The following is a 115,343-nucleotide window of genomic DNA, read 5'->3' on the forward strand; positions in this document are numbered from 1 at the left end:
AACATCGTACCTGCGTACTGCGAGGCAAAGCTGTACATTCGCGCCGCGACAGTAGAAGAGGTATACGCGGTCAAGGAAAAGGTGTATGCGGCGGTCCGCCATTCATCAGAGGCGGTCGGCGCAAGCTGCGAGATTGTGGAGGGTCTCACCTACGCCGAACGAAACAACAACAAGGCAATGGCCAACCTGTTTAAAGACAATCTTGAAGCACTGGGGCTCGTGGTGGAGGAACCGCCTCCATCCGGCGGTCTCGGCTCCTCGGATATCGGCAATGTCGGGCAAATCACGGCAACGATCCATCCGTACGTACGCATTGGGGACGCTGTTCCGCATACGCCGCAATTTCGCGAAGCGGCAGCTTCCGAGGGCGGGATGGTCGGATTGAACCAGGCGGCCAAGGCTTTGGCGATGACCGCTTACGATCTGTACGCCAATCCCGCGCTGATGCAAGCGGTGAGGGATGAGTTCGAACAGTGGAAGGCAGCCAAGGAAGCAGCTTCCCCTTCACGCGCCTGAGTGCAGACAGTGGAGGTGATGACAGCAGGGCGGTAGCGCCGGACAAACGCAAGCCAAAAATGAACAAAAGTGCAGGTGAGTAGGAAGTGCAACAGCAAACAGCAGATTCAACCAAAGAGAAGATTTGGCAAGCGGTCGATGCCCGCGATAGCCAATTGCGTGAAATCGCGCTCAACATTCATGCCAACCCGGAGCTGGGTTTTGCGGAATTCAAGGCGGTGCAGTGGCTCACAGCACCGCTGAGGGAAGCGGGATTCGACGTAGAGACCGGGATCGCCGGTCTGGATACGGCGTTTCGCGCCACATGGGTCGGCAAGGAGGACGGTCCGACGATCGCCCTGATCGGCGAGTACGACGCCTTGCCCGAACTGGGCCATGCCTGTGGTCACAACCTGATCGGCACCGCGGCGGTAGGAGCCGCGCTGGCTTTGAAAGAAGCGTGTCCGGACTTTCCCGGCAAGCTGCTGGTGCTGGGTACTCCGGCCGAAGAAGGCGGGGGCGGCAAAATCATCATGTGTGAGGCAGGCGTGTTTGACGATGTAGACGCCGCCATGATGTGTCATCCGCGTTCCAAAAATATGGTGCTGCGCGGCGGGTTGGCCTGTGTCGGCCTGACGCTGAAATTTTACGGAAAGCAGGCGCACGCCTCAGCCAATCCCGAGCAAGGGGTAAGCGCGCTGGACGCGATGATCAATGCCTTTGTGGCGATCAACTCGCTGCGCCAGTTTGTCAAACAAGACGTGAGGATGCACGGGATCATCACCAAGGGCGGGGAGGCGGCGAACATCGTTCCTGCCTACTGTGAAGCGAGCTTTATCGTCCGCGCCGCCAACATCAGAGAGTTGAACACGGTCAAGGCAAAACTGGTCGAGGCCGTACATCATGCAGCAGCAGGGGTAGGGGCAACGTGCGAGATAGAAGAAGGGCTGACCTATGCAGAGCGCAACAACAACAAGACGATGGCCCGATTGTTCCAGCACAATTTGCAAGAGTTGGGGCTCGTGGTAGAGGAACCTCCGCAAAGCGGCGGGATCGGCTCCTCGGATATTGGCAATGTCGGGCAAATCACGGCTACGATTCATCCCTATGTCCGCATTGGCGACGCGGTTCCGCATACGCCCGCCTTTCGCGAGGCGGCATGTTCCGAAGGCGGGATGGTCGGTTTAAACCAGGCAGCCAAAGCCTTGGCAATGACCGCTTATGACATCTGTGCCAACCCTGAGGTGTTGAAAGAGGTACGGGAAGAGTTCACTGCATGGAAAGCTGCCCAAGCATCCATGCAGCCTCTATAAAAAGACAAATGATAGGGGGAAATTCCATTGAAAGAAGCAAAGTCACTCATCGGTCTTCTGTTGGCAGTCGCACTCATTCTGTCTGCCTGCGGCAACTCTTCCACGCCAAATCCTGGTGGTACGGAGCAGGGTGCTGATGCACCCAAAGACGTCATCGTCGCCTATGGCGCCGAGCCGTTGACTGTAGACCCGCATGATGCCAACGACGCTGTATCGAACCAGGCGAATGTGCTGTTGTACGACAAGCTGGTCACGTTTGACAGGGACATGAACATCGTGCCAGAACTGGCGACGGACTGGTCGACGTCAGAGGACGGGCTGAACATGACGTTTACACTGCGCGAAGGCGTGACCTTCCAGGATGGTACGCCGTTTAATGCAGAAGCGGTGAAAGTCAACTTTGAACGGGTGATCGACTCATCCAATAACCTTTCTCGCCACTCTCTGTATTCTGAATTTATCGAAAGTATTTCAGCGGACAGTGAATACCAGGTCACATTCCGCTTTAAAAAGCCGTTTGGTCCTGCCATCAGTACGTTTGCACACGGCGCGGGCGGCATCATCAGTCCCAAGGCGATCCAGGAGAAGCAGGACATCGGCAAAAATCCCGCCGGTACCGGTCCCTACAAGCTGAAGGAGTGGATTCCCGGCACATCGATCGTCTTCGAACCAAACGAAAATTACTGGGGAGAAAAACCGAAGCTGAACACGATTACTTTCAAACCAGTTCCGGAAAATTCGTCGCGCTCCATCATGCTGGAAAACGGTGAAGTGGACATCATTTCTCCTGTTGCTACCCAGGACATCGAGCGGCTGCAACAAAACGACGAGATTACCGTCGCCATTTCTCCGGAATTCAGAAACTTGTATATGGCGATGAATATGTCGAAGCCGCTGTTTTCGGATGTAAAAGTGCGCCAGGCGATCAACTATGCGGTCGATAAAGAGACGATCGTGGACAAGATTTTGCTCGGACAGGCGAAAGTCGCAGAAGCCGCTATCGGCGAAAAGGTTCAGGGGTACTCTGCAGTCGGCTCCTATCCGTATGATCCGGAGAAAGCAAAGCAGCTGCTTGCGGAAGCAGGCGTCCAGCCGGGCACCAAGATTACGTTGTGGACACCGGAAGGCCGCTATTTGATGGACAGCAAGATCGCCGAGTTTATTCAGGCTAACCTGCAGGCAGTCGGCTTTACCGTCGAGTTTCAAAAATGGGAGTGGAGCGCGTACCAGCAGGAGATGGACAACCCGGATTCCAATTACGACCTGATGATCGGAAGCTGGGGAGCGTCCACCGGAGATGCTGACTGGGGGCTGCGGCCGCTGTTTACGACGACCGGGTCCAACAACTATTCCAAGTATTCAAATCCGGAAGTCGACAGGCTGATCGAGCAAGGGCTGATCCTCTCCGATCTGGAGGAGCGCACCAAGGTATACAACGAAGCGATGACAATAATCAAAGAAGACGCTCCGTGGTTGTTCCTGGTGGAATACAAACAGGCAGTTGGTATCCGCAAAAACCTCGAAGGTGTCTACAACTGGGCAAACGGTTATGTGATCTTGCGCGATGCCGTCAAGAAATAACATGTGGTGAGGAGAGGAATCGGTTTGAAGGGAAAAAAGGCGTTATTTTTTGAAAGCAAATCAACGACCCAGTTTGTCTGCCAATACGATCCCAGATTCTCGTTTTGCGCCTATATTCCGGAAAGTTTTGACGAAAGCAAGCGTGACCAGTACGCCCTCGCTGTGATCGTCCACGGGAGCATGCGAAATGCGCAGCAGTACCGGGACGCGTTTCTTGACTTCGCGGAGGCGACCAACACGATCATTTTGGCTCCGTTGTTCCCCGGAGGTATCACCGAGCCTTGGGAAAGCGACTCGTACAAGTTCGTCAGGGTCAAGGACATGGAGTACGACCAGGTTTTGCTGGCTATGGTAGATGAGGTTTCGGCGCATTACGGAATCTCGGGCGAGCGGTTTTTGCTCCACGGTTTTTCCGGCGGAGGACAGTTCGTACACCGATTTTTCTACCTTCATCCCGAACGGCTGCTGGGCGTTTCCATCGGAGCGCCTGGCAATATTACCGACCTCGACCAGACGAAGCCGTGGTACCTCGGCGTATCCGATTACGGGGAGAAGTTCGGGACGGTGCTGCCGCTGGAGGAGATGCGGCGCGTACCTGTACTGATGGTAATCGGCAGCGACGACCTGGAAACGTGGATGATCAACGACAAACAAGCCCCGTTTTGGATCGACGGTCTGGAGCTGACCGGAGACAACAGAGTGGACAGACTGCGAACCTTGCGAGACAGCTTCGAACGAGAGGGGATTTCGGTTCGCTATGAAGAGCTGCCCGGCGTGTCGCACGAAGGTTTCAAGGTTCTTCCCGTGGTCAAGGACTTCTTTACACATGTGTTGAGGAGCCAGAGCACGGGCAGCAGGTAGTCGAGATTGAATGAGCGTTGAGGAAGAAGGAGAGACGTTCCATTGCTCTCCTTCTATTGCATCTTCATAAGGAGTGGTTCGGTTGTTCGGTTATATAGTGAAACGCTTGCTGCAAATGATACCTACTCTGTTTGGCGTGTCCGTCCTGGTATTTGTCCTCGTCCATTCGGTTCCCGGCGATCCTGCCCGGATGATTGCAGGTCCCGAGGCCAGCATGGAGGATGTGGAGTTGGTGAGGGAGCGATTGGGGCTCAATCAACCGCTGTACATTCAATACTTCGATTACGTCACCAACCTGCTCGCCGGCGACCTGGGCACCTCCCTGCGCTCCGGCCGTCCAGTGGCAGAGGAGATTATGACGCGCTTTCCTACGACGGTGACGCTTACTCTCATGTCTGTGGTCATCCTCGTCATCGTCGGGCTGTTTGCCGGGATATTCTCGGCTACGAAGCCGAACAGCCTGCGTGACAATGCCACGATGATGTTTGCCTTGTTTGGCATTTCCATGCCTGTCTTCTGGTTAGGGCTGATGCTGATCCTTCTCTTTTCCTACTATATACCGCTGCTTCCTTCCGGGGGAAATGGGGGCTTGCAGCACTTTGTCCTGCCAGCGCTCGCCCTCGGATTGTCCTCGTCAGCGATTCTCGCCCGGTTGACCCGTTCCAGCGTCTTGGAGGTCATTCACCAGGATTTCGTCCGTACAGCGAGAGCCAAAGGGGTAAAAGAGAAGTTCGTCATTTACAAGCACACCTTGAAAAACGCTCTGATCCCGATTATCACCATTATCGGTTTGGAATTCGGGCATCTGCTGGGCGGAGCGGTACTGACCGAGACCGTGTTTTCGATGAACGGGCTGGGACGGTTTTTGATTCAATCCATCCAGTTTCGCGATTACCCGGCTGTACAGGGATGTGTGCTCTTTATTGCAACCGTATTTGTCGTCGTCAATATTGTGGTCGATGTCGCCTACGGATTGGTCGATCCGAGAGTGCGCAACTACTAAGAGGAGGTGCTAGCGATGAGTCAAGTTCAAGTCACCGTACCTGAGGCAGAGACGGATTCCTCCGCATCTGCCCATCTTTCCCGCACACCGTGGAGCATGATGCTCAAGCGCTTTAAAAAGAACAAACGGGCGATGGTCGGACTGTGGATGGTCGTTGTATTTGTCCTTGTGGCGCTATCGGCTCCCTGGATTGCGCCATATGACCCGTACGAACAAAACATGCAGCAGATGCTGGAGTCACCGAGTCTTGCCCATCCGTTTGGAACGGACGAGTTTGGCCGCGATATTCTTTCGCGGATTATATACGGCGCACAAATCTCGCTGATGATCGGGATCGTCGGCGTGTTCATCGCGGTGGTGCTCGGTGTGACACTCGGTACGATCTCCGGGTACTTTGGCGGCTTTCTCGATTCTCTGATCATGCGGATCATGGATATTTTCATGGCGTTTCCGAGCTTTCTTCTGGCACTGGCGATCGTCAGCGTGCTGGGGCCGGGCATGGTCAATGTGATGATCGCGATTGGCATTTTTGCCGTTCCGAACTTCGCGCGGATTGCCAGAAGCGCTGTCATCGCGGTCAAAAACAAGGAGTACATCGAGGCTGCCGAAGCGATGGGAGCCAGCCACACGCGGATTATTTTCAAACACATCATCCCCAACAGCCTCGCGCCGATCATCGTATTGTCCACGATGCGCATCGCGACGGCGATCCTGACTGCTGCGGGCTTGAGCTTTCTGGGCATGGGCGCCCAGCCGCCGACACCGGAATGGGGAGCGATGTTGAGCACGGGCAGGGAATATTTGCGGGCGTCTCCGCATGTCAGCACGATACCGGGGCTGGCGATCATGTTCATGGTGTTGAGCTTTAACATGCTGGGCGACGGACTGCGCGATGCTCTGGACCCGAAGATGAAGCTGTAGGCAGATGCAAGAACGGCAGTATGGGAGGAAACGACATGAAGAAAAAGCTGTTTGAAATAAAAGGTCTCAAAACGCATTTTCATACTGACGAAGGCGTCATTCCTGCGGTGGATGGGGTCGATCTGACAATCCATGAAGGGGAAACGGTAGGGGTCGTAGGCGAGTCTGGCTGCGGGAAAAGCGTGACTTCCTTGACTGCGATGCGGCTCACACCGGGCAAGATCGTGGAAGGCTCGATCGTGTTCGACTCCAAGGAGATTTTGCAGTTGTCGGAGGAGGAGATGCGCCAGATTCGCGGCAACGAGATGGCGATGATTTTCCAGGAGCCCATGACGTCGCTCAATCCGGTTTTTACAGTCGGACAGCAGATCGAGGAAGCGATCCGCATCCATTTGCAGTTCGACAAGAAGCAGGCGAGAGAAAGAACGATCGAGATGTTGAAGCAGGTCGGCATTCCGCGCGCAGAACAAATCGTGGACGAGTACCCGCATCAGCTCTCCGGGGGAATGAGACAGCGCGTGATGATTGCCATGGCGATGTCCTGCAACCCCAAGCTGTTGATCGCCGATGAGCCAACGACGGCGTTGGACGTGACGATTCAGGCGCAAATTCTCGATTTGATGAGAGAGCTGAAAGACAAGCACGGTACGGCGATTATGATGATCACGCACGATCTGGGAGTCGTGGCGGAGATGTGCGACCGCGTCGTCGTCATGTATGCCGGAAAAGTCGTGGAGGAAGCCGATGTCGTCACGCTGTTCACGAATCCGAAGCACCCGTATACCCAAGGGTTGATGAAATCGATCCCCAGTCTGGACGGCAAGGAAAAACGACTCTATTCCATTCAGGGAAACGTGCCGATTCCGGGTTCTTTGCGGCAGGGCTGTACGTTTGCGCCAAGATGCGAATTCGCCATGGATGTGTGCCGCTCGCAGATGCCGAAGCTGCAGGCTGTAGGAGACGGGCATGCAAGCCGCTGCTGGCTGCACCAAACGATCGAGGAGGGAACCGAACATGAAACAGCCATTGGTTGAGGTGAAGCAGTTAAAAAAATACTTTCCCATTAAAAAAGGCATCTTCAACCGCACCGTCAACCATGTAAAGGCTGTCGATGGCATCGATTTTACCATTTACAAGGGAGAGACCCTCGGGCTGGTCGGGGAGAGCGGTTGCGGCAAATCGACTACCGGCAGAACGATCTTGCAACTGCTGCCGCCGACGGAGGGAGAGGTGCTGTACGAGGGGAAAAACCTGGTCGGCATGCCGAAACGGGAGCTGCGGAAACTGCGGAAGGATTTGCAGATCGTCTTTCAGGACCCGTACGCATCGTTGGACCCGCGCCTGACAGTGGGCGAGGTGATCGCAGAGCCGCTGGAGATATACAACTTGCTGCCGAAGAAGGAAAGGGAAAAGCGTGTCGATGAACTGCTGGAGGTCGTCGGTCTGAACAGCTACCACGCCAAGCGGTACGCGCATGAATTCAGCGGCGGTCAACGGCAGCGTATCGGTATCGCCCGGGCATTGGCGCTGCAGCCCAAGCTGATCGTGGCCGACGAGCCGGTATCGGCCCTCGATGTGTCGATTCAGTCGCAAGTGATCAACCTGCTCCAGGACTTGCAGGAGCAGTACAGCCTGACCTACCTGTTTATCGCCCATGACCTGAGTGTCGTCAAACATATCAGTGATCGCGTCGGAGTCATGTACCTGGGCAGAATGGTCGAGCTGGCAGACAAAGACGAACTGTACGACAATCCGCTGCACCCGTACACGAAATCGCTGTTGTCTGCGGTGCCGATTCCCAATCCACTGGTCAAACGAGAGCGAATTGTCCTGCAAGGAGATGTGCCGAGCCCGGCGAATCCGCCTTCGGGATGCACGTTTCACCCGCGCTGCAGTGCATGCATGGACATCTGCCGGACGCAAAGACCGGTGTTTCAGGAAATCAACGGCCACTACGTGGCATGCCATTTGTACAACTAGGGACGCATCTGCCCCCTGTACACTTTGCCGGAAAAAACCACTAATCGGAGGATTACGTTATGACAGAGACAAGTGCAAGGCAATTTCCCTTTTTCCGCTTTTCAGGAAGCGATCGGCAAATCGGACAGCAGTTCGGTGAAGCATGCAAAGAACTGATTCTCAAGCATCGCGATTACGCGTTGGAGCGGCTGGAAAAAAACGTGAAGATTCCGTCCATGGCGAAGCTGGAAGAAGCAGCTCTGCACTATCGCCCGTATGTCTTGCAGTACGCGCCGTTTTACGACGAAAAAATCCAGGGCATCGCGGAAGGCGCGGGGATCTCACTGGGGCAGGCATATTTTTTGCAGTTGCGGGCAGAAATTTACCGCGAGTTCGATTCAACCGATGAATGTACGACCTACGCTGTACTGGCAGATGCGACGGATAACGGTGTGCCGCTGATCGGGCAAAACGCCGACCTTCCGGCTTTTTACAAAGAAGTCGGCATCGTGGCCGAATTTGTTCCTGACGGCAGACCGGCTACGTTGATGGTCACGCCCGCCGGACAGGTCTCCTATATCGGGATCAACGACCTGGGTTTGGGGGTATTCGCCAACTTTCTCGTCTGCGATGGCTGGCGGACGGCATTTCCGCGCTACATGCTCTCCGGTCTGGCGCTGACCAAAGCCACCGTCCAAGAGGCGATTCCGCTGATCCAAAGCGTGCAGCGCGCCTCTTCGCGCAATCTGATCATGCTCGACAAGACGGGAGTCGCGGCAGATTTGGAGACAGTTCCGGAAAGAATCGGGCGGATCGAACCGAGCAACGGATTGCTCGCCCATTCGAACCATTTTATCGCAGAGGACCTGCAGGATGAAGAGCGTAAGGTGGGAGAGGACCTGGAGAATTCGAAGGTCAGGCTCCAGCGCATGCGTACCTTGCTGGAACAGCGCCATGGGCAAATCAATGCCACTGTCATGCAGGAGATTTTGCGTGACCGGAAGACAGCTCCGCATACGTTGTGCCGGATGCCGGGAGACTTTGGCGATTCCATCACGTTTGCTTCGGTCATTGCCGAACCGGGTGAAGGAAGAATGTGGGTGGCGGTAGGTCCGCCTCATCAGTACGAGTATACTTGCTATCGTTTTTCCAGGTAGCGCACAAAAGCCATTCAGGCCGCATGTCGGAGGTAATGCCGCATGCAGTCTGAATGGCTGCGTTTTTCGTTACGCTTTCAGCTCTACGGGGGAAGGCAGAGACTGAATATAGTCGACGAACTTTTTCACAAAGAGCAGCTCCAGGCAGGATTCCCGATACAAGAGCCATGTGTTTCGACACAGCACCTCACCGCTCTTGAGCACCAGGTTTTGCACGTACAAATCGTCATCCGGCTTGATGAAGTCACGCGGGACAATGGCGTAGCCAAGGCCGTTGATGACCATTTCCTTACAGGCTTCGTAGCTGCCGACCTGCATCGAAAAAAGCGGGGGAGTAGAGAATCGCTCGTTCCACCAGGTGAGGATTTTTTCCGACATCGTGTCATGGTGCTTCGTTTTGTAGGTTCCCTTGGAACTGCGATGAAAGATTCGGTGCATGCGGGGAAGCTGCGCGAGATCAATCTCTTCCTTGGCGATCAGGCAGATCGTCTCCCTGCAAATCAAATCCTTTTTTTCCGGCCAGTCGTACTCTCCCCGAACCATTCCGACGTGCACCTCTTCATTTTCCAGCGCCTGAATGACGTCGCCGCTTTTGCCGGTATCGACCTGGATGTTGATGTTCGGATACATGCCGGAGAAGGCCTTCAGCACTTTTGGGAGGTAGTAGCGGGCGGTAATGCTGGTGGAAGCGATCCGCAATGTTCCTTGCACTTTGGACGAAATGTTTGCCAGGTTGTCCTGGAAATCGCGAATATGAGCCAGCATTTGCCGGGCGAATGAGGCCAAATACTCCCCCTCCGGCGTAAATTCGATCGATTTGCCGTTGCGGACCAGCACCTGAATCCCGAGGTTTTTTTCGATTTGTTGGATGCGATAGGTTAAAGAGGGTTGGGAAGTATACAGACGCTCTGCCGCTCTCGTAATATTTTTCTCTTCATAGATATAGTGAAGCATGATGTAATCCCGTTCATCCATCTGTCTTCCCTCCTTAATCGATAGGTTGCAAATAGTATAGCATAAGTAAGAAATGTGGGACTATTTGAACAATTTATAGTAAAGGAGTATGAATATGTGAGTAGCGGGCGAGGGTTTATCATTTTTATAAAATTATAAAAATATTGACTTAACAGAAATGATTGGTGTACATTTGTTTCAATAATCTTGTATGGTACATGCTACATGGTAATGTCCGCGAATCATCGCAACAATCGTTGCTGCCACCGAGTAGTCAGACATTTTTTCTGTTCAAAATGAAAACGCATACATAGTGCGGTTGGAGAGGAGTGGATGCACGGTTTTTACCTGAATGTGCCTGATCAGATGCTAGTGAAAAAACAATTGCGAGGAGGAGATCAAGATGCAAGACAAATGGCAGTCCCTAGTCAGGAGGATCGATTGGCCCGTCTTTACGATCAGTGGCGGACTCTTGCTCCTGTTTTTGTTTTTTTCCCTATTCAACATCGATGCTGTTTCCCGTTTTGTAAACAAAGGTTTTGAGCTGTCGATCTACTACTTCGGCGCCTATTGGCAGGTTCTGCTGCTGGCTACATTTGTGGTTGGCCTGGGATTATCGTTTTCCAAATACGGGGCGGTGACGTTGGGAAATACGGACAAGCCCGAGATGAGCTGGTTTAAATGGGTGGCGATCATTGTCGTTTCGGGATTGGGCGCAGGCGGCGTATTCTGGGCTGCAGGAGAGCCGATGTATTACTTCCTCGATGTGCCTCCCATGCACCAGGGGATCGAACCAAGGACCGCGGAAGCGATCGCTCCTGCCCTGGCGCAAGCTTTTATGGATTGGGGATTCACGGCTTGGGCTGTCTATGGGGCCATCAGCGCAGTCGTCATCATGTATGCTCATTTTCATAAAGGCATGCCGCTAAAACCGAGAACATTGCTCTATCCGATCCTCGGGGACAAGATTCTTACCAGCAAATGGGGTACCTTTGCCGATTCCTTCTGCATCATTGGCGCGGCGGCGGGAACGATTGGACCGATTGGCTTTCTCGGCTTGCAGGTGGGCTATGGGGCCAATGCATTGTTTGGAATTCCCAATAACTATCTTACACAGGCTTTGGTGATCATCGGTCTGATCAGTATCTCGATCATTTCTACCGTCACGGGAATTGATAAAGGAATCCAATGGCTTAGCAAATTAAATGTCTATCTGGCTGTTGTTATCGCTGCCTTTATCTTGCTGTTTGGACCTGGACAGTTTATTATCGACTCCTTTTTATCCTCCTTTGGGTTCTACACGAGTGAATTTATCAATATCAGCATGTTTCGCCAGGATCCTGATTGGCTGGGCTGGTGGATGCTCTTTTTCTTTGGCTGGTTTATCGGATTTGGGCCGATGATGGCCCTGCTTGTGGCGAGAATCTCAAAAGGACGCACCATACGCGAGGTGTTTTTGGCTGTATCTGTGATTTCTTCCTTGACGACCAACTTCTGGTTTACCGTATTGGGCGGTTCGGGAATCTATTACGAGATGAACCAGGCAGGGTCTGTCAGCGGTCCGCTCAATGAGAACGGCTTGCCTGCTGCGATCATTGCCATTGCCCAGCAAATGCCGCTGTCCAGCATCATGCCTGCGGTCTTCCTGATATTAACGATCCTTTTCGTCGTGACCACAGCGGATTCCATGTCTTACACCCTTGCCATGGGCGTTACGGGAGAAGGAGATCCCCCTACGCTGATGCGCGTCTTTTGGGGCGTGTTGATGGGATTGATCGCGATTATTCTCATCAACATCGGTACAGGTGGAGTCGAGGCACTTCAATCCTTTGTTGTCATCGCCGCTGTCCCGGTATCCCTTTTATTGATGCCGTCACTGTGGCACGCACCGCGAATAGCCAAAAAGCTGGCCGAAGAGCAGGGGATTGTCGTGGCGAAAACAACGGCAGCGGAAACAAGAGAAAAAAATGCCGTAGTGTAGGGAGTAGAAGCGAAGTCAGGGAATTTTTGATATGATTGGTATGGTACATGATGTATGGTAGAGGAAATGCAAGAAGTGAGGGGTGCTGGATGTTCACATGAATATTTCCGTCTCAACTGAAAGTATTCATACGCAAGTAACCAATGTTCTGCGCAAGGCGATTGTGACGGGTGAGTTCAAGCTGGGGGAGAAACTTTCAGAAACCGCTCTGGCCCAGAAGCTGGGCGTCAGCAGGACACCTGTCCGCGAAGCGCTCAAACAGCTTCAGCAAGAGGGGCTGGTCGAAATTATTCCCCGTGTCGGTACATGTGTCATGAAACCAACGGAAAAGGAAATCTACGAGCTGTTCAAGTTGAAGGAATCACTGGAAGGTCTGGCTGCCGGCTTGATGGCGGAAAGAGGGGAGATTCCCGAACTCGCCGAGCTGGTCAAGGCGATGGAAAGCATGGAAGAAGCTGTCGGCAGAAGAGACATGGATGGGTATGTGGAAGCAAATGACCGTTTTCATGATGCGATCCTGCGAGGGTCCGGAAACAGCAAGCTGATGTACCACTTTAATTTGCTGATCAATCAACTGCCCTACCGAAAATTTGTCTACACGACGCTGGACCAACCGCAGCGCCTGGAAAAATCGGTCGACGAGCATCGGCGGATCGTAGAGGCGATTCAATCCCGGAACCCTTCCGTGGCAGAACAAATCATGCGGGAGCACGTAAAAGCAAGCGGCGCCAAGCTGATGCAAATCATGAAGGCAGAGCTGTACTGATTCCCGCGATAAGAAACGTGAGATAGGATTGTGGCGGCAATCCAATCCTATCTGCAAGTGGGATCAAAATTAACTGAATATTTTTAAGCAAATAAATAGATTGAAAGATGAAAGCGCAATCAGGTATAGTAGACGTATACACTTGCATGGTACATGGTACATGCAAATAATCAAGCAACTGGCGGTTCAATCGATAAAGTGATTAGAAAGGGGCAGACGACATGAAATTTGGAATTTTCGCCAACCTGGCTGGTCCGGGAAGACATCAGGATTTCGCCAAGGTGATCGAGGAAGCAAGGGAGCAAGCCGTATATTGCGATCAGGCAGGATTTGATTCGATCTGGTACACCGAGCATCACTTTGGACATGAAGGATATGAATTGGTCCCCAATCCGATTTTGATGGGTGCGGATATCGCCGCTCATACGAAAAATATCCGCATCGGACAGGCAGCGAACATCATTACTTTCTGGCATCCGCTCCGCCTTGCAGAGGACATCGCCCTGCTGGATCAGTTGAGCGGCGGGCGCGTCGAGGTAGGAATCGGACGCGGGCTTTACGGCCGGGAAGCGATGAATCTGAACCAATTGGCCGATCCGCGCGATCAAGAAAAGAACCGAGCGTTGTTTGAGGAGACGTACGAGATTTTGAAAAAGGCGTTGTCCGAGCGTTTCTTTTCCCATCAGGGAGAGTTTTACCAATTTCCCGCACCGGGCTTGAAATGGAATCACCCGTTGAGCCCGCAAACGGAAGAGTACATGGATATGGAAAAAGGCGAAATCAAAAAGATGTCCATCATGCCGCCTCCTTTGCAGAAGCCGCATCCGCCGCTTTGGCAGGTAATCGACACGCCGCGCTCGATCCGTTGGGCAGCCGAGCATCAAGTGAACGGAATCTTCTGGATGCCGACCGTAAAAGAATTGAAAATCCGCTTCGAACTGTATCGGGAAACGCTGTCCAAAGCAAAGGGCGCTCCGGCAAAGCTGGGCGAAGGGCTGGCACTGGTCCGCGATTGCTATGTGGCTGAGACGATGGAAGAAGCCAGAAGGGATGCCGAGGAGGCCGTCCTGCATACCTATCGCTGGATTTGCCACTGGCGCGGGCTGGGCAACATGCTCGATCCAGGCGAGGAGCTGAAGCCAGGTACAGAACTCAGCTATGAATTCCTGCACTCGCGTAACCTTTTGTTCGGGACGCCGGACTACGTGGCCGAAAAGATCCAGGAGTTGAAAGAGGAGCTGAACGTACAGCACCTGCTTTTGTGGACCAATCACGGCAGCCTCTCCCATGAAAAGATCATGCGAAGCACCAAATTGTTCGCGGAAGAAGTCATGCCGAGATTCAAGGACAAGGCGTAAAACGCAAAAAACAGAGATGGAGGGAAGAGAACATGTTGGAAATTCGTAAAGTGTATACGCATGTAGAGGAGACGTTTCTCGAGGGAGGAAAAGAAGTCCAGCCTTCGATCAAAAATATTGCCACAGTAGCCGTAATCAAAAATCCCTGGCATGGAAGAGGGTATGTGGAGGATTTGAAGCCGGAGATTGTTGCCTATTGCCCGGGATTGGGAGAATTGCTGGTGAAAAAGCTATTTGAAGTCATCGAATCGGCCGACGAAGTAGAAGCGTTCGGGAAAGCGGCGATCGTGGGCGTAGACGGGGAATTGGAGCATGCATCCGCAATGATCCATACCTTTCGCTTCGGAAACCAGTTTCGAAATGCCGTAGAAGGGACAAGCATCCTCTCCTTCACCAACAAGCGCGGGGGGCCGGGTACGTATATTACCATCCCGATGGTTCACAAGACAGACGAATCGAAGCGTTCCCATTTCATCACGTTTGAAATGAACATTCCCGACGCTCCGCGAGCAGATGAGATCGTCGTGGCGATTGGGGCTGCTACAGGAGGAAGACCGCATCCGCGCATTGGCGACCGCCACCAGGATATGTTGGAAATGGGTTTGAAATAGCATGGAAAAAACGGTAGGAAATCAGCTCCTGACGTACTATACCGAATCGGGACAAGGCGCTCCCGTCATCTTGATCCATGGCGTTGGCCTGGACGGGTCGATTTGGGAGCAGCAGGTGGCCACACTGTCACAAACATACCGGGTCATCTGTTATGACATGATCGGGCACGGCCAATCGGCCTGCCCGTCCGGTCCATACTCGCTGGGCCTGTTTGTCGACCAGCTGGAAGCTCTTTTTTCCGAACTGAACCTGCAGAAAGCGCATGTGGTCGGGTTTTCCATGGGAGGCTTGGTGGCACAGGGCTTTGCTGTACGGCATCCGGAAAAAGTTTCTACCTTGACGATCGTCAGCTCCGTAGCCAAACGCAGCGAAGAGCAGCGAAAGGGAGTGCTTGCGCGGGTGAAGGAAGTGGAGCAGCATGGGCACCGTGCAACGATTGATGCGGCAATTCAGCGCTGGTTCAGCCCTTTGTATATGGCCGAGCATCCGGAAGTGATCGCACGTATCCGCCAGCGGCTGGAAACCAATCACCCGGAAGCCTACCTGGCTGCCTATCGCGTTTTTGCCACTTCGGACGACGAATTATATGACCAGCTGCCCCTCATCTCGTGCCCTGCACGGATCATTACGGGAGCATTGGATCAGGGATCGACGCCCGAAATGGCCCAGCTCATGGGCAAACAGATTAGGCAGGCGGAAGTGATTGTCATTCCGGAAATCAGGCACATGCTGCCGATTGAAGCTGCGGATACGTTAAACCAAATCCTGATTTCTGCGTTGGAAAAGTATGAGGCAGGGGGTTGTTGAGGATGGCGGAGCTCAAAACATACCGCATGTACATCAATGGAGAATGGGTCGAATCGAGTACGGGGGAATACTTTGAAAGCCATAACCCGGCAACGGAAGAGCCGTGGTGCCTGGTGGCCAAGGGGACGGCGGAAGATGTCGACCGGGCCGTCCGGGCTGCGCAAAGCGCTTTTGAAAATCCGCAATGGTCGTCCATGACCTATACACAGCGGGGGAAACTATTGAGGAGATTGGGCGATTTGATTGCCGCGCGCGTGGAAGAACTGGCGGTTTACGAAACACTGGACAACGGCAAGCTGATTCGGGAGATGCGCGGACAGCTGCAGTATTTGCCGGAATTTTTCTACTACTATGCCGGACTGGCCGACAAAATCCACGGAGAGACGCTGCCGATAGACAAACCGGATCTATTTGCCTTTACTTCCCGTGAACCGATTGGTGTGGTGGCTGCCATCACTCCCTGGAACTCACCGCTCTACCTGACCACGCTGAAGCTGGCCCCCGCTTTGGCAGCTGGCAATACGATCGTCATCAAACCTTCCGAGGTCACCTCGGCATCGCTGTTGGAATTGGTGCCGCTGATCGAAGAGGCCGGTTTTCCGCCAGGGGTGGTCAATGTTGTCACCGGTTTCGGAGATCCGGTAGGAAACGCGCTGACCAGTCATCCGTTAGTGCGCAGAATCGCATTTACCGGCGGTCCGGAATCGGCTCGGCACGTCATCCGCAATTCGGCGGAAAACTTTGCCCGGGTCACATTGGAGCTGGGCGGAAAATCGCCCAATATCGTTTTTGAAGACGCCGACGCGGATAATGCCGCAATGGGGATTATCGCGGGGATTTTCGGCGCTGCCGGACAAAGCTGTGTCGCCGGATCACGGGCGTTTCTCCATAAAAACATATACGACCGGGTGCTGGAAAAAGTGGTCGATCGCGCCTCGAAAATTGTAATTGGCGATCCGATGGCGGCGGAAACCGAAGTGGGTCCATTGGCGACTGCGGGACAAGTGAAAAGGATGGAGCATTATGTGCAGGCCGGACGTGAACAGGGGGCACGGCTGGTTTACGGGGGGAAGAAACCCGAGGCCATTCAAAAAGGCTGGTACTTTGAGCCGACCATCTTTGAGCACACCGATACGCAGATTCGCATTGCCCAGGAGGAGATATTCGGCCCGATCCTGACAGTCATTCCGTTTGAAACGGAGGAAGAAGCGATTTTGCTGGCCAACAGTACAAACTACGGTCTGGCAGCGGGGATTTGGACCAATCATCTGGCAAGGGCGCATCGGGTAGCCAAATCGGTGCGGGCAGGGATCGTCTGGGTGAACACTTATCGAAGCATTTCGCCTATTGCGCCGATTGGCGGATCGCACTGGAGCGGCTACGGCAGGGAAAGCGGTTATGAGGCAATTTATGAGTATACCCAGAGCAAGGTCGTTTGGGTCAATACCTCTGCCGATCCAATGCCCGATCCATTTATTATGAGGTAGAAAATCAGCTGCGTGATCAGATAGAGGCTGGAAGGGCCCGCTGCTGCAGCCAGCCCTTCCTCGGCCTTACCCTGAGAATAGAAAAAGGAGAGGATTGGAATGAAACTGCTAGGGATCAGCGGAACGATCACCGGTTCGAAAACGCGTGTAGTCGTCCAAAAAATCGTGGATGAAATCAGGCAAGCCAATCCGGAAATTGAAGTCGAACTGCTGGATATGAAAGAATACGATGTTCAGTTTTGTGATGGGCGCGACCCGTCTACGTATACAGGAGACACGAAAACAGTCATCGACAAGGTTGCTGCGGCCGACTTCTACGTCATTGGCACGCCGATTTTCCAAGGGTCCATTACCGGGGTGCTGAAAAACCTGTTTGATTTGGTTCCTCCCCAGGCTTTTCGCAACAAAGTGATGGGGTTTGCCGCGACGGGCGGAACCTATCAGCATTATTTGGTCATCGAGAATCAGCTTAAGCCGATAGCAGGCTACTTCCGCGCATTTGTCGCCCCGGGCTATGTGTACGCCCATAATGACCATTTTGACAAACAGAATCAATTGACCGATCCGGAAGTGCTGGAAAGAGTATCGGCCTTGGCCAAGGAAGTCGTTTTCATGCAAAAGGCGTTATCCATTCGTGCGTAGATAGGGGAACGAACATGAGCAGGAGGGAAGAAGAACTGCACTTGCCGGACTTGTCGTTCATCCACTTATGCGAAGCCCGATATGGAATAAATCGGGGGGTCTACAATACGATCGACGCCTGGTTCTACGAGCAGGGAATCACGGACATCTTGAGCCGCCGCTCGATCATCCTGTCATTTCTTGACTATGTGCAAAGCGAAGCGAAACAGGGGCGGAACCCGCGTCAAAAATTCGGCCCTGGAGGTTTGGCAATCAAGCTGGAAGCGTACTATGCAGCGGCCTACCAAAAAACAGGGTCATAAGGCGGCAATACCGACAGCACAAGCAGGAAGGGGAGGGTGTACATGCCGTACTATGCGGCTTTGTTGCACATGCTTGATCCGGAGAAAAACAAGGAGGTTTTGCCCCGTCATATCGCCTACCTGGATCAACTGGACCAACAAGGAAAAATTTATGGCAGAGGACCTTTTGCGGACGGGTCGGGCGGGATGGTCATTTACATCGCGGACACATTCGAAGAAGCCCGGGAGATGGCTCAACAAGATCCTCATGTTGTAGAGAATGTTCGGCGCCTGGAACTGAAGGAATGGAAGCTGTGGAAGACCTAAGACAATCGAGAACTACGCATGTTCCCTAATGCAGGCATTCGCTCGCTGTACAGACGAATGGCTTGCTTGGGGATTTTTTTATGGGGCAGTCAAATGTTGATTTGGGTACGTCAAAAACGTGTTCGCAGGCTTGTTCGCGGTCCTCAGCCTCATACCCGTCGCCATGATTGTCCGGTGTACCGCCCGCTATGAGTGGAGACAAAAGCCGCAGGCTCCTCCCGTTCCGGATAGATAGACTGGTTTTTTTCACCCCCACCCATCCCTTTTTGGTTACAATGGTAGGAGAACGCGCAGTTGTCTTTGTGGAAAGGATGTCGTAAATGAGCAAAACACTGGTACTGGCCGAGAAGCCTTCCGTCGGCCGGGACATCGCACGAGTGTTGCAGTGTCAGAAAAAAGGAAACGGGTTTTTCGAAGGAGATCGCTATATCGTGACGTGGGCGCTGGGGCATCTCGTCACACTCGCAGATCCGGAAAGCTACGGGCAGCAATACAGCTCGTGGCGAATCGAAGACTTGCCGATCATGCCCTCGCCGCTAAAGCTGGTGGTGATCAAGGAAAGCAACCGGCAGTTTCATGCCGTGAAACAGCAAATGAAGCGAAACGACGTACGCGAAATCGTCATTGCCACGGATGCGGGACGCGAGGGAGAACTGGTCGCCCGCTGGATCATCGAAATGGCCCAGGTGAACAAGCCGATCAAGCGTCTGTGGATTTCCTCTGTTACCGATAAAGCGATCCGCGACGGCTTTCGCAACCTGAAGGACGGCAAGAGTTACGAAAATCTGTACGCTTCTGCGGCTGCCCGCGCCGAGGCGGATTGGCTGGTCGGGATTAATGCCACGCGGGCCTTGACTTGCAAGTTCAACGCCCAGCTATCCTGCGGCCGCGTCCAGACGCCTACCTTGGCAATCGTCGCCACCAGGGAGGAGGAAATTCGTCGGTTTACGCCCAAGCCGTATTACGGGCTGACCGCTGTGACCGATGGATCGATCAAGTGGCAATGGCAGGATCAGCAGACCAAGGACGTGAAATCGTTTTCCAAGGAGAAAGTAGAGCAACTGCTGGCAGCACTGAAAAAGGAACAGAGCGCTGAAGTGGCAGAGGTTGCCAAGGCGCATAAAAAGACGTACGCTCCGCAGCTGTACGACCTGACAGAGCTGCAGCGCGACGCCAACCGCATCTTCGGGTATTCGGCAAAAGAGACGCTCTCCATACTGCAGGGGCTCTATGAGCATCACAAGGTCGTGACGTACCCGCGGACCGACTCTCGCTACCTCTCCGGCGATATTGTGGAAACGCTGCCCGACCGGGTCAAGGCCGTACAGATGAAGCCGTACGCTCCGTTTGCCGCCAAGGTATTGCGCGCACCGATCCGTGTGAACAAATCGTTTGTCGACGACAGCAAGGTGTCCGACCACCATGCCATCATCCCGACGGAACAATCCGTGTTTCTTGGCAATTTGAGCGACAAGGAGCGGAAGATTTTTGACCTCGTCGTAAAGCGCTTTCTGGCGGTACTGTTTCCGCCTTTTGAATACGAGCAGACGACGATTCAGGCAAAGATCGGGTCGGAGCGGTTTGTCGCCAGAGGGAAAATCGTGCTCGTATCGGGCTGGAAAGAAGTGTACGACCACGATGTCGAAGAAGAGGATGACGGCAAAGGCGGCGTAGCGGATCAGTCGTTGCCCAAGATCGGCAAAGGAGATCGCCTGCGGATCGTCTCTGTATCCCAGACGCAGGGCGAGACCAAACCGCCGGAGCCGTTTACCGAAGCTACCTTGTTGACGGCGATGGAAAACCCGGCGAAGTACATGGCCGACGAAAGCAAAGAGCTGATCAAAACGATTGGCGAGACGGGCGGGCTGGGCACAGTTGCGACCCGTGCGGACATCATTGAAAAGCTGTTCAACAGCTTCCTGCTCGAAAAGCGGGGGAAGCATATTTTTATTACCGCGAAAGGAAAGCAGTTGCTGGAGCTGGTTCCCGATGACATGAAATCGCCGACATTGACCGCCCAGTGGGAACAGAAGCTCGGCGCGATTGCCAAAGGAAGCCTGAACAAACAGGCATTTCTCGGCGAGATCAAGAGCTACGCCAAAGAAGTCGTGCGGGAAATCAAAAACAGCGAAAAGACATTCCGCCACGACAACCTGACCAGAAGCAAGTGTCCGGAGTGCGGCAAGCTGCTGCTGGAGGTAAACGGCAAGCGGGGCAAAATGCACGTATGCCAGGACAGAGAGTGCGGGTACCGAAAAAGCATCTCCAAACAGACCAACGCCAGATGCCCCAAATGCCACAAACGGCTGGAATTGCGCGGCGAGGGCGAAGGACAAACCTTTGTCTGTGTCTGCGGGCACAAGGAAAAGCTGTCTGTATTCCAGGAACGCCGGGAAAAGGAAAAGAGAGGGAACGTATCGAAAAAAGAAGTGTCCCGTTTCCTGAAGGAACAAGAAAAGGAGAACGACGAAGGAATCAACTCGGCACTGCGGGACGCGCTCTCCAAACTCAAGCTGGATTAAGCCAATGACATGAACGGTACTGCCGGATCGATCCGTCAACCTGCCATGGGATACAGGTTGGCGGATTGGTTATGTTTTGGGAATTCACGTAGTTGCGGGTGAGCAGCGACGGCTGAGGCGAATCCTCCTGTGATTGAGGCAATGAGGAATCCGGGAACGAAACAGGGTGATTCTCCCCAGCACGCCGATGTACTTTAACGATGCCTCATGCGAGAAATTCGTACTAGGCAATTCATCATGGGTTTGTCGAGGTTCTATGTCTTTTTTCGTATGTATTCACACGGTTCGCGGGCGCTTGAATTTCGGAAAACGCTGATAATTCTATGAAATTTAGCCCAAAAGGAATTTGAAATGGATGTGTGTAAATGGGAAAATGATCCTGTGGAGGGAAGTTATATTAAAAAAATGCTGCTGATTTAAGTGTAAGTTAATTGATTCAACCCTGAATTATTGAGAAGGTGGAATAGAATGGACGAGCAAAAACAAGTAGAGAAAGTGCAAGAGCTGGAACGACTATCTGCCATTGGACAAATCTCTGCCGGTATTGCCCATGAGATTCGCAATCCTTTGACAGCGGTAAAAGGTTTTCTGCAGCTTATGCAGCAAGAGCACGATAGCAGGTATTGGGACATCGTCAATTCTGAATTGGAACAGGCTATTTCTACCGTACAAAATTTGTTGGTTGTTTCAAAACCGGAAAAACTTGACGAGAAATGGTCCGATGTGAACTTGTGCCAGCTTCTCGACAGCATTTTGTCCCTTTTTGAAAATGAAATGTACAGGGTCAAAGTAGAAAAACGCTTCTTTAATGTCAATTGCCAGGTGTCGGGCAAACGCAACCAGTTGAAACGCGCCTTTTTTAACCTGTTGAAAAACGCATTCGAGGCCATTGAGGGCGAGGGCGTCATTACAGTCGAACACTACCGTTCAGGCAATGAAGTGTGCTTGCACATTCGCGATACAGGCAAAGGGATTCCGAGTGATATGCTGCCGCTGTTGGGTACTCCGTTTTTTTCGACGAAGACGGAGACAGGAACGGGATTGGGATTGGCGCAGGTGTATGCTACTTTCGACGACCACAAGGCCAGCATTGATGTGAACAGCACAGAACAGGAAGGTACAGAATTTATTATTCGTATGCCATTATTACAAAAGCCTTGGGAGGAGCAAATGAAAGCGGAGCTTGTGATCGAGGAGAACATGGACGTACGCCAGTTCTTCGAGGTCAATCGTCAGCAATTTAACCGGCAGTTGGAGATCGAGGCGCAGAACAGCTTCGAAATTGTATCCGGTCTAAAATTCGTGACGACCCAGGATTTAATCGACCATGCCAACCAAATCTTGTCGCTGGTCCATGACGGCATGACGCAGGAGATCATCAAGCTGGCACAGGAGAGAGGAGTCGCCTGGGCGAAATCGGATGTGCCGATCATCACCAAAATGGAATGGTTTTATGCGCTGCGCAAAGTGATCTGGTCGTTTCTTCGCGAATACTATCTGCGCGTCGGGATTACGCCTGAAGAAACATTTGAGCTGTCTGAGCGGATCAGTGATGCTCTTGATAATTTCATTATTCAGTTTAATGTCGTATTTACCAAATACCGCGACGATGTGCTCAAGTCCAAGCAGGCGATCATCGATGAATTGACGGTCCCGTTGATCCCGATTTTCAGCCAGATCGCTGTGTTGCCACTGGTCGGCACGCTGGATGATTCGCGCATGAACAAAATTGAAGAGAGAATGCTAAACGAGATCGAACAGCGCAACATTCAAAAGGTATATATTGATCTGTCGGCGGCTTCCATACCAAGTCCCGAGACGTTCCAGAAGGTTCTCCGCATGATTGACGGGATCAATCTGCTTGGATGCCAGGTCGTCGTCACCGGGATTCGTGCCAAGCTGGTCAAGACGATCCTCGATTTGGACAAGTCCGTCATTGGCAAGCTGGTAGTCGAAAGTACGCTGCAGCAGGCGCTTCTCAAAGAAACGGCGATTGGCAAAGCATTGTCCCAGGAGACACAAGGGGAGATCGGTACAGAGTAACGCTGTGGATCAGCGTAATGGAAATACATAGCAAGAGGCGCATGCGCTTTCCGTATGGTAGGATAGTACAGGAAGCTGGAGTGGTAAAGGAGTTTTTCGAATGGATCGACTGGGAGTGCGAATCCGGGAAGCGCGAAACAAGATCAAATTGAGCCAGGCGAGGTTATCGAAAGAATCCGGGATCACACAAGCTGTACTGTCTGGCTGGGAGCTGGGCAAAAGTGAGCCTTCTGCGGAACAATTCGCTATGCTCATGCGCGTGATCGATGAGATCAAGGAACAGGTAGAATCCGGCAAGATACGCCTCAACAAGAAGCAATTTGTCCATGACATGCGGAAAACGACAGCGAAACCGACGATCAAGGATGGCGGAGAGTATGCCGAACTGGCAAAAGCGATGACGATTACGCCATCCCATGCGGAAAACGAAGAGTTTCTCTCCGCGCTGTCGCAGCTTGCTGCCAGTGCCAAACAAGCGGGCGAAAAAGGAGATGCTCCTACCGCAATTGCCCTTTTTGCCGGTTGCGGAGGATTTTCCTTGGGGTTTCGAGCAGCAGGATTCAACGTCCTCGGCCACGTGGAAATCAATGAAGCGGCAAGAGACGTGTATCAGGCCAATTTTCCCGACAGCATCTGTCTGGGTACGGATATAACGGCGATCCAGGAAGCGGACGTCCAGGAGTGGAAACGACGATTCGGGCATGTGCATGTATTGTTTGGCGGTCCGCCCTGCCAGGGCTTCAGCCTCGCGGGGAAACGAAACCCGGCAGATGAGCGAAATATCCTGTTCAAAGATTACTTGAAAATTGCCAGCATCCTGCAACCGGATGTTCTCGTCTTTGAGAATGTGCGTCTGATGACTTCGATGAAGGACCCTGACGGCAAGCTGTTTATTCATCGGTTTATAAAGGAATTGCAGGAGATCGGGTACGATGTAAAATGCGAGGAGCTAAACGCACAGCATTATGGCATACCGCAATCCCGGGAACGGGTAATTGTGCTCGGAGTCAACACCAGACTGGGCATCAAGGAGTTTGGGCTGCCGCCGACTACCCACGGAGATCCGGGGCAAACCGATCTATTTACTTATACGAGAAAGAGGCTCGTTACGTTTCGCGATGCCGTAGGAGACCTGGAAACATTGGAGCACGGCGAATCGTCCCCGTCAGACCCGTTGCACTGGGCGATTACCCATCCGGATCACGTGATAACATGGCTGAAGGCTACGCCGGAAGGAAAAAGTGCGCACGACAACGAAGACCCGGGCTTGCGTCCGCCGAGCGGGTACAATACGACGTACAAGAGAATTTACTGGGACGAGCCTTGTTCGACGATCAGCACGAATTTTAACATGATCTCCGGATGCCGCAACGTCCATCCGGAACATACCCGCTCCTTCACGATTCGGGAAGCGGCCCGATGCCAGACTTTCCCTGACGAGTTCAAATTTTTTGGGCCGTGGGGAGAAGTCCGCAAGATGATCGGAAATGCCGTGCCGCCTTTGCTGGCGCTGCAGATTGCGCGACATATCAAGCATGAATTGTTGTCCGGGCATGCGCCCGTACCGGAACATGTCCGGTGACAAGCCAGATTGCATGCGGGAAAATACGAAAAACTGAGGGCAATTCCGAACCCTCAGTTTTTTTGTGCGCTCATATTTTATGAAAATATCCGGCTTGCAGGTTGAATTGCAGTTGCGTGGGATGCTGCTTTTGACCGCCGCGCTGGAATTGGACAAAACCTGAGCGCGGAGCCTGGTGCTCGTTGGGATCTCCTTTGAATCGTCCCTTGCGCACATAGTACGGTCGTTTATGAAAGCCGTTGTACTGGCGGGAGAGTCTGACCAGCTCCTCGACGGTAAACAGTGCAATCGTACACTGCTTCATATCGCTGTACTTCACCGTTTGGTGGAGGACAAATTCCGGCGGGTACGGGTCGGAGTGATACGCCTTTTGCAACAAAAGCTGTGTGATTTCATCCTGGTATTCCGTAAAGATTCGCTCCAGCTCGGCAAGACCTGCTGGCGGCAGTTCCTCCCAGAAAAACCGCTCCGGATCTGATTTTCGACCGATCAGGCTGTCCGGATTATCGAGCGGCCGGTATCCTGGATCGCCGCAAAACATGCGAAGCGCGGACTCAGCCTCCTGCGTCACGGGTATGCCGTTCTCCCGCAGAAACTGGCAAAAGCGGGATGCGGTCGTGAAGTAGAGCTGCGCGTTGGTAGGCGTTTTTTTGCTGCATGTCTTGACCGATACCCCTGTTTTACAAACCCCGCCTGCATGCCTGATTTCTATGACGACATCGGACTTGCATTTTGTGATCGGGTTGCCCTCTTCATCGGTCAATGTATCTCCCTGGCCCGAGGTTGCCAGACCGCCAACCCACCAGGCGCGTACTGCCTTGATGTCGGAGAGCTGTTTTCTCTGTGCGATGTAGCGGACGAGCTCGACAGCAGGGTGACCTGTGACGAGATGCTCTGCCTTTTGGGAAGGCATCTTCACCAGACTCCAATCCAGGCTGTTCAAATCGTCAGTCAACAGTTTTTCAAACTTGTGGCCCCGGTTTCTCCCCGTGGTACCGGCTTCGATCTGTTTCGCATGCTGTTCATTATCTGGTAATAAGGCCATGGTTTCCCCTCCTGTTTTCTCCATGATCGTAATGGATGAGAACAGGCAAGTCAATGGATGCGCAAGGGAGCGGGCTTATTTTCGCAGCAGCAAATAGACGAAATAAGGAGCTCCGATCCACGCTACCATGATCCCTGCCGGTAGTCCGTCCGGGTCGACCAGTTGACGTCCGATCGTATCCGCGGTGAGCAACAGCCATCCGCCAATCAGCATCGCAATCGGCATGAACAACTGATGGCGCGGCCCGACGAGTGCCTTGGCGATGTGTGGTGCCATCAGCCCGATAAAGGCGATGCCTCCGGTGACCGAGACGGCAGAAGCAGCCAGAGCGACGGCGGTTGCGATAAGAGTGATCCGTTCCTTTTCTACCTTGACGCCGATGCCGATCGTGACCGGTTCATGCAGTGCCAACAGATTCAGCGTATGTGCTTTGTACAGGGAAAAAGGAACGAGAATCAAAAGCCAGGGCAAGAGCGCCCAGATAAACGGCCAATCCGTCCCCCAGATGTTCCCGGCCAGCCATTTGGCGATAAAATCCACTTTTTCGCGTTCGGCGGAGGAGATCAGGACGACCATCAGCCCGGAGAGTGCCATCGCAAATCCGACACCGACGAGCGTATATCGGTTGGGCTGCAGCCCGTGATGCTTCTCGTGGGCAAGCATGTACGTCAGGAATGCCGTCAGCATCGCTCCTGCGAATCCGCACACAGGGATCAGATACACAAAGGAGCCTGCATCGAGAGGGAAGTACAGAAAGAAGATGGCAATCGCTACGCCTGCCCCCGCGTTGACCCCGAGAATACCCGGGTCGGCCAGGTCATTTCGCGTAACTCCTTGTAAAATGGCGCCTGACAAAGCAAGCGCAATCCCCGCCAAAAGCGTGATGATCATGCGCGGCAGACGGACGGAAAACAGGACAAATTCCTCTTTGAATGTGCCCTGCCCAAACAGTACAGGCAGCAGTCGATCGTAGGAAAGGCTGGAGTATCCAAGCCCCATGCTGACGACGATCGTACACAAGGTCAGGACGAGCAAAAGTCCAAACAGGATGCGTTGTTTTTTGCGCAATTCCGGATGAATCATGTGAATGCCCTGCCCCCTTTGCGGACGATGAACAAGAAGAAAGGAAGCCCCAAAATCGTGACAACGGCGACAGCCGGCGTTTCATAGGGCGCGTTGATGACACGGCCGAGCGTATCGGCAATGAGCATAAAGGAGGCTCCTGCCAGGGCGCACATCGGAATCACAAAGCGATAGTCGGTGCCCACGATCGCACGGACGATGTGCGGGATCATCAACCCGATGAAGGCCATGTTTCCGATCAGGGCGACTGATGCGCCAACCAGCAAAATGATGACGAGAAACAAAATGGCTTTGACCTGTGTCGTCTTTTGTCCCAATCCGACTGCGACTTCTTCATTCAAGCTGAGAATGGTCAATTGTCGGGAGAGAAACAGCGAGATCAGGATGCCCGTGATGATAAAGGGGACGACCGTGTACAGATGACTCCACGTCGTGCCGACCAATCCGCCTGCGGTCCACATCGATACGTCCTTGGAAATTTTGAACATCAGTCCGATGCCTTCCGCGATCGCGTACAGGAACGAATGGACCGCCACGCCAGCGAGGACGATGCGGAATGGAGAAAAGCCGCCTCTTTTCAAGCTGCCGATCCCCAGCACGAGCAGCGCGCCGACAGCGGCTCCGATCATACATGCCACCATCCGGGAGAAGGAACTGGTGGAAGGAAGCAGGGCGATGGTCAAAGCGAGTGCGGCATTGGCACCGGCTGTCAGTCCGAGCAGACCGGGGTCTGCGAGCGGATTTCTCGTCATACCCTGCATGATCGCGCCAGCGACGGCCAGCCCTGCCCCGACAAAAATCCCGCCAACTTCGCGCGGCAGGCGAATTTCCCGAATCAGCGAGATCGTGTCGCTGGTCGCCGTAGAGGTGAGCGCCAGCCAGACATCGCGCAGCGAGATATCCGCTGCCCCGCTTGCCATTGCGACGCCAAACATTGCGATTAGGAGCAAAATTCCCGCGATCAGCGTAAAGGCGAACGGAATGGTGCGCCGTTCGCTCGTCGTTTCCTTGTTCAAAGAATATCCCTCTTCCACGTCGTAGTTCTCCCTGTCAGGGTTTTATCGCAATTTGAGAGAAAGCCCTCATACACATAGAGAGGGCGAGCGCCTCATGCCTTTGTTTGGCTGGCGCTAGCCCCGGTATTATCGAAGAAAATGTTCGCGAAAGAATTCCAGCTGGTACTCGAGTGTCAGCGGATCATTAAAGAAGAATTCCGCCGAGTTTGCTTCGAAGACGCGATTGTTTTTCACCGCAGGAATGTTTTTGTACGTATCGGTTTCCTGGAACGAGTTGTCCGCATCGGAATTTTTGCTGAAAATCACGTAATCGCCCATGTATTCCGGCAACACCTCTACGGAAAGGGCGTAGTAACCGTCTTTGAGAGCCATCTCTTTGACTTTTTCCGGCATTTTCAGCTTCATTTCCTGATAGAGAATCTCTGTCCCGCGTCCCCAGCTGTCGCCGAATACGTAGATCTGCTTGTCAAAACTTTCGATGACGGATACGGAGGCATCCTCTCCGATCTTCGCCCTGATCTCTTCGCCGGCTTGCTGCGCGCGCTGCTTGAAGTCGTCAATCCACGCCTGTGCTTCCTTTTCTTTGTTCAGGAGCTTGCCGATTTCCAGATGCTGCGCCAGGTAATCGACGCTCGTATCGTAGTTGAATGTGACTGTCGGAGCAATTTGCCGCAGTTTATCGATGTTCTTGGTGCTGGAGTAGCCGATGATCAAATCAGGCTCCAGCTCAATGATCTTTTCCAGGTTTTCATCGGATACTTCTTCTACGTCTTTCAGCGCTTCGGCAAAACGCGGGTTCAGTTTGGACCATACGTCTACGCCGACCAGGTTTACGCCCAGCGAGAGGACATTGCCAGTATAGCCGGACAGGACGATGACGCGTTGCGGATCGGCGGGAACCTCTACAGGCCCGTTTTCCGACTGGTAAGTGATCGTTTCCGCTGAGCTTCCCCCCGCCGGAGCAGGTTCGGAATTTTCCGGTGTCGCGGACGGCGAGCTGCCACAACCGCTGACGACGAGTGCCATTAGCAGGATGGCAGAAGCGAGTATGTTCTTCATAGTGACTCTCCTTTTACGAGGTTGTACGTGATGCAGATCGGTTTGTTGGTACGCGGGTCGCGACCGATCTCCGCGTCAATGTGAAACACGTCTTGCAGCACATCAGGCTGCATGACTTCTTCGGGATCGCCGGCTTTGACGATTTCGCCGTTTTTCATGGCGATGATGTAGTCGGCAAATCGGGCAGCCTGGTTGAGATCATGCAGCACCATGACGACGGTGCGGTTTTGTTCGGTGTTGAGCTTTTGCAAAAGCTCCAATACTTCCAGCTGGTGGGCCATATCGAGGTATGTCGTCGGTTCGTCGAGAAAGATCATGTCCGTTTCCTGGGCGAGCGCCATCGCGATCCAGACCCGCTGCCGCTGTCCGCCGGATAACGCATCTACAGGGCGGTACTTGAACTCCATCGTGCCCGTGACTTCCAGCGCCCAGTCAATCACTTCATAATCGCTTTTGGTCAGGCGGCCAAAGCCTTTTTGGTAAGGGAAGCGCCCGTAGGAGACGAGCTCCCCGGCAGTCAGGCCGCTCGCACCCTCTGGTGTCTGCGGAAGAATCGCCATTTTTTTGGCCAATTCCTTGGTGTCTCCCTTGGAAATATGCTCCCCGTCCAAAATGATCGCGCCGGATTGGTGGGAGATGATCCGGGTCAGCGCTTTTAATAGAGTCGATTTTCCACAACCATTGGAGCCGATAATCGTAGTGATTTTTTTATCGGGAATCTGCAGGTTGAGATCTTTCACAATGATTCGTTCACCGTAGCCAATATGTAGGTTTTGCGCGTAGAGGCGAACCATAAATGCTGACCCCCATAATAAAAAGTCTTGATAATGATTATCAGTTTCGTTATCATTTTTACTATAGAAATCTTGTGCCGAATTGTCAACTTTTTTTGCGATAGAAATCTTTGTATACGGACATAGGGAGTGTTTTGTGTGGAGAGACAGGATCTTTTTGATGTGACGATTATTGGTGGAGGGCCGGCTGGCCTGTACTCCGCCTTTTATAGCGGGCTTCGCCAGATGAAAACCAAGCTGATCGAGTTCCAGCCGCACCTGGGAGGCAAGGTGCACGTATACCCGGAGAAGATGATCTGGGATGTCGGGGGGCTGACGCCTGTACCGGGGGCGAAATTGATCGAGAATATCGTCCAGCAGGGACTGACCTTTCAACCCGAGGTCGTGCTCAATGAAAAAGTGGAGTCGATCGAGCGCGATGAAGACGGCTTGTTTGTGCTGCATGCGGCATCCGGCCGGAAGCACTACTCGAAAACGGTGATCGTCGCGATCGGAAGCGGCATCCTGAAGCCGCAAAAGCTGGAGATCGAAGGGGCCGAGCGGTTTGAGGTGAGCAATTTGCATTACACGGTGAAGTCTCTCAAACCGTTCAAAGACAAGACGGTGATCATCTCGGGCGGCGGGAACTCCGCATTGGATTGGGCTGCCGAGCTGGAGCCGATCGCCAAGCAGGTCTATCTTACCTATCGAAAAGAGGCGCTGGCAGGCCATGAAGCGCAGGCGAGCCAAATTATGAACAGCTCCGTGCAGTGCTTTTTCCACACTTCGATCACAAAGCTGTTGGCGAGCAGCAACCACGAAGTGATCGAACGCGTCGAGCTGACCAACCATCAGACTGGCGAGGTGCAGCTTCTGTCTGTCGATGAAGTGATCATCAGCCACGGCTACGAGCGCGATACGTCTCTATTGGAAAACAGCAAGCTGCCGATCGAAATGGTGGATAACTACTACATAGCGGGAAATGCAAACAGCGAGTCGTCTGTGCCGGGGCTGTATGCCGCAGGCGATATTTTGATGCATGACGGAAAGCTGCACCTGATCGCAGGCGCCTTCCAGGATGCCGCGAACGCCGTAAACAAAGCGAAACAATTCATCCAGCCCGATGCGAGCAAAAGCGCGATGGTGTCCTCGCACAATGAAGTTTTTGCCCAGCGGAATCGGGAAATCTTGAAAGAAATGCTACAATAGAGACAGAAGAATACCGATCTGTCAGGGGTGGATGAACGAGATGTCGATCGAAAGTGTAAAAGCTCATTTTCGCCAGTGGAATCGTGAACAGGATGTGATGGAGTTCTCTACGCTGAGTGCTACTGTGGAGCAGGCGGCAGAGACGATCGGGGTGATTCCGGCGCGAATCGCCAAGACGCTCTCCTTTCGTGGGGAGGGCGACAGCGCCATGCTGGTTGTGGCTGCTGGCGACGCCAAAGTCGACAACAAGAAGTTTCGCCATACATTTGGCTACAAGGCGCGGATGCTGTCTCCAGATGAAGTGCTGGAGCATACCGGGCACGTGATTGGCGGTGTATGCCCGTTTGGCCTGAAAACGGAGATGGATGTCTATCTCGATGTGTCTCTGAAGCGCTTTGAATCTGTCTTCCCCGCTTGCGGAAGTGTCAACTCCGCCATCGAGCTGACGCTTGAGGAGCTGCAGCGCTACTCCTTTGCAAAAGACTGGGTCGATGTCTGCAAAGGGTGGGACGGGGCCGAAGAAGAGGCGGAGGAGAAGGCGTCCTCGTCGATGTAGAACATCGCGCCTGGGTGAGCCAGGCTTGCCCGGCAATAAAGCAGGGGCTGTCCAGCAGTCGGATGACTGGCCTGGACAGCCCCTCATTTGTTACAGCGCGTCTCGGATGACCTTCTTGGAGTAGAGCACCGAAAGCACCCCGAAAATCGAGTACAAGGCGGTATAGAACAGCATGACGATGATCATCGGCGCCCATAGCTCGGTGCCGAAGAAAAACCACCCGGACTGAACGGCAAAGTAGCTGTGGGACAAGCCGATCAACAGCGGAATTCCGAAGTTGAAAAGCTGTTTGGCTTGGATGCCCTTGAGCAAATCCCACTGGGTGAAGCCGAGCTTGCGCAGGATGGTGTAGGAGAATACTTCATCCTCGCTTTCATTCATTTGCTTGATGTAGAGGATACATCCCGATGTGACCAGGAAGGAGAGCCCCAAAAAGCCGACGATAAAGATGACAAGACCCATCATCTGTTTCTGGTGGCTGATCATGGCCTGGCGAGACTGGCTGCTGGATTGTTCGTCAAACATCCCGGCGAACAGTGTATCCGCTTTTGCCAGCAAGGCTTCGTCCGCCACGTCGATCCCGATATACAAGGATGTCTCACCCGGCGTCTTATCGTTTTGCCCGCTTTTCAGTCGCTGGAACAAGGAATCGTCGACGATGGCAGTCGGCAATCCGCCGCTGGTAAAGGTGTACGAAATGATGAAGTCGTCGCGCATCCCCAGGTAATGCAAGGGAACCGTCGTCTGTCCTGCAGTCAGCTCGATCTGGCCCTCGCCTTTCAGCTTGATGATATTGCGCATAATGTCGTTGTATCCGGTAAAGTACGCTTCGCCCTCGGCGATGTCGAGGTTTGCCACGGCTGTCTCGCTTACGACAGGCAGCTCCATGGTACTCGAATCCATCACATCTCCCAGCGGTATGTCGATCAGGATGTCCTCCACACGGACTTCGGCTCGAAGGACTTCGATTCTGGTTTCGGTATAGTCGATTCCGTTTTCCGCCAGTGCGGCTGCAAACTGCTCTGCATCTTCCGGCGTGGACAGGACGAAATTGGCAGGGAGATTGTCTTTGGCGCTTTGCTCGGCCGAGTAGTACGAGATATAGCTAAGCGACAGCAGTCCGATTGCCAGCGCAGAGACGGTCGTAATAATCGTCAGCAGCAGGGCGTTCGCTTTCATCCGGAACATGATGGAGGAAAGCGAGAGGACCTCGTATACGTTGAGATAGCCATGTTTTTGCTTGCGGATCGCATTCAGCAGGAAGCTGACCGATCCTTTGTAGAAAAAGTAGGTCCCGATGATCACAAACGCGAGAATGACGGTCATGGCCAAAAACAGTGCGGTCGCGCTGTTAAAGTCCCCGCTAAACAACCGGGACGAGATGTAGTAGCCGGACAGGATGAGGACAATGCCCAGCATCCCGATCATTATTTCCCATCCCGACATTTTTTTCACCTTTTGCTCGGCTGAGGACACGACCCGGAACAGGGACAAAATGCTCTGCTTTTTGATAAACAGGTAATTCGTCAGCATGATCAGCAGATGGATGACGCCAAAGACGACGAGCGTCTGGATCAGTGCCTGGCCGGAGAAGTGCAGGCTGGCGATTCCCTGGACACCTGTCACGGCAAACAAAACCATGATCAACAGCTTGGACAGGGTAAACCCGACAAAGATGCCGACTGCGAGCGAGCCGAAGTACAGCAGGAAGTTTTCGATGCTCAGGATGCGAAAAATCTTCGTTTTGGTCAGCCCGATCAATTGAAACAGGCCGATCTCCTTGCTTCGCCGCTTGATAAAAATGCTGTTGGCGTACAACAAAAATATCGTCACGATCGCGACCAGCAACACCGAAGCTGCCTTGATGGAAGCCGCTCCTTTGATCGTTCCTTCCACTTCATCCATCGAAGGATCGTACTGCAGGGTGACGAAGGCGAAGTACAGTGCGACGATAAAGACGAGTGCAAAGATGTACAAGTAGTAATGCTTCAGATTTTTTTTCAGGTTGCGCCAGATGATCTGGTTAAGGCTCATCGTGTACACCGCCTAACACCGCTTGTGTTTTCATAATGTCCGCGAAAAAGGCCTGCCGCGATTCCGTGCCTCGGTTAAGCTGCGTATACATGTGCCCGTCTTTGATAAACACGACCCGGTTGCCGTAGCTGGCGGCGGCGGGATCATGCGTGACCATGAGGATCGTGGCCTGTCGCTTCTCGTTGAACTGGCTGAGCTTGTTCAACAGATCGGAGGCGGATTTGGAGTCGAGCGCACCGGTCGGCTCGTCGGCAAAAATGATGCTCGGCTCGTGGATAAAGGCACGCGCAGCGGAAGTGCGCTGTTTTTGACCGCCCGAAATCTCATTCGGGTACTTGTCCCGGATGTCGTAAATACCCAGCTCTGTGGCGACAGCCTGGAACATTTCCTCGGCTTTCTTCCTGGGTGTATTCGTAATCGACAAAGGCAAGAGGATGTTTTCCTTGACGGTCAGCGTATCGAGCAGATGGTACTCCTGAAAGATAAACCCCAAATGGCGCTTGCGAAACTCGGCAAGCTGCTTTTCCTTCATGCCGGTAATTTCCTTGCCGTCAATTTTGATCGTGCCCCCGCTTACCCGGTCAATCGAGGACAGGACATTCAGAAGCGTCGTTTTGCCGGAGCCGGAAGCGCCCATGATGCTGACAAATTCTCCTTTTTCGATTGCCATGTCCAGCCCCTTCAGGACTTCTTGCTTATTGAACTTGTTGCCGTAGCTTTTGCGTATTTTTTCTGCTTGCAACACATACATGCGTTTCGCACATCCTTTCCGTCGTCTCTCGTTGTTTTTCATTATAGACAAGGGGAGGGCGCGGGTCGTGCGATTGGCCGAACAAATGGCGAAGGCATGTGACAGAAGCGTCACATGCCTGTAAGTTTCACAAAATCATTTTTCTTGGGAAAGCGCAGCGTAAATGTGGTGCCCGCGCCGAGCGTCGAGCGCACCTCGATCTTGATCCGCAGCGCCTGGGCGACTTTTTGCGCCAGGTACAGTCCCATGCCTGTCGCAGCATGGTCGTGATGGTTGCGGGTAGAGGTAAAGCCTTTTTCAAAAATTCGCGGCACATCCTTGGGATCGATGCCTCGCCCGCAGTCCGTCACCTCCAGGATCACGTGTTCACCCTGCTGGTAGCTGCGAAGGACGATTTCGGAGGCGTCGCTGTATTTGACGGCATTGGTCAACAGTTGCCGGATGATGAAAGCCAGCCATTTGGCGTCGCTGACTACCCGTGCAGCCTCGATCGCGACTTCGAAGCCAATTCCTTTTTGGATGCACCAAGCCTGCAAGGTTTTGATTTCTTGATACAGCAATTGTTCGATGTCGACCGTCTCCATGTACAAATCGTTTTCCATAAACGGAATGCGCTTTTGGTGGAGCTGCTGGTCGAGCAACAGGTGAATCCGCAGCCACTCATAGGTCAACTGGGCTTTCATCTCCGGATCGTCGAGGCGGTCGATCATCAAATTCATTGCGGTCAGCGGCGTTTTCACCTCATGGATCCAGGACAGCAGCTCGTCTTTTTCCTGCTCGAGCATCAGCTGGTGGTAGGCAGCTTCCTGTTTCAGCTTTTCCGTTTGGCTGATGACGCTGTTTTCGATGATTTTTTCAAACGGGCTGTCGGCAGCGGCCAGACTCGACAGATCGAGGCTGTTTTCCCACTCTGTCAGGCTTTTGTAATACCTCGTTTCTTTCTGGTAGCGATAAAACAGGAAAAGCGAAAAGACGAGCAGCGACAAAAAGGAAATATAGGCAATCGACGAAAAGGGAATCGCGTGATCGATCAGCGCGATAAACAGGGTCAGCGACTGGAGCAGCACAAAGAGGAAGATCCAGCTTCGCCGTTCCCTAAGAAACGTCCTGATCATGGGGGAAAGCTCCCTTCAATCGCGATGTAGCCTTGCCCTACCTTGGTTTCGATGTAGCGTCCAAGGTCGATCTCGTCGAGCTTTTTGCGCAGGCGGTTGATGTTGACGGTCAAGGTGTTGTCGCTGACGAAGCGCTTGTCGTCCCACAAGCTGTTGATTAACGACTCGCGGCTGACGATCTTGTTTTTCCGCTCAATCAGCTTTTTTAAGATCAAGCTCTCGTTTTTGGTCAGTTCAATCGTCGTCTCGCCCAGTGTCACCGTGTTGCGCTCGTAGTCGATCGTGGCGCCGCACCACGTCTTCAGCTCGCTCTGCTCCGTGTTGTAGTCGTAGGCGCGGCGGAGAATTGCCTGGATTTTGGCAATCAGGACGTCAAAATGAAATGGCTTCTGGATAAAATCGTCGGCGCCAAATTGCATCGACATCACCATATCGGCAGGATGGTCGCGCGACGAGAGAAAAATGATCGGGACGTTGGAATGGGAGCGGATCATCCGGCACCAGTGAAACCCGTCGTACTGCGGGAGCTGGATGTCGATGATGACCAGGTCGGGCTTGACGGCCGCGAATTCTTCAAACACGTTGCGAAAATCGCTGACGCCATAGACGTCGTACGACCACTTCGTCAGCCGCTCCTTTATCTCCGTAAACAGCGTCGTATCGTCTTCAATCAAAAAGAGCTTGAACATGAGAACTCACCGTACCCCCTGAATGGAACCTGCATGGTTTCTTACCTAGTCAATACGATCCAGACTGCGATATGTAACAACGGGAGTAAAGCTCTCCTTAAAAAAGGGACCCTTTTTCATAAGGTCCCTCGTTGCCCGGAGCGGTATGAATACATCTTAGGCGGAAGCGCGAAGTTCGGCTCGTTGCTTGTGTTCATGTCTGCCGTGAAGGTGATTGACTCACTTTGCATCCACCTGTTCCAGTAAATTCGTGCGAATCACGCCCATGATGCGGATCGCTTCAAGCTGTTCCTGTTCGGAAATGCCACGCAGAATGTTTTGTTCAAACTGGTCGATCGTCACGCGCACTTCCTGGTACACCTGTCTGCCGAGTTCGGTAAGCTGGATTCTTTTTTCGCGTCTGTCCGCACTTGGCACTTGTTCGATCATGCCGAGCTCTTCCAGGCGATTCACGGTCCTGGTCACCGTCGGCTTCTCTACGCTCTGGTACTGGGACAGCTCCACGAGCGTCGCATTTCCGAAGTTGGACAAGTAGTATAAAACCGTCCATTGCGCCCGCTGTATCTGATGCGTGGCGAGCAATACGTTGAGCTGGTTTTCAAACGGACGGTACAGCATGATGAGCTGGTGAAAAAAGCGTTGAAAGGATTGGATACGGACCCCTCCTCGTCCTCGTTGTTGCAAAATAGTTAGCTAAGGTAACTATTTGACTGTAGCAGAAATTGCACAGAAAATCAATTGCATCGCCCTGCCATACAAGGAAAATAATAGGATGGAGTATATGCCGCGAAGAGGGGAAGATTTTGTTTGGAAGTTTTGACCACTGTCATCATTCTGCTGATCTGTCTGCTGGTTTCCAATATCATTAGCCACTACATTCCGTTTATCCCTACAGCACTTACGCAAATCGCTTTCGGGATTATTCTGGCTCTTCTGTTTGGCGAACTTTCCCTCCCGATTGAAACCCATCTGTTTTTGCTGCTGTTTGTGGCACCGCTGCTGTACAACGACGGGCGGCATTTTCCGCGGGAAGAATTGTGGCGGATGCGCGCGTCGATATTGGGCAATGCGGTCTTGCTCGTGTTGGTCACAACACTTGTCGGCGGGTATTTTATCCACTGGATGATCCCGACGATTCCGCTGGCTGCGGCTTTTGCCCTGGCCGCGATCTTGTCGCCGACCGATCCGGTAGCCGTGAACGGCATTGCCAAACGGATTCACATTCCGGAAAAGGTGCTGCATCTCGTCCGCGGAGAGTCGCTGATTAACGACGCATCGGGACTTGTCGCGTTCAACTATGCGATTGCGGCTGTCGTGACCGGGTACTTTTCGGTCTGGGAAGCGACCACCGACTTTTTCTACATGTTTGTTGCAGGCGCAGTGCTGGGTCTCGTGCTTGGGGTATTGATCACCTGGGTCCGGTTTACCCTGCGCAAACAGGGTATCAACGACGTCACCTTCCACTCGCTGCTGCAGCTGATCACGCCGTTTGTCATTTTCATCATTACGGAAGAGTGGTTTCACGCTTCCGGCGTCATTGCCGTTGTCGTGGGGGGAATCGTCCATACGCTGGTGCGCGAGCAGACGGAAACGATGGTCGCGGAAGAACAGGTGCTGACCGAAAATTTGTGGACGATCGTCCTCTACGTGCTAAATGGGGTCGTGTTCCTGCTGCTCGGGTTGAACATTCCTTCTTCGATGGTGGAGACGCTGGAAAGCCCGAACATGGAAAACTGGCTGATTATCGGGTTTGTCATTGCCATCGGGATCGTCATCCTGGGTATTCGTTTCGTATGGTCGTATCTTTTTTCACCCTCGGATGAAAAGCCCACGTTTGCCAATTCCCTGGTCGTCAGCCTGACCGGGGTTCGCGGCGCTGTGACGATGGCGGGGGTACTGTCGATTCCGCTCGTCGTCGCAAGCGGCGAAGCGTTTCCCGAACGCTCGCTGATTCTCTTCCTGGCTGCCGGCGTCATCCTGTTTACGCTTATCATCGCTACCGTATGCCTGCCCTTGGTAAGCAAGGGCGAAGCAGCAACAGAAGGAGAACCGCGGCAGACCGATGTGCAGGCGGCAAAGCAGCGCCTCCTGCAAGTGGCGATTCAGAAGCTCAGCAAAGAAACAGGCGAGTATTCGGAAGCGGTCGTATATGATTTGATCCGAACGTACAAACGCATGTCCCGCCGTATGCAGCCGGAACCGGAATCGCCGGAGCAGCAGCAAAAGGTACGGGAGATCCGTTTGCTGGCACTGAAGGCAGAGCGCAAGTACATACATGAATTGCTGGCACAACAAAAGATCGACGAAGAACTGTTTGTGTTGTTTGAAAACGCATTGGACTATCGCGAAGAAGCATTGTCTACAGACGCGCAGACGGGAGCGATCCACCTGATCGGCAAAATGGCGAGGGGCTGGATGCGTTTGATGGGGAAATTCCGCAAAGAAAAGACAGGAAGAGACGTCAACATAAGCGCCGGCAAGGACATTCAGCTGCAAGCATTGCAAGCCGCCCTGCATCGTCTGGAAGAGTACGGCAGAGCGCATGACCAGAAGCGGATCGTCGATGCCGTCATCCTGGAATACAGACGGATGATTGCCCATCTGGAGCATCCGACGGCAGGCTATCACGCCGAGCAGGAAGAACAAAAAGAAGAGCTGCGGCTCAAAGTAATGGATTTTCAGCGATCCGAGATTCGCAAGATGTTTGAATCGGGGGAGATTACGCGAGAGCAGGCGAAGGAATTGAGGAGGTTCGTCAACTCCATCGAGAGTGTCGCTTTGTTCGAGCATGCAGAGTAACGAGCGTACATGGAAAAGCGGCTGCTGCCGTAATCGTTCGGTATGCAGCCGCTGCTTTTGTTTTTAGCTTTCAGCCATGTGTGATTTGATCCGGCTCGGGAATTCGCGCGCTAATACTTTGCCCGATGGCGATGGAAGCGGTTGCGGCAGGCGACGGCGCATTGAGAATATGCGTTGAGCGGTCATTGGTCACGATCAGAAAATCATCGACCAGTTTCCCGTCCCTGGTCAATGCTTGTGCTCTCACTCCGTTTTCCGACTTGATCAGATCCTCTTCCCGCACTTCCGGGATTAGCCGTTGAAGACTTTGCACAAACACTTTTTTGCTAAACGAACGAATGATCTCCTTCAGGCCCTCGCTCATATTTTGCGAAGCGATCTTCCAAAAGGCCGGGTACGTCATAACCTCGGTTACATCCTTCAGATTAAAATCGGTCTTGCGATAACCTTCCCGCTTCAGGCTCAACACGGCATTGGGACCAGCGTGTACATGACCGTCAATCATCCGGGTAAAATGGACTCCCAGAAAAGGGAAGTTCGGGTTGGGCACGGGATAGATCAAATGTTTGACAAGATGGTGCTTCTCCGGCTTCAACTCGTAATACTCTCCGCGAAAAGGCACAATTTTCATATTGGTTTGCAAGCCTTGAAGAGAGGCAATCCGATCGCAATGCAAACCGGCACAATTGATCAAATAACGGGCGTCGATGGTCTTGTCCGAGCATTCGATCCGGACCCCGGAGCTGTTTTCCGAAATCGCTTCCACTTTGCTGTTTAGCAAAATCGTGCCGCCACGCTCCTGAATTTCCTTCGCCAGCGCTTCAGCGACCCGTTTGTAATTGACGATCCCGGCCGCTTTCACATGGATTGCTTTCAACCCGTTTGCATGCGGTTCGATCTCCTTGAGCTCATCTGCGCCAATCATCGAAATGTCCAGTTCATGTTCAAGACCACGTTTGTAGAGGTTCTCCAGCAGGGGAAGCTCTTGCTGTTCCGTGGCGACAATGACTTTTCCGCACATTTCATAGGGGATGCTGTGCTTTTCGCAAAACGCTCGCAGCAGATTGCCCCCCTCTTTGGAAAGTTGGGCTTTCAAGCTACCGGGCTTATAGTAGATGCCTGAGTGAATTACGCCACTGTTATGTCCGGTTTGGTGAAAAGCCAGCGTGCTCTCTTTTTCAAGGACTGCCACCCTTGCCTGTGGGTGTTTTTGCATCAGGGCATAGCCAGTGGAGAGTCCTACTATACCGCCGCCGATAATGACATAGTCGTACATGGTATCACCTTTCTAGTAAAGAGGTATGCTCATTCGCAATCAGGGAGAAACTTGTAATACAATTATAATGCAAATGTAATACAAATCAACGCAAATGAATAAATAATTTGAATATAGACAAAGTTGCATTTGTGCTGTATTCTAGGAAATACCTTGTTATATCAACACAAACAGAGAGTGGAGGAAATTCTTTTAGGTGGTGATGTTGATTTTTTGTAGTACAAGTTGTTATTACAAGTTATGGTGATGATCAATGGAAATTACACTTTTGTTTCCGGGATTCCCCGGGAGGTCAAGCAGAGGGTTTTTGGGATGGAGCAGTTGCGTACTTGTCCGCAAACCGGGCGAAAAACCGATTCTGTTTGATACGTTAGGTTTCAATGAGCGCTATGCCCTGCTGACGAGATTGCGAGAACTGGGAGTGGCCCCGGAAGAGATCGGTACGGTCCTGTTGAGTCATTTTCACTTTGATCACGCTGTCAACTACCCGCTCTTCCCCAATGCTACCTTTTATCTGCACGAAGAGGAAGTCCGTCATATCGAGGAAAACGGGAGGAAGGATTTGGCAGTACCGGTTGAGATGTTTCCCGCTTTGCGAGATTCCGGTCGGCTAGAACTCTTGTCCGGAGAATCCGGAACAGTCGAAGGCCTGAACTGGCTGCACACACCCGGACACACACCGGGCTTGTACTCGATTCTGGCAGAGTATCAGGGTGAAAAATGGGCGATTGTCTCCGATACGGTCAAAAACATCCAGGAGCTTTGCAGCGGGGATGTCTCAATGACATGGGATGACGCCAAAAGCAGGGAGAGTATCGACAAAATCAAACAATGGGCAGACATCGTGGTACCGGGACATGACCGTCTGTTGCGAGTGACGAGAATGGGACAAAATGTCGAGATTACGCCTGTAAATGAAAGCGTTTTAGACATTTTTGTTCCCTGGTTGGACGAGAAGTTTACATTAAAGCTGTAAGAAGGTGAGCCGACATGAACTTATTACAAGGTGCGATTGATATTCATGTACATTCCAGCCCAAGCATTTTTCCCCGTTCCGTAAATGACCTGGAGCTGGCCCAACAAGCAAAGGAAGCGGGAATGAGAGCGATTGTGCTGAAGGCACACGAGGAGTCGACCGTTTCGCGGGCGCAGCTGGTCAGCAAGGTAGTGGAGGGGATCGAGGTGTACGGGTCCCTGGTACTAAACGAGTATGTGGGCGGTCTGAATCCGTATGCTGTCGACATGGCCATCCAGCAAGGAGCCAAGCTGATCTGGATGCCTACCGGTTCAGCCAAGCACCATATCGACCACTACGGCGGAAAAAGCGATTATAAGGAGCAAAAGTCAACCATTCGCCTTTTGCCGCAAAAGGGTATCACTGTACTGTCGGAAGATGGAAGCCTGCTTCCGGTCGTGTATGACATACTCGATTTGATCAAGGGCAGCGGAGCTGTATTGGCGACGGGCCATCTCTCGCCGCTGGAAACCAAAATCCTCGTCGAAGCAGCAGTCTCGCGTGGGGTGGAAAAAGTGCTCGTTGCCCATCCTGACCTGAAAATCAACAAAATGGACCTCTCCCTCCAGTGCGAATTGGTGAAAATGGGAGCCTATGTAGAGAAGTCCATGCTGACACTCATGCCGCAGTGGAAGTCGATCGAGCCGGACGAGCTCGTTCAGGGAATACGTCAAATCGGGATCGGAAAATGCATTTTGCAAACCGATTTTGGACAAGCCAATCATCCTGTTCCGACTGAAGGGTACAGCCAGTTTATTCAAATTCTTCTGGAGCATGGCATTTCAGAAGCAGAAATCAAACAAATGGCATGTTCCAATCCGGCAGAGCTGCTTGGACTTGCGCCAAACTAGAGAGGGGAAGTGGAAGCAATGCAAACGCAAAAAGCATTACCTTGGTATAAAGAAGTCACCAAGGACCAATGGAAGGCATTAGTTGCAGCAGGTTCGGGCTGGGCTTTGGATGCGATGGACGTCATGCTCTATTCCATGATTCTCGTTCACGTCATGCACGACTTGCAAATGACCCAAACCACTGCAGGTTTTCTGGCGACGCTTACGTTGCTGAGTTCTGCGGTTGGGGGTATTTTATTCGGAATGGTGGCTGACCGCTATGGTCGGACAAAATCATTGATGATCAGTATTTTCGTGTACTCATTATTTACTTTTCTCTGTGGATTTTCCGAAACGGTAACACAGCTAGCCGTATTCCGTCTCTTGCTCGGACTTGGCATGGGTGGAGAATGGGTAGCCGGTGCTGCTCTGATTACGGAAACGTGGGACGCAAAGCATCGCGGAAAAGCGATGGGTCTGGTGCAAAGCGCCTGGGCGATCGGCTATGCGCTGGCAGCGGTTGTAGCAGGTGTGATCTCGCCTCTGTGGGGCTGGCGCGGAGTGTTCTTCTTCGGGATCGTTCCGGCGCTGGTAGCGATCTGGATTCGAAAAGGAACGAAGGAACCCGAAGTGTGGGAGAAAATGAAAGAGAATGCAGTGAAAAAAGAAAAGAGCAAGCCAAAGCTGGTAGAGTTGTTTTCCAGCAAGGTTATGCGCTGGACAATTCTCGGTGCTGCACTCAGCGTTTGCGCCCAATTTGGCTACTGGGGTTTGTTTACCTGGATTCCTACGTACCTGGGCTCGCCTGTTGAGCAGGGGGGTGCGGGACTCGACATTCTGAAATCGACGACGTGGATTGTCATCATGCAGACAGGTGCATGGTTTGGATACGTTTCATTCGGCTTTTTGGCAGACAAGATCGGACGCAGAAAAACATTTGTCCTCTTTTTCGGGTTGGCAGCCCTCCTGGTACCGTTTTACGGCCTGAGTGGCGACCCGACCTGGCTTCTGATCCTTGGACCGTTTGTCGCATTCTTTGGTTCCGGGTATTTTAGCGGATTCGGAGCGGTACTGGCCGAGTTGTTCCCGACAGAGATTCGCGCCACTGGGCAAGGTTTTTGCTACAACTTTGGTCGCGGCGTTGCGGCTACGGCGCCAACAGTTGTAGGGTTTATGGCGACGAGCATGGGCTTGGGAGCAGCCTTCGGGTTCCTCTCTATCTCCTTTGCGCTGGCAGCGATCCTCGTGTTGCTCTTCTTGCCGGAAACGCTGGGCAAGCAATTGAGCTGATCGACGGACAGAATACGAACGACCAGAAACAGGTAACGTACGGGAAAGTCCATGTTGGACCACAATCCAATAATGGACTTTTCTCTTTACTGGAATTGTTGAGGGAATTATCAGTAAGTTCCCGCGGTTTGCGTATATTTGTATTACAATATAGAACAATTTTAACGATTGTAAAATGAAGAATAGCTTGGTATTTCGCATAATGAATTGACTATCTCACCGTTATGGATTACAATTTGTATTACAAATATCCAATGAACGGAGAAAAAAGAATGACGAGAGCAAAACTGTCGCAAATCATATCCCGAGAATTGCTAGAGGCGATTGAAGCCGGAAAATATCCTCCTGGTTCCAAATTGCCGACAGAAAACGAGCTGGCAGCCCAGTTTGGTGTCAGCAGAATCCCGATACGGGAAGCGTTGAGTGTGCTTCGCGCAGCCGGCGTCATTACGTCGCGTCAAGGGGGAGGCAGCTTCGTCGAGGAAAGGGTCGGTAGTGGCATCCTGCATAATATTCACATTGAAAATGAAGATGCAGAATTGATCAAGCATTTGTTTGAGATGAGAAAGGTACTAGAGCCCGAAGCTGCTTTTCTTGCCGCCCAGCGACGAACCCCCGAACATCTGGAGAGAATGTGGAAAGCGCTCCGCTGGCTGGAAGAAGAGCTGGCCGATGAAAACAAAATTACGCTGGAAGCCGATTTGGAATTCCATCGATCCATGTTTTTGGCGACGCAAAACCCGGTCATGATTCAAGCGATGGAAAATTTGTCCTCTCTGTATGAGCGTGCATTGCACATTACGCTCCAACCTAACCTGGGATTGAAAGAGAAGAGAAAAGCTGTCTATAAAGAACACCATGATATCCTGTTGGCGATCGAGATGGAAGAGCCGGAATTGGCGAGAATACAGTGCGCTATCCATCTTAGGAACGTCGAGAAAAAGCTGAGCTTGTTCATGTAGCGGGGGGAAAGACAATGAAATCAATGACAGAGGCACAGATTGGCGCAATCAAGGCAATCGTCAAAACAGGAAAAGTGCTGACAGAAGAAGGCGATCGATTCAGCTACGCTTTTGATGCGTCGTTCGGAACGTATCTTCCGGATGTCGTCATCCAGACCAAAAACGTGGCAGAACTGGCCGAGTTGGTCAAACTGGCAAATCGTGAAAAGATCCCTGTATACCCCCGTGGGCAGGCAACCAGTTTGAGCGGAGGACCGCTTCCGGTCGACGGCGGCATGGTAATTGACCTGTCTGTGATGAACGACCTTTTGCAGATCGATGAGGAAGACCTGGTGGCGATTGTATCTCCGGGTGTATTGACTGCCGATATCCACAAAGCTGCGGAAGCAAAGGGACTGATGTATCCACCGGACCCTAGCAGTTCTCACGTATCGACGATTGGAGGAAACCTGGCTGAGAACTCGGGAGGGCCGCGCGGCTTGAAGTACGGCGTGACCAAAGACTACGTGATTGGACTGGAAGTGATTACGCCGCAGGGGGAGATCATCCAAACAGGAGGGAGAACGGTCAAAAACGTAACAGGCTACGATTTGACCAAGCTAATCGTTGGTTCGGAAGGTACGCTTGGGATCATCACCAAAGCGATTCTCCGTCTGATTCCGAAACCGCCCGCTTCTGAGACTGTCATGGCGATTTTTGATGACCTGGTTGACGCAGGCAAGGCAATCTCGCAAATTCTGACTTCGGGTATTCTCCCATCCAAGATGGAATTGATGGATCAGGCGTCGATGATTGCGGTGGAAAACTACCAGCCGTCTGGTCTCCCGCGGGATGCCGAAGCGTTGATTTTGATTGAATTGGATGGTCACCCGGTGGCTGTACGGGACGAAGCTGAGCAGGTAGCCAGAGTTTGTCAGGAGATCGGGGCGAGAGAAGTACGGGTACCGCAAACAAAGAAAGAAAAGGAAGATATGTGGAAGGCGAGAAAGTTGGTTTCACCAGCGATTGTACGGGTAAAGCCGACGAAGATTTCAGAGGATGCGACAGTGCCGCGCAGCAAAATCCCGGAGATGTGCCGCCGTTTGCAGGCGATCAAAGAAAAGTACAACATCCATCTGGTTGTATTCGGGCATGTCGGTGACGGGAATCTGCATCCGAATATCATTGCGGACAAATCCGACCGCGAAGAGATGGCCCGCGTGGAAAAGGCGGTTGCGGAAATCTTTGAAGCCGCTGTCGAGCTGGGCGGGACCTTGTCCGGCGAACACGGTATCGGACTGATGAAGGCACCGTTTATGGAAATGGAGCTGGGCGCGGTCGGTCTGGAAATGATGAAGCGGATCAAACAAGTATGGGATCCCCATAACATTATGAATCCGGGGAAAATATTTCCTGAGCCCGGGCAAAAGTTGGTGTTAAGCGAATGAACAATAATCTCGAGGCTTTACGTGCCGAACTCAATTACGACAAAACAAACAAGTGTGTACAATGCGGCTACTGTCTTCCCGCCTGCCCAACCTACATGACGATGGGGAAGGAGACCCATTCTCCGCGCGGTCGAATTAATTTGGTGAAAATGGCAGGAGAGGGCAAAATAACGGATCTTTCCGTGTTGGAGGAGCCGCTGGATTTATGTCTGGGCTGCCGGGCATGTGAAACGGTTTGTCCGACGGGTGTTGAATACGGAGCGATTTTGGAGTCTGCGCGCGCTGCCATTACCCGGCGCAAATCGTATTCTATCCCGCAAAAGGCGATGCGCAGCTTCCTGTTCAAAAAGGTATTCCCCAGTCGCAAAGCGATGAAGCTGCTCGGCAACGCCATGTGGATGTACGAAAAAAGCGGCGTTCAAAAGCTGGCCAGAAAAAGCGGTCTGATGAAGAAGATGCCTGTCCATATGGGCGAATTTGAAGCAATCGTACCGCCAGCGGTATCTCCTGGAGAGCGCTCCAGTCTTCCCCGCGTCACGCCAGCCAAGGGAGAGAAAAAGTACACCGTCGCTTTTTTTGTCGGCTGCGTAATGGACGCCATGTTCAGAAGGATCAATCAGCTTTCTGTGCAGCTTTTGGCTGAAGTCGGCTGCGAAGTGATCGTCATCGAGAATCAAACCTGCTGCGGCGCCCTCCACGCACATGCGGGAGAGTTGGATCAAAGCAAAGAACTCGCGAAAAGAAACATTCAGGCCTTTTCCCAAATTGAGGTTGATTTTATCGTAAACAACGCGGGTGGTTGTGGTGCGATGCTGGTGGAATACGACCACCTGCTGGCAGACGAACCGCAGTGGGCCGATCAGGCGAGAGCATTTACAGAGAAAACCAGAGACATCTCACAGGTACTGATGCTCTGTGGTGGTGTCACAGGAAAAGAAGGTCCGGCTGAGAGAGTCACCTATCAGCGTTCTTGCCATATGACCAACGTGCAAAAGGTGACAACAGAGCCAGTGCAACTGCTCAAAGGCCTGCCAAACGTAGAGCTGGTGGAGATGGCGGAAGCCGATATGTGCTGCGGATCAGCGGGAATTTACAACCTGGTGCAGTACGATGCTTCGATGGAAATCCTCGATCACAAGATGAAGCATGTCAAGGATACCGAAGCTGTCACCATTATCACTACCAATCCTGGCTGTCTTTTGCAAATGAAACTGGGTGTCGAACGCGAAAACCTGGCTGACCGTATGCGGGTTGTTCACCTTGTGGAATATTTGGGGCAACGGTGCGGCCTGACCGTATAAAGCATAAGACTTGCCAACTCCTCATTCGTGAGGAGTTTTTATTTTCTCTGCCAAATCCGCTTTCGCATGAACAGTCCGACACTCAGGACCGCCAGCAAGCCAATCACGGCATAGACGACGCTGGAGTAAATGGACATGTAGTCGAGCACTTCTTCCCACGAGGCACCGATCGCTGCTCCTGCGTAGACGAGAACAGTATTCCACAGAAGGGAGCCAAGTGTCGTAAGCACCAGAAATGTACCAAAGTTCATACGGACACTGCCGGCAGGAATGGAAATCAGACTTCTCACCAGCGGAACCAGGCGGCAGACGAACACGGCCCATGGCCCGTATTTGTGAAACCAGGCGTACGCTTTGTGGATGTCTTCATGGGTCAGGCGCAGGATGCGGCCATAGCGGGTGATCAGCTTCTCCATCCGCTTTTCTTCGAACCATGCACCAATCAGGTACAGTGCCACGGCTCCGAACAGCGATCCCAGAGTCGAGGCGATAATGACACCGACGATGCTCAATGTCGTATACGTGGTCATAAACCCGCCAAACGTCAAAATTACTTCAGAGGGAATGGGCGGGAACAAATTTTCGATTGCGATTAAAAGAAAAATGCCCAGGTAGCCAAACTCATCCATAAATGTCGTGATCCAGTTATCCATCAGCAAGTACACCTCGATCCAAGGGAAATCCTCAACATGTTAGTACGAATTGATCCCCGGGAATGATACAGGGATAGGCACGATTTTGCTCTTGGGCGCCGAAAAAGACAGTCAGACTCTATTATATAAAGAAAAAAGACCGAAGTAAAAAACGGTCTTTTTGCGTTTTGATTCGAAATGCGTACCTGACGGCATCGTTCTACTTCCTGGCTTCTTTCACTGCCGCTACGTCATAAGTGACGAGTTCACTGCCCAGGATCGGTGATTCTTTCGGCTCTGCACCTGGCTCGGGACGTTTGTGGGCTTCGCGAAAGGCGTCGCTTTCCCGCCAAACGGTAAAATCTGCGAGTGATTCCCAGTACATATTGACATTCACTTCATCGTGATCGTCCAGGTTTTGCCGCAGCAGCACCTCCACTTTGACAAATCCCTGGAAGCTGTCGAGCGGGCCTGGAGCGGTAAAACGGCCAGCCATGGCTTGGCCCATGCCTTTTTTTACCCGGATGCGATTCGTTACGACGACCATCGTGATCACTCCATTTCTTTCGGTACTCGTTTATTATACATGATTGCCAGAGAGAAGACATGTAAAAACCAAGGGATGGGAGGGGGAGAGCGGAAATGCAAACGCGCAGGATACGTATTGACAATAAACAAACAAACGGATAATATGTTTGTAAAATAACAAACGAAATATGGTTTTAGTTTGTTAATTAATAAACGATGATTGTGGGTGTTGGCAGATGGAACAATCTGATCTCTTTTGGAATGCCTCGATTGAGGAATTGAAGCAGGGCTATATCGAGCAAGCGGACTCCTATGTTTGTCTGCTGTGCGGAGAACAGGTAGAAAAGGGCGTCATTTATCCGCATGCGGGGACTTTGTACGAAGCGGAGCGGTACATGCGCATCCACATCGCAGATGCGCATCATTCCGTATTCGACTATCTGATCGGGCTGGACAAGAAGCTGACAGGTCTGACCGATCACCAGAGCAATCTGCTTCGCCTGTTTTTCCAGGGCAAAAGCGACGCAGAGGTGCAGAAGGAGCTGGGCATCGGCAGCGCCTCGACGATCAGGCACCATCGTTTTGCACTCAAAGAAAGGGAGCGACAGGCCCGGCTTTTTTTGACGATGATGGAGCTGCTCAAGGAAAGAGACAAACATGCCCCGTCCTTCGTCCCGTTGCACAAGACTGCCACGATGGTCGATGATCGGTACAACGTCACCCAGGACGAGCAGGAGCGGATCGTCGCCAAGCATTTTCCTGACGGGCCGGATGGACGTCTGGCCAAGTTTCCGCTGAAGCAAAAACAAAAACTCATCGTCCTGCGGGAAATCGCCAAACGGATCGAGAGCGACCGCGTGTACACGGAGAAGGAAATCAACGAGGTGCTGAAAGCCGTGTACGAGGACTACGTGACGATTCGCAGGTATTTGATCGATTACGGCTTTATCGACCGCAAGCCGGATGGCAGCCAGTACTGGTTGAAACAATAGATTGTGGGAAAGCAGGGATTATCAGATGGACCGTAAAAAAGAACTGAAACAGTTATACAAGGAAACCCCCGTGGAAGCGGGTGTGTATCAGATCAGAAACACCGAGAATAACAAGATTTTTGTGGGCAGCACACGAAATTTGAAGACGTTGAACGGCTTGCGCTTTTCGCTGGAGGCCGGGATGAGCGTCTACAAGGGGTTGCAGCAAGAATGGAACCGCTATGGGAAAGATGCGTTTGCGTTCGAAGTGCTGGAAGTCCTGGAGAAGAAGAAGGACCCTTATTTTGACGAGAAGCGCGAACTGGAAAAATTGGAGGCTAAGTGGCTGGAGCGCTTGCAGCCGTATGGAGAGCGCGGCTACAACCATGAGTAGCGAAAAACAGTCAGTCGTCCGTGCGATGGTGTTGTTTCTCGTGCCTGTCGTGTTATCCAGTGTGCTGCAATCGCTGGGACAAGTGTTCGGGGCGGTCGTGGTGGGGCAAACACTGGGCGTAGACTCGCTTGCGGCCATTTCAGCCTTTTTTCCGCTGTACTTTTTTCTCGTTTCGTTTGCCATCGGGATCGGGTCGGGCAGCTCGATTTTGATCGGGCAAGCATACGGCGGCGGTCATCTTTTGAAGGTTAAGGAAGTGGTGGGAATCACCCTGGCTTTTACAAGTCTCGTCTCGGTGGTTCTCGCCTGTCTGGGAACGGTATTCGCAGAGCGCATCCTCTTTTGGATGGGCACGCCGGAAAACATCCTGGATGCAAGCGCCGTGTATGCCCGCATCCTGTTTGCCACGCTGCCAATTACGTATTTGTACATCGTCTACACCACCTTGTTGCGCGGCGTAGGGGATTCGAAGACGCCTTTCTACTTTTTGATTGTGAGTACAGCGATCAACCTGATTCTCTTGCCCGTCCTGATTTTTGGGTGGTTCGGGCTGCCTGCCTTGCACCTGAACGGGGCCGCGTATGCTTCTGTATGTGCCGGATTGTTTACATTGGCACTTTTGCTTCTGTATCTGCACAAGAAAAAACACGCATTGATGCTGGATGCGCGCGTGTTCAGGCATTTTCGCCTTGAGGGAGCGGTACTGAAAAATCTCGTCCGCCTGGCGATTCCGACGAGTATCAGCATGGTGGCGCTCTCCATGTCCGAAATTGCCGTGCTCACTTTTGTCAATGAGTACGGCTCGAATGCGACGGCTGCGTACGGCGTCGTCAACCAGATTGCGAGCTACGTGATGATACCGGGGATGAGCATTTCGATTGCGGTGTCGGTGTTCGTGGCCCAATCGATCGGGTCGGGGAATCATGCAGCGCTCAAACAGATTACGAAAACGGGGATTGCGCTAAACTACCTCTTTGGCGGAGCGGTCATTTTGTTGATCTGTGTATCGGCTGACCCGATTTTGCGCATGTTTGTGGATCACAGAGAGACATTGGAGATTGCCCGCAGCTTGATACTGCTTTCGTTTTGGGGCTATGTGTTTATGGGACATACGATGACGATTTCCGCGACCATGCGAGCGACGGGAACCGTCCTGTGGCCGACGATTTTTACCATCTCCAGCATTTGGGTCGTGCAGGTGCCGGTAGCGTATGTTCTTTCGCAGATGACACCGCTTGGACTGCACGGAGTCTGGATCGCTTATCCGATCGCCTTTTTGTTCAATCTCGCCGTTCAGTCCGTCTATTACCGCTGTGCCTGGAAGAAAAAAACGCATCAGGTCCTGGTGCCCGAATAATTAGACAGGGTGTCCCACACCGCAGTTGCCTGCGTGATGGACACCCTGTTTTTGCTGCGTATCGAAGTTTTTCTCGATGACAAATAACGAAATGATTACTTCGCAGCGGTTACGCGCAGTTGTTCGTTTTGTTTCAGCAGGTTCGAGATTTTAAGCAGCGGTTTTTTATCTTTACCTGAGAAGGTCGGTTTTGCTGGATACAAGTGAATTCCTCCTTTCAGCTGGGATACATGCAAAGCCAGCATAGCATTTGCCACAAATTACCGTCAATTTGTTTTAGCAGCGCAAATAGGAAAGCAATCGGGAAAAGTCGGTAGCGTAGACATGTTCCGGGCCGTGGTACCCGTCCCGATGTTCGACGATGCTGGCAAACTTGGCGTACAGGCGGTTGAGGTAGGCGTTTTCGGTCTGGGCGAAAAACCTCACTTCTTTTACCGCGCTGTTTTCTTCGCGAATGTGTGCCGCCAGCCGGCGAAATCCATGAAAAAACGTACGGCTGCTGCGGTACGGCTCGGCTAAGATAACGGAGTTGATAAAGGCGACCTCTCCCCGGGGATCGGGCAAAAGCTCTTCATTCAGGTATTGGTAGTGAATCCAGCCGATCGTACGGCCTGCCTCGTCCTCGAGCAGAATGACCAGGGAGTCAGGAAGTGTCTCCAGCATCATCGCGAGCACGTCTACCAGTCTGAACAGGCTGTTGAAGTCGGAGCGCTGCCGGATAAAGGCAAGTGTAAACTGCGCCAAATCCGCATCGGTTGTACAGCTTCGAAAGCGGGGGAGCATACGGGCACCTCTCCTTTTACTGTTTTCTCGCTTGCAGTGTCCGTCTGACGTGAGCGTCGATCTCCGGGTACCTGGACAGGATGTAATCCAGCGATTCGCGCTGAAGCGTCAAAAATACGCACGGTGTCATCGCGGAAACGGTAGCGGTGCGCGGAATCTGCTCCAGCAGGGCGATCTCGCCGAAGTGATCGCCATCCTCCAATACCGCCAAACGCACATGTCCGGCATCGGAGTCGGGGACCGTTTTGGTGACCTCCACCCTGCCGCGGGCGATAACGTAAAACGTATCGCCAGCCTCGCCTTCGCGGATGACGGGCGTTCCGGCCGCACACGTCTTCGTGTGAAAAAGCCCGGCAATTTCTTGCAGGACGGCAGGCTCGATACCGTGGAAAAAGGGGAGTCGGGACAGCCGCTCGTGGTCGATTTCCACTTCCTTTCCGCTCTCCTTGAACGTGAAGCCGCTCTGCTTGTCCCACAGCTTTTTGTAGAACCCATCCTCTTGAAGCAATTGCGCATGCGTGCCACTCTCTACTACCTGCCCCTGATCGAAGACAAAGATGCAATCTGCATCAGTGATTGAGGCGAGGCGATGCGTTACGGAGAGTACCGTCCGGTCACGGGACAGCTTGGCAAAGGTGCGGATAATCGCATCTTCCGCCAACGGATCGAGAGCCGATGTCGCCTCGTCGAGCAGCAATATCGCAGGATCGCGCAAAATCGCCCGGGCGATGGCAATACGTTGGCGCTGACCGCCGGAAAAATTCGTCCCTTCATCCAGCACCTGCGTGTGGTAGCCGTCCGGCAGGCTGCTGACAAAGTCGTGGATTTCTGCCTGTTTCGCCGCGTCGACGACTTCCTCCAGGGTAGCATCCGGCTTGCTTACACGGATATTGTCCAGAAGCGTGCCGCGAAACAGAAAATTGTGCTGAAATACGACGCCGATCTGTTTTCGATAGAGGCTTCGGTTTACGGCTTGCAGCGGGACGCCGTTGATCCGGATTTCGCCGTCCTCCGGTTCGTACAGGCCGAGCAGCAGCTGCACCATCGTACTTTTCCCGGACCCGCTCGCGCCGACAAAGGCAACCGAGGAGCCGGCAGGAATGGACAGGCTTACCTGCCTGAGCACCGGGCGATCCGGGTGATAGCCAAACGTGACTTGCTTCGCTGCGATGTTTGGCCGCCTAGATTCCAAGCCGGCCGAATCAGTGCCGCCCGCTGCCTCCTCCGGTTCGCGGTAGAGCCGGTTGATTCTCTCCATGCTGACCAACGCCTCCGTGAGTGCGGGCAGGGCGAACGTCAGGTTGAAGACGGAATTGCCCATAGAGGTGTACATCGTAAAGAAAGCGACGAGCGTTCCCAGCGTAATATGCCCTTGCATCGCCAGGTAAGAGCCGAAGCCGATGATGGTGAAGTTGATGGCCAGCAGGCTGATCATCGGGATGCGCTCCAGTTGGGCTCCCATCACATTCCGCTTGTAGCTGCTGACAAAAAGAATGTTCAGCCGCTCCTGGAATTTGTGGATGATCGCTTGCTGAAGATGGAAGCCTTTGATCACATTTTGCGCCTTGGCGGCCTCCAGCACGTCACCGGTCATCTCCGTCAGCTTCTCTTTGTAATCGGCAGCCACGTTTTGTGCCCGTTTGCGCAGCAGGTAGGGCCCGATGAAAATGACTGCGGCGCCCACCAGGATCAGGAGAGCCATGCTCCATTGCAAATAGAACAGGACCGATGCCGTAATCGTCACGACGACAAGAGACTGGATGCCGGTAGTCAAAATGACCGTCATCGCGCGCTCGATCGTCGGGAGATCGAGCGAAAAGTAGGCGACGAGATCGGAAGGATTCGTTTTCTGAAAAAAACCGATATGCAGCCGCTGCATGTGGACAAACAGCTTTTTTTGCAAGTCTGTCTGAATCCGCGCATTCAGGCGGGAGAGCACGTAGTCGCTGATAATTCCCGCGACAAGTCCGATGACGCCGAAGACGACGAGCACCGTTATGATCAAAAAGAATGCGTCGAAGTCCTTTGGTTCGATAGCATGGTCAATCAGAAACTGGAAACTGAGAGGAGCGAGCGAGACGAACAGAAGGTCCAGCAGCAAGGTGAAAAAAAACAGACAGGCTAACAGTTTGTACGGGCGCATGTAGCCGAACATTTGCTTGAGAACGGTCAGCAAAACAGCACCTCCTTCTATGCGGGATTAGACATTGTCGTAGCGAAAACGTGCCGCATAATCCTTCCAGGCCGCAAAGGAGGAGCGATACTCATCGATTCTGCCGAAGACAGTATCGACGCTGGAAGAGAGGGTGGCCATTTTGCCAAACAGCGTACGACAGTCGTCGTCTGCCGGAGCCCAGAACCGGAATTCCTTCACCGGTTCATCCAGCGACTCGATGTACTCGATGAGAAACTGCAGACCGCGCAAAAACAGGCGGGTATTGCGGTAAGGTTCGGAAATAAAAGCGATTTGCACTTGCACAATGTCTTTGTCCTGATAGTTGTTTTCCCCTGTCCCATAAATATAGGAGAAAGCGGCCACCGGCTCTTCCTCTTCGTTTAAGGCGAGAATCGCTTCCCGCTCCAGCAAGATCGGACTCGCCAGAAAGCTCAGCGAGACGGAAAACGGGTACGGCAGACGCAGTTGCTCGTAGTTCTCCAGAAGAAAGACGATGTATTTCTGTTGGTAGGATTCGGTGGAGCAGACGGAAAAATAGGTATACATAGTAGGTCTCCTGCTTCCTCTTTCTCGTTTTCCATGAAAACGAAAGCGATAGTGGAATCTTGGAAAATCATATCTTATTTTGGTAGGCGGGTAAATATGCGTGGTAGAGAAGAAGGAAAAAGTATCAGCATTGTCGAAAAACCAAGACTTTATAACCACCATCTTTTTGCGCAAGTCCGCTGGACGAACCGAATTTTGCAGGCAAAAACTATCCAAATGGCTGCCGCTTTTGCCGATACAAAGGATGACGAGCTTTTTTTAAGCAATCGGTCACTCGAAAAAACCGAGAGCATATCGCTGCCATCGATGAATGCCTCGTGAGCTTTGGTAACTATGACAGCTTGTCTGAACCCCTTATGACGAACCCCACGAACAGCGCAAGCACGTATTGTGTTTTGCCATTCAGGTAGCTGGCAGACTTGCCAATCCACTTTTCCTGCCACATCACTCGAACAAATCCAGGAACTCATTATGCAAAAAGAGGCACTCGCCGTAAACCCGCACATTTTCCTTGCCAGAATGTGCTGACTGCTTGCAGCGAGAGCAGGACATTTACCCGTGCTGAGGAGTCGGGCATGAATTAGCAGTGGAAGCGCTTCAGTACGAACGAGAACTGGCGATGCGAAGTGACGCACTGCCTGTCGTCACTGTGCATGCACCCGTGGACACAAGGAAGGCTTTGTTGCAGGCAGACATGTTCGCGCGACTGCCGTTTACTGGCGTCCAGACTTCGCCGTACGAGAGATATTCAGATGAGAAAAAAGGGAGAGGCGCGAAACATGAACCCGATAAGCCCGTTTGACTTGCTGTTGATTGCGCATTTGATTGGAGATTACCTGCTACAGACGGAATGGATGGCGAAGTACAAGGCAGAGAGATGGGCCCCTTTATTGGCGCATTGTACGGTGTACACACTGGTCATCGGCCTTGTCTCGTATCTGTTTATTCCGGCAGGACTGTCCTGGTGGGCGATCGGCCTGGTCTTTGTTTCCCACGTCTTCCTGGATCGGCGCGGTTTCGTCGCCTTCTGGTACAGACGGGTGATGCGGGTCACGGATGAACGGAACAAATGGCTGATGATCGTCGTGGACCAGAGCTTTCATTTGATTGTTTTGGCTGTGGCACTGGGGATCTCGCAATGAACCGTCAGATGCGAAAATTTGTCGCACTAGCCAACCTGTCGCTTTTGCTGCTTTCTCTGGCTGTTTTTTTCACGGATTCCTTGCGGGTGTTGAGTCGGGCGCTATACGACTTTAACCAGCGGAGCACGATGTCGCACGCTCCCCATGAAGATATTATCGTGATCGACATCGACCAGGAGTCGCTGGATGTAATCGGTACTTTCCCGTGGTCGCGCGACGTCTACATTCCCTTGCTGGAGCAGATCAAAAGCGCGAAAGTGGTCGCTTTTGACATCATGTTTACGACGCAAAGCGCGGACCCGTCGATCGACCAGGCATTTGCCGAAGAGCTTGCCAAGCACGACAATGTCATCATCCCTGCATTCGCCGAACTGGAGAACTTCTTCAACAAGACGACAACGGTTGGAGCGGGCGAACTGGTAAAGGGGCAGGCTTTGTACAAGTCGATCCCGGAGATTTCTTCAGCAGCCCATACCGCTCATATCAATGCGGTGATTGACGAGGATGCCACGATTCGTCGCACCTGGCTGATGCTGGATACCCCGGAAGGCACGATACCTTCGCTCGGCTACAAGGTGGCTGACATGTACGGTGCCGATGTGCAGCATTTTTTGCAGGACAACCCGCAGACCGAACTGCATATCAAGTTCAACAGTTCGACCCGGGACTTCCTGAACATTCCGTTTTACATGGTCGCAAGCGGTGAGGTTCCGCCTGAAACCTTCACCGACCGGATCGTCCTCATCGGAATGGCTGCGGCAAGCGACGATGCCAAAGCTACACCTGTGGACAACAACATGTACCTCGTGTACGCCCATGCCAATATCGTCGACCAGTTGCTGAAGAATGAAAAAATCATTGTCGCAGGCGATATGCTTGTCCTGATTCTGATGCTTGCAGTCATCGCGCTCGCGATCTGGTTTACCTGGCGGAGCCGGGCAATCACCGGCATTTTGCTCCTCTTTGCGTCGACAGCGGTGCTGCTCGTCGGGCAGTGGCTGATGTATTCGCGCACTTCCGTCTATCTGGACGTCGTATACCTGCTCGTCGGCTTGTGGCTGGCCTATCTCGTCAATCTCGCGGGCAAGACGTATTTTGAAGCAAAACAAAAGCAGTTCATCACCAGGCAGTTTGGCCGTTACCTGTCGCCCGAGCTGGTGCAGCAGATCGCCAAAAATCATGTAGAAGTGCCTGTAGGCGGGGTCAAAAAGGAGCTGACGATCCTGTTTCTCGACATTCGCGGCTTTACGCCTTTGTCCGAAACGCTCAAGCCGGAGGAGATCGTCGATTTTCTCAACACGATGTTCGACATGACAACAAACTGTGTGCTGGCGAACAAAGGAACGATCGACAAGTTCATCGGCGATGCGGCGATGGTGCTGTTCAATGCTCCACTGGACGTGCCCGACCATGCGTACCATGCCGTGAAAACGGCGTGCGAGATTCAGGCCGGGATGAAACGCGTACAGGCGGATATTCGGCAGAAATACGGCGTAGACGTAAGCGTCGGCATCGGGATCAACACCGGGGAAGTAGTCGTGGGCAATATCGGCTCTTACTTGCGGGTCGACTATACGGCTATCGGTGACGCAGTCAATACAGCGGCGCGGATCGAGTCCATTGCGCAGGCCAATCAGATTTTGGTGGCGGAGGAGACGTATTTGCGGACCCGCGAGCAGTTTTCCTATCGGGAAGTCGGTGACAAGATGGTGAAAGGAAAAAGCGCTGCAATCCGGCTGTACGAAGTAGATTCGGGTGAATGGAAAGAAAATGGGGAGGTGTAGAACATGGAAATACGAACGACCAGCTCTCGTCTGCTGGTAAACGGGATTGCCATGCTGTTCGCGGCATGCTTTTTGATGCTGGCTATCGCTGCGCCTGTGTACGCTGACACGGCACGAGTCGCGAAGGTGGAGAAGGTGACTGGCACCGTCAACGTCAAGAAGGCAGGAGGAACCAAAGCGTACAAGGCGTTTGCGGGAATGAGCCTGAACAAAGGGGACCAGATCAGTACAGGACCAGCCTCTAGCGTGATTCTTTCGATTGTCGACCATGAGGATGAGATAACCATGGGCGAGAATACGGAAATTTACCTGTCCCAATTGCAGGAGGCTGTCGGCGGCAAGCAAACCGGCATACAGGTAGCGTCAGGCTCAGCCTACGTCAAAGTAAAGTCGTTGACCAACCAGACTGATCAATTTCACGTCGAGACACCGACGGCGATTATGGGTGTTCGCGGGACGCAATTCCTGTTTACCTTTGATCCCACTACGGGGAGAAGCGGTGTCGTAGTAGCGTCTGGTGTAGTAGAGGTGCATCCTTCGGGCGGTGCAATCGCCCCGGTACAGCCCTTGATGCAAGGAACATTCTTTGGAAGGCAGGGAGAGTTACCGCCGGAGTCGTCTGTTTCCGCGATCCTGCCGGAGGATTTCCTGAAACATGCATCATCTGACACTATAGAGGCGATTCTTCGCAACAAGGAAACGATGGATCAGGAAAACGAAGACATGATCGCCAAGCTAAAGCAGGAATTCGCGAACAATCGAGAGACGGGGAGCAATCCGCCGGGTGTGGAAGTAACAGAAGATATAGAGAGATATGCGAGGAATATAGAGTCGTTTCTCTCTTCGCTGCTCAGGGAAGCGATGAACGACGGCAAACTGAGCCCGCAGCAAGTAGAAGAAATAGTGAGGAGGGCAGAGAGTGATCCATCGGCGGGGCTAATTGACCTCGATCGATCTGTAAACTGGCCTGAGCCTGTACTGAACGAGCGTTTAAACGAACAACGGCGGATCGAGGAAATGCGACGGCAGCGGGAAGAGGAAGTGCAGCGGAAAAGAGAGCAGCAGCGAAACCAGGCGGAATCGCAGCGAAACGATATTATGCAAAGGGTAGAGGAACAGCGGAAAAAGCTGGAACAGGAAAATAGAGAGGCAGCGCAAAGAGCGCAAGAAAGGGCTAGACAAGCGTTACTAGAGAGAACGGGTTCTGACCCTAATTCCATTGAAGGTGCCAGAGGACCTGCTTCCGGCGGTTCCGGCGGCTCTGGTTCCGGCGGTTCCGGTTCTGGCGGTTCCGGTGGTCGACAAGACGAAAAAGAGGATCGCACAAGGGTCGTGGAGGTAGACGATCTTTCCGTAACCATTGAAGTAGATTCTGCTTACACTCTGCCACGCTTGATCCCGGCAAAGCTAAACGACGGCAGCACGGGGCAGACGCCGGTATCATGGATTCCGTCCCAAATCGACACGAGCCAGACTGGACGTTTCCAGGCTGTAGGCAGGGTAGCGGGCTATGATCAAACGGTGCTGCTCACGGTGCAGATCTATCGTCCTCTCGGCAAGCCGGTCAAGGTGAAACAAGGCCCGATGGAGTTTGCGAACGGTTTCGTGCTGGATGTAGGAACAAATGCAGTTCCTGCAGAGGCGACAGTAACGGTCCGCGAGACGCAGCCGGCTTCGCCGGGCACGGGATTGACACCAGCAGGGTTGGTACTGGATTTTGCCTTTTCTGGCATCGAGCTGACCAGTCCGGTGACCTTGTCGTATCCGCTTCAAGGCGGGAGAAACTCTGATGATGTCGGCGTTTTCTACAAAAAAAGCGACAGTGAATGGGAGCATGTGAAAGACACTGTCATCCAGAATGGCAGGGCAATCGCACGGGTTGGGCATTTCTCCACCTATGGCGTCTATCATGCTGCTCAGGCGCCTGTCGTAAACGCTGATCCGGCAGGAGGTCTCGTCAATCCGAATACTGCGGTACATCTGAATGCTCCCGGGGCGGCGACAGTCTACTACAGCCAGGGAGGGCGATTCAATCGCTACAATCCTGCAAATCCGCCTGTGATTGCGGACGGAAGAGAGATTGAAGCATATGCGGTTGCTGCCAACATGAGGGATAGTGAGACGACAAAATGGACGTATACGACTGCCAGTGCAAGCGTGGAGGATAGCCAAACGATCTTGCTGTCTTTTACGAGTCCGATACGCAGCGGTTCCGGTTCCGGGGTTGTTTTGGAAAATGGACGCTCGTACCGTTTTTCCATCGTCTCTGACAACGACTCGCAGCAATTGGCGATTGCGAATGGCTCCCAGGTCGGCTCGACGTCACTGCGACTCACGCTGCAAACTGACACGGCTTTGATGCCGCAAAATTCATTTGTCGTGATGTTCGTTGATGAGTCTGGAAATCTAGCAGCGCAGACGAATTCGTTTCTATTGGGCATCATTCCGCCCCCCGAACCTGAGCCACAGCCCGAACCTCAGCCGGACCCGAAAGTGGAGCTGCAGGTAAGCGTTGACGGTCCCAGCGTATTTGTAGAATGGAGTGCAGTACGCGGTGCTGTCTATTATGAAATCTGCTTGTTTGGCGGAGGACAGGAAAGATGCACCACGGTAATGGCGGAAGAAGAATTGTCGGCCTTATTCAGCGAAGTGTCCAATCCAGGCGAGTATCACGCAGTCGTCAACGCCGTAGACAGGAATGGCAATATTCTGGCCAGCGGCGGAAAGACATTTGAGGTAAGAAGTCCAAACCTGTTTTACCCGGATGTAATGGTTGATGGTAACTCGGTCTCGATCTACTGGGAGGCAGTACCGGGTGCTGTCGAATATGAAGTATGCCTGTATGGCGACGGTCAGTCGGGTTGTGACTGGATTCAGGACGATGGCCCAATGATCTGGCATTATGTGTATTCTCTGACCCCAGGGGAAGAGTATTCTTTCGATATTTACGCATACGACGAAAACGAGATGGTCATTGCAAGCGGTCAAGGAGCGTTTTCCATCGACGCGCTGGAGGAAATACCGATCGAGATTGCCGACGTGACGGCAAATGCCATATCGATTGTGTGGATGTACGATGCTTCGTTCAGCGGAGAATTCCGCCTGCTGCTCAACCGCGAGGAAGTAGGCTACGTCGACTCGGATCGGACGAAGGAGTTTACATTCGGCGATCTGGAGCCGAATACGCAGTATGTGATCGCGGTATCGGCCTGGCCTGTGGGTGCAGACTATCCGATCGCACTTGGTCAGTTGACACAGGCTACAGCGGGTTCACCGACACCGGAGAGCATGGATGTAGGCGTAGCCGAAATTGCCGCTGATCAAGCCTTGATTGAATGGGAATTGGTAACCGGTGCTGTGAAATACATCATCGATCTGGATGATGAGACAGTAGCGACGATACCAGGGGATGGGCAAAGAACCCATCGGCTTGCCTCCCTGGTGCCGGACACCGCCTACGAGGTAGTGGTTCGTGCGTATGACAGCAACGATAAGCTCATCGCGCAAGGGGAGTCTGCGTTTCGGACGAAGACCGAACAGGTGAATCTCACTTTGGCAGTAGAAGAGGTGGGGGAGACCACGATTTCCATATCGTGGTCCTACTCCGATCCTTCCGTCGGGACGTATCGAGTGTCCTTGAATGGAACGGAAGTAGCGAATGTTCCAGGTGGGGATACGCAATACACATTTACGGATTTGCAGCCTGACACGGAATATGAGGTACAGGTACAGGCGATGCCTGTAGAAGCAGGATCGCCACTCGCCTCTGACCAAAAAACGGTAAAAACCGCGCCTCCAAGCGCTTAATACGACGAAAACAAGGGAGCGAATGCGGATGAAAAAAGGGTTTGCTTTGCTGGGTGGGTCGCTTGTTTTGGCAGCTCTTGTGGCAGGAAGTCCGATGGCCCAGGCGGCAGATCCCTCTTCAGGAACGGCTGTGAGTCTGTACGAGCAGGCTCATATCGGCAAGATAGCGGGAAGCGGAGCGGCAGGCGAGGAAAACGGCGAAGCTCTGTCAGCCACCTTTCGCTATCCGATGGGAATCGCTTTGCTGCCGAACGGCACGGTATACGTCGCTGATACGCGGAATCAGTTGATTCGCCACATCGTATCGGACACCGTCGACACGTACGCCGGGATTATTGTAAGCAACGACGAAAAAGGCTTTCCTGCTGGCACCTGGATCGACGGTCCGTTGAAGCTGTCTTTGTTCCAATATCCCCAGGGAATGGCGGTAGACGCCCAGGGTATTCTCTACGTCGCGGATTCGGGGAACCACGCCATTCGCAAGATCACGCCAGAAGAAGTGGTGACGATTGCGGGAGACGGCGTGCTCGGTCATCAGGACGGAGCAGGGGGACAAGCCCGGTTCTACTCTCCGGCTGATGTGGCGGTTGCCCCGGACGGAACTGTGTACGTGGCAGATACGTTAAACCACGCGATTCGCAAAATCGCCCCGGATGGCACTGTCACCACACTGAACCAGGTATCGGACCGTGTCGCCAGGCTGCATAGCGATTATGTGGAGCAGGCAGGAGACTACCGTGACGGTGCGTTGGCAGAGGCGTTGTTTAACGAGCCGTCCGGTCTGGCGCTGGATGAGCGGGGAAATCTGTATGTCAGCGATACGGGCAACCAGCGAATCCGCTATATTGATCTGCAAAGCGGAACCGTCACGACGGTAGCCGGCAACGCAATGCCTGGCCCCGCAGACGACAGCTTGTATGCGGAAGGGGGCTATACAGACGGAGAAGCCGCCAGTGCGCAGTTCCAATTTCCGAGAGGGATCGCGCTCACCGCAGAGGGCGGTCTGGTTATCGCCGACAGCCAAAATCAGTCGGTGCGTTATCTGTTCAATGGCAGGGTGACGACATTGGCAGGAGGCGACAGCAGTGACAGTGAAAAACCATCGCTTTCGCTGCCCGTCGATGTCGCGGTTGATCCGCAGGGAACGATTTGGGTAGTCGACTCCTTCGCCAATGCCATATTGCATATCACGCCCGGTACGGCGGGAGAATAACCATCTACAAAAGCAAAGCCTCAGATTCCCGAACAGGGAGCCTGAGGCTTTTTCCTTGTGCATGAGTACGCGTGTCGGGGCATGTCTATTCCCGATAGCCCAATTGCTGCGAGATGTCCAGAGAGGTCTGCCGGATTTTGCGGATCAGCTCGTCCTGGACGCGTTCCATCGTGATCCGGTTGCTCGGGCCGGAGATGCTGAAGCTGGCGATGACCTTGCCCTGGTAATCGTATATCGGCGCGGCAATACAGCGGATGCCCTCTTCATTTTCGATATTGTCCAACGCGTAGCCCTGCTTTTTCACAGCGGCGATTTCCTGGGCGAGAGCTTCCCTGGAGGTGATCGTCTTGGCTGTGCGGGCCGCGAAGCTCATCGCAGAGACGACCCTTTGATAGTGCTCCTCCGACATGCCGGAAAGCAGGACTTTGCCCACGCCAGTACAGTACATCGGGGCACGGCTGCCGATCCGCGAGTACATGCGTATCGTCTGGTTGCTCTCGATTTTATCGATGTACATGACTTCACCGTTGTCGTCGATGCACAAGTGAACGGTTTCGTTGACGTCCTGTGACAGCTTTTGCAAAAATGGCTTGGCCACCCGCACGACATCAAGAGAGCTGACGATGTTGCGGGCCAGATAGACAAGCTGATAGCCGAGCCTGTATTTTTCCGTGTGCTCATCCTTGACCACGTAGTTCATATGCAGCAGCGTGGCCAAGAGACGATGTGTCGTGCTTTTGGACAGGCCGACCTGTTCGGACAGCCGGGTGATCTGGATTCCCTCCGGATAGTCGGAGAGGACGTTTAAAAGCGTAAGAGCACGCTCTAGCGATTGTACATTCGACATAGGTTCCCCTTCTCAAAACAAAAAGCATTTCCCCTGCGTGAATCCCTTTGAAGATACTGAAAAGCCGCACTTTTGAAAACTGTTTCATGTTAATCATAGTAGAATCACTTAGCCTTGTAAACAGAAGCGAGTGAAAGAAACAGGATGAACTGGAAATAAACTCAAAAAATGGTATTGAAAATATTCTGACTATGGATTACTATGTTTATGGAACGATGTTCTACATTGTGGAACCAATACCTTATTTTAACAAAACTGAGTGTTTTCCTGCTGTATCCCTTTCCCACTTTTGAATGAGCTGTCTGAACCCGCGTCGCGCAGGCGTGGTGAGGCCACCCCGCTTGCCCTGAAGGCGGCGGATAGCGACGTACAGAGGAGTTGGTTGGACATGAAAATCTTGTATGCACATCATCCGGACGACGTAAAGCAGTACACGACGGAAAAGCTGCGTGAGCAATTTTTGATGGAAAAGGTGTTTGTGGAGGACCAGATCGAGCTTGCGTACAGCCATGTTGATCGCATCATCTACGGCGGCGCTAAGCCAGTTTCGAAAGCGCTGTCATTGGACGCAGGCAAGGAGTTGGCGGCGAAGTATTTTCTGGAGAGACGGGAGCTGGGGGCGATCAATATCGGCGGAGCCGGGACCATCACCTGCGACGGGGAGGTCTACGAGATCGGACCGAAAGAAGGCATCTATATCGGCAGAGGGACAAAGGAGGTCGTGTTTCGCTCGCTCGACCCGGCTAATCCGGCCAAGTTCTATCTCAACTCGTGCCCGGCCCATACCAGCTATCCCACTGTAAAGGTCGGCCTGGAAAAAGCGCTGGCCCGTCCGTTGGGTGAAGCGGCGACGATGAACAAGCGGACAATCTACCAGTTTATCCATCCCGACGTGCTGGAGTCGTGTCAGCTCAGCATGGGCATGACTGTTCTGGAGGAAGGAAGCGGCTGGAATACGATGCCGTGCCATACCCATGAGCGGCGCATGGAAGTGTATTTCTACTTCGATATGGCAGAAGATACGCGCGTCTTTCACCTGATGGGCAAGCCGGAGGAGACGAGGCACATTGTCATCAGCAACGAACAGGCTGTCCTGTCGCCGAGCTGGTCGATTCACGCAGGCATCGGCACGCGCAGGTACACCTTTGTCTGGGGCATGTGCGGCGAGAATCAGGATTTCGACGACATGGACCATGTCGCGATGAAGGATTTGCGATAAAGGTGGTGAGCCGATGGCCGAACACAAGGTAATCATTACGGATTGCGACCATGAGAGCATGGAAATCGAGTCTCGTATTCTCGATGCTGCCGGTATTTCGTTCGCACATAAAGCATGTCTGAGCGAAGACGATGTGGTGAGCGAAGGGCAGGGCGCCACGGTGTTTCTCAACCAGTACGCGCCGATTACAGACAAGGTGATGCGAAGCCTGCCCGACTTGAAGCTCGTCGTACGCTACGGGGTCGGCGTCAACAATGTCGATCTGGAAGCAGCGACCCGGCATGGCGTGCAGATTTGCAATGTGCCGGATTACGGGACTCACGAAGTGGCGGATCACGCGCTGGCGCTGATGCTGGCTTTGACCAGAAAAATCGTGCTGATGAACGAAGCCGTCCACCGGGGCGAGTGGAATTACACGAAAAGCATCCCGATTTTTCGCCACAGTGAGACAACAGTCGGAGTAATCGGTGTGGGGCGGATCGGCACTGCGTTTGCCAACAAAGTACACGCGCTCGGCTGCCAGGTGATCGGCTACGATCCCAAGCATCGGGAAAAGCCATCGCGCACTCTGCCTGCCCATATCCAACTCGTCGGGCTGGAAGAACTGCTGGCGACATCGGATGTCGTCTCCATCCATTGTCCGCTGGATACAGCGAGAAACCTGATCGATGAAGCCGAGCTGCGGCTGATGAAACAAACCGCCTATCTGATCAACGTATCGCGTGGCGGCATCGTCAACGAAACAGCGCTGGACCTGGCGCTGGAACAGGGTTGGATCGCGGGGGCGGCTGCAGATGTGGCGGAGGTGGAGCCGCTACCCAGCGATTCCCCCTTGCTGCGCCACAGCCAGTTTTTATGCACGCCGCATATGGCCTGGTATTCCGAACAGGCGGCCCTGGAGCTGAAGCGGAAAGTGGCCGAGGAAGCGGTGCGTTTTTTGCGGGGAGAACAGGTCCATTATCCGGTGAATCAGCTTTCTTACAAAATATAGAGGGGGATCAACACATGAAAAAGAGAGGAAAGTCACTTTTTGCAATTGTAACCGCTTTCGCCATGGCGACGATGCTCGCTGCATGCGCCAGCAACAATCCGACTTCCACAGGCGTCGGAGGTGGCGGCACGACGGGAACGGGTACGGAAACAGGTACCGGTTCGGTGCAGACGCAGGTACTGAAGGTTGCGTTCAACCAACCGGAAAATCACCCGCAATTCAAGGCGATGGTAGAGTTCGGAGAAAAGCTGAAAGAACGCACTGGCGGAGCGTACAGCATCGAGATGTACCCCAATGAACTGCTGGGAGCGCAGCGGGAAACGATCGAGCTGGTACAGTCGGGCACAATTGCCATGTCGATTGTAGCGGGCAGCCTGATGGAGAACTTCAATCCTGATTTCGTCGTGTTCAACCTGCCGTATGTATTCAATTCCAAGGAACATCAGATGTCGGTCCTGAACAACCAGGAGATCGTCAGCGACCTGTACAAATCGACGGAAGCACAGGGCATGACGGTATTGGGGGCGTTCCATGGCGGCGTTCGCAACGTGTACAACAAAACGAAGCCGATTGAAACCCCGGAAGATTTGAACGGTCTGAAAATCCGAATCATCGAAAGCGATACCAATATCAAAATGATGAGCTACATGGGCGGTACGGGTACCCCGATGGGCCAAGGCGAAGTGTACACCGCAATTCAGTCGGGCGTGCTCGACGGCGGCGAAAACAACGAACTGATCTACGCAAATCTCAAGCACGTGGAAATCGCACCGTACTATTCCTACACCAAACATCTGATGATCCCCGATTACCTGATTATCAACACCAGCCTGCTGAACAGCATGTCCGACGAGCATCGCACCGCCTTCCTGGAGGAGTTCTCCAAGGCGATCGACCGGGAAGTGGAGCTGTGGGATGCCGACGTGGAAGCGGCAAAACAGGCTGCGGAAGCCGCTGGAGCCAAGTTCAACGAGCCTGACATTACCATTTTCCAGAACGCCGTAAAACCATTGCTGGATGAAAAATTGACGTCTGACAACGCAAAAGCGCTGTATCAAAAAGTGCGTGACGCAGTGCAATAAATAACGAGGTGGGCCTATGGCAGCGATCAAACATGCACTCGATAAAATCTTGGCCGCCTTGTGTATCGGCTTGTTCGGTTTTCTCGTGCTGCTGGTGACCTGGCAAGTCGTGACGCGGTTTGTCTTCAACGACCCGAGCGTCATTTCTGAGGAATTGGCGAAATACTGCTTTGTGTGGCTTGTTCTGTTCGGAGCAGCTTACGTGTTTGGCGAAAAGGGGCATATGGCAATCGAGTTTGTCAAAGACAGATTGCCCGGCAATCTCAGACGGGGCGCGGAAGTGCTGATTGAAATTACAGTGATTGTGTTTTCCGCGCTGGTCCTGGTCATCGGCGGCTACAAGGCAACCGCCCTGGCCTGGACCCAACTGTCCGCTGCCCTGCAGATTCCCGTGGGGTACCTGTATGCAGCGATCCCGGCTAGCGGTATCTTCATCATCTTCTATTGCATCTACAATGTGGTGCAAATCGTTACCGCCAAAAAAAGCACAGTAGAGCTATAGGGGCAAGAAGGGAGTAACTCATCTATGGATGTTGCATTTCAGGCTGCCTTGATATTGTTTGCCGGAGTGGCGTTCCTGCTCATTCTCGGTGCGCCGATCAGCATTGGCGTAGGCGTCGCGTCGGTACTTGCCATGTTCGCCATCCTGCCGTTTGACAATGCGCTGCTGGCGTCGGCACAGCGGATATTTACCGGGATGAACTCGTTTGCATTGCTCGCGATTCCCTTTTTTGTGCTGGCTGGCGTCATTATGAACAACGGAGGCATCGCCATACGGCTGGTGAACTGTGCCAAAGTACTGAGTGGGCGATTGCCCGGCTCGTTGGCGCAGACCAATACGGTAGCCAACATGCTGTTCGGTTCGATTAGCGGTTCGGCGGTCGCCGCCGCTGCCGCAGTCGGTGGGACGATGGCTCCGCTACAGGAAAAGGAAGGATACAAGCGGGAATTCAGCGCAGCGGTCAACATTGCTTCCGCGCCGACAGGCATGCTGATCCCGCCCAGCAATACGCTGATCGTCTACTCGCTGGCCAGCGGAGGCACCTCGATCGCCGCCTTGTTCATGGCCGGATACATTCCGGGCATTCTCTGGGGGATCGGTTGCATGATCGTCGCATTCATTCTCGCCAAGCGGTATGGCTACAAACGCGACGGAGGGATTACGTTTCAACAGGCGTTGCGCGTGTTCCTCGATGCCATTCCCAGCCTGCTGCTGATCGTCATCGTCATCGGGGGAATTGTCGGCGGTGTCTTTACAGCTACGGAAGGATCGGCGATTGCCGTCGTGTACGCACTGCTGCTGTCCTTCTTGTACCGGACGATCAAGCTGAAGGACTTGCCGCGCATTTTCTTGGAGTCAGCCAAAACGACCGCGATCGTCGTGTTTCTGATCGGCGTCTCCTCCATTATGTCGTGGGTGATGGCGTTTACCAACATTCCCTCGATGATTGCCAGCGGGTTGCTGGGGCTGACGGACAACATCTATGTCATCCTGTTGATTATGAATGTGATCCTGCTGATTATCGGGACGTTTATGGACCCGACCCCGGCTGTCCTGATCTTTACTCCGATCTTTTGGCCGATTGCGCAAAGTTTCGGCATTGATCCGGTACATTTCGGGATTATGCTGGTGTTCAATTTGTCGATCGGCACGATAACGCCGCCGGTAGGGCCGGTGCTGTTCGTCGGGGCGAAGGTCGCCAACATGCGGATCGAGCAGGTCGTCCGGCCGCTGCTGCCATTCTTTGCGGTCACCGTCGTCGTGTTAATGCTGGTTACTTATATTCCGCAGCTCTCACTTTTCATCCCGAAACTGTTCGGGTTGTAAACTATTACGCACAAGGAGGTGCCTGAGATGAAAGCGATCGTCTACGAAGCTCCCCATACGGTTTCACTGCACGAAAAGGCAAGGCCCGACGCCGGCGAAGGCTGGGCGTTGATCAAGACGTCCCACGTCGGCATTTGCGGAACGGATTTGAATATTTATTCCGGGCACCATCCGCGGGCACAAGCGCCGCTCGTCATGGGACACGAGTTTTCCGGCACGCTTGTCACGGGTCACCCGACATTGGCGGAAGGAACGGCAGTAACCGTGAATCCCCTGCTTAGCTGCGGCACATGTCTTCCTTGCCGTACTGGACAAAGCCATGTGTGCGAGACGCTAAAGCTGGTAGGCATCGATTGCGACGGGGGAATGGCGGAGTACGTCAAAGCCCCCGTACATCAGATCGTGCCGCTGCCAGGCGGTCTGACGCTGTCCACGGGCGCCTTGGTAGAGCCTGTTGCCGTAGCGGTTCACGCGGTGAGACAGGGAGGATACGTGCCGGGAGATCAGGCAGTCGTATTCGGAGCGGGAACGATCGGTTTGTGTGTCGCCCTCACCCTGCGCAGCTACGGGGCGGACGATGTCGTGGTCGTCGAAACGAATGAGCACCGGATCAAAAAAGCGGAAGAGCTTGGTTTTGCGACGATTGATCCTTCCCGGGAGCAGACACGGGACGTCATCCTTTCGCACACCGGGGGCAAGGGAGCGGACTTTGTATTTGACTGCGCCGGCCACCCGTCTGTCGTGCCGCTTTTGACCGAAGTCGTCAAGGTGCGCGGGACGGTTGTCATCGTCGCTGCATACAAGAAGCCGCCAGAAGTGCACCTGCTGCAAGGCATGTTCAAGGAGTTGACGATGCGCTTCGTTCGCGTCTACACCAGTGCGGATTTTGAGCGCGCGGCCCAACTGCTGGCGCATCAACGCGACTTCGCCAGAATCATCACCCACGTCTTGCCCCCGGAGCAAGCCCGGCAAGGCTTTGACCTGCTGACGAGCCATACGGATGCCGTGAAGGTGATGTATCAGTTTTGATGTGCATTTGCAGCTCAAAAAGAGTACGACAATGGATGGGGAGGAAGGAACATGGAATTCATACTCGATTACTTTTCGCTACAGGGAAAAACCGCATTGGTGACAGGGGCCCGTACCGGAATCGGGCAGGCGATCGCCGTCGGCCTGGCGTCGGCGGGTGCCCACGTCCTGCTCCTGGGACATCGCGACAATTTGGGCGAGACGAAAGAAAAAATCGAAGCAGCAGGCGGCACGTATGAAACGGTGCTGATCGATTTGAGCGAGGTCGATCAGATACGCGCCAAAATCAAGCCGATTCTGGAGAAGCATCAGATCGACATCCTCGTCAACAATGCGGGAATTGTCTACCGCGAGCCAGCCGTCGACTACAGCGAAGCGGAGTGGACCCGAGTCATCAACGTCAACCTGAACGCCGTCTTCATCCTCTCCCAGGAGATCGGGCGGGGCATGGTGGAGCGCGGGTCCGGCAAGATCATCAACATCGCTTCGCTGCTGTCCTTCCAGGGCGGCATTTTCGTCCCGGCATACACCGCGAGCAAACACGCAGTAGCCGGACTGACCAAATCATTTGCCAACGAGTGGGCTGCAAAAGGCGTGCAAGTAAACGCGATCGCTCCCGGCTATATCGATACGAACAACACGGAAGCGATACGCAATGACGCCAAACGCAACCAATCCATCCTCGAGCGGATTCCGGCCGGGCGCTGGGGCGTGCCGGAGGATCTGGTGGGAGCCGCCCTGTTCCTCGCCTCCAAAGCGTCGGATTACGTCAACGGGCATGTGCTGGTCGTGGATGGCGGATGGATGGGCAGGTAGAATATGGAGGCAAAACAATCGATGCTCGATGTGATTACGATCGGGGACGGGATGATTACGTTCGATCCCCAGTCCAAGGGGCCGCTTCGTTTTGTCCATCAGTTCGAGCGAAAAATCGGCGGGGCCGAGCTGAACGTCATCCTCGGATGTGCCCGACTGGGGCTGAAAGCAGGCTGGATCAGCCGGTTGGGCAAGGACGAATTCGGTCGCCATATCGTCAACACGATGCGCGGAGAAGGTGTGGACATTTCGGAAGTAAAGCTGATGGAAGGATACGCTACCTCGCTCAACTTCAAGGAGGTACGGGAAAACGGCAACGGGCGCACCTTTTACTACCGCCAGAAATCGCCGACAGAGACGCTGACGCCGGAGCTGCTGCCGGAAGCGTACATCGCCGGAGCGCGTATTTTGCATGTGACCGGTGTGTTTCCGGCGATTCAGGAGAACAACCGGGCCGTCATCCTGCGCGCCCTGCAACTGGCCAAGCGGCACGGTGTCAAGGTGTCCTTCGACCCGAATATCCGGCTGCGGCTGTGGAGCAGGGAGCTGGCGCGGGCGACGCTCCTCACCTACCTGCCTTACGTCGATTTCATGCTGGCGGGACGGGAAGAAATGGAGCTGATTTTTGAGAGCGGCGAACAGAAGGTGTGGGAGCAGGCGATACAGCGCTACGCGTTTGAGCACGTAGTCGTCAAAGACGGCGAAAACGGTTCGTATGCCTTCATGGACGGCCGCTGGGTCCACCAGCCGGCTTTTCCTGTCGCCAAGGTAGTCGATACGGTAGGCGCGGGAGATGGATTCGACGCCGGTTTTCTCTACGGCGTGATCCACGGCTGGCCGATCGGGCAAACGCTGGAGTTTGCCAATGCAATTGGCGCAATGGTGGTGCAGGTACACGGCGACAATGAAGGACTGCCGTACCTGGAGGAAGTAGAGGGCTTTTTGGGCATGCGTGAAGTGGTGGAACGGTAGTTCACAAATCCTTCCTTTTTCATGTGATCTCGATCACAGTAGCAGCGTTTGTTCCTTTCTATACTGGAATCAGGAAGCGAATCAACGCAATAGGGGGAAGGACGCATGCTGAGTGAGAAAACCATCCAAGTCATAAAGTCGACCGTTCCGGTACTGGAGCAGCATGGCACAGCGATTACAAGCCGTTTTTACCAGATGCTGTTTGCCAAGCATCCGGAGCTGCTGAATATTTTCAACCACGCCAACCAGAAGCAGGGCAGACAGCAAACGGCTTTGGCCAACGCGGTGTACGCAGCGGCCGTGCATATCGACCGCCTGGAGGAAATCCTGCCGGTCGTCAAACAGATTGGGCACAAGCACCGCAGTCTCGGTGTAAAGCCGGAGCACTACCCGATCGTCGGTGAGACGCTGCTCGCTGCGATCAAGGATGTCCTGGGGGACGCGGCTACCGAAGAAATCGTGCAAGCCTGGGCAGATGCCTATGGTGTGATCGCGGACGCCTTTATCAGTGTGGAAGCGGAGATGTACGCGCAGGCGGAACAGGAGGGAGGCTGGGCAGGCTTTCGCGCCTTCCGGGTCGAGCGGAAAGTACGGGAGAGTGAGTGTATTACGTCGTTTTACCTCGTTCCGGAGGACGGCAAGCCGCTCGCTGGCTTTGCGCCGGGTCAGTATGTCAGCGTGAAAATGGAGATACCGGGAGAGGAGTACGAACACATCCGCCAGTACAGCTTGTCTGACGCCCCGGGCAAACCGTATTACCGGATTTCCGTAAAGCGCGAGGACGCAGACGGGAACAAGCCGGATGGCAAAGTTTCTGCGTACCTGCACAAACAGGTCGAATCCGGTGATGTACTGTGGCTGTCCGCGCCTGCCGGCGATTTTACCGTAGATATGCAAGACACGCGCCCGGTCGTGTTCATCAGCGGCGGGGTCGGGTTGACGCCGTTGGTCAGTATGCTGCATGAGGTCGTGGAAAAACAGCCCGGTCGCCCTGTACGCTTTATCCACGGGACGCAAAACGGGGACACGCACGCCTTGAAACAGGAGATCGAGAAGCTGGCCGACAAGCACGAGCAGCTTGCTGCCTACTGGTGCTACAGCAAGCCTTCGGAGCGAGACAGGGCGGAGCAGCCATTCCACAAAGAAGGGCATATCGATCTGCCCTGGCTGAAGCAAGTCGCGGAAAGCCGGGATGCGAGCTTCTATTTTTGCGGACCGGTGCCGTTCATGCGGGACATTCACCGCATGCTAAAGGAGTGGGGCGTGGCGGACGCCGACCTGCACTTCGAGTTCTTCGGTCCAGCGGCAAACTTGTAGATCACGTGCCGTTCCCGGATGCGGCCTGGGCGCGCAGCAGCCTGTTGACCGTCTCGCGTCGCAGTCCGAGGAATTGGCCAATCTCGTCTTGCGTCAGCAAATCGGTCAATGGGGCAGGGGCGATATACTGGTTGAACCAGCTCTGCAGCTTGCGCAGTTTTTCGGGAGGAGATACCTCCGTCAACTGATCGATGCGCTGCTGCATCATGCGCAGCCTCTCCTGCAGCAGCAAAGCGATGGAGAGGCATTTTTGCGGGTCGCGCTCCAGTTCCAGATACCATTGTTGTGCCGATAACATCTCGATTTCCGAGGTCACCATGGCAATCGCCGTTCCGTAATACGGGTTGGGGCTGATCAGCGAATGATGCGGGATAATCTCGCCTGGTACGATGATATTGACCAAAATCACGGTCCCGTCTGCATGGACCCGGACGATTTTCAACAGACCGCTTTTCAGGTGAAAAAGCGGTCCCGTTTCACCCTGGCGGAAAAGCGTTTCCCCTTTATGCAAAATCATAGGTTACCTCCGCAAGCCGACAGGCGATGCTCAAAAACGATGAGCACTCGCCTTTTTTGTTTGCTCGTAGATTCGTCAATCAGCACGATTATAGCAAAAAAAGAGTAAAGGCAAGAAAATACGATGAATATGACATATTGGACGCCATGTTTGCAAATTAACCTGACAGCGCAAAAAGGAATCAGATAAGTGATTGTACGGGGCTGTCCCAGCGTCTACGGACGAGGGGACAGCCCTATTTCGTCGTATGCGCAAAAACACAAACGATATACATGAAAGCGTTGCATAAAATCTTCTAAACACGAATATTTACAATGTTCACTGTTGAAAACAATCGGTTATTGTGTTACCTTTATCAATGTTATTTATACTTACATTTACATGGCGCAAACAGAAAAGGAGTCAGAAAACATGGAATGGAAGGATATTGTCGCGGCACTTAGCGTGGTACTCAACGGATTGCCGCAAGGTTTGCTGGCCTTGTCACTCGGATTTGCCTCTGTTCCGACTGCTTTGGCCTTCCTGGTCGGGGCGGCAGGGAATGCGATGACAGGTTCGGTCGCCGTCGTCTCCTATCAGGCAGAGACGATTGCCGTAGCAGGCGCGATGGGCAAAACAATGCGGGATCGGCTGTCTATGGTGTTCCTCGGCGGGGCGATCATGGCTGTCATTGGATTGTTCGGGTTTTTGGAAAAAATCGTGGAATTTATCGGTCCGGTAATTACCAACGGAATGATGGCCGGTGTCGGCATCATGCTGGCAAAAGTATCGTGGGATATGGCGAAAGACAACATGCCAGTCGGTCTCACCTCAATGGTCACGGGATTGCTTACCTATTTTATGACCAAGGATCTCGTATACACGATCACGATCTCGGTCCTGCTCTCCAGCGTCGTATCCAATGTGCTGAAGCAAGACAGTGCGATCAAGCCGCTGGAATCTGATCGCTTCAAGCTGCAGAAGCTGAGCTTTTCCGCTGCGATATGGCGCGGAGCTATGGCGATGGTCTGTCTCAACATCGGAGCCAATATTGCTTTCGGTCAAATCACCGGGAGCATTGCCCAAACAGATGTCGACCTGGATACACTGACGGTGATCAGCAGCGTGGCTGACATGGTTTCTGCCCTGTTTGGCGGTGCGCCTGTAGAGGCGATCATCTCCGCTACCGCAGGGGCGCCCAATCCGGTTGCATCCGGCGTGCTGATGATGGTCATCATGGCTGCGATTCTGATTGCCGGATTGCTGCCCAAGATCGGACGCTACATCCCGAGCCAATCGATTGCCGGCTTCCTGTTTGTGCTGGGCGCGATCGTGACGACTCCGGGCAATGCGCTGGCTGCGCTGAGCGGCGAAGAGGCTTCCTCCAACATCGTAGGCGGGGTGACGATGGTCGTAACCGCGATTTCCGATCCGTTCTTCGGGATGCTGGCGGGGTTGTTGATGCGTGCATTGATCGGTATGTTCGGGATGTAAACCATTTTGCAAGGAGTGAGTCCCCATGGAAAAAACATATACACTGGAAGTGGCAGGGGTCACGCGCCATCTGCCGATTATCCGGATCGCGGATGATTTGAGCATCGCCAGCTTTGTCATTCTGGGCGATACCGAGCTGGTGACGGCGGCGGCCCCTCTGCTGGCGGCCAAACTGCCGGAGGTGGATGTGCTGATTACCGCAGAGGCAAAAGGAATTCCGCTCATTTTTGAAATATCCCGCCTGCTGGGCATGAAAAAATACTACGTAGCGCGTAAAAGCACCAAGCCGTACATGGATTCTCCCCTGATCAACGAAGTAGTCTCGATTACGACCCAGAAAAAGCAGATACTCTGCCTGGACGGTGCCGATGCCAAAGAAATCAAGGGCAAGCGCGTAGCGATTATCGACGATGTCATCAGCACCGGGAAGTCGTTGCAGGCGATTGAGGAACTGGTCAATCTCGCAGGCGGTCATGTCGTCGCCCGCGCCGCGATTCTCGCGGAGGGCAGCGCGGCAGAGCGTGATGACATCCTGTTCTTGCAGGAGCTGCCGCTCTTTCCGCATGAACCAGGAACAGAATAGAAAAGGAGAAAATTCCCTTCTTACTATAATAGGTAGAGAAGGGAGTTTCTTTTTCGATCGCCAACTAGACAGAATTCCCATAAAAAAGTTGTGTCTCCTCTGTTTCCAAAACGAATTCAATAAATTAAAATGAGTGAATAGTAATTACTGTGGTAATATTCCCAAACTACGCGAATCGTTTGACAAAAAGCGAAGAACAGACTACCATATGAAATCGTTGTATATAAATTCGTTCGTTTGAATAAATGCACAGGAGATGTCGTCATCATGCACACGATACCGGGTCCCGCCAAGTATATACGAGAAGACGGATTGCTTCGCCAAGCAGGTTCCTACATAAAGGAGTTCGGCAGCTCTGCCCTGTTTATCGGGGGAAAAACCGCGCTGTCGATTGTCGAACCTCTCATCAAGGAGAGCTTGGCCGAAAGCAAGATTGAGAACAAAGGCTTTGAATGGTACGGCGGTGAATGTTCGTGGTCGCAGGTAGAGCGTCTGTGCCAGATCGTGCAGCAAAAAAAGCCCGAGGTCATCATCGCTGTCGGTGGCGGCAAGGCGATTGATACGGTCAAGGCCGTCGCCTTCGCGGAGGGGCTGCCAGTCCTGGCGATTCCCACAATCGCAGCGACATGTGCGCCTTCCACCCCGATTGCCATCATGTACGACGATGAGGGCACATTTATCGAGATCAGCCACCGCTCCAAGGCACCGAGCCTCGTTCTCGTGGATACAGAAGTGATCGTTCGCGCTCCGTACCGTTTTCTCGTGGCGGGGATCGGCGACACTCTGGCAAAATGGTTCGAATCCTCGGCATCGGTGAAAAAGAGCGAACCTACCGCTTTGAACCGCAGCGCCGTGAAGCTGGCCCATGAACTGTACCAATTGCTTTTGGAAAAAGGTCCGGAAGCGGTAGCGACGATCAAGGCGGGCAAGGTCGACCAGGCTGTCAACGACGTGATCGACAGCATCATCCTAATCAGCGGCAGCGTGAGCGGCTATGGCGGCGATGATTGCCGTACCGCAGCGGCGCATGCGATCTACTCCGGATTGACCATCTTCCCTGAGGTGCACGACACCTATCACGGCGAGATCGTCGCATTCGGCATCCTCGCCCAGCTCGTCCTCGAAGGCAAAAGCGAAGAGGAGATTGGCGAGCTAATCGCATTCTATCAACAAGTCGAGCTGCCGTATACATTGGAAGACATGGCGATTACCGATTTGTCCCAAGACGAGTGGAAACGTCTCGGCGAAGTGACGGTAGAGATTGAAGACATGGAGAACATGCCGTTTGCCGTGACGCCTGAGATGGTGATTCATGCCGTACAGGGCGCAGACCGAATCGGAAAGAAGGTCAAACAGCAATGAAACTCGACAAAATGGTACGCAGCGTATATCCGAAGCTGATGCCGTATGTGGCCCAGTTGGCTGATTTGCCGGTGGAAGAAATGAAGCAGGCGCTCGGAAAAGATACGGTGTACAAGCTGTCCTTCAACGAAAATCCGCTCGGCCCTTCGCCGAAAGCGGTAGAGGCGATGCAAAAGGCGCTACTCGACCTCAATCTGTACCCGAGTTCCAACGGGGAGGCTGTCATCAGCCGTCTCGCGGAAAAGGAAGGCGTACAAAAGGAAAATCTGATCCTCTCCAACGGGGCGGACGAGATGATCGTCATGGTGGCGCAAACCTTCCTCGAGCCAGGGGACGAAGTAGTCATGCCGCACATCACGTTTGTACAATACCTGGCGTCGGCGCATTTGATGGGAGCGACCCCCGTGCTGGCTCCGATGAAGGATGATCTGGGAGTCGATCTGGATGCGATTCTGGCGAGGATCACCCCGGCGACCAAGCTGGTGTTTTTGTGCAATCCGAACAACCCGACCGGCGTCGCGATCCCGGCAGATGAGCTGCGCGCTTTTGTGGAGAAGGTTCCCGAGAATGTCCTGGTCGTGATCGACGAAGCGTACCATGAATACGCGGTCGACCCGGAATACCGGACCTCGGTGGATATGGTAGGACAGGGAAAAAACGTGTTCGTGATTCGGACGTTCTCCAAAATATACTCGCTGGCAGCAGCACGGATCGGGTACGGCATGGGGCCGTCGGCGATCGTCGATGCGATCAACCACGTCCGACCGCCGTTTAACGTCAATTCCATCGCCCAGGCCGGAGCATTGGCGAGCCTCGACGATACTGCACATGTGACCGAGTCGCAAGCGATCAACCAGCAGGGCAAAGAGCTGATCACACGGTTGTTTGACGAGCTGGGCATGAAGCATCTGCCGAGCAACACCAACTTCGTCTGCGTCGATACGGGCAAAGACAGTACGTGGATGTTCGAGCAGCTGGCTGAGCGCGGCGTGATCGTGCGCAATCTGGCCGGCTACGGGATGAACACATCGCTGCGTGTCTCGATCGGCAAGCCGGAAGAAATGCAAGCCTTTGTAGCAGCAATGAAAGAAATTATAGAAAAGTAAATTCTGGGGGGAAATACAGATGAAAAAGATCACTACACTGTTGCTGGCCGCCATGCTCAGCATCGGTCTCGTAGGCTGCGGCGCGGCAAACACCGGCGGCAGTGGCGAGTCCACCGACGGCAACAACCAGGCTGCACAACCAAGTGAAGGCGCGGACAAAGCACCGCTCAAAGTCACACTGCCGACATGGACAGGATACGGCCCGTTGTTCTTGGCGAAGGAAAAGGGATTGTTTGAAAAACACGGCATCGATGTGGAACTCTCCACGATCGAAGGGCTGGCTGAGCGCAAGGCAGCGTTGGCTGGCGGCAAGGTAGACGGGATGGCGACAGCGCTTGACGTACAAGTGACACTGGCAGCGTCCGGTGTGCCGATGCAAGTCGTATGGCTGCTCGACGATTCCTACGGCGGCGACGGAATTATCGCAAAAAGCGAGATTGCCAGCGTAGCTGATCTGAAAGGCAAGAAAGTCGCATTTGAGCAAGGCTCGACCAGCCATCTGCTGCTCCTGACAGCGCTCAAAGAAGCGAACCTGACCGATAAAGATGTGGAAATGGTGCAAATGTCCGCTGGCGATGCCGGAGCTGCTTTCGTAGCAGGACAGGTAGACGCAGCCGTAACGTGGGAGCCATGGCTGTCCAAAGCGTCTCAGGCAAACGGTGGCACACTCGTGACGACCAAGGACCTGCCAGGAATCATCGTCGATACCGTCGGCTTCCGCAAAGACGTGATCGAACAGCGCCCAGACGACATCCAGGCATTTGTGGCTGCGATGGCAGAGGCGATGGACTACTGGAAAGCAAATGAAGACGAGTCCAACGAAATCATGGCTAAAGGCCTGAAAATCGACCTGGCCGAGTTTACCGGCACCGTTAGCGGATTGAAGTTCCTGCACAAGGAAGAGAACCAGGAATTGTTCGGCACGGCTGAAAGCAAAGGACAAATTTACGCCTCTACACAGAACGCAATCGACTTCTATGTCGAACAAAAACTGATTGACAGTGCTCCTAACGTGGACGATGTATTGAATCCTACCTTTGTGAATGGACTCTAAAGGAGTGCCCCGCCAGGGCCTCCTTTTGTCTATCAAGCTTGTAAAAAATGAGGGATGACAGATGTGGAAGAATGTCTTTACCCCGAAGAAGGAGATCGCCAAACCGCTTTATTCCGGGGCGGGGATTGCTACGTTTCTCTTGCTGTTGGTCGTCTGGTCGGTTCTCACCTACGGGGGTTTTGTCAACGAGCTGTTCCTGCCAGCGCCAGATAAGGTTGTGGCAACAGCAATTTCCATGTTTCAAAGCGGTGAAATCTACGGCGATATCGGGATAAGCTTCTCCCGCGTCCTGTCTGGATTTGTGCTGGCAGCGCTGATTGGCGTACCGCTTGGCATGCTGATGGGTACATTGCGGATCATGGAAGGCGCGTTTGAACCGATTATCGGCTTTATCCGCTACATGCCAGCCTCCGCCTTTATCCCGCTGTTTATTTTGTGGATTGGCCTGGGCGAAGGGGAAAAAATGGCCGTTATCTTCTTCGGGACCTTTTTTCAACTTACGCTGATGGTCATGGATGTCACGAAAAACGTGCAAAACGAGCTGATCGAGGTCTCCTACACGCTGGGCGCCAAGAAGTTTCAGTTGTTCCGCCGGGTCATCCTGCCAGCCTCGCTGCCAGGGATTGTCGACACGCTCCGCATCACCTTTGGCTGGGCCTGGACGTATCTGGTCGTCGCCGAGCTGGTCGGAGCGTCGGAGGGACTTGGATACATGATTATGCAGGCCTCTCGCTTCCTCAACCCGGACAAGATTATCGTCGGGATTTTGATTATCGGTCTGTTGGGATTGATTACGGATATTTTGTTCAAAGCCATTTACCGCGCATCTTTCTCCTGGATGAGAAAGGAAGGATCATAAGATGACGACGAAGACGCCAAAACTGGTTATCGACAACGTAGGCAAAGTATTTTCGACCAAGAGCGGCAAAGTAGTCGCCCTGGATCAGACTTCCTTTACCGTCGAGGAAGGGGAATTTGTCACCATTCTCGGGCCTTCGGGCTGTGGCAAGTCTACCATTTTGCGGGTAGTGGCAGGGCTGGAGGAGCCGTCCTCGGGACATGTCTACCTGGACGGAAAAGAGATTCACGGACCTGGTCCTGACCGGGGCATGGTGTTCCAGTCCTACACGCTCTACCCGTGGCTGACGGTCAAGGACAACATCACCTTTGGACTTGATCTGAAAGGCGTGCCGAAAAAGCAGCAGGATGAGATCGCCCATCACTACCTCGAACTGATCGGTTTGAAAGGCTTTGACAAGCATTACCCGATTCAATTGTCCGGGGGTATGAAGCAGCGTGTGGCGATTGCCCGTGCGCTCGCCAACGATCCGCAAATTCTTTTGATGGACGAGCCGTTCGGGGCGCTGGACGCGCAGACGCGGTCGATCATGCAGGAAATTTTGCTGAAGGTATGGGAGGAGTCGAAAAAAACGATTCTCTTTATTACCCATGATGTGGAAGAGTCGATTTTCCTCGGCGATTCGATTTACGTGATGACAGCACGCCCGGGGCGTCTGAAAAAGAACATCAAGGTGCCGCTGGCTCGTCCCCGCGACTATCACAACAAGAGCAGCGAAGAGTTTTTGGCGCTCAAGCAGGAGCTCCTCGAGCTGATCCGCGAAGAAAGCATCAAGGCCGTACAACCATAGTTCCATGACATGTACAAGAGGAAAGGGTGTCTTCCGAAGTAGCCTTCGCTACAAGGGAGACACCCTGGCTTGTAGGAGCGACCGAAAAAATGTTTCATTGGGATAAAAATTGTTTATTAACAACCCTTTTTTTACTAGTGTCGAAATATAATTGTTTTTTTGATATTATAAATAAACATGCTAAAAGAGAGCTGTACAAAATAGGGAGGTAGAGTGAATTGCAAAAATCTCTGAAACTCGCATTGGGATCGTTCCTTGCGCTGTCGCTGGCTCTTGCTGGCTGTGGGCAGTCTGGAGGAAATGCAACCCCACCACAAACCGAACAAGGCCAGGAAGGGGCAGCAGCAGATCCGATCGCGCTCGACATCGGCATGCTCAAGCTGACCAGTTCCGCACCACTGTTTATCGGGATCGAGAAAGGCTTTTTCGCCGAGGAAGGCATTGAAGCAAACGCGACCTGGTTCGATGCGGCACAACCGATTGCCGTAGCTACCGCTTCCGGAAGCGTAGATGTAGGGGCGACGGGCATTACGGCGAGCCTGTACAACATGGTAGCCGGCGGACAAAAACTGGTGATCGTCGCGGATAAAGGAAGGGAGCAGGCTGGATACTCTTCTTCTGCTTTGTTGTTCCCTAGCGATTCACCTCTGAACAGCATTGAAGATTTAAAGGGCAAAAAGGTCGGGATCACGCAGACTGGTTCCACCTACCATTACATGGCGGGAAGACTGCTGGAAAATCACGGCTTGACCCTGCAAGATATTGAACTGATTCCGCTCAACAACATCAAGGGATTGATGGAAGCGCTGAAGAGCAAGCAGGTAGACGCGGTCCTGTTGAACGAGCCGAACATTTCCACGGTTGTCGAGGAAGGCTACGGCAAAGTGGTCGCGCAAATCGGGGATGAGATGGACTATCAGACATCCGGCATTTTCTTCTCGCCGGCGCTGGCGGAGAACAAGGATGCTGCACAGCGTTTCCTGCGTGCCTACATCAAGTCGTCCCGTTACTACTACGACGCTGTTTTGAACAAGGAGAACGGCGAAGTGGTGCCTGGCGAAAACTACGAGGAAGTCGTCAACATCATCGCCCAGTACACCGACCAGGAGCCTGATATGATCAAGAAAGGCATGCCGTACATGGATCGCGACGGCAAGCTGCTCGAATCCGACATCAAGACACAGGTTGAATGGTATGCCAAGGAGAAGCTGATCGACCAGGTCATCGATACGACTGAAATCGTAAATACGCAATTGTTGGAAGATGCATTGCAATCATTAGGGAAGTGAGCCTATGAGGATCGTCGTTGAAAATGTAGACAAGACGTTTACCGATGCGAAAAAAAGAGAAGTGACGGCCCTGCGAAACATCAATTTTGCCATTGAGGAGCAGGAATTCGTCGTTCTCGTCGGACCGAGCGGATGCGGAAAGTCGACGCTGTTAAATATCGTCGGCGGTTTGATGTCGCCCAGCAACGGCTCTGTCTATTTTGAAGGGACAGGCGGCAAGCAGCCGAATCTGGGGATTGTGTTTCAGGAGATCGCGCTGTTTCCGTGGCGCACCGTGTACGAGAACGTGATCTACGGGCTGGAAGAGCGAGGCGCAAGCAAGCAGGAGCAGCAGGAAAAAGGCAAGCACTACATCGATATGGTGGGACTCTCCGGCTTTGAGAACGCCCTGCCCAAGCAGTTGTCAGGGGGGATGCGTCAGCGTGCCGGAATCGCCCGGGCGCTGGCTATCGAACCGGATCTGCTGCTGATGGACGAGCCTTTTTCTGCCCTGGATGCGCAGACGCGGACGATCATGCAGGAAGAGCTGCTGACGATCTGGGAGCGCACCCGGCTGAGTACGCTGTACGTGACCCACAACATTCAGGAAGCGGTCTATCTGGCGGACCGGGTGATCGTCCTGTCACGCCACCCTGGACAAGTCAAAAGCATCATCCACATCGATCTGCCCAAGGTAGGCCGGGACCAAGAGGAACACCGCATCCGTTTTGAGCAGTACGTGGATGAAATCTGGCAACTGATTCGTCACGATGCCCGGGAAGCGTCGAGGGAGGGATAAGCGATGGCGGAACAAAGACAAGTCATTACAAACCGCGTGGCCTTTCTGGAGACCAAAATTCCACGGTATGCAGCCGCACTCGGCATTGCCGGCTTGCTGATCATCTGGGAAATCGTGTGCCGCATGCAGATCGTGCCGCCGCTGTTTTTGCCGGCGCCGACCGCGATTTTGACTGCGGGGTGGGAGATGCTCGTAAGCGGTGAGCTGTACGGCGATTTGCTCGCCAGCTTGTACCGGATCGGTGCGGGATACGCCATCGGTGCCGGTCTTGGCATTCTCGTCGGACTGGTGCTCGGCTTTTCCCGCTGGACAGATGCGATCCTCACGCCGATCGTCTATTCGATTTACCCGATTCCGAAAATCGCCTTGCTGCCACTGATCATTCTCTGGCTGGGGATCGGAGAAATGCCAAAGGTGGCGATTATTGCCCTGGGCGTCTTTTTCCCGGTGGTCATCAATACCTTCTCCGGCGTGAAAAACGTCGATCCGATGCTGATCAAGGCAGCGGTTACGTTCGGTTCCAACCATTTCAACGTCATTCGCAAGGTCATTCTGCCCGCCTCGTTGCCGATGATTTTCGCCGGCCTGAAGCTGGCGGCAGGGACGTCGCTTCTGCTGCTCGTCTCCGCCGAGATGGTCGCGGCCCAGGAAGGGATCGGCTCGATGGTTCTGCACTACGGGAACCTGATGATTACGACCAAGCTGATGGTCGGTGTCCTGATCCTTTCGCTGCTTGGCCTGACGTTCAACCGGGTGCTGCAATGGGTTGAGCGCAAGCTGGTGCCGTGGAAGTAAGTGAATACTGTCGGAAGTGCGAAAAGCAGTCGTTCGATGAGCGGCTGCTTTTGCTTTTTGGACGTGTTCAGGGCATGCGTGACAGAGGTTTTCTTACAGAAGTATGACGAATTGCGATAGTAGATTGGGATGTAGACAGGAGAAATTTATAATAAGGGTGCAACGTAGTGACATCAGCGGGTTGATTTCTATGCATTGTGCTGAAAAGCGGGAAAAGAGGATGAACGATGGATCATCATAATCTGGCTCAGGCCGCCGGAGATTTTATCCGGACGTGTTATCAGGAACTGGGGAAATCCCCGGAAGAGATTGCTGCGCGTGTACGCGAGGTGGAGCGCTCCATAGCGAGCCGTGGCACTTACGAGCATACGCCGGAGGAATTGGAGTACGGAGCCAAAATGGCTTGGCGCAACAGCAATCGCTGCATAGGCAGGCTTTTTTGGGAGTCGCTGACCGTCTTCGACGCCCGGTGCATCCAGACGGAGGCAGAAGCGGCGGAGGCTTTGTTTCACCATATCGAATACGCGACAAACGGCGGGAAAATCAGACCCTCGATCACGATTTTTGCCCCCAGGCGGGAAGGGGAGCCAGCGCTGCGCATCTGGAATCACCAACTGATCCGCTACGCCGGCTATGAAACAGCGGACGGCGTGCTGGGGGACCCGGCTTCGCTGGCATTGACCAAGGTATGTGAGCGCCTCGGCTGGAAGGGGGCTGGCACGCGCTTCGATGTACTGCCGCTTGTACTGCAGATGGGGGAGGGGCATCCACAGTTGTTTGAGATACCCGCTGATCGCGTTCTGGAGGTGCCGATCACGCACCCGGAATATGCCGCCTTTGATGCTCTCGGCTTGAAGTGGTACGCCGTGCCGATCGTCGCCGATATGCGCCTGGAGATCGGCGGGATCGAGTACCCGGCTGCCCCGTTCAACGGCTGGTACATGGGAACCGAGATCGGCGCACGCAATTTTGCCGATGTCGAGCGATACAACCTGCTGCCGCAGGTGGCGCAGGCTCTGGAGCTGGACACGAGCCGCGAGCTGACGCTGTGGAAGGACAGGGCAATCGTCGAGCTGAACGTAGCGGTGCTTCATTCCTTCAAGCAGCACGGTGTATCCATCGTCGACCACCATACAGCAAGCCAGCAGTTTCTGCGTTTTGAAGAGCGGGAAAGAAGCGAGGGAAGGCAAGTCACAGGTGACTGGACGTGGCTCATCCCACCGGTTTCTCCTGCGGCGACGCATATTTTTCACAGCACGTACGACAATCGGACTCTCAGCCCGAACTTCTTCTATCAGGACAAGCCGTACCCGCAGCATTGTCCAGGCAGAGCGGAAGGGAGCGCGTGTCCGGTACACCACCAGCAGGAACGGTGATCCGAACCGTATAACAGTCCTTTGGCATGAAAAAATAAGCAAAGCCCCGCGGTTGGGAACAAAGCGAGTCTTCTTGTTCCGGTCGCGGGGCTGTTTCGCGTATTATCGGCTTTGGTAGTATTGTTTCAGCTCCGGAATCAAGCCCAGCGGATTTTTCCGCAAGTCTTTGGCGCTGAAAAAGATGCTGCCCTTTACTTCGGGATGGAGCGTGTTGTACTTCAGCTGGTTGATGATCTCCTGGGCGCTTTGCCAGCCTGTCTCGGTGGTGCCCAGCTTGTACGGAGCATGGCCGATGTACAGGGTCACATCGGTGCCGCGTACTTCGTTGGACCACCAGGTTACGAGCTTGTCGTACTGCGCTGCGGAGAAAGTCATGCTCCAGTAAATTTGCGGTGCGACATAGTCAATCCAGCCATGTTTGATCCATGTGCGAACGTCCGCGTGCATATGGTCGTAGGCGGTCACGCCCGCTCTCGTATCTGAGCCGCTCTGGTCATTGGCGATGTTGCGCCATACGCCGAACGGGCTGATTCCGAATTGCACCTGGGGCTTGACGCTTTTGATCGACTGGTCCAACTGCTGCACGAACTGGTTGATGTTGTAGCGGCGCCATTCCGCTTTGTTGGCGAAGTTGCTGCCGCCGTATGCCTGGAAAGTGGTATCGTCAGGGAAGACGCCGTTGGACGGGTAGAAGTAATCGTCCAGGTGCACGCCGTCAATATCGTAACGATTCACGACTTCCATAATCGTCGCAATAATGTGCTGGCGGGCTTCCGGAATCCCAGGATTGATGTACAGCTTGTTGCTGGAGTTGACCATCCACTCGGGATGCTGCTTGGCTACGTGGTTGGCTGCCAGCGAATTTGTATCCGCGTCCGTCGTCGCGCGGAACGGGTTGAACCAGGCGTGGAACTGCATGCCCCGTTTGTGCGTTTCCTCGATCATAAAAGCGAGTGGGTCGTAGCCAGGGTCCTTGCCTTGCGTGCCCGTCAGGTATTTCGACCAGGGGACGAGCGAGGAAGGATACAGCGCGTCGGAAGCAGGACGCACCTGGACGAACACAGCGTTCATGCCCATATCCTGCAATTCGTTCAGCAGTTGTATGTACTCCTGCTTTTGCTTCTCGACGTTTCCGTACGAACCGCTCGATGGCCAGTCCAGGTTGTAGACTGTAGAAATCCACACGCCGCGCAGGTCATGCGCGCTGCCGGACTGTACAGGGGCTGGAGCAGGCACTGTCGGTGCTGCTGGCTGTGGTGCGGGTGTGGCGGTTCCGGATTGCAGGGTGATCGTCCGGGTAGCCTGATCCCAGCCGACTTGCAGGCCGAGCTGCTCCGATACGAAGCGCAGCGGAACCATCGTCCTTCCCTGCCTGTTTTGCACGGAAGCATCCAGCGGTATCGAATTGTTGTTTACGATCGCGTAGGTTTGGTTCATGGTCATGGCAATCACGGTGCCTTCCCGGATGATCGTCGCCGTCTGATTGCGGTCATCCCAGAACACATCGGCGCCCAGATTCTCACTGATGACCCGCAGCGGGACCATCGTGATGTTTACCTGAGGCAAAATATAAGGGGAGACATCGCTATGGATCTGCTTCCCGTCCAAATAGATGCTGATCTCCTGCGTCTGCGCCTGTGCGGATACGACAGGGAGGCAGAGCGCCGCCAGCAGGATAAAGACAAACCACTTCGGCATTCTCATGTTTGCAAATCCTCCAACAAGATTCTTTTTCAGCAATTTTTGCTCACTTAACATTGGACGCACAACCGACAGTTTTGTTTCGGAAAATAGTGGGGAAAACAGCGAGGGAATTCCGCTGGCGCACATTTTCTTTACAAAAAAGGCTTTCGCATATCAAACAGGGATGATATTATAGGAACTGTGAATGAATCTAAATGAGAATGAATATCGGTATTATTGATAACGAAAATCATGCTCGGGAACATCCGTGATCCCAAGGGAAAAACAAGGAAGAAACCATGAAGAAAAGATATTTGGTTATCGCGCTGATTCTGCTGTCCATCGTTTCACTTTTTATCGGAGTGAAAAATATATCGCCACTCGATCTGTTCAATCTGACGGAAGAGTCTACGCAAATTTTATTGATCAGCCGGATTCCGCGACTGGTCAGCATCATCATCGCAGGGATCAGCATGAGTGTGGCCGGTCTGATTATGATGCAGTTGACGCGCAACAAATTCGTCTCGCCGACGACAGCGGGTACGGAAGACTCCGTTCGGTTTGGCATCCTTGTTTCCATGATGGTGTTTACCGATGCACCGCCACTCTTAAAGCTGGCTGTCGCATTCGTGTTTGCATTGCTGGGGACGTTTATCTTTATGAAAATTCTGGAGCGGGTGAAGTTCAAAGACGCGATCTTTATCCCCTTGGTCGGCTTGATGTTCGGCAACATCGTCGGTTCAATCACGACGTTTTTTGCCTACAAATACGATCTGATTCAGAACATTGGCTCTTGGCTGCACGGAGATTTTTCATCGATTATGTCTGGCAATTATGAACTTCTCTACATCAGCATCCCGCTGGTCATCATCGCCTATCTGTATGCCAACAAGTTCACGATTGCCGGGATGGGTGAAGAGTTTTCCATCAACCTGGGTCTCAATCACAAACAGATCGTCAACATCGGTCTGGCGATCGTCGCCATGGTGTCATCGGTCGTGATCTTGACAGTAGGAACAATCCCCTTCCTCGGGCTGATCATCCCCAATATCGTCACGATGTACATGGGGGACAACCTGAAGAAGAGCTTGTCTCATACCGCCCTGCTGGGAGCTGTATTTGTACTGTGCTGCGACATTCTCGGTCGCCTCATCATCTTCCCGTATGAAATCTCCATCGGCATGATGGTCGGCGTAGTGGGCAGCGGCATATTCATCTACTTACTCTTGAGAAGAAGGGCATATGAACGATGAAAGCGAAAATCGGGATTCTTGCAGTCGTATCGGTCGTGCTGATCGCCATATTCATGTTGATTGACGCAGGGGGCAACTGGGATTACGTTCTGCCCAGAAGGTTGAAAAAAATCCTTGCTGTCATTCTGACTGGCAGCATCATCGCCTTCTCGACGATGATCTTCCAGACGATTACGAACAACCGGATTTTGACGCCGAGCATCATTGGGCTGGACTCGCTGTACTTGTTCATCCAGACATTCGTCATCTTCTTCATGGGGTCCACTACCCTGACGATGATGGATAAAAATATCAACTTTCTCATCTCTGTCGGATTGATGATCCTGTTTGCAGGCTTGCTCTACAAGCTGCTGTTCCGGGGAGAAGGGAGGAACATCTACTTCCTGCTGCTCGTCGGACTGATCTTCGGTACCTTGTTCAACAGCTTGTCGTCCTTCATGCAGGTGCTGATCGATCCCAATGAATTTCTCATCGTGCAGGACCGCATGTTTGCCAGCTTCAACAATGTCAATACAGATTTGCTGGTGATCAGCTTCGTCCTGGTGTTCGCGATTCTCATCTACTTCCGGAAATTCGCCAAATACCTGGATGTCCTCTCGCTGGGCAGGGATGAAGCGGTGAATCTCGGGGTCGATTACGATTACGTGGTGAAGCGCCTCCTGATTATGATCGCGATCCTCGTTTCGATCGCTACCGCGCTGGTAGGACCGATCACGTTCCTGGGGCTGCTCGTCGCCAACGTGGCGTACCAGTTTATGAATACGTACCGGCACAGCTATTTGATTGCCAGCTCCTGTCTGATCAGCATTATCGCCCTGGTAGGTGGTCTGCTGATCGTCGAGCGAGTCTTTACCTTCTCTACCACGTTAAGCGTCATCGTCAACTTCATCGGCGGGGTTTACTTCATTTATCTCTTGTTAAAGGAGAATAAGGCATGATCGAGGTACGCAATGTGTCCAAACGCTACAACAACAAATATGTCGTGGAAGATGTTTCGCTCAAGATTGCCAAGGGGAAAATCACGTCTTTTATCGGCCCGAACGGAGCGGGAAAAAGTACCCTGCTCTCCATGATCAGTCGCCTGCTCAGCAAAGACGAGGGCGAGATTTTGATCGAGGGCCAGCCGCTTGATAAATCCAAGAGCAATGAGCTGGCGAAAAAGATTTCCATCCTCAAGCAGACGAACCACATCACCGTCCGTTTGACGATCCGCGAGCTGGTCAGCTTTGGACGCTTTCCGTACTCACAGGGAAATCTCACCAAGGAAGACTGGGCGCATGTGGACGAAGCGATTCGCTACATGGAGCTGGAAGACATCCAGCACAAGTACCTGGACCAGTTGAGCGGAGGGCAAAAGCAGCGTGCCTACATCGCCATGGTCATCGCGCAGAACACGGAGTACATCCTCCTCGACGAGCCGCTCAACAACCTGGATATGAAGCACTCGGTCCAGATTATGAAGGTACTGCGCAGGCTGGTCGACGAGATGGGCAAGACGGTTGTAATCGTGATTCACGACATCAACTTTGCATCCGTCTACTCCGACTACATCGTCGCGCTCAAGGGCGGCAAGGTCGTCCGGGAGGGCACGACTGACGCGATCATCGACTCGCAGATTTTGCACGAAGTCTACGACATGGACATTCAGATCGAAGACATCGCTGAAAACAAGATTTGCGTGTACTACGCCTAAATACACAACGAATCATCGTAAAATTATTACCATGGCGCAATGCCAACAACAAAGGCTCACCATGGATAATTTTAAATACCAACCAACTATTCTATAGAGGTGATAGAAATGAACAAAAAGTGGATGATGCTGCTTATGGCAGCGATGCTGTCGATCCTCGTTGCCGCCTGCGGATCAGCGGAAACGGCTGCCCCGAACACACAAGCCGCCAGCGAAACGCCTGCTGCAGAAGGTACGGATGCAAATACCGCTGCTGAAGAAGAAGTGACAATCAAGCACCAGCTCGGAGAAGCGACTGTAAAGAAAAACCCGCAAACGGTAGTCGTATTTGACTTCGGTGTCCTCGATTCCCTGGATAAGCTGGGTATTGAAGTGACGGGTGTAGCGCAGGCCAATATTCCTCCGTACCTGTCCAAATTTGAAGATTCCAAGTACAAAAATATCGGTTCTTTGAAAGAGCCGGATTTTGAAGGCATCAACGCGATGAAACCGGATGTGATCTTCATCTCCGGCCGTCAGCAAGAAGCGTACGAAGAACTGAACAAAATTGCACCGACCATCTTTTTGGGTGTCGACACATCCAACTACATGGAATCGTTCAAAGAAAACATGAACGTCCTGGGCAAAGTCTTCGGCAAGGAAGCGGAAGTAGAAGCTGAACTGGCGAAAATCGACGATTCGATCAAACAACTGCAAGAGAAGACAGCAGCAGCCCAAGACAAGACCGCTTTGATCATCCTGGCTAACGAAGGCAAGATCAGCGCGTACGGTTCCGGCTCCCGCTTTGGTATCCTGCATGACGTGTTTGGCTTCAAACCAGTAGACGAGAGCATTGAAGTAACGACTCACGGACAATCGATTTCCTTCGAATACATCGTGGAAAAAGACCCTGACTACCTGTTCGTGGTTGACCGCAGCGTGATCAACGCCGATGGCGGATCTGCAGCAAAACAACTGCTCGACAACGACCTGATGAAAAACACAAAAGCGTACAAAAACGACAACATCGTGTACCTGGATTCCAACTACTGGTACCTCTCCGGTGGCGGATTGGTTTCCACGAGCAACATGGCATCGGAAGTATTGGAAAACGTAAACTGGTAAGAAACAGCGAGGACTGGTTGAAAGCGACCAGCCCGAGCGTACAGGAAGCTGTTCCGAGTCTGCCCCAGGCAGATTCTCGGAGCAGCTTTTTTTCTGCAACAAAAAAATCCAATCCGTGTGACAACGGACTGGATTTTGTCTGTTCCTTGCGATCATCGTGGTACTTGCGCTACTGGTATCGCACGTGTGCGATGATTCCCTGTTCGTCGTCCAGCACCAGCTCAATACCGGCGCTGTACGGGTTGCGTTGCAACTGCGTCTCCAGGTAGTAGCGGATTGCTTCAATCAGGTTGATCTCGATAAATACCTGCTTGCGGCCATTCGTATATACTTCTGCGGAAAAACCGTACTCGTCATCATACATCAGTTCGACTTCCACGTCCTGAGGCTTTACCTGCTTCTTGGAAGCGACATGGATGCAGATGGCGTTGATTACATCTTGCTCGGAAAAAGTTATTGTTTCCATGAGTTCAGTTCCCGTTTTTGACGCTGGTTTTTAAAGTAGACGAAGATCTTGCGGATCAATACGATAACAGCCAGGATCGCCAGCAGGTTGACCATGAATCCGAGGATGGAGCCCAGCATGCCCAGGTCGCCGAAGAGACCGCCGAACAACAGGCCGGCCAGACCGCCCAGCATGAGCCCTTTCATAAAGCCGCTACCCATGAATCCGCCGCTTGTACCCGCTTGTCTTGTTGTCGATGCAGCGGCAGGAGAGTTTGTAGTCGAGTTAGGACCCGACTGATTGATATTTGAATTTGGAGTATTTGTCGTATTGGTTGTTCCCGAGTTGTTGGTCGGTGAACTGTTGGAGTTAAACGACTTTGTTCCTGATTTGTATTTCTTCGCGTCAGCAAGGTCATATCCGACTGGAGCGAGTACGAGCGCGAAGGCAAACAGTAGCATGAACAGCTTTTTCATAGGTTCAAGTAGCCCCTCTCTATATACGTGGAATGGTTATCACTTATAAGTGTACATGAATATGAACAGGAATGGCAATGTAACATTTGGTGAACAACTGGGAATGGCTGCTTTGGTGCCATGTCTGCGATGTGCATTGATTAAAAAATCTTCCCGGGATTCAGAATACCGTTCGGATCAAACTGCTGCTTGATCATTCGCATAAAAGGAAGCGAATCGGGATGCTCTTTGGCCAGATACTTTTTCTTGCCGATCCCGATCCCGTGCTCTCCCGTGCAGGTACCCCCTCTCTCCAAGGCGTACAAGACGATTTCTTCATTGACTTGTTCTGCGGCACGCACCTCTTCCGGGTTTTGCCGGTCGTACATCAAGGAAGTGTGGAAGTTGCCGTCCCCGACATGGCCCAGCACACCGCCGACCAGCCCGCTGCGATCGATTACCGTACGCGCATGCTCGACAGCCCCGCTCAGTTCAGACAGCGGTAGGCAGACATCCGTAATCATCATTTCTCTTCCCGGGAAGCCATGCTTGAAGGCGTACGCCAGATTGTGCCGGGCTTCCCAGAGCTGCGCCCGCTTTTTGGAGTCTGTCTCTACCAGCAAGCCATCGGCTCCGTACTCGCCGAGCAGCTCTTTGGCGAAGGAAACATCGTGATGCAGCCCCGCCTCATTTCCGTGAAACTCCAGAAACAGCGTCGGCTGCTCCGGAAAATCGGTGCCGCTGTGCTGATTGACCTGTCTGATCGAGGCGCTGTCCACAAGCTCTACGCGGGCGATGGCAATGCCGGCTCCGAGCAGAGAGACAGCCCCTTCGACAGCAGCACCTACGGTCGGAAACGTCGCACGTCCGGCGATAATCGTCTCGGGAATGCCGTATACTTGCAGCGTAATTTCCGTAAACACGCCCAAGGTACCTTCGGAGCCGACGAAAAGCCCTGTCAGGTGATAACCGGACGAAGATTTGGCGGACAGGCCGCCGGTACGCATGATGCTGCCGTCTGTCATTACCACTTCCAGATCGCGTACCTGGTCACGCATGATCCCGTAGCGGACGCTGGTCGTTCCGCTGGCGTTGGTCGCTGCCATCCCGCCGATCGTGGCATCCGCTCCCGGGTCGACAGGGAAAAACAGGCCGTGCCGCTTCAAGGCCTGGTTCAACTGGTTGCGCGTCACTCCTGGCTGGACACGCACGAGAAAATCATCTGGACGAACCTCCACAATGTGATTCATATGCTGAAAGTCGAGCGAGATGCCCCCTTCCAGCGGGATACTGTGACCTTCCAGACTGGAGCCTGCGCCGAACGGAACGACGGGGATGCGATGTTCATTGGCGTATTGGAGAATGGCCGCTACCTCCTGTGCAGAGGTCGGAAAAACGACCACGTCAGGCAAGACGGGCTGATGATGGGACTCGTCGCGGCTGTGCTGCTGCCGCATGGTCTCGTTGGCTGTAGCGCGCTCATCTGCGGTCAGTCGTTTCAAATCGGCCAGCCATTTTTCTGGATCTCGCTTCATCGTATATGCTCCTTTTCTGTATGGAATAGGTGGATATGAAACGAGAACCTCCACCAAAAGGGTAGAGGTTCCCGGTGCATTACGCGCCTTTTTTCAACTTTTTCGCTGCCCAGTTGCCCAGCGACTGGAGAGCCTGTACCAAGACGATCAGGATAACGACGGTAATCAGCATGACTTCAATATCCCACTGCTGGTAACCGTAGCGCAGCGCCAGGTCACCAAGACCGCCGGCCCCGACTGCACCAGCCATCGCTGTCGCACCTACGAGACCGATCGTCGCGATCGTCAGGCAGAGGATGATCCCCGGTCTTGCTTCGCGCAGCATGATGCGGAAGATAATTTGCGAGCGGGAAGCGCCCATCGCCTGATACGCTTCAATGACGCCCCGGTCAACCTCCAGGAGCGCTGTTTCCATCAGTCGCGCGATATACGGTGCGGTGTAGACGATCAAAGGAACAATTGCCCCCTTGATCCCGATCGAAGTACCCACGATCAATTCGGTAAACGGAATAATTGCCACCATCAGAATGATAAAGGGCAGCGAGCGTACAATGTTGATCACTACGTTTAGCGTGTGGAAGATCCACTTGTTGGGGAAAAGGTGATTGCCTTGCGTGATCACCAGCAAAATCCCCAACGGAATGCCGATTAAGGTAGCAATAACGAGAGAAAAGCCCACCATGATGACGGTCTCTTCCAGTGACCGAACAAACACTGGGGTCATTTGCAGTAAACGGTCCATTAGTTGACAGCCTCCTCTCGTGCTACGATGTCTACCTTGTATACGGATTCCCGCAAGAACGCTATGCTCTCTTCGACGGCTTTGTCCTCACCGGAGATGTGCAAAAGCAAAATCCCCAATGCCGTGCCCTTGATCGAGGTGATCGAACCGTACAAGAGATTGGTGCTTACCGGAAAGCGTGCAGACAGTGTGCCCAGCACCGGATCGAGCGCCGCATCGCCGCGGAACGCCACGCGCAGGATGCGAGCCACTGGTCCTGTTTGTTTGATGTTGCTCAAAATTTCGGCAGGCACTTCATCGTCAAAGATCGTCTTGATGAAGTTGCGTGTTGTTTGCTGCTGTGGATTGCTGAAAATATCGAGCACGGAGCCTTGTTCGATGATCTCGCCGTTTTCCATAATCGCTACACGGTCGCAGATTTTCTTGATAACCTGCATCTCATGGGTAATCAGCACAATCGTCAGGTTAAACTTGCGGTTGATGTCGAGCAGCAGCTCCAGGATCGATTCGGTCGTCTGCGGGTCGAGAGCCGATGTCGCCTCATCGCACAGCAGGATCTCGGGATCGGTAGCCAAAGCACGGGCAATCCCTACGCGCTGCTTTTGTCCGCCAGACAATTGGGAAGGATAAGAGTTTGCCTTATCTTCCAGACCAACCAGTCTGAGCAAATCTTCTACCTTGCGCTTGATCTCGTCCTTTGGCACTTTGTTCATCCGCAGAATCTCTGCTACGTTGTCGAAGACATTGTAGGAGGAGAGCAAATTAAAGTGCTGAAAGATGATGCCGATCTTTTTGCGCGCTTGACGCAAATTCTTTTCATCGAGAGACAGCATATTCTGACCGTTTACCACGACAGAGCCGCTCGACGGCTTCTCCAGCAGGTTGATCGTACGGAGCAAGGTACTTTTCCCCGCTCCGCTGAATCCGATCACACCGAAAATTTCTCCCTTTTCTACGTTGAGCGACACGCCTTTCAATGCTTCTACCTGCTTGTTCCCAACCGTAAACGTCTTGCGGATATCGGTAAGCTGAATCATCGTTTACAAAACTCCTTGCTCAAGTATTTGCCTTACCAGGACGGCAGGACAGCTCCATCAAAATTCTCATCGATAAATTTCTTCACTTCTTCAGAGCGATACACTTCAATCAATTTTTGGAGATTCGGGTTATCTTTATTTTCATCTTTGGCCGCGATAACATTCACATACGGCGAATCAGATGTCTCGGCGAAAATCGAATCGGTTTTCGGAGAGTAGCCGGCTTCCATCGCGAAGTTGGTGTTGATGCTGGCGATGTCTACGCTGCTCAGGGAGCGTGCCAGGAAAGCTGCTTCCAGCTCTTTGAATTCCAGGTTTTTCGGGTTTTCCACGATATCGAGCGGAGATGCGGTTTCTCCTGCGTCTTCTTTCAGCTTGATCAGGCCAGCCGCTTCATACAGCTTCAGCGCGCGTCCGCGGTTGGTCGGGTCGTTTTGTACGCCAGCGATGCCGCCATCTGGAATTTCGTCGAGGCTTTTGTACTTGGCGGAATACAACCCCATCGGGAATGTTACCGTATTGGCCACGATCACGAGGTTTGCTTTTTGGTCAGCGTTGAATTTCTCGAGGAACGGAATCGTCTGGAAGCTGTTTGCATCCAGGTTGCCCGATACCAATGCCTGGTTCGGCTGCACGTAGTCGTTGAATACAACCACGTCAACGGTCAAGCCCTCTGCTGCCGCTACTTCTTTGACCTTGTTCATAATCTCTTCGTGCGGTCCAGCGGTCACGCCTACTTTAATGGTGTTGTTCTCTCCTTCTGCCGGTGCCGCGCTGTTGCCGCCGCAAGCGGTCAGCAAGGATGCTGCGAGCAAAAGTGACGAGAGCAAAATTCCTGTCTTTTTCATGTACGTTTCTCCCCTTTTTGGTATCTCTTTCATTTGCTTTCGATATTAGAAAAGCCCCTTCCCGAAGGAAGAGGCAAAAAGCACAGAAAAATGGCTCGTTCCCTCTCTTATCTTCCGGAAAATAATTTCCGCTGGATTTGGCACCATATCGAACAGATAGGTTGCCGAGGTTTCATCGGGCCAGTCCCTCAACCTCTCTCTATAAGAGATGACAGGTTATAAAGTTTGGAAAGATTTGTATCCTTATCACCTTAGTAGGTCTTCAATCCGTTTGGATAGTAGGATTATATAGTGAAGTTTGAGAGGTGTCAATCTTTTTTCACGGAACATGTAGAAGACAATCGAATAATGGCGAACGATTGAACAGGGGAAAAGAATAACATTGATCAAAATACGAATGTTTTCTTGATTTACGCGTAGAACATTTGTATAATGGGGAACGTGAAAAACTTCAACCCTACTCTCGCGGGTGATGCTATGCCTATACAGGACACAAGTGAAAGCAGGAAGACGCTGTCTCATATCTACAACGAGATAGCCAAGGAGTTGTTCGGTTTTGGGACAACTTTGCTGAGAGTCACCATCGAGAACAACATCATTACCTTTTACGCGAAGCATCGTCGTTCTCCGCGTTCTGCTGCTCTGGAAGGGGAAGCGCCAGCCTTGAAGCTGGAGGTCGACTTCCGCATGTCGCTTCTGTACAAAAAACGGCTGCGGGAACGAATCGAGGAAGAGATGGGTTTGCCGATGGAGGCTGTGCTGCGCGATTACGACGCCGCCACCCAATGGGCAATCACCAATATCATCCTCGCAGAAGACAAGTAAATAGCGATTCATGCCTGCGGATTTTCTCTTTTGATCTATCTTAAGGGAAGACCACAGTCTTGAATAAACGGGTGTACTTCTCTTTGTTTACGAAGAAGAGTGTTCTTGTTTAGAAGGATTCATTATTTCTAACCAAGGGTGCTTTTCTTTTTCTTTTTTATTCATTAGAAAATGGGGGAGATTCATTTATGAAAACTTTCGTACGCACCATGCTGTCTGTATCTGCACTCTCACTGGCGCTGGCCGGCTGCGGTTCGAGCGACCAAGGCCAACAGCCGCAAGAGGGCGCGACTGGAGGAGCTGCACAGGGAGCACCGACCAAACTGGTCATCTCGACCTGGGGCTTTTCGGAAGACTTTTTCCGTGAAGAAATTTACGCTCCTTTTGAAAAAGAGCATAACGTGGAGATCGTCCTGGAAATCGGGAACAACGCAGAGCGCCTGAACAAAGTGCGCCAAGGCAACAGCAACGTCGACCTGATCTACCTCTCCGACTACTACGCTCAGCAAGGTATCGAGGATGGCCTGTTCGAGACAATCGACCGCAGCCGTATTCCGAACCTGGAGGAAATCTACGACATCGCCAAAGCGCCACTGGGCGAAGAATACGGACCGGCGTACACGGTTGGCCAATTCGGGATCGCCTACAACCCGAACCTGATCGAGACCGAGATCAAATCGTGGAGCGACCTGTGGAATCCTGAACTGGCGGGCAAAATGACGCTGCCAAGCATCACTTCCACGACTGGACCGATGATCCTCGATGCTGCTTCCATGGTAGCGGGCAATGAAACCTTCAATGAAGACCAGGCATTCGCCAAAATCAAGGAACTCAACGATGGCGTGGTCAAGTATTACGACAAAACATCCGAGTACGTGAACATGTTCACCCAGGAAGAAATCGCAGTTGGACCGATCATGGAAATGTACTTCAAAGATATTCAGGCAGCCGTTCCAGACGCGAAATTCGTCTCTCCTGAAGAAGGCGGCTACGCTGTTATGAACACCGTCAACATCGTCAAAGGCAGCAAGAACAAAGAGCTGGCCGAAGAGTTCATCAACTACCAGCTGAGCAAGGAAGTACAAGAAAAGGCAGCCAAAGCGAAAGTGGACTCTCCTGTACACAAAGGGCTGACGTTGACCGAAGAAGAAGCACAAGGCATCACCTACGGCGAAGAAACCATCAACAAATTGCGCATGCTGGAAATGAAGATGGTAAACGACAACTCCAAAACATGGATTGATCGCTGGAACCGCGAAATCATTCAATAAGGCACTGACGCTGGCAGCACAAGGGTATATCGGCAAAACGCATATACCCTTGTGTTTTTCGCCAGGTGCAAGCAAACCGTAGAGCAGGGGGAGAGTGCGCATGAAAAAAATCGTGCTTGATGTGGACACTGGAGTCGATGACGCGCTTGGCATTATCTTGGCAGTAAAAAGCGGCATGTTTGATGTTCTCGGCATTACAACCGTAAACGGCAACGTCTCTCTTGCCAAATCTACGGAAAACACGTGCAAAATCCTCGACTTTATCGGGGCTGATGCGGGGATTCCGGTAGTTCGCGGAGCGTCCCAGCCACTTTTGCGCCACGTGTACTTTGAGCATCGGATTCACGGTGAAGACGGCCTGGGCGGCGCCCTGCGCGATTTTTCCGCAAGCCGGCAGGCACAGGACGGGTTTGCCCCTGATTTTATGATCGAGCAGGTAAAAAGCCATCCCGGTGAAGTGACCTTGATTATGACTGGGCCGCTGACCAATCTGGCGCTCGCTATCAGCAAGTACCCGGAGCTGGTACATCAGGTCAAGGAAGTCATCTTCATGGGCGGAGTGGTCACGCAATACGGCAATGTGACGCCGACTGCCGAGTACAACATGTACGTCGATCCGGAAGCCGCCAAGCTCGTCTTTCACGCCGGTTTCCCCGAACTGACGATGGTTGGCCTCGATGTGACGCGCAAAGTCTTGCTGGACGAATCGCACATCGCAGAGCTGGGCGATACGGAGCTCGCCGATTATGTGAGGGTGAGTACATCCGAGTACACACAGCGGTATTTTGAACGAAATGGCGTCCGCGCCTGCGCCCTGCACGACCCGCTGGCTGTCGGAGTGGCGATGAGCCCGGAACTGGTGACCACCCGCAAGCTGTTTGTCGACATTGAGACAAGAAGCGAGCTGTGTGACGGTCAGACCATCTGCGACTTTCAGAACAGACTCGGGAAAAAGCCGAACATGCACGTATGTCTGGACGTGGATGCCCCCGCCTTTTTTGAGCAGTTTGTCCGCGTGCTGAATAGCTGACGATACCGGGAACAGGAGTTAACGACATGAAGAAAAAAGGCTTGTATCTGTTATTGTTGCCTGGGGTTTTGTTTTTGACGTTGTTTTTGGTCATTCCCATCGCGATGACGATTTTCTCCACCTTCTATCACGAAGGCGGCTTTACCGTACAGGGATACCTGACTTTTCTCACCGATACGTACTATCTGAAAATCTTGTGGACCACGCTGCAAGTAAGCCTGGTCACCACCTTTGTCTGCATTTTGCTTGGTTTTCCCGTATCGTATTACATCTCCAGACTGGGTGCGCGCAAAAAGGGAATCCTGCTCGCGCTGGCAGTCTTTCCGCTTTTGACCAGCTCGGTAGTACGGTCATTTAGCTGGATGATTATTCTCGGAAAAAAGGGGTTGCTCAATTCTTCCCTGCAATGGCTGGGACTGATTGAAAAACCGTTGGAAATACTGTATACCCCGACCGCAATGATGATCGGGATGATCCATCTGTTTTTGCCGCTGATTATTATTACGCTCGTGGGCGTCATGGAAAATATCGATTCAGACTTGCTGAAAGCGGCGGAGAGTCTGGGTGCTTCGCGCTTTACGGCGTTTCGCAAGGTGATTTTGCCGCTGAGCATGCCGGGACTGATCGTCGGCAGCATCCTCGTCTTCGTCGGCAGCCTGACTGCCTATACCACACCTGCCCTGCTCGGCGGGAAGCAAGGAGTCATCTCCACATTCCTCTACCAGAATGCCGTCACGCTCAACGATTGGCACATGGCTTCGGTCATCGCGACCATTATGATTGTAATTACGTTTGTGGTGATTGGCTTGATGAACAAGGTTGCAACGAAACTAAATCCGAAGGGGTAGAAGGGTATGCAGGAGAAAAATCCAGGGTTGGCCCTGTTTACACTTCTGGTGTTCCTGTTTTTGCTGGGGCCGCTCGTTATCATTTCCTTTACATCGTTTGAACCCGGGGTCGTCCTGAAGTTTCCGCCGGAAGGCTTCTCCTGGCGATGGTACGAGAACATTTTTAAAGTGAAGATGTTTATGACGACGTTCTGGACATCGATGTTCGTATCGCTGGCGGGCAATTTGCTGGCGCTGCTGATCGGCGTCCCTGCCGCATATGCGCTAAGCCGCTTTCAATTCAAGGGCAAGGCTGCGCTCAACGCGATTTTTATCTCGCCTGTTCTGATTCCCGGCATCGTCATGGGCTTTGCCATGCTCAAATACGTGATTATCGTATACAATCTGCCGATTTACGCGGGGCTCTTGATCGGACATACCGTGATCATGCTTCCCTTCATTATTCGGGTAGTGGCATCGAGCCTGTCCAACTTCGACTTCGCGATTGAAGAAGCGGCGCTCAGCCTGGGGGCGGGACGGATCGCCACGTTTTTCAAGGTGGTTCTGCCCAATATCCGCTCCGGTATTATCGCGGCGATTCTGATCGCCTTTCTGGAATCGTTCAACAATGTCGACATCTCTGTGTTTATGACAGGACCTGGGGTGAGCACGCTGCCGATCCAGATGCTGACCTATGTGGAAAACAACTTTGATCCGACGATTGCCGCACTTTCCGTGCTGCTGATGATCATTACCGCTCTCTTCATGTTTGTCATCGAGCGTCTGATGGGACTTTCCTACTTTACAAAACGATAACGGAGGCAAAAACATGGCATTGCTTACGCTGGAAAACGTATCGGTTGCCTATGACAATCAGTACATTTTGCAAGACTTCGACCTGAACATCGAACAAGGACAGCTTGTCTCCCTGCTGGGCCCGAGCGGCTGCGGCAAGACGACGACGCTTCGTTTGATTGCCGGATTTCTCGAGGCGAAGCATGGCAAGTTCCTGTTTGACGGGAAGGATTACACCCGTGTCCCCGTAAACAAGCGCAACTTCGGGTTTGTCTTTCAAAGCTACGCGCTGTTTCCGCACTTGTCCGTCTTTGACAATGTCGCGTTCGGACTGCGCCTTCGCAAAGTAAACGAGGCAGAGGTCAAAAAGCGCGTCTCCGAGATTCTCGAAGTCGTCAGCCTGGGCGGCTTTGAAAAGCGCTACCCGAAGGAATTGTCCGGCGGGCAGCGGCAGCGGGTGGCGATTGCCAGAGCGCTGGTGATCAAGCCGGACCTGCTCTTGTTTGACGAACCGCTGAGCAATCTGGACGCCAACCTGCGCGTGAACATGCGCGTGGAAATCCGCCGCATCCAGCAGGAGCTGGGGATTACGACCGTCTATGTCTCCCATGACCAGGAGGAGTGCTTCTCCATCTCGGATCAGGTGGCGATTATGAACAAGGGCGTGATCGAGCAGTTGGATGATCCGGCGACGATTTTCAAATACCCCAAGACCGAGTTCATCGCCCGCTTTATCGGTTTTTCCAACTTTATCAACTTTGCCGAGCGGACTGAACGCGACTCCGAAATCGCGCTGCGCGTCGGCGACCACTGGTTTGTCGCCAGCAAAAATCCGGGAACGCTGCAGGCATCCGGCAATACATGCGCCCTGCGCCCGGATGATCTGATCGTCACCCAGACAGCGACACCGGATGGCAATCAACTCCCCGGTCGCGTCAAGGTGAGCACGTTTTTGGGCAGAAGCTATCAGTACGTCGTACAGACGGAACTGGGTGATTTTACGGTAAACCAGGAGATGGAAGCCCCTTATAAAAACGGCGAAAACGTGTACCTGCACTTCCCCAAAGACAAATTGGTGCTGGTGGATTAACAAGAGGGAGGGCTTTTCGTGAAAGTTGATGTGCTGATACAAGACGTCCTGGTTTACAACAGTTACTTCAAAACCTTTATCGCGGGAAACGTGGCTGTACAAGACGGAAGGTTTTTCTATATAGGCAAGCGCGGGACAGAGACATTTGAAGCGGGCGAGATCGTGGACGGGCGCGGGCGATACATGCTCCCCGGCCTGATCGATATTCACTTGCACATCGAAAGCTCCATGGTGACGCCGGAGACGTTTTCCTACGCGCTGATCAAAAACGGCGTGACGACGATTGTCCCGGAACCGCACGAAATGGCCAACGTCTTCGGAATCGAGGGGATCAAGGAAATGATTCGCGCCAGTCGCGATTGCGTCGTCGACATGAAGTACGCGATCCCCAGCTCCGTTCCGGCGACGTCCATGGAGACGACGGGCGGATCAGTCGAGCTGGCCGACATCGAGGAGCTGCTGCAGACCGAAGAGCTGGTCTGCATGGGGGAAATTATGAACTACGTGGACGTGATCACCGACCCCGACTGCAAGACCAACCAGATTCTCGACTACCTGCGCCGCAACCATCCCGATCTGGTCATCGAGGGACATTGCCCGAAGCTGCTTGACCTTGATTTGCACCGCGTCATTTTTGCCGGGGTAGACTCCGACCATACGCATCAGACGGTGGAGGGGATGGAAGCGAGGATCGCTGCCGGGATGTTCATCGAGGTGCAGGAAAAATCGATGACAGATGAAGTGATGGAGTATTTGATCAATCACGAGGTTTCCGAACACTTCTGTTTTGTCACCGACGATGTGATGACCGATTCCCTGTACAAGCGCGGGCATCTGAATTACATCGTCAAAAAGGCGATGCAGATGGGCATGACGCCTGAGCGTGCGATCTACGCCAGCACCTTTACTCCGGCGCGCCGGATGAAGATGCACGACCGCGGCGCGATTGCACCGGGCAAGCTGGCGGACTTTCTGCTCGTATCGGACCTGCGTGAGCTGACGATCGATCAGGTGTACAAAAACGGAAAATTGGCGTACGACGCACAGCGGGAGTATCGCCAGGTCGTGACGCCATCGCAGTTCCCCGAACATTTTTACCGCAGCGTGCAATTGTCGCCGCTTTCGGAAAAGGACTTCCTCGTGCAGATGGATGCACCGGACAACCGCTATCCCTGCCGTGTCATGCTGGTGCAGGACGGTTCGACCTTTACCGAGGACCATCGCGGTATCGTGGAAGTCCGTGACGGACAGCTCTGCTGGGAGGAGAGTCCGTACGGGTTGATCGCTGTGTTTGAGCGGTACGGCAAAAACGGCAACCGCGGCTACGGGCTGATCAGCGGCGATACGATCAAGCGCGGGGCGATCGCGACGACCTACTCGCACGACAACCACAACCTGCTCGTGGTCGGGCACAATCCGCATGACATGACGGTCGCAGCCAACGCCGTCATCGAGATGCAGGGCGGATTTTGCGTCGTCCTGGACGGCGAGGTGATCGCGCGCCTGCATTTGCCGGTAGGCGGTATTCTGACCGAAGAGCCGCTGGAAAAGACGGCGAAGGAAGTCGAGCAGCTTCGCCGGGCGATGGAGGAGCTGGGCTATCGCCACTACAATCCGATCATGTCGATCAGCACCCATTCCTTGCCGGTCAGCCCGGCATTGAAAATTACCGATCTGGGGCCGATCGATGTCAACGCCGGAAAAGTGGTTCCGCTCTTGCTGATGTAAAAAAGGAATAGCCGAAATCGATGACGAAAAAACCGTCGGGGTTGGTCCGGACGGTTTTTCGCATGTCCGTGTCAGGTGGACGTCGCGCCGCTTTCTTTTTCTGATGTACTTTCCCCGTGGAATCAGGTACTATGACTCTATGTGTAGATTGACAAATTGTGTAAGGGTGTAGAAGAAAATGATAGAAACCTATTCGCTTCGGGAGAAATGGCGTCAATTCGCTGTTGTGTTGCTGCCGATTTTTATTACCCAAATGGCCCTGTTCTCCATGACCTTTTTTGATACGATCATGTCCGGACAGGCGAGCCCGACAGATTTGGCGGGGGTGGCGATCGGGGGAAGCATCTGGGCGCCGATCCAGTCAGGACTGACGGGAATTCTCATGGCAGTCATGCCGATGGTGGCACAGATGGTAGGAGCCATGCAGAGGGAAAAGGTTCCCCAGACGATTTTGCAGGCGCTGTATCTCTCTGTGGCGATTGGCGCTGCGCTGATTCTGATTGGCTCGTTTGCGCTCGACCCGATACTGGACACGATGAAGCTGGAGACGGAAGTGCGCGACATTGCCCGAGGCTTCCTGCATGCGATTGCGGCGGGGATCATCCCGTTGTTTCTGTATACGGTCATCCGCAATTTTATGGATGCGCTCGGCGAGACGAGAGTGACGATGATCATTACCCTGCTCTCGCTGCCGATCAATATTTTCCTGAACTACTGCCTGATCTTCGGCAACTTCGGCTTCCCGCGCCTGGGCGGGGTGGGAGCTGGCGTCGCTTCTGCGATCACCTACTGGATTTTGTTGATCATCAGCCTGGTCGTCGTCGTTCGCTTCCAGCCGTTTGCTGACTACGGCATCTTTCAGAAGCTGTATCGCATCTCTCTGCGTGCGTGGAAGGAGCTGCTGCGGCTCGGTATTCCGATCGGCTTTGCCATCTTTTTTGAGGTCAGCATTTTTGCCGCTGTTACCTTGCTGATGAGCGAGTACAGCACGATCACGATTGCTGCCCACCAGGCCGCGATGAACTTCGCTTCCTTTATCTACATGATCCCGCTGAGCGTCTCGATGGCGATGACGATTCTCGTTGGCTTCGAGGTCGGGGCACAGCGGTACCGGGATGCCCGGCAGTACAGCTACCTGGGGATTGGAGTTGCCATTGGCATGGCTTTGCTCTGCGGGATCGGACTGTACCTGTTTACCGAGCAGGTGGCAGGCTTCTATACCAAAGACCCGGACGTGCTGCAACTGGCCCAGGAGTTTTTGCTGTACTCGATCCTGTTTTTGATCTCGGATGCGATCGCCGCTCCTATCCAGGGCATTTTGCGCGGGTACAAGGACGTGACGGTTACGTTCATCGTCGCGCTCGTCTCTTACTGGGCGATTGGCTTGCCGCTCGGCTACCTGCTGGCCCAGTACACGTCGCTTGCCGCATTCGGCTACTGGATTGGGCTGATTTCGGGATTGGCGGCTGGGGCTGTCTTTTTGTACGGACGGCTATTGGCTCTGCAAAGGCGAAAAATCAGGGAAGCATCGTGACGGTGCCTCATACCTGGCGGAAAACCCTTGTGATAGAGGGTTTTCCGTTTTTTGCATGAAGCGTCGGGGCAAAGCTGACAATATAGCGAGGACAGAAAAATTGTGATCCTATTTGGCCGAAGCAAGGTATATACTGTATTTTAATGAAAAAATGGAAGATATCCTGACATGAAGCAAAGCAAGAAGGGAGGAGGAGACATATGTCATATGATTTTCTCATCAGACTGGGGATCGCCATGTTTTTGGGACTGCTCATCGGTGTCGACAGACAGTTGAAGCACAAGCCTCTGGGCGTAAAGACGAGCATGGTCATTTCTGTAGCGAGTTGCCTCATCACGATCGTGTCGATTGAGGCGGTACATCGGTTCTCCTCTCCGGGAGCAACCAATATGGACCCGATGCGCCTGGCTGCACAAATCGTCAGCGGTGTCGGTTTTCTCGGCGCGGGGGTCATCTTGCGCCGGAGCAATGATGTTATTTCCGGCCTGACGACGGCTTCCATGGTCTGGGCAGCATCGGGCCTGGGAATTGCCGTAGGCGCTGGCTTCTATTATGAAGCAGTGACTGCGACGATCCTGATTATTCTCGCCATCAACCTGTTCCCGCTGATTCTCAAGTGGATCGGTCCGAGCTCCTTACGCGAACGAGACTTGGCGATCAAAATCGTCGTTCAGGAGCAAGCAGACCTCGATGAAGTATTTAAACAAATCAAACGCTTGCAGATGAAAGTGAAGAGAGTCAAGGTCAGAGATGTGGAGAACAGGCAGCAGAGGCTGGAGATGGAGATCTCCTCGCCGGAAAACACGTATACCACCGATGTGTACACGCAGTTGAAAAAGGTGTGCCACGTCGTGTCCGTCGAAGTAGAGAGCAGGTAGCGGAAACAGCGATTCGAGCAAGTCGTGTCACCTGAAAAAGGAGGCTGGAGTCGAGATGGAGTACAGAGTGGAAAAGGACACCCTTGGGGAAATCCAGGTGCCAGCGGATAAAATGTGGGGAGCGCAGACGCAGCGCAGCCTGCAAAACTTCCGCATCGGCGAGGAGAAAATGCCACTGGAGCTGATCCGCATGTTTGCCGTGCTAAAAAAGAGCGCGGCACTGGCCAACGAAAAGCTGGGGAAGCTGGACGCAGAAAAGGCCAAAGCGATTGTCACTGCCGCTGATGAAGTGATCGCCGGCAAGTGGGATGCGCATTTTCCTCTGGTCGTGTGGCAAACCGGCAGCGGCACGCAGTCCAATATGAACGTAAACGAAGTGATCGCCCGCCGCGCCAATCAGCTTCTCGAGCAGGCGGGCAGCCAGGCTCGCATCCACCCCAATGACGACGTCAACAAATCGCAAAGCTCCAACGATACGTTCCCGACCGCGATGCATCTGGCGGCGCTCGTTGCCGTGGAGGATCAAGTGCTTCCCGCTGTGGCGAAGCTAAAAGAGACGCTGCGGCAAAAAAGCGATGCGTTCATGCACATCATCAAGGTAGGACGCACCCACTTGCAAGACGCCACGCCGCTGACGCTGGGCCAGGAAATAAGCGGATGGTGCCGCATGCTGGACAAAAGCGAGCAGATGATCCGCGAGAGCGCACAGTATTTGCGCGAGTTGGCGATAGGCGGCACGGCTGTCGGGACGGGGATCAACGCGCACCCGCGCTTTGGCGATCTCGTCGCCGAGGAGATCAGCCGCGAGCTGAACAAGCGTTTTGCCAGCGCGCAAAACAAATTCCACGCCCTGACCAGCCACGATGAGCTCGTGCATGTACACGGAGCGTTCAAGGCATTGGCTGCCGATCTGATGAAAATCGCCAACGACGTGCGCTGGCTTGCCAGCGGTCCGCGCTCCGGCATCGGCGAAATCACGATTCCCGCCAACGAGCCGGGCAGCTCGATCATGCCGGGGAAAGTGAACCCGACGCAAAGCGAAGCGATGACGATGGTGGTCTGCCAGGTGATGGGCAATGACGCCACGATCGGCTTCGCCGCCAGCCAGGGCAATTTCGAGCTGAACGTGTTCAAGCCGGTCATCATTTACAACTTCCTGCAGTCGGCCCGCTTGCTCGCCGACGCGATGCACTCGTTTGCCGACAACAGCGCGGCAGGCATCGAGCCAAACCTGGCGGTGATCGAACAAAACATGAAAAACTCGCTCATGCTCGTCACCGCGCTCAATCCGCACATCGGCTATGAAAATGCCGCCACCATCGCCAAGCTCGCCCACAAGGAAGGCATCACCCTGAAAGAGGCAGCAGTCAAAAGCGGCCTGCTTAGCGCGGAGCAATTCGAGCAAATCGTCCGCCCCGAGCAGATGATCCACCCCAAGGAATAGCTTTTTGCTGTCACAGCTCACACTTACGCAACCGATGGCCGTACCGGGCTATCGGTTTTTCCTTTTTCTTGCTTGCGCTTGTTCTGTCCCAGCAAGGAGAAGTAGACTCTTAAAAAGCTACAGATTAATGGAGCTTTAGTAGTCTTTTCCTATCTTAAAAGTGTTTCTCCAAGGATATACCCAGTTCGCGCCTTTAATTGTAATAGATGCCGGCCCATAGCCTATACTAAAACCATCAATATATTTAGGTGCACTTGAGTGTACATATCTAGATACAAACGTCCCTGTTTCACCTTTGTGAGATTTAGGTATACGTACCCTATCTCTCACATAGCCATCATGTATTCCTTCATGATAGTCAATATCAATTTCTGCATATGAACCGTAGACATCCTGATCAATGTCTGGATCAAAATCAATACTTCCAAGTTTTCTACCGCTACGACTAAAATAAGTCACATCATAATCAGCGGTTGTTTTTATAGAAGTTGTATGAGATTGCCAAGCATGCGCTACTCGATCAGTAAAATATAGTATAGGGCGTGAACTCCATTCAAATTTAGTGTAGTAAGAATATTCATATTCATCATCCTTTGTACCATGATAGACTATATAACCCCAGCCTGTAAAATCTCCTTCCTCATAATCACCAAGATCAGTTCCAGCAATCGTTACATCTCCCGCAACATCTTCGTTTACCAATCCCATTTCTTGTAGTTTTTCAAAATCTTTCTTTGCAATTTTTTTAATTTTTTCTTTATTTTTTTCAGTGACGATGTGTTGAACTCCATCTAGGTCAGTATAGATAGTTGGTTCATACTCAACTTCCGAGTCCACTTTAACGCCACCTTCAGCTAACAATTCCTCTTGCATTCCCTCTGGTAAAGTATCAATCTCTTTTTCAGAAAAACCCATTATCTTAAGTATTTTTTTTGTTCGTTTTTTGAAATCTTTTGGGATTTTGATTTTCCAAGACCTTTAACCCTCCCGTCTTCATAAACTGTTACATCGAGATCGCCGACCTTAACCATGTCAAAACTAACCTCTTCTTCAATCTCTTTAAAGTCTTTGCTGGCCGCACCTACAGTAAATGGGATCAAGCTAGTCAGTGTAACAGTTGCAACTAGAGAAGCTATAAGTTTTTTCTTTAGAAAAGGAATCATTTTGAAAATCTCCTAATATATGGTATATTGGAATTGTAACCATATCACAAAAAATTGTCAACAATTGGAAAATGAAGGGGGCTTGTAATTGAAAAAGAGAAAACTTATTGTTTTTTTTGGTACATTGTTTCTTGTAATGGTGGTGCTTTTACTAACATGGAGTATTTATTTTAAGGAAAAGACAGTAGCAGTCGTAAAAGTAATAGAGATTAGCAATGACCTTATGGTAATAGAGGATCAGCTCAATGTGAAAACAACTATTAATGTCCCGAGGGTTATTACGAAATTAATTAAAGTGAACGAAGAATATTTTGTAGAGTATGAGTCTAGCTTTATAGGATCGCCGAAACTTGTTTCTATAGAACCCCTAAACTAAAGATGAAACATTATATAGACATAACTAATTAGTTGCAGCTTTAGTCAAACAAAATCAACACGAAGCAACCCGCTCCGGCACAACGCCAGGCGGGCTTTGTCTGTCAGCAATCCCTCAAATTAGAGTAGGCTGCAAATCAAAGGCGTCGGAGCTTCCAAGTTCGACAAATACGGCGAGATGTTCCTGGAATGTCTGCAGCAATACGCTGCACAAACACCCTAAAGCAAGGAGAGGGAAACGGTGAGGATTGCTGCCCTGTATGATATTCACTCCGCGCACACCAGCCGAGATCCGAAAGAGCGGCGATCCCCAGGCAATCCCGTTCGCTGAGGACAACGTCAAAAAAGTCCCCACGGCGACCGAAGCGATCGACATCTTCGAGAGAATCAACCGTAACCGGCAGTCATAAACGCAAGAAGGACAGCTCGGCATGTAAAAGGCCGCTGTCCTTCTTGTTTTTTGTAATGGTGCCGCTGGTTAACCCAACAGGCTTTTTTCTTGCGCCTTGATCTGTCCGCGCTTTTTTGTCAGGAAAGAGAGGAACAGGAGAAGGATCAGCCCCTGGATGACGATGGCCCAGGAGATGGACGCGCCCAGATAAACGACCAGATAGTAAATCCCCGAGCCTGCGGCCATCAGCCCATTCTCGATAAAATTTTGGATGGCGATCGTTTTGCCCGATCCGACCATTCGTTTGCCCCGTTCTTGTAGCACCGTGTTCATCGGAATGAGAAAGACTCCTCCCATAAACCCGGCCAGCAGCAGGAAACCTACCGCAACAGCCGTGATGTGAACCCAGGGAAACAGGACGATGACGGCAAACATGCCAAACCCGAATGCCAGCGAACGCGTAAATGACCGTAGAGGAACCAGCTTCGGGGCGAGAAAGGCTCCGACGATAATCCCGATCGACGTCGTCGCGAGGATCAGGGAGACGGAAAAATGCTGCGGGTCAATCGACAGCGATACGGGAATCCAGGCGAGCACTGCGACCCTGAGCACCGCCGAGCTCATCCAGAAGGCACCTGTGCCGACGAGGGCAAAGCGGGTGTCCCGCTGCTTCATCAGCTTTTGAAAATCGAGAAAGAAGCGGCGCGCCTCCGTACCGTAGCGGATCGCTGCATTCCCCTCCATGCGGGGAATCAAAAAGGTCATCATCAGCGACAGCAGGTACAGGATGAGACAGATGCCGGACGAAAGCAGCGGATCGATCATCGACGCAATCGCGCCGCCCCCTCCGATTCCGGTCAAAATGGCGATGATCGTATACGCCTCGATGCGGGCGTTGGCGCGGAACAATTCGTCTTCGTTGTTCGTCAGCTCCGGCAGGATTCCGTATTTGGCAGGAGAGTACACGACTGCGCCGACGCCTACCGTGAAATACGCGAGCATCAACAGCAGGATGCTGCTGTGATCGATGACAAACAGCAGCAGCACGCCGACTGCCTTGAGCAAATTGCCGATGATCAGGACAAACGACTTCGGATGCTTGTCGGCAAAGGGGCCGACGAGCGGTGCGAGAAACAGGTAGGGCAGAAAAAAGGCGATGGAGACGAGTGCCAGCATCGCGGGAGAAAACCCGTTCTCCCGCAGCAGATTGGCGATGACAAACAGCACCATGTTGTCGGCGAAGGCGGATAAAAATTGCGTGAGATACAGGGCTGACAGCGGCTGGATACGATTGGTCACGATGCTTCGCCTCCTTGTTCAGCCCATCGCTTCAGGCTGACGTAATCGGTTTTTCCGCTTCCTAACAGCGGTAGTGTTTTGGTGTGCTTCACGGCTGCCGGGACGAGCAGCGGCGAGAACTGGCGCTGGCTGATGTACGAGCGCAGTTGCGACAGTCCGGCTGTTTCGTCTGTGGTATAGAGCAAGACCCGCTCTCCCCTGCGCTGGTCGCTGACGGTGATGACAGCGAATTCCGAGTGGCCAAAACACTGCATCGCCAACTCTTCAACCAGATTGAGCGAGACCATTTCCCCGCCGATTTTGGCAAAGCGCTTCAGGCGGGACTGGATCGTCAGGAAGCCTTCTGCATCTGCCTCCACCAAATCGCCCGTCCGGTACCATTCCTCTGCGGGCAAAAAGCCTTTTCCGTGGATCAGGTAGCCTTTCATTACGTTGGGGCCTTTGACCAGCAATTCGCCGCCATTGTCGATCCCGTCTACTTTTTCCAGGCGGTATGCCATACCGGGTAGCAGGCGGCCCACCGTCCCTTTCTTGTTGGCAAGCGGCGTGTTGAGCGAGAGGATCGGAGCCGTCTCGGTCGCGCCGTACCCTTCAAAAATCCGCACACCGAACTTCTCCATCCACAACTGGCGAACGTCGTCCTTCAGTTTCTCTGCGCCTGCAAACACGTAGCGCAGCGAATAGAAGTTGTACTGATGAGCCATCCGCCCGTAGCCTGCCATAAACGTCGAGGTTCCGAACAGGATCGTCGCGTTCTGATCGTACACCAGCTCCGCGATCGCCTTGTAGTGCAGGGGACTTGGGTAAAGGTAGACGGGAATTCCTTTGATTACCGGCAGCAGCGTCCCGGCAGTCAGTCCGAAGCTGTGAAACATCGGCAAGGCGTTGAAAAACTTGTCGCGGCTGGTGATGTCGATCACACTTGTCACCTGCTGGATGTTGGCGTACAGGTTTTCATGGGTCAGAACCACGCCTTTTGGCTTGCTCTCGCTGCCCGAGGTGAAAAGAATCAGTTCGTTCGTGACAGCCTGTGCCTTTTGTTTGCGCAGGTAGCGCAGCAGCGCGAGCAGTTTGTCGGAGGTGGTGGCGGACGCTTTCAGATCCTCCAGGTAGACGATCTTTGCATGCTCCTCCAGCGCTTCGATGAGGTGCTCCAGCTTGCCTTTTTGTACGAATACACGCGACGTCAGGATCGTATCGATCTGGGCTGTCTCGCAGCAGTCGAGCAGCGAGCGGGTACCCAGGGAAAAATTCAGGATCGCTGGCGTTTTGCCGATCGAAAACAGAGCCAGCAGCGTAATCAGGTGACCGACGGAATTGGGCAGCAGCAGTCCGACAGACGGTTGACCCAAGAGCATCGGGCGCAGCTTGCCAGCGAGAAGATAGCTGCCGACCAGGAGAGTCCGGTAGTTGATGGCTGTCGTCAGGTCTTTGGCGATTTCCATTTTGGAGCCGTTGACGCGGGCAGCTTCCAGGACTTCATCGAACAGGTTGACGTTTTGCTTCATCTTGCTAGCAAACAGCTCGTTTTGCATCGTGCGCAGGACGAGGTCGCTCGCCTGTGCTTTTTGTTCGCGCATCGACAGTTCTGGATTGTGCGCGATGCGGTAGGAGGAGCCGATCCGAAATGTGATCTGCGGGAACCAGCGGATCGGGAGTTTGCCTTTCAGGTAAGAAAAGATCGAGCGCTCCGCTCCCTGGATGATCACGGGATAGACGGGAATTCCGGTGCGCAGGGCCAGGTAGGCGACGCCGCTGTACATTTTCATCAGGCCGCCCGTGGTGGTGATCCGGCCTTCCGGAAAGATCACCAGCGTCTTTCCTTGCCGGACGACGCGCAGCATTTGGCGGATCGAGTAGGGATTGAGCGGATCGACCGTGATGTGCTGGCAAAAACGCAGGAAAAAGGAGAAGCGTTTGGCGATTTCCGTATTGACGACGAAGGTTGCGTTTTTGGGAAGGTAAAAAGAGAGCAGCACTGCGTCCAACAGCGACACGTGATTTGGCGTAATCAGAGACGGCTGGCTGAGGTCGAGTTTTTCCAGACCGTGTACGCGGGGACGGAACCAGAGAATCAGGATACATTTGATGAAGGCATGAATCAATTTCATCTGTACCACACCTTTACAAAAAGAATGATTGCATAGTTCTGATTGTAAAGAATGGGGGGATTTGCAAAAGTACCAACTTTCTTTGGTACCTGCTCATAAGCCCTGGTAAAATTCCCTGGTTTCGCGTTAAAACAGCTTTCGTTGGCGTGCCTTGGCGGCTGCTTCCTTGCTCGATTTGACGCCCATTTTTTTGAGGATGCGGTTGATGTGGTTTTTGATCGTGCGCTTGGTGATGTGGAGCGACCTTTCGATTTGCGTCTGGGTCTGCCCTTCGTGGATCAGGCGCAGGATATCCTTTTCCGCGGGGGAGAGCAGCTTCTGGTACTCGTCGTTTTTCAGACGCAAAAATTCGTTTCGCAGCGCCTGTGCGGCAGTCGGATGGATCGCCGATTGCCGGGTGTGAGCAGCGCGGATCGCGTCCGGTATTTCCTTGAAGCTGGACTTGCTGATGTAGTTGACGGCACCTGCGGAGAACGACTCGACGATCACGTCTTCATCGGTCAGCGAAGTGAGCATGATAATGGTGCAGTCGGGATGGTCCTGAAGCAGCGAGATGGCTGTATCGATGCCGTCCAGGTTGTTGTCGGTCAGGTTGATGTCCATCAGCACCACGTCGGCGGCTGATTGCGCAAAGCGCTCGATAGCCTCTTCCTTGCTGGCAGCCTCGCCGGTGACGCGGATGTCCGGCTCTTTGTTCAGGTAATCGATCAGGCCTTTGCGCCAGACCGGGTCGTCTTCTACGAGAAAAACAGCTATCGTCTTCATCGGTTTGTTTCCTCACTTTCGCTTCGCGCTGTGGATGTTCTGACGGCGACGCGTTTTTTCGGGAAGAGCAAAAACACCGTGGTTCCTGCTCCAGGCTCGCTGGACAGCTCCAGCAGTCCTTGATGCTTTTGCATCACGTGGTAGCAATACGACAGCCCCAGGCCAAAGTTGGTGCCCGATTTTTTCGTGGAGAAAAACGGGTCGAGCACGCGCGCCAGGTTTTCCCTGGAAATGCCTGCGCCGGTATCGGCGACAGAGACGACCAGATGCTTTTTGGATAAGAAGAGCTGGATGTTCAGCACTCCGCCTGTTTTCATCGCCTCGATCGCGTTCATGCACAGATTGGTCAGCACTTCACGCAGGAGAGCCGGGTCGCAGAGAAGCTGAAGCCTCTCGTCCAGCTCGGTGACGACCTCGATCTGCTGCTTTGCGGTAAATGGGCGCAGCGCATGGATGGCTTCCGTGATCAGTCCGGCGGCAGGCACGCTTTGCTCCCGCAAGTTCACGTCGCGAAGCTGGGTCTGGATGCGATCGACCATGTTCAGCATGTGCTGCGCCGATTGCAGCAAAACAGTCGCGTCCTCTTTCAGCTCAGGCTGGTTGTGTTGCTCGGCGTAGTCGTGTATGCGGTCGGCGTACAGGGAGATTTTGCCGACTTCGTTTTTTACAGTGTGGTTGATAATCTGCACGCCCGAAGTCAGCGCACGCAGCGTGCTGTCCAGCCGCCGCTTTTCGACGCGCAGCCGGACGCCGAGAAAGCCGTATTTCAGGCTGACGGCGATGATGACGATGAATTGGATCGCGACTACCCAGCCGTTGTAGCGCCACGCTTCGTAATTGTTGTGAATCCGCATGCCGTAGATGAGCAAAAAGACCAGGAAGAGCGGAACGATGATCAACAGATTGGTATAAAACAGGTTTTTTTTGACCAGCGGGTCCCGTTCGTCGCGGTATCGTCCGATCAGCAGGAACGAAGCGGCGAAAAAATAGGGAAATACCCATGCCACCATGATCCAGTAATTAAACGAGAGAACAGGGTAGATCGGCGTGATCGCCAGCATCACGAGCGGCGGGATCAGTCCGAGAATTTGCACGAATGTTTTGGTTTTGGCCGATAGCGATTCGCTGGAATGTATGGCGAACAGCAAAAACGTGTACGGCAATCCTGTCTGGCAGAGAAATGAGGCTGTTCTGCTCAAGAGGACGAGCCCTTGTTCCAGGTCGGGATGGGCAGCGAGTGTATCCGCCCAGGCGATCAAAATGTGTTCATCGATCAGGCCGGACAAGTAGCCGCCGCCGCCGACAAAAGCTGTCGCGCTCGCCCAGCGGATGGGGGTGCGGCGCGGGTCGGTAAACAGTACGAACAACCCGAGTGCCCATATGGTACATAACATGAAAAGCATCATGGCAAATACGATCTCCCGTCGGTAAAAACGTCGTACTTCTATTATACCGTACGAGGTTGCCGGCGTACGTAAAGAAATCCTGGGGTTCGGAAAACGGGGAGTGACTGAATCGAAAGCAGGAGTGCAGCGTTGGCGTTTGTCCCGGTGCGGGTATCGAGAGTCAGGCTTGTCCAGGCGTAGTGAATCGCGGGTCAGTTGCCGGCGAGAATAATTGGGATGCCGATCAAATACAATCCCATTGAAGGGGAAATTTCCACAAAAAGACAGTTTGTGAAATGGATGTCTTCACAAACTGGTGTCGTTTTCGAGTTTTCGCATGGGGCTGACTTATTTGCGTTCCGGCAGCTCGATCAGGACAGGCATTTTGTCAAAGACGTAGTTGTCCTTCGGCGTTGAAACCGTGCCCAAGACCGTGGTAAAGCGTCCGGATCGCATGTCGGCAGGAAGGCGCAGGGGAATGTAGGCATCGTCGTCCGTCCAGGCAATCAGACAGGGCTTCCCGGCTTTTTTCAGGGAGACAAAATATATCCCTTCTGTGGTTCGGGTGAAGTTCTCCACGACTGCGCCTGTGAGCCAGGAAACGGTCCGTTGCATGGCGCGTCCCGCTCCTGTGAGCAGATTGGGTCGATTGTTTTCGACATCAATCAGCCGAAGTTTGTTCCACCAGGAATCGACGCCGTAAAAGTAGGTGCGTGCAATCCCTGCCACGATGTTTGTCATGTACAGCCGGAAGATATAGGAGCTTGCCAGGTCATCGGGCATGACCAGCTTGTTGTTCTGGTCCCCGGAATAATACCTCCCCTTGTAATGCCAGTGCCGCCAGCCTGCCTCCGTGTTCCAGATGGGCGTATCGCCCATTCCGTAGCGTTTCATCAGGTCGCGGTATTTTCGCGTGACGGCAATGTGCGCTTCCGGCGGCGAGGGGTGCTCGTAGTAGTGCAGCGAGATGATGTCAATGTAGCGGCCGCCCTGGAGACGAAGAAACTCTTCCAAAAAAGGATAGCCGGAATGAGTCGTCACCGCTGGACCAAGGAGCTTGATCCCCGGGTCGACGGCGAGCAGGACGGTCCTTGCTTCACGCGTGAGATCGACAAGCTGCCCTGCCGAACCGCCGAAAAACTCTTTCAGGTTTGGCTCGTTCCACACCTCGTAGTACTTGATTTTTCCTTTGTAGCGCAAAGCGACCGTTTTCACATAATTGCGCCAGTCCGCCATATTCAAGGGAGGCAGGTTGTTGTAGGCGTTCCCGGGGTTGGAGCCCGTACCTTTTCTGCCTCCGGTAGCCCAGTTCGGGGGCTGGCCAAGCGTCAGAACCACT

General features: G+C 53.1%; 107 protein-coding genes and 1 riboswitch (2 of these 108 cut by a window edge). Of the genes, 74 read left to right on the forward strand and 33 right to left on the reverse strand.

The annotated features are described in order from the left end of the window. The 9 genes from ACAF76_RS00265 to ACAF76_RS00305 form a co-directional block, all read left to right on the forward strand. On the forward strand, positions 1–516 hold the end of the coding sequence (locus ACAF76_RS00265; protein WP_400164457.1) for a M20 family metallopeptidase. It extends 708 nt beyond the left edge of the window; only the last 516 of its 1,224 coding nucleotides appear in the window; its start codon lies beyond the left edge, outside the window; its stop codon occupies positions 514–516. Positions 517–602: 86 nt separating this feature from the next. Beyond that, the gene (locus ACAF76_RS00270) at positions 603–1,808 is read left to right on the forward strand and encodes a M20 family metallopeptidase (protein ID WP_400164456.1); all 1,206 of its coding nucleotides are present in this window, start codon (positions 603–605) and stop codon (positions 1,806–1,808) included. 27 nt (positions 1,809–1,835) lie between these two features. Beyond that, positions 1,836–3,389, forward strand: coding sequence for a glutathione ABC transporter substrate-binding protein (locus tag ACAF76_RS00275; protein WP_400164455.1), 1,554 nt, complete (start codon positions 1,836–1,838; stop codon positions 3,387–3,389). A 24-nt stretch (positions 3,390–3,413) separates the two neighbouring features. Next, positions 3,414–4,250, forward strand: a complete 837-nt coding sequence (locus tag ACAF76_RS00280) for a hypothetical protein (protein WP_400164454.1) — start codon at positions 3,414–3,416, stop codon at positions 4,248–4,250. An 82-nt stretch (positions 4,251–4,332) separates the two neighbouring features. Next, a complete protein-coding gene (gene nikB / locus ACAF76_RS00285) occupies positions 4,333–5,253 on the forward strand; it encodes a nickel ABC transporter permease (protein ID WP_400164453.1) in 921 nt (306 codons plus the stop codon). Between the two features lie 15 nt (positions 5,254–5,268). After that, entirely contained in the window at positions 5,269–6,174 is a 906-nt protein-coding gene (gene nikC / locus ACAF76_RS00290) for a nickel transporter permease (RefSeq protein ID WP_400164452.1), read from the forward strand. Positions 6,175–6,209: 35 nt separating this feature from the next. Next, positions 6,210–7,208: an ABC transporter ATP-binding protein gene (locus tag ACAF76_RS00295; RefSeq protein ID WP_400164451.1), complete on the forward strand. Its 999-nt coding sequence runs from the start codon at positions 6,210–6,212 to the stop codon at positions 7,206–7,208. Then, positions 7,189–8,154 carry an ABC transporter ATP-binding protein gene (locus ACAF76_RS00300; protein ID WP_400164450.1) on the forward strand — a complete coding sequence of 322 codons (966 nt, stop codon included), beginning with the start codon at positions 7,189–7,191 and terminating at the stop codon, positions 8,152–8,154. The genes ACAF76_RS00295 and ACAF76_RS00300 overlap by 20 nt, the downstream gene beginning before the upstream one ends. Positions 8,155–8,213: 59 nt before the next feature. Continuing rightward, complete coding sequence (locus tag ACAF76_RS00305; RefSeq protein ID WP_400164449.1) at positions 8,214–9,290, forward strand: C45 family autoproteolytic acyltransferase/hydolase; 1,077 nt, start codon at positions 8,214–8,216, stop codon at positions 9,288–9,290. Positions 9,291–9,359: 69 nt separating this feature from the next. Here ACAF76_RS00305 and ACAF76_RS00310 read toward each other — a convergent pair whose 3' ends face one another. Beyond that, entirely contained in the window at positions 9,360–10,265 is a 906-nt protein-coding gene (locus ACAF76_RS00310; RefSeq protein WP_400164448.1) for a LysR family transcriptional regulator, read from the reverse strand. Between the two features lie 382 nt (positions 10,266–10,647). On the opposite strand from ACAF76_RS00310, the gene ACAF76_RS00315 reads away from it, so the two are divergent. The 12 genes from ACAF76_RS00315 to dcm all read left to right on the forward strand — a co-directional run bounded on the left by ACAF76_RS00315 (position 10,648) and on the right by dcm (position 24,652). Further along, a complete protein-coding gene (locus ACAF76_RS00315; protein ID WP_400164447.1) occupies positions 10,648–12,225 on the forward strand; it encodes a BCCT family transporter in 1,578 nt (525 codons plus the stop codon). A gap of 97 nt (positions 12,226–12,322) precedes the next feature. After that, positions 12,323–12,991: a GntR family transcriptional regulator gene (locus ACAF76_RS00320; protein WP_400164446.1), complete on the forward strand. Its 669-nt coding sequence runs from the start codon at positions 12,323–12,325 to the stop codon at positions 12,989–12,991. Positions 12,992–13,212: 221 nt separating this feature from the next. Next, on the forward strand, positions 13,213–14,349 hold the full coding sequence (locus tag ACAF76_RS00325) for an LLM class flavin-dependent oxidoreductase (RefSeq protein WP_400164445.1): 1,137 nt from the start codon (positions 13,213–13,215) through the stop codon (positions 14,347–14,349). 32 nt (positions 14,350–14,381) lie between these two features. After that, positions 14,382–14,960, forward strand: a complete 579-nt coding sequence (locus ACAF76_RS00330) for an amino acid synthesis family protein (RefSeq protein WP_400164444.1) — start codon at positions 14,382–14,384, stop codon at positions 14,958–14,960. Between the two features lies 1 nt (position 14,961). Further along, positions 14,962–15,768, forward strand: a complete 807-nt coding sequence (locus ACAF76_RS00335; RefSeq protein ID WP_400164443.1) for an alpha/beta fold hydrolase — start codon at positions 14,962–14,964, stop codon at positions 15,766–15,768. A 2-nt stretch (positions 15,769–15,770) separates the two neighbouring features. Then, positions 15,771–17,255 (forward strand): aldehyde dehydrogenase, encoded by a 1,485-nt coding sequence (locus tag ACAF76_RS00340; RefSeq protein WP_400164442.1) that lies wholly within the window; start codon positions 15,771–15,773, stop codon positions 17,253–17,255. Between the two features lie 99 nt (positions 17,256–17,354). Beyond that, on the forward strand, positions 17,355–17,897 hold the full coding sequence (locus tag ACAF76_RS00345) for an NADPH-dependent FMN reductase (protein ID WP_400164441.1): 543 nt from the start codon (positions 17,355–17,357) through the stop codon (positions 17,895–17,897). A gap of 14 nt (positions 17,898–17,911) precedes the next feature. Then, positions 17,912–18,199: a hypothetical protein gene (locus ACAF76_RS00350; RefSeq protein WP_400164440.1), complete on the forward strand. Its 288-nt coding sequence runs from the start codon at positions 17,912–17,914 to the stop codon at positions 18,197–18,199. A 42-nt stretch (positions 18,200–18,241) separates the two neighbouring features. Continuing rightward, the gene (locus tag ACAF76_RS00355) at positions 18,242–18,505 is read left to right on the forward strand and encodes a YciI family protein (protein WP_400164438.1); all 264 of its coding nucleotides are present in this window, start codon (positions 18,242–18,244) and stop codon (positions 18,503–18,505) included. A gap of 320 nt (positions 18,506–18,825) precedes the next feature. After that, a complete protein-coding gene (locus ACAF76_RS00360) occupies positions 18,826–21,027 on the forward strand; it encodes a DNA topoisomerase III (protein ID WP_400164437.1) in 2,202 nt (733 codons plus the stop codon). Positions 21,028–21,495: 468 nt separating this feature from the next. Next, positions 21,496–23,070: an ATP-binding protein gene (locus ACAF76_RS00365; protein ID WP_400164436.1), complete on the forward strand. Its 1,575-nt coding sequence runs from the start codon at positions 21,496–21,498 to the stop codon at positions 23,068–23,070. 100 nt (positions 23,071–23,170) lie between these two features. After that, a complete protein-coding gene (dcm, locus tag ACAF76_RS00370; protein WP_400164435.1) occupies positions 23,171–24,652 on the forward strand; it encodes a DNA (cytosine-5-)-methyltransferase in 1,482 nt (493 codons plus the stop codon). Between the two features lie 70 nt (positions 24,653–24,722). Here the strand turns inward: dcm and ACAF76_RS00375 are convergent, their stop codons facing one another. The 5 genes from ACAF76_RS00375 to ACAF76_RS00395 form a co-directional block, all read right to left on the reverse strand. Then, a complete protein-coding gene (locus ACAF76_RS00375) occupies positions 24,723–25,697 on the reverse strand; it encodes a hypothetical protein (RefSeq protein WP_400164434.1) in 975 nt (324 codons plus the stop codon). A 75-nt stretch (positions 25,698–25,772) separates the two neighbouring features. Further along, complete coding sequence (locus ACAF76_RS00380; protein ID WP_400164433.1) at positions 25,773–26,780, reverse strand: FecCD family ABC transporter permease; 1,008 nt, start codon at positions 26,778–26,780, stop codon at positions 25,773–25,775. After that, a complete protein-coding gene (locus tag ACAF76_RS00385) occupies positions 26,777–27,814 on the reverse strand; it encodes a FecCD family ABC transporter permease (RefSeq protein WP_400164432.1) in 1,038 nt (345 codons plus the stop codon). The genes ACAF76_RS00380 and ACAF76_RS00385 overlap by 4 nt, the downstream gene beginning before the upstream one ends. Positions 27,815–27,922: 108 nt before the next feature. Further along, the gene (locus ACAF76_RS00390) at positions 27,923–28,855 is read right to left on the reverse strand and encodes an ABC transporter substrate-binding protein (protein ID WP_400164431.1); all 933 of its coding nucleotides are present in this window, start codon (positions 28,853–28,855) and stop codon (positions 27,923–27,925) included. Further along, a complete protein-coding gene (locus ACAF76_RS00395; protein ID WP_400164430.1) occupies positions 28,852–29,649 on the reverse strand; it encodes an ABC transporter ATP-binding protein in 798 nt (265 codons plus the stop codon). The genes ACAF76_RS00390 and ACAF76_RS00395 overlap by 4 nt, the downstream gene beginning before the upstream one ends. A gap of 138 nt (positions 29,650–29,787) precedes the next feature. Here ACAF76_RS00395 and ACAF76_RS00400 point away from each other — a divergent pair, with 138 nt between their 5' ends. Then, positions 29,788–30,837: an NAD(P)/FAD-dependent oxidoreductase gene (locus ACAF76_RS00400; protein WP_400164429.1), complete on the forward strand. Its 1,050-nt coding sequence runs from the start codon at positions 29,788–29,790 to the stop codon at positions 30,835–30,837. A 40-nt stretch (positions 30,838–30,877) separates the two neighbouring features. Beyond that, a complete protein-coding gene (locus ACAF76_RS00405) occupies positions 30,878–31,393 on the forward strand; it encodes a YbaK/EbsC family protein (protein WP_400164428.1) in 516 nt (171 codons plus the stop codon). Positions 31,394–31,483: 90 nt separating this feature from the next. Here the strand turns inward: ACAF76_RS00405 and ACAF76_RS00410 are convergent, their stop codons facing one another. The 5 genes from ACAF76_RS00410 to ACAF76_RS00430 form a co-directional block, all read right to left on the reverse strand. Further along, a complete protein-coding gene (locus ACAF76_RS00410; RefSeq protein WP_400164427.1) occupies positions 31,484–33,427 on the reverse strand; it encodes an FtsX-like permease family protein in 1,944 nt (647 codons plus the stop codon). Beyond that, on the reverse strand, positions 33,417–34,178 hold the full coding sequence (locus tag ACAF76_RS00415; RefSeq protein WP_400164426.1) for an ABC transporter ATP-binding protein: 762 nt from the start codon (positions 34,176–34,178) through the stop codon (positions 33,417–33,419). The genes ACAF76_RS00410 and ACAF76_RS00415 overlap by 11 nt, the downstream gene beginning before the upstream one ends. 110 nt (positions 34,179–34,288) lie before the next feature. Further along, complete coding sequence (locus tag ACAF76_RS00420; RefSeq protein ID WP_400164425.1) at positions 34,289–35,293, reverse strand: sensor histidine kinase; 1,005 nt, start codon at positions 35,291–35,293, stop codon at positions 34,289–34,291. Further along, a complete protein-coding gene (locus ACAF76_RS00425) occupies positions 35,290–35,982 on the reverse strand; it encodes a response regulator (RefSeq protein WP_400164424.1) in 693 nt (230 codons plus the stop codon). Before ACAF76_RS00425 ends, ACAF76_RS00420 begins: the two co-directional genes overlap by 4 nt. A 219-nt stretch (positions 35,983–36,201) precedes the next feature. Then, positions 36,202–36,600 carry a MarR family winged helix-turn-helix transcriptional regulator gene (locus ACAF76_RS00430; RefSeq protein WP_400164423.1) on the reverse strand — a complete coding sequence of 133 codons (399 nt, stop codon included), beginning with the start codon at positions 36,598–36,600 and terminating at the stop codon, positions 36,202–36,204. 189 nt (positions 36,601–36,789) lie between these two features. Here ACAF76_RS00430 and ACAF76_RS00435 point away from each other — a divergent pair, with 189 nt between their 5' ends. Then, positions 36,790–38,781: a Na+/H+ antiporter gene (locus tag ACAF76_RS00435; protein WP_400164422.1), complete on the forward strand. Its 1,992-nt coding sequence runs from the start codon at positions 36,790–36,792 to the stop codon at positions 38,779–38,781. A 70-nt stretch (positions 38,782–38,851) separates the two neighbouring features. Here the strand turns inward: ACAF76_RS00435 and lhgO are convergent, their stop codons facing one another. Then, entirely contained in the window at positions 38,852–40,057 is a 1,206-nt protein-coding gene (gene lhgO, locus ACAF76_RS00440) for an L-2-hydroxyglutarate oxidase (RefSeq protein ID WP_400164421.1), read from the reverse strand. Positions 40,058–40,364: 307 nt separating this feature from the next. Here lhgO and ACAF76_RS00445 point away from each other — a divergent pair, with 307 nt between their 5' ends. The 6 genes from ACAF76_RS00445 (at position 40,365) to ACAF76_RS00470 (ending at position 46,882) form a co-directional block, all read left to right on the forward strand. After that, positions 40,365–41,033, forward strand: coding sequence for an MBL fold metallo-hydrolase (locus tag ACAF76_RS00445; protein ID WP_400164420.1), 669 nt, complete (start codon positions 40,365–40,367; stop codon positions 41,031–41,033). Between the two features lie 14 nt (positions 41,034–41,047). Then, positions 41,048–41,923: a DUF6282 family protein gene (locus ACAF76_RS00450; protein ID WP_400164419.1), complete on the forward strand. Its 876-nt coding sequence runs from the start codon at positions 41,048–41,050 to the stop codon at positions 41,921–41,923. A gap of 18 nt (positions 41,924–41,941) precedes the next feature. After that, positions 41,942–43,192 carry an MFS transporter gene (locus ACAF76_RS00455; protein WP_400164418.1) on the forward strand — a complete coding sequence of 417 codons (1,251 nt, stop codon included), beginning with the start codon at positions 41,942–41,944 and terminating at the stop codon, positions 43,190–43,192. Positions 43,193–43,464: 272 nt separating this feature from the next. Beyond that, positions 43,465–44,154 carry a FadR/GntR family transcriptional regulator gene (locus tag ACAF76_RS00460; RefSeq protein WP_400164417.1) on the forward strand — a complete coding sequence of 230 codons (690 nt, stop codon included), beginning with the start codon at positions 43,465–43,467 and terminating at the stop codon, positions 44,152–44,154. 23 nt (positions 44,155–44,177) lie between these two features. After that, positions 44,178–45,581: an FAD-binding oxidoreductase gene (locus ACAF76_RS00465; RefSeq protein ID WP_400164505.1), complete on the forward strand. Its 1,404-nt coding sequence runs from the start codon at positions 44,178–44,180 to the stop codon at positions 45,579–45,581. Further along, positions 45,578–46,882 carry a (Fe-S)-binding protein gene (locus ACAF76_RS00470; protein ID WP_400164416.1) on the forward strand — a complete coding sequence of 435 codons (1,305 nt, stop codon included), beginning with the start codon at positions 45,578–45,580 and terminating at the stop codon, positions 46,880–46,882. The genes ACAF76_RS00465 and ACAF76_RS00470 overlap by 4 nt, the downstream gene beginning before the upstream one ends. 38 nt (positions 46,883–46,920) lie before the next feature. On the opposite strand, the gene ACAF76_RS00475 is transcribed toward ACAF76_RS00470, so the two are convergent. Together ACAF76_RS00475 and ACAF76_RS00480 are read right to left on the reverse strand one after the other, a co-directional pair. After that, the gene (locus ACAF76_RS00475) at positions 46,921–47,535 is read right to left on the reverse strand and encodes a DedA family protein (RefSeq protein ID WP_400164415.1); all 615 of its coding nucleotides are present in this window, start codon (positions 47,533–47,535) and stop codon (positions 46,921–46,923) included. A gap of 199 nt (positions 47,536–47,734) precedes the next feature. After that, positions 47,735–48,061: a heme oxygenase gene (locus ACAF76_RS00480; protein WP_400164414.1), complete on the reverse strand. Its 327-nt coding sequence runs from the start codon at positions 48,059–48,061 to the stop codon at positions 47,735–47,737. A gap of 217 nt (positions 48,062–48,278) precedes the next feature. Between ACAF76_RS00480 and ACAF76_RS00485 the strand changes: the two genes are divergently transcribed. The 3 genes from ACAF76_RS00485 to ACAF76_RS00495 are packed head-to-tail and all read left to right on the forward strand — an operon-like array spanning position 48,279 to position 50,764. Further along, on the forward strand, positions 48,279–49,034 hold the full coding sequence (locus ACAF76_RS00485) for a DUF2087 domain-containing protein (RefSeq protein WP_400164413.1): 756 nt from the start codon (positions 48,279–48,281) through the stop codon (positions 49,032–49,034). Positions 49,035–49,059: 25 nt separating this feature from the next. Further along, entirely contained in the window at positions 49,060–49,407 is a 348-nt protein-coding gene (locus tag ACAF76_RS00490; RefSeq protein ID WP_400164412.1) for a GIY-YIG nuclease family protein, read from the forward strand. After that, positions 49,400–50,764: an MATE family efflux transporter gene (locus tag ACAF76_RS00495; RefSeq protein ID WP_400164411.1), complete on the forward strand. Its 1,365-nt coding sequence runs from the start codon at positions 49,400–49,402 to the stop codon at positions 50,762–50,764. Before ACAF76_RS00490 ends, ACAF76_RS00495 begins: the two co-directional genes overlap by 8 nt. Before the next feature lie 276 nt (positions 50,765–51,040). Here ACAF76_RS00495 and ACAF76_RS00500 read toward each other — a convergent pair whose 3' ends face one another. The 3 genes from ACAF76_RS00500 to ACAF76_RS00510 are packed head-to-tail and all read right to left on the reverse strand — an operon-like array spanning position 51,041 to position 54,269. Next, a complete protein-coding gene (locus ACAF76_RS00500) occupies positions 51,041–51,547 on the reverse strand; it encodes a GNAT family N-acetyltransferase (protein WP_400164410.1) in 507 nt (168 codons plus the stop codon). A 16-nt stretch (positions 51,548–51,563) separates the two neighbouring features. Further along, positions 51,564–53,723, reverse strand: a complete 2,160-nt coding sequence (locus ACAF76_RS00505) for an ABC transporter transmembrane domain-containing protein (RefSeq protein ID WP_400164409.1) — start codon at positions 53,721–53,723, stop codon at positions 51,564–51,566. Positions 53,724–53,747: 24 nt separating this feature from the next. Beyond that, positions 53,748–54,269 (reverse strand): hypothetical protein, encoded by a 522-nt coding sequence (locus ACAF76_RS00510; protein ID WP_400164408.1) that lies wholly within the window; start codon positions 54,267–54,269, stop codon positions 53,748–53,750. A gap of 96 nt (positions 54,270–54,365) precedes the next feature. Between ACAF76_RS00510 and ACAF76_RS00515 the strand changes: the two genes are divergently transcribed. The 5 genes from ACAF76_RS00515 (at position 54,366) to ACAF76_RS00535 (ending at position 62,215) form a co-directional block, all read left to right on the forward strand. Further along, entirely contained in the window at positions 54,366–54,590 is a 225-nt protein-coding gene (locus ACAF76_RS00515) for a hypothetical protein (RefSeq protein WP_400164407.1), read from the forward strand. A 458-nt stretch (positions 54,591–55,048) separates the two neighbouring features. Further along, positions 55,049–55,411: a DUF3307 domain-containing protein gene (locus tag ACAF76_RS00520; RefSeq protein ID WP_400164406.1), complete on the forward strand. Its 363-nt coding sequence runs from the start codon at positions 55,049–55,051 to the stop codon at positions 55,409–55,411. Beyond that, positions 55,408–57,195 (forward strand): CHASE2 domain-containing protein, encoded by a 1,788-nt coding sequence (locus tag ACAF76_RS00525; protein WP_400164405.1) that lies wholly within the window; start codon positions 55,408–55,410, stop codon positions 57,193–57,195. The genes ACAF76_RS00520 and ACAF76_RS00525 overlap by 4 nt, the downstream gene beginning before the upstream one ends. 3 nt (positions 57,196–57,198) lie before the next feature. Further along, on the forward strand, positions 57,199–61,002 hold the full coding sequence (locus ACAF76_RS00530; protein WP_400164404.1) for a fibronectin type III domain-containing protein: 3,804 nt from the start codon (positions 57,199–57,201) through the stop codon (positions 61,000–61,002). 28 nt (positions 61,003–61,030) lie between these two features. Beyond that, positions 61,031–62,215 (forward strand): copper amine oxidase, encoded by a 1,185-nt coding sequence (locus tag ACAF76_RS00535; RefSeq protein ID WP_400164403.1) that lies wholly within the window; start codon positions 61,031–61,033, stop codon positions 62,213–62,215. Between the two features lie 85 nt (positions 62,216–62,300). On the opposite strand, the gene ACAF76_RS00540 is transcribed toward ACAF76_RS00535, so the two are convergent. Further along, a complete protein-coding gene (locus tag ACAF76_RS00540; protein ID WP_400164402.1) occupies positions 62,301–63,062 on the reverse strand; it encodes an IclR family transcriptional regulator in 762 nt (253 codons plus the stop codon). 388 nt (positions 63,063–63,450) lie between these two features. Between ACAF76_RS00540 and kduI the strand changes: the two genes are divergently transcribed. The 9 genes from kduI (at position 63,451) to hmpA (ending at position 72,316) form a co-directional block, all read left to right on the forward strand. Then, positions 63,451–64,281, forward strand: coding sequence for a 5-dehydro-4-deoxy-D-glucuronate isomerase (gene kduI, locus ACAF76_RS00545; RefSeq protein WP_400164401.1), 831 nt, complete (start codon positions 63,451–63,453; stop codon positions 64,279–64,281). Between the two features lie 13 nt (positions 64,282–64,294). Continuing rightward, positions 64,295–65,272, forward strand: coding sequence for a C-terminal binding protein (locus ACAF76_RS00550; RefSeq protein ID WP_400164400.1), 978 nt, complete (start codon positions 64,295–64,297; stop codon positions 65,270–65,272). 14 nt (positions 65,273–65,286) lie between these two features. Beyond that, on the forward strand, positions 65,287–66,354 hold the full coding sequence (locus ACAF76_RS00555; protein WP_400164399.1) for a TRAP transporter substrate-binding protein: 1,068 nt from the start codon (positions 65,287–65,289) through the stop codon (positions 66,352–66,354). A gap of 16 nt (positions 66,355–66,370) precedes the next feature. Next, positions 66,371–66,856 (forward strand): TRAP transporter small permease, encoded by a 486-nt coding sequence (locus ACAF76_RS00560; RefSeq protein ID WP_400164398.1) that lies wholly within the window; start codon positions 66,371–66,373, stop codon positions 66,854–66,856. 24 nt (positions 66,857–66,880) lie between these two features. Then, positions 66,881–68,182, forward strand: coding sequence for a TRAP transporter large permease (locus tag ACAF76_RS00565; RefSeq protein ID WP_400164397.1), 1,302 nt, complete (start codon positions 66,881–66,883; stop codon positions 68,180–68,182). Positions 68,183–68,209: 27 nt separating this feature from the next. Next, positions 68,210–69,211 carry a zinc-binding dehydrogenase gene (locus tag ACAF76_RS00570; RefSeq protein WP_400164396.1) on the forward strand — a complete coding sequence of 334 codons (1,002 nt, stop codon included), beginning with the start codon at positions 68,210–68,212 and terminating at the stop codon, positions 69,209–69,211. Positions 69,212–69,262: 51 nt separating this feature from the next. Further along, positions 69,263–70,027, forward strand: a complete 765-nt coding sequence (gene kduD / locus ACAF76_RS00575) for a 2-dehydro-3-deoxy-D-gluconate 5-dehydrogenase KduD (protein WP_400164395.1) — start codon at positions 69,263–69,265, stop codon at positions 70,025–70,027. A 3-nt stretch (positions 70,028–70,030) separates the two neighbouring features. Next, entirely contained in the window at positions 70,031–70,999 is a 969-nt protein-coding gene (locus tag ACAF76_RS00580) for a sugar kinase (protein ID WP_400164393.1), read from the forward strand. 105 nt (positions 71,000–71,104) lie between these two features. After that, positions 71,105–72,316, forward strand: coding sequence for an NO-inducible flavohemoprotein (hmpA, locus tag ACAF76_RS00585; RefSeq protein WP_400164391.1), 1,212 nt, complete (start codon positions 71,105–71,107; stop codon positions 72,314–72,316). A gap of 1 nt (position 72,317) precedes the next feature. On the opposite strand, the gene ACAF76_RS00590 is transcribed toward hmpA, so the two are convergent. Beyond that, positions 72,318–72,833, reverse strand: coding sequence for a Crp/Fnr family transcriptional regulator (locus ACAF76_RS00590; protein WP_400164390.1), 516 nt, complete (start codon positions 72,831–72,833; stop codon positions 72,318–72,320). Between the two features lie 411 nt (positions 72,834–73,244). Here ACAF76_RS00590 and ACAF76_RS00595 point away from each other — a divergent pair, with 411 nt between their 5' ends. The 11 genes from ACAF76_RS00595 (at position 73,245) to ACAF76_RS00645 (ending at position 84,298) form a co-directional block, all read left to right on the forward strand. Next, positions 73,245–74,306: an NCS2 family permease gene (locus tag ACAF76_RS00595; protein ID WP_400164389.1), complete on the forward strand. Its 1,062-nt coding sequence runs from the start codon at positions 73,245–73,247 to the stop codon at positions 74,304–74,306. 25 nt (positions 74,307–74,331) lie between these two features. Further along, the gene (locus ACAF76_RS00600) at positions 74,332–74,889 is read left to right on the forward strand and encodes a phosphoribosyltransferase family protein (RefSeq protein WP_400164388.1); all 558 of its coding nucleotides are present in this window, start codon (positions 74,332–74,334) and stop codon (positions 74,887–74,889) included. A gap of 267 nt (positions 74,890–75,156) precedes the next feature. Next, positions 75,157–76,251 carry an iron-containing alcohol dehydrogenase family protein gene (locus tag ACAF76_RS00605; RefSeq protein ID WP_400164387.1) on the forward strand — a complete coding sequence of 365 codons (1,095 nt, stop codon included), beginning with the start codon at positions 75,157–75,159 and terminating at the stop codon, positions 76,249–76,251. Continuing rightward, positions 76,248–77,357, forward strand: coding sequence for a histidinol-phosphate transaminase (gene hisC / locus ACAF76_RS00610; RefSeq protein WP_400164386.1), 1,110 nt, complete (start codon positions 76,248–76,250; stop codon positions 77,355–77,357). The genes ACAF76_RS00605 and hisC overlap by 4 nt, the downstream gene beginning before the upstream one ends. Positions 77,358–77,376: 19 nt before the next feature. Then, a complete protein-coding gene (locus tag ACAF76_RS00615) occupies positions 77,377–78,411 on the forward strand; it encodes an ABC transporter substrate-binding protein (protein ID WP_400164385.1) in 1,035 nt (344 codons plus the stop codon). 61 nt (positions 78,412–78,472) lie between these two features. Next, a complete protein-coding gene (locus ACAF76_RS00620) occupies positions 78,473–79,270 on the forward strand; it encodes an ABC transporter permease (RefSeq protein WP_400164384.1) in 798 nt (265 codons plus the stop codon). A 1-nt stretch (position 79,271) separates the two neighbouring features. After that, positions 79,272–80,060 carry an ABC transporter ATP-binding protein gene (locus tag ACAF76_RS00625; RefSeq protein ID WP_400164383.1) on the forward strand — a complete coding sequence of 263 codons (789 nt, stop codon included), beginning with the start codon at positions 79,272–79,274 and terminating at the stop codon, positions 80,058–80,060. Positions 80,061–80,278: 218 nt separating this feature from the next. After that, positions 80,279–81,349 carry an ABC transporter substrate-binding protein gene (locus ACAF76_RS00630; RefSeq protein WP_400164382.1) on the forward strand — a complete coding sequence of 357 codons (1,071 nt, stop codon included), beginning with the start codon at positions 80,279–80,281 and terminating at the stop codon, positions 81,347–81,349. A gap of 4 nt (positions 81,350–81,353) precedes the next feature. Beyond that, positions 81,354–82,127 (forward strand): ABC transporter ATP-binding protein, encoded by a 774-nt coding sequence (locus ACAF76_RS00635; protein ID WP_400164381.1) that lies wholly within the window; start codon positions 81,354–81,356, stop codon positions 82,125–82,127. Positions 82,128–82,130: 3 nt separating this feature from the next. Further along, the gene (locus ACAF76_RS00640; RefSeq protein ID WP_400164380.1) at positions 82,131–82,922 is read left to right on the forward strand and encodes an ABC transporter permease; all 792 of its coding nucleotides are present in this window, start codon (positions 82,131–82,133) and stop codon (positions 82,920–82,922) included. A 227-nt stretch (positions 82,923–83,149) separates the two neighbouring features. Beyond that, complete coding sequence (locus ACAF76_RS00645; RefSeq protein WP_400164379.1) at positions 83,150–84,298, forward strand: nitric oxide synthase oxygenase; 1,149 nt, start codon at positions 83,150–83,152, stop codon at positions 84,296–84,298. 102 nt (positions 84,299–84,400) lie between these two features. Here the strand turns inward: ACAF76_RS00645 and ACAF76_RS00650 are convergent, their stop codons facing one another. Then, the gene (locus ACAF76_RS00650; protein WP_400164378.1) at positions 84,401–86,002 is read right to left on the reverse strand and encodes a family 10 glycosylhydrolase; all 1,602 of its coding nucleotides are present in this window, start codon (positions 86,000–86,002) and stop codon (positions 84,401–84,403) included. A 278-nt stretch (positions 86,003–86,280) separates the two neighbouring features. On the opposite strand from ACAF76_RS00650, the gene ACAF76_RS00655 reads away from it, so the two are divergent. The 4 genes from ACAF76_RS00655 (at position 86,281) to ACAF76_RS00670 (ending at position 90,031) form a co-directional block, all read left to right on the forward strand. Continuing rightward, entirely contained in the window at positions 86,281–87,234 is a 954-nt protein-coding gene (locus ACAF76_RS00655) for an ABC transporter permease (RefSeq protein WP_400164377.1), read from the forward strand. Continuing rightward, on the forward strand, positions 87,231–88,172 hold the full coding sequence (locus tag ACAF76_RS00660) for an iron chelate uptake ABC transporter family permease subunit (protein ID WP_400164376.1): 942 nt from the start codon (positions 87,231–87,233) through the stop codon (positions 88,170–88,172). Before ACAF76_RS00655 ends, ACAF76_RS00660 begins: the two co-directional genes overlap by 4 nt. Continuing rightward, positions 88,169–88,927 (forward strand): ABC transporter ATP-binding protein, encoded by a 759-nt coding sequence (locus ACAF76_RS00665; RefSeq protein WP_400164375.1) that lies wholly within the window; start codon positions 88,169–88,171, stop codon positions 88,925–88,927. Before ACAF76_RS00660 ends, ACAF76_RS00665 begins: the two co-directional genes overlap by 4 nt. A gap of 108 nt (positions 88,928–89,035) precedes the next feature. Beyond that, positions 89,036–90,031 carry a siderophore ABC transporter substrate-binding protein gene (locus ACAF76_RS00670; protein ID WP_421617357.1) on the forward strand — a complete coding sequence of 332 codons (996 nt, stop codon included), beginning with the start codon at positions 89,036–89,038 and terminating at the stop codon, positions 90,029–90,031. A gap of 169 nt (positions 90,032–90,200) precedes the next feature. On the opposite strand, the gene ACAF76_RS00675 is transcribed toward ACAF76_RS00670, so the two are convergent. From ACAF76_RS00675 to ACAF76_RS00700, 6 genes are all read right to left on the reverse strand, one after another. After that, a complete protein-coding gene (locus tag ACAF76_RS00675) occupies positions 90,201–90,497 on the reverse strand; it encodes a YxcD family protein (protein WP_421617358.1) in 297 nt (98 codons plus the stop codon). Continuing rightward, on the reverse strand, positions 90,485–90,952 hold the full coding sequence (locus tag ACAF76_RS00680) for a hypothetical protein (protein WP_421617359.1): 468 nt from the start codon (positions 90,950–90,952) through the stop codon (positions 90,485–90,487). The genes ACAF76_RS00675 and ACAF76_RS00680 overlap by 13 nt, the downstream gene beginning before the upstream one ends. Before the next feature lie 140 nt (positions 90,953–91,092). Then, on the reverse strand, positions 91,093–92,466 hold the full coding sequence (locus ACAF76_RS00685) for an FAD-binding oxidoreductase (protein ID WP_421617360.1): 1,374 nt from the start codon (positions 92,464–92,466) through the stop codon (positions 91,093–91,095). 79 nt (positions 92,467–92,545) lie between these two features. Next, the gene (locus ACAF76_RS00690) at positions 92,546–93,208 is read right to left on the reverse strand and encodes a methionine ABC transporter permease (protein ID WP_421617361.1); all 663 of its coding nucleotides are present in this window, start codon (positions 93,206–93,208) and stop codon (positions 92,546–92,548) included. Beyond that, on the reverse strand, positions 93,208–94,245 hold the full coding sequence (locus tag ACAF76_RS00695; protein ID WP_421617362.1) for a methionine ABC transporter ATP-binding protein: 1,038 nt from the start codon (positions 94,243–94,245) through the stop codon (positions 93,208–93,210). The genes ACAF76_RS00690 and ACAF76_RS00695 overlap by 1 nt, the downstream gene beginning before the upstream one ends. 32 nt (positions 94,246–94,277) lie before the next feature. After that, complete coding sequence (locus ACAF76_RS00700) at positions 94,278–95,093, reverse strand: MetQ/NlpA family ABC transporter substrate-binding protein (protein WP_421617363.1); 816 nt, start codon at positions 95,091–95,093, stop codon at positions 94,278–94,280. A gap of 104 nt (positions 95,094–95,197) precedes the next feature. Then, positions 95,198–95,301, reverse strand: a riboswitch (SAM riboswitch). A gap of 269 nt (positions 95,302–95,570) precedes the next feature. Here ACAF76_RS00700 and ACAF76_RS00705 point away from each other — a divergent pair. The 10 genes from ACAF76_RS00705 to fumC all read left to right on the forward strand — a co-directional run bounded on the left by ACAF76_RS00705 (position 95,571) and on the right by fumC (position 106,515). Beyond that, complete coding sequence (locus ACAF76_RS00705) at positions 95,571–95,918, forward strand: DUF2294 domain-containing protein (protein WP_421617364.1); 348 nt, start codon at positions 95,571–95,573, stop codon at positions 95,916–95,918. 188 nt (positions 95,919–96,106) lie between these two features. Continuing rightward, on the forward strand, positions 96,107–97,189 hold the full coding sequence (locus ACAF76_RS00710) for an ABC transporter substrate-binding protein (protein ID WP_421617365.1): 1,083 nt from the start codon (positions 96,107–96,109) through the stop codon (positions 97,187–97,189). Positions 97,190–97,289: 100 nt separating this feature from the next. After that, positions 97,290–98,219 carry a nucleoside hydrolase gene (locus tag ACAF76_RS00715; protein WP_421617366.1) on the forward strand — a complete coding sequence of 310 codons (930 nt, stop codon included), beginning with the start codon at positions 97,290–97,292 and terminating at the stop codon, positions 98,217–98,219. A gap of 26 nt (positions 98,220–98,245) precedes the next feature. Beyond that, the gene (locus ACAF76_RS00720) at positions 98,246–99,067 is read left to right on the forward strand and encodes an ABC transporter permease (RefSeq protein ID WP_421617367.1); all 822 of its coding nucleotides are present in this window, start codon (positions 98,246–98,248) and stop codon (positions 99,065–99,067) included. 6 nt (positions 99,068–99,073) lie between these two features. Next, complete coding sequence (locus ACAF76_RS00725; protein ID WP_421617368.1) at positions 99,074–99,862, forward strand: ABC transporter permease; 789 nt, start codon at positions 99,074–99,076, stop codon at positions 99,860–99,862. Between the two features lie 13 nt (positions 99,863–99,875). Further along, positions 99,876–100,931: an ABC transporter ATP-binding protein gene (locus tag ACAF76_RS00730; RefSeq protein ID WP_421617369.1), complete on the forward strand. Its 1,056-nt coding sequence runs from the start codon at positions 99,876–99,878 to the stop codon at positions 100,929–100,931. A gap of 18 nt (positions 100,932–100,949) precedes the next feature. After that, entirely contained in the window at positions 100,950–102,659 is a 1,710-nt protein-coding gene (locus ACAF76_RS00735; RefSeq protein WP_421617370.1) for an adenine deaminase, read from the forward strand. 178 nt (positions 102,660–102,837) lie between these two features. Then, positions 102,838–104,193 (forward strand): MATE family efflux transporter, encoded by a 1,356-nt coding sequence (locus ACAF76_RS00740; RefSeq protein ID WP_421617371.1) that lies wholly within the window; start codon positions 102,838–102,840, stop codon positions 104,191–104,193. Positions 104,194–104,393: 200 nt separating this feature from the next. Beyond that, positions 104,394–105,071, forward strand: coding sequence for an MgtC/SapB family protein (locus tag ACAF76_RS00745; RefSeq protein WP_421617372.1), 678 nt, complete (start codon positions 104,394–104,396; stop codon positions 105,069–105,071). A gap of 55 nt (positions 105,072–105,126) precedes the next feature. Further along, the gene (gene fumC / locus ACAF76_RS00750) at positions 105,127–106,515 is read left to right on the forward strand and encodes a class II fumarate hydratase (RefSeq protein ID WP_421617373.1); all 1,389 of its coding nucleotides are present in this window, start codon (positions 105,127–105,129) and stop codon (positions 106,513–106,515) included. A 135-nt stretch (positions 106,516–106,650) separates the two neighbouring features. On the opposite strand, the gene ACAF76_RS00755 is transcribed toward fumC, so the two are convergent. After that, positions 106,651–107,430, reverse strand: coding sequence for a hypothetical protein (locus tag ACAF76_RS00755; protein ID WP_421617374.1), 780 nt, complete (start codon positions 107,428–107,430; stop codon positions 106,651–106,653). Continuing rightward, a complete protein-coding gene (locus ACAF76_RS00760; protein WP_421617375.1) occupies positions 107,430–107,678 on the reverse strand; it encodes a hypothetical protein in 249 nt (82 codons plus the stop codon). Before ACAF76_RS00760 ends, ACAF76_RS00755 begins: the two co-directional genes overlap by 1 nt. A gap of 88 nt (positions 107,679–107,766) precedes the next feature. Between ACAF76_RS00760 and ACAF76_RS00765 the strand changes: the two genes are divergently transcribed. Next, a complete protein-coding gene (locus tag ACAF76_RS00765; protein ID WP_421617376.1) occupies positions 107,767–108,054 on the forward strand; it encodes a hypothetical protein in 288 nt (95 codons plus the stop codon). Between the two features lie 259 nt (positions 108,055–108,313). Then, positions 108,314–108,463, forward strand: coding sequence for a hypothetical protein (locus ACAF76_RS00770; RefSeq protein ID WP_421617377.1), 150 nt, complete (start codon positions 108,314–108,316; stop codon positions 108,461–108,463). Between the two features lie 68 nt (positions 108,464–108,531). On the opposite strand, the gene lplT is transcribed toward ACAF76_RS00770, so the two are convergent. The 5 genes from lplT to ACAF76_RS00795 all read right to left on the reverse strand — a co-directional run. Beyond that, positions 108,532–109,743, reverse strand: a complete 1,212-nt coding sequence (gene lplT / locus ACAF76_RS00775; protein ID WP_421617378.1) for a lysophospholipid transporter LplT — start codon at positions 109,741–109,743, stop codon at positions 108,532–108,534. After that, on the reverse strand, positions 109,740–111,854 hold the full coding sequence (locus tag ACAF76_RS00780; protein ID WP_421617379.1) for an AMP-binding protein: 2,115 nt from the start codon (positions 111,852–111,854) through the stop codon (positions 109,740–109,742). Before ACAF76_RS00780 ends, lplT begins: the two co-directional genes overlap by 4 nt. A gap of 126 nt (positions 111,855–111,980) precedes the next feature. After that, the gene (locus ACAF76_RS00785; protein ID WP_421617380.1) at positions 111,981–112,619 is read right to left on the reverse strand and encodes a response regulator; all 639 of its coding nucleotides are present in this window, start codon (positions 112,617–112,619) and stop codon (positions 111,981–111,983) included. Next, positions 112,616–114,025 carry a sensor histidine kinase gene (locus tag ACAF76_RS00790; RefSeq protein WP_421617381.1) on the reverse strand — a complete coding sequence of 470 codons (1,410 nt, stop codon included), beginning with the start codon at positions 114,023–114,025 and terminating at the stop codon, positions 112,616–112,618. The genes ACAF76_RS00785 and ACAF76_RS00790 overlap by 4 nt, the downstream gene beginning before the upstream one ends. Positions 114,026–114,352: 327 nt before the next feature. Beyond that, on the reverse strand, positions 114,353–115,343 hold the 3' portion of the coding sequence (locus tag ACAF76_RS00795; protein WP_421617382.1) for a GH39 family glycosyl hydrolase. Its footprint extends 275 nt past the window's final position; only the last 991 of its 1,266 coding nucleotides appear in the window; its start codon lies beyond the right edge, outside the window; the stop codon is at positions 114,353–114,355.

The sequence above is a fragment of the Brevibacillus sp. TJ4 genome, from assembly GCF_044627595.2.
In the GTDB taxonomy this organism is placed as follows: Bacteria; Bacillota; Bacilli; order Brevibacillales; family Brevibacillaceae; genus Brevibacillus.

Excerpts from the sequence above, each read along its gene's own strand:
- ACAF76_RS00535 (WP_400164403.1), top strand. The coding sequence starts at position 61,031 with ATGAAAAAAGGGTTTGCTTTGCTGGGTGGGTCGCTTGTTTTGGCAGCT.
- nikC (WP_400164452.1), top strand. The coding sequence starts at position 5,269 with ATGAGTCAAGTTCAAGTCACCGTACCTGAGGCAGAGACGGATTCCTCC.
- ACAF76_RS00755 (WP_421617374.1), bottom strand. The coding sequence starts at position 107,430 with ATGGGTTTTTCTGAAAAAGAGATTGATACTTTACCAGAGGGAATGCAA.
- ACAF76_RS00490 (WP_400164412.1), top strand. The coding sequence starts at position 49,060 with ATGGACCGTAAAAAAGAACTGAAACAGTTATACAAGGAAACCCCCGTG.
- ACAF76_RS00565 (WP_400164397.1), top strand. The coding sequence starts at position 66,881 with ATGGATGTTGCATTTCAGGCTGCCTTGATATTGTTTGCCGGAGTGGCG.
- ACAF76_RS00695 (WP_421617362.1), bottom strand. The coding sequence starts at position 94,245 with ATGATTCAGCTTACCGATATCCGCAAGACGTTTACGGTTGGGAACAAG.
- ACAF76_RS00705 (WP_421617364.1), top strand. The coding sequence starts at position 95,571 with ATGCCTATACAGGACACAAGTGAAAGCAGGAAGACGCTGTCTCATATC.
- dcm (WP_400164435.1), top strand. The coding sequence starts at position 23,171 with ATGGATCGACTGGGAGTGCGAATCCGGGAAGCGCGAAACAAGATCAAA.
- ACAF76_RS00410 (WP_400164427.1), bottom strand. The coding sequence starts at position 33,427 with ATGAGCCTTAACCAGATCATCTGGCGCAACCTGAAAAAAAATCTGAAG.
- kduD (WP_400164395.1), top strand. The coding sequence starts at position 69,263 with ATGGAATTCATACTCGATTACTTTTCGCTACAGGGAAAAACCGCATTG.
- ACAF76_RS00595 (WP_400164389.1), top strand. The coding sequence starts at position 73,245 with ATGGAATGGAAGGATATTGTCGCGGCACTTAGCGTGGTACTCAACGGA.
- ACAF76_RS00415 (WP_400164426.1), bottom strand. The coding sequence starts at position 34,178 with ATGTATGTGTTGCAAGCAGAAAAAATACGCAAAAGCTACGGCAACAAG.
- ACAF76_RS00655 (WP_400164377.1), top strand. The coding sequence starts at position 86,281 with ATGAAGAAAAGATATTTGGTTATCGCGCTGATTCTGCTGTCCATCGTT.
- ACAF76_RS00355 (WP_400164438.1), top strand. The coding sequence starts at position 18,242 with ATGCCGTACTATGCGGCTTTGTTGCACATGCTTGATCCGGAGAAAAAC.
- ACAF76_RS00485 (WP_400164413.1), top strand. The coding sequence starts at position 48,279 with ATGGAACAATCTGATCTCTTTTGGAATGCCTCGATTGAGGAATTGAAG.
- ACAF76_RS00420 (WP_400164425.1), bottom strand. The coding sequence starts at position 35,293 with ATGATCAGGACGTTTCTTAGGGAACGGCGAAGCTGGATCTTCCTCTTT.
- ACAF76_RS00405 (WP_400164428.1), top strand. The coding sequence starts at position 30,878 with ATGTCGATCGAAAGTGTAAAAGCTCATTTTCGCCAGTGGAATCGTGAA.
- lhgO (WP_400164421.1), bottom strand. The coding sequence starts at position 40,057 with ATGTACGACTATGTCATTATCGGCGGCGGTATAGTAGGACTCTCCACT.
- ACAF76_RS00780 (WP_421617379.1), bottom strand. The coding sequence starts at position 111,854 with ATGAAATTGATTCATGCCTTCATCAAATGTATCCTGATTCTCTGGTTC.
- ACAF76_RS00475 (WP_400164415.1), bottom strand. The coding sequence starts at position 47,535 with ATGGATAACTGGATCACGACATTTATGGATGAGTTTGGCTACCTGGGC.
- ACAF76_RS00690 (WP_421617361.1), bottom strand. The coding sequence starts at position 93,208 with ATGGACCGTTTACTGCAAATGACCCCAGTGTTTGTTCGGTCACTGGAA.
- hmpA (WP_400164391.1), top strand. The coding sequence starts at position 71,105 with ATGCTGAGTGAGAAAACCATCCAAGTCATAAAGTCGACCGTTCCGGTA.
- ACAF76_RS00525 (WP_400164405.1), top strand. The coding sequence starts at position 55,408 with ATGAACCGTCAGATGCGAAAATTTGTCGCACTAGCCAACCTGTCGCTT.
- ACAF76_RS00340 (WP_400164442.1), top strand. The coding sequence starts at position 15,771 with ATGGCGGAGCTCAAAACATACCGCATGTACATCAATGGAGAATGGGTC.
- ACAF76_RS00650 (WP_400164378.1), bottom strand. The coding sequence starts at position 86,002 with ATGAGAATGCCGAAGTGGTTTGTCTTTATCCTGCTGGCGGCGCTCTGC.
- ACAF76_RS00510 (WP_400164408.1), bottom strand. The coding sequence starts at position 54,269 with ATGTATACCTATTTTTCCGTCTGCTCCACCGAATCCTACCAACAGAAA.
- ACAF76_RS00640 (WP_400164380.1), top strand. The coding sequence starts at position 82,131 with ATGGCGGAACAAAGACAAGTCATTACAAACCGCGTGGCCTTTCTGGAG.
- ACAF76_RS00425 (WP_400164424.1), bottom strand. The coding sequence starts at position 35,982 with ATGTTCAAGCTCTTTTTGATTGAAGACGATACGACGCTGTTTACGGAG.
- ACAF76_RS00730 (WP_421617369.1), top strand. The coding sequence starts at position 99,876 with ATGGCATTGCTTACGCTGGAAAACGTATCGGTTGCCTATGACAATCAG.
- ACAF76_RS00530 (WP_400164404.1), top strand. The coding sequence starts at position 57,199 with ATGGAAATACGAACGACCAGCTCTCGTCTGCTGGTAAACGGGATTGCC.
- hisC (WP_400164386.1), top strand. The coding sequence starts at position 76,248 with ATGAAACTCGACAAAATGGTACGCAGCGTATATCCGAAGCTGATGCCG.
- ACAF76_RS00760 (WP_421617375.1), bottom strand. The coding sequence starts at position 107,678 with ATGATTCCTTTTCTAAAGAAAAAACTTATAGCTTCTCTAGTTGCAACT.
- ACAF76_RS00725 (WP_421617368.1), top strand. The coding sequence starts at position 99,074 with ATGCAGGAGAAAAATCCAGGGTTGGCCCTGTTTACACTTCTGGTGTTC.
- ACAF76_RS00300 (WP_400164450.1), top strand. The coding sequence starts at position 7,189 with ATGAAACAGCCATTGGTTGAGGTGAAGCAGTTAAAAAAATACTTTCCC.
- ACAF76_RS00330 (WP_400164444.1), top strand. The coding sequence starts at position 14,382 with ATGTTGGAAATTCGTAAAGTGTATACGCATGTAGAGGAGACGTTTCTC.
- ACAF76_RS00680 (WP_421617359.1), bottom strand. The coding sequence starts at position 90,952 with ATGAAAAAGCTGTTCATGCTACTGTTTGCCTTCGCGCTCGTACTCGCT.
- ACAF76_RS00605 (WP_400164387.1), top strand. The coding sequence starts at position 75,157 with ATGCACACGATACCGGGTCCCGCCAAGTATATACGAGAAGACGGATTG.
- kduI (WP_400164401.1), top strand. The coding sequence starts at position 63,451 with ATGAAAATCTTGTATGCACATCATCCGGACGACGTAAAGCAGTACACG.
- ACAF76_RS00315 (WP_400164447.1), top strand. The coding sequence starts at position 10,648 with ATGCAAGACAAATGGCAGTCCCTAGTCAGGAGGATCGATTGGCCCGTC.
- ACAF76_RS00770 (WP_421617377.1), top strand. The coding sequence starts at position 108,314 with ATGATATTCACTCCGCGCACACCAGCCGAGATCCGAAAGAGCGGCGAT.
- ACAF76_RS00500 (WP_400164410.1), bottom strand. The coding sequence starts at position 51,547 with ATGCTCCCCCGCTTTCGAAGCTGTACAACCGATGCGGATTTGGCGCAG.
- ACAF76_RS00700 (WP_421617363.1), bottom strand. The coding sequence starts at position 95,093 with ATGAAAAAGACAGGAATTTTGCTCTCGTCACTTTTGCTCGCAGCATCC.
- ACAF76_RS00720 (WP_421617367.1), top strand. The coding sequence starts at position 98,246 with ATGAAGAAAAAAGGCTTGTATCTGTTATTGTTGCCTGGGGTTTTGTTT.
- ACAF76_RS00785 (WP_421617380.1), bottom strand. The coding sequence starts at position 112,619 with ATGAAGACGATAGCTGTTTTTCTCGTAGAAGACGACCCGGTCTGGCGC.
- ACAF76_RS00305 (WP_400164449.1), top strand. The coding sequence starts at position 8,214 with ATGACAGAGACAAGTGCAAGGCAATTTCCCTTTTTCCGCTTTTCAGGA.
- ACAF76_RS00670 (WP_421617357.1), top strand. The coding sequence starts at position 89,036 with ATGAACAAAAAGTGGATGATGCTGCTTATGGCAGCGATGCTGTCGATC.
- ACAF76_RS00555 (WP_400164399.1), top strand. The coding sequence starts at position 65,287 with ATGAAAAAGAGAGGAAAGTCACTTTTTGCAATTGTAACCGCTTTCGCC.
- ACAF76_RS00675 (WP_421617358.1), bottom strand. The coding sequence starts at position 90,497 with ATGGAAACAATAACTTTTTCCGAGCAAGATGTAATCAACGCCATCTGC.
- ACAF76_RS00380 (WP_400164433.1), bottom strand. The coding sequence starts at position 26,780 with ATGATTCATCCGGAATTGCGCAAAAAACAACGCATCCTGTTTGGACTT.
- ACAF76_RS00480 (WP_400164414.1), bottom strand. The coding sequence starts at position 48,061 with ATGGTCGTCGTAACGAATCGCATCCGGGTAAAAAAAGGCATGGGCCAA.
- ACAF76_RS00540 (WP_400164402.1), bottom strand. The coding sequence starts at position 63,062 with ATGTCGAATGTACAATCGCTAGAGCGTGCTCTTACGCTTTTAAACGTC.
- fumC (WP_421617373.1), top strand. The coding sequence starts at position 105,127 with ATGGAGTACAGAGTGGAAAAGGACACCCTTGGGGAAATCCAGGTGCCA.
- ACAF76_RS00560 (WP_400164398.1), top strand. The coding sequence starts at position 66,371 with ATGGCAGCGATCAAACATGCACTCGATAAAATCTTGGCCGCCTTGTGT.
- ACAF76_RS00390 (WP_400164431.1), bottom strand. The coding sequence starts at position 28,855 with ATGAAGAACATACTCGCTTCTGCCATCCTGCTAATGGCACTCGTCGTC.
- ACAF76_RS00645 (WP_400164379.1), top strand. The coding sequence starts at position 83,150 with ATGGATCATCATAATCTGGCTCAGGCCGCCGGAGATTTTATCCGGACG.
- ACAF76_RS00495 (WP_400164411.1), top strand. The coding sequence starts at position 49,400 with ATGAGTAGCGAAAAACAGTCAGTCGTCCGTGCGATGGTGTTGTTTCTC.
- ACAF76_RS00395 (WP_400164430.1), bottom strand. The coding sequence starts at position 29,649 with ATGGTTCGCCTCTACGCGCAAAACCTACATATTGGCTACGGTGAACGA.
- ACAF76_RS00295 (WP_400164451.1), top strand. The coding sequence starts at position 6,210 with ATGAAGAAAAAGCTGTTTGAAATAAAAGGTCTCAAAACGCATTTTCAT.
- ACAF76_RS00710 (WP_421617365.1), top strand. The coding sequence starts at position 96,107 with ATGAAAACTTTCGTACGCACCATGCTGTCTGTATCTGCACTCTCACTG.
- ACAF76_RS00665 (WP_400164375.1), top strand. The coding sequence starts at position 88,169 with ATGATCGAGGTACGCAATGTGTCCAAACGCTACAACAACAAATATGTC.
- ACAF76_RS00740 (WP_421617371.1), top strand. The coding sequence starts at position 102,838 with ATGATAGAAACCTATTCGCTTCGGGAGAAATGGCGTCAATTCGCTGTT.
- ACAF76_RS00600 (WP_400164388.1), top strand. The coding sequence starts at position 74,332 with ATGGAAAAAACATATACACTGGAAGTGGCAGGGGTCACGCGCCATCTG.
- ACAF76_RS00615 (WP_400164385.1), top strand. The coding sequence starts at position 77,377 with ATGAAAAAGATCACTACACTGTTGCTGGCCGCCATGCTCAGCATCGGT.
- ACAF76_RS00310 (WP_400164448.1), bottom strand. The coding sequence starts at position 10,265 with ATGGATGAACGGGATTACATCATGCTTCACTATATCTATGAAGAGAAA.
- ACAF76_RS00625 (WP_400164383.1), top strand. The coding sequence starts at position 79,272 with ATGACGACGAAGACGCCAAAACTGGTTATCGACAACGTAGGCAAAGTA.
- ACAF76_RS00715 (WP_421617366.1), top strand. The coding sequence starts at position 97,290 with ATGAAAAAAATCGTGCTTGATGTGGACACTGGAGTCGATGACGCGCTT.
- ACAF76_RS00345 (WP_400164441.1), top strand. The coding sequence starts at position 17,355 with ATGAAACTGCTAGGGATCAGCGGAACGATCACCGGTTCGAAAACGCGT.
- ACAF76_RS00460 (WP_400164417.1), top strand. The coding sequence starts at position 43,465 with ATGACGAGAGCAAAACTGTCGCAAATCATATCCCGAGAATTGCTAGAG.
- ACAF76_RS00660 (WP_400164376.1), top strand. The coding sequence starts at position 87,231 with ATGAAAGCGAAAATCGGGATTCTTGCAGTCGTATCGGTCGTGCTGATC.
- ACAF76_RS00430 (WP_400164423.1), bottom strand. The coding sequence starts at position 36,600 with ATGCTGTACCGTCCGTTTGAAAACCAGCTCAACGTATTGCTCGCCACG.
- ACAF76_RS00335 (WP_400164443.1), top strand. The coding sequence starts at position 14,962 with ATGGAAAAAACGGTAGGAAATCAGCTCCTGACGTACTATACCGAATCG.
- ACAF76_RS00350 (WP_400164440.1), top strand. The coding sequence starts at position 17,912 with ATGAGCAGGAGGGAAGAAGAACTGCACTTGCCGGACTTGTCGTTCATC.
- ACAF76_RS00620 (WP_400164384.1), top strand. The coding sequence starts at position 78,473 with ATGTGGAAGAATGTCTTTACCCCGAAGAAGGAGATCGCCAAACCGCTT.
- ACAF76_RS00580 (WP_400164393.1), top strand. The coding sequence starts at position 70,031 with ATGGAGGCAAAACAATCGATGCTCGATGTGATTACGATCGGGGACGGG.
- ACAF76_RS00790 (WP_421617381.1), bottom strand. The coding sequence starts at position 114,025 with ATGATGCTTTTCATGTTATGTACCATATGGGCACTCGGGTTGTTCGTA.
- ACAF76_RS00465 (WP_400164505.1), top strand. The coding sequence starts at position 44,178 with ATGACAGAGGCACAGATTGGCGCAATCAAGGCAATCGTCAAAACAGGA.
- ACAF76_RS00325 (WP_400164445.1), top strand. The coding sequence starts at position 13,213 with ATGAAATTTGGAATTTTCGCCAACCTGGCTGGTCCGGGAAGACATCAG.
- ACAF76_RS00455 (WP_400164418.1), top strand. The coding sequence starts at position 41,942 with ATGCAAACGCAAAAAGCATTACCTTGGTATAAAGAAGTCACCAAGGAC.
- ACAF76_RS00590 (WP_400164390.1), bottom strand. The coding sequence starts at position 72,833 with ATGATTTTGCATAAAGGGGAAACGCTTTTCCGCCAGGGTGAAACGGGA.
- ACAF76_RS00570 (WP_400164396.1), top strand. The coding sequence starts at position 68,210 with ATGAAAGCGATCGTCTACGAAGCTCCCCATACGGTTTCACTGCACGAA.
- ACAF76_RS00375 (WP_400164434.1), bottom strand. The coding sequence starts at position 25,697 with ATGGCCTTATTACCAGATAATGAACAGCATGCGAAACAGATCGAAGCC.
- ACAF76_RS00745 (WP_421617372.1), top strand. The coding sequence starts at position 104,394 with ATGTCATATGATTTTCTCATCAGACTGGGGATCGCCATGTTTTTGGGA.
- ACAF76_RS00685 (WP_421617360.1), bottom strand. The coding sequence starts at position 92,466 with ATGAAGCGAGATCCAGAAAAATGGCTGGCCGATTTGAAACGACTGACC.
- ACAF76_RS00365 (WP_400164436.1), top strand. The coding sequence starts at position 21,496 with ATGGACGAGCAAAAACAAGTAGAGAAAGTGCAAGAGCTGGAACGACTA.
- ACAF76_RS00550 (WP_400164400.1), top strand. The coding sequence starts at position 64,295 with ATGGCCGAACACAAGGTAATCATTACGGATTGCGACCATGAGAGCATG.
- ACAF76_RS00450 (WP_400164419.1), top strand. The coding sequence starts at position 41,048 with ATGAACTTATTACAAGGTGCGATTGATATTCATGTACATTCCAGCCCA.
- ACAF76_RS00360 (WP_400164437.1), top strand. The coding sequence starts at position 18,826 with ATGAGCAAAACACTGGTACTGGCCGAGAAGCCTTCCGTCGGCCGGGAC.
- ACAF76_RS00635 (WP_400164381.1), top strand. The coding sequence starts at position 81,354 with ATGAGGATCGTCGTTGAAAATGTAGACAAGACGTTTACCGATGCGAAA.
- ACAF76_RS00320 (WP_400164446.1), top strand. The coding sequence starts at position 12,323 with ATGAATATTTCCGTCTCAACTGAAAGTATTCATACGCAAGTAACCAAT.
- ACAF76_RS00470 (WP_400164416.1), top strand. The coding sequence starts at position 45,578 with ATGAACAATAATCTCGAGGCTTTACGTGCCGAACTCAATTACGACAAA.
- ACAF76_RS00515 (WP_400164407.1), top strand. The coding sequence starts at position 54,366 with ATGCGTGGTAGAGAAGAAGGAAAAAGTATCAGCATTGTCGAAAAACCA.
- ACAF76_RS00520 (WP_400164406.1), top strand. The coding sequence starts at position 55,049 with ATGAACCCGATAAGCCCGTTTGACTTGCTGTTGATTGCGCATTTGATT.